This window comes from Leptospira ognonensis (assembly GCF_004770745.1).
Classification (GTDB): Bacteria; Spirochaetota; Leptospiria; order Leptospirales; family Leptospiraceae; genus Leptospira_A; species Leptospira_A ognonensis.
In genome coordinates this window covers 173015-288357 of sequence record NZ_RQGD01000046.1, presented here as the reverse complement: position 1 = coordinate 288357, position 115343 = coordinate 173015, and the positions used below count along the sequence as shown (strand labels likewise).

Genomic DNA, 115343 nt, shown 5'->3' with positions numbered 1-115343 from the left:
ACAAAAGAGATCACACAAAATCAAATCTGGACTTTGATGACTGATGTGAACCAATGGAAAAACTGGGATGTCACTCTCGAAAAATCAGAAATGAAAGATGCTTTTGAGGCAGGAAATTTTTTTATGATACGTCCGTCTGGTGGTCCCGACGTGAAAATCCAATTGATCGATGTGAAACCGAAATCTTATTTTAAGGATTTTACAAAATTTCCTTTGGCAAAAATGTACGGGGAACATTTTTATGAAAATACTCCTGAGGGATTAAAGATTACGATCACCATGTCCATTTCTGGACCGCTTGCATTTCTATGGAACCAGATCGTCATGAAAGATATCGTAAGACATCTACCTGAAGATGTAAAAACGCAGATCCATGAAGCAAAAAAAATCAGTTAATATAAAAGCAAGTGGCGACTTTAGTGTCGAGAAGGCAGAGGATAGTTCTGGTTTTTTACTCTGGCAGGTGACAAGTCTTTGGCAAAGAGAGATTCGAAACACGCTCGAGCCGCTTGCCTTAACACATTCTCAGTTTGTTTTACTCGCCAGTATCTTGTGGTTGAGCCTACAGCAAAAGGAAGTCACGCAAGTCTTATTATCCGATCATACCAAAATTGATCCGATGACAACTTCGACAGTCATTCGAACTTTGATGCAAAAAGGATATGTGGATCGACGCGAGCACAGTACAGATACCCGCGCAAAATCAGTTCGTTTGACCACAGGTGGAGAAAAAATTACCAAAGTAGCTATCAAGAAGATCGAGTCTTTTGATCATGATTTTTTTTCGGTTCTAGGCCCAGCAAAACAGGACTTAAATTTGAAACTTCAAATGTTGCTATCAAGAAGCTAAGATCGGCAAGCTCACCTTACAGATGACTTTTGTCGTAGGCTTTTCTTTCAAATTTAAATGATCGATAATATTTTTAATCTCTATTTTTCCTTGAAATCTTTTAATGACCGCATCTGCTTTTGTTAGACCTAATCCAAAGTCCAAAGTCTTGTATTCGTCATATACAAAACGAGTGAGACGATAGAAAGGCTCAAAAACTAAGTTTTCATAAGGAAGGGGAATGCCTTCAATACGATCAGCCGTAGCGACTGGTGTATTATAAACGGCGATAACAAGGTTTCCAGATTCGATATAAATTAAGATATGGATGGCTGTCTCAGCAACTGAAAACTTACAGGCATTGGTTAAAATTTCTGTGATTGTATTCTTCAATAAGTTTCTGTGTATGTTGACATTAAAACTATCGAAGGTCGCCTTTTTTTCGCTTAGGAAAATTGTTTGGTTTTTGATGCCAGCTATCTTTGAGAGTTCGACTAAAATATTTTTGCAATCTTCGTAGATCACTCCAACGGAAACTCTTTCTAGATCGATATTCCCGTTTAAAATCGTTTCGATTTCTGAAAAGGTATCCAGAGCTTTTTCTGCCATCTCCGTATTTGTTTGTATCAATTCCATAAAAGATGCTTCGATTTTAAAAAAATCGCCTTCTCTCGTGGAAAAATCAGAAATCATTTTTAATAGAGTCACGAGCGCCCCAAATCCGGCACCTTGATTGAAACTGGTTTTTAAACTTTCAAATAAGGTTTGGTTTATATTCTTAAGCTTTCCCGTGCCTCCACTTCTCTCCTTCCATTGAACCCAGTCAAGGTGACCTTCGAGTCTAAGCTCTCGTTCTCGTTTGGTGATCCGGTCAAGTCTTTTCATGGAGTGCATTTCAAAAGCTCGATTTAGTTTTAATGCCAGCTCTTCTGTTTCAATGGGTTTTGTGATGTAATCGTGAATCCCTTTTTTCATAATCTCAATGATGAGAGATGATTCTGAATGGCTTGTGAGCACGATGATGAGAGGTTCTTCTTCGCCTTCTTTCAGAAAATCGATGAGCTGGCTTCCATTCATCTCCGGCATATCATAATCCGTTAAGACAATAGGATAAGGATTTAAGTTATAAGCTTCTATAGCTTGTCTGCCATTTTCAACATGGGTCACTTGGAAACCTAAGGAAACTAAAGAATGAATTAATAGCTTGGCGGATATGAGATCATCCTCTGCAAAGAGGATTCGTTTTTCATTATGAACGGGAGACATTTATATAGGAACCTCAATATAGAATTGATTTCCAGAGATCCGATTTAAGGTCACTTTTCCCTTGAGCTGGCGTATCATCATGCTAATGAGATTGAGTCCAAAGCCAACGGAATGTTCGAGATCAACATTTGGATCCATGGAAATGCCATCATCTGAATATTCAATATGTAAGTATCCCTCTTTCTCCTTTGCCGAGAAGGAGATTTTACCAGAACGCCTTCCCTCGAAGGAATATTTCATAGAATTTGTGATGAGCTCATTGAGGATGATGCCCAGTGAGGAAATTTTGGTGGGATCGAGTAAGAGGGAATCCACTTCGACCATTGTTTCAATTTTGATCTTGCTTGGAAAAATCTTTAGGATTTCTGCAATTAAAGCGGGGAAATATACACTGATCAACAATTTATCCGTACGTTCGGAACGATACAACTTATCATACAAAAGCAACATGCTTTTCACACGATTGGAAGCATCCACAAGGATTGTTTCCTGAGTGGAATCAGCCTGCAAGGTAGCCTCAAGCCTGAGCAAACTGTAAATCGTATTCATATTATTTTTGATACGGTGGTGTACCTCTATCAAAATAATTTCTTTCTCACTTAAAAGTTTTTGAATTTTTTCCTCTGCTTCTTTAATCGCCGTTATGTCGGTTCGAATCGCAAGATACCTATCAATCTCTCCTTGTGCATTTTTTAAAGGAGAGATTGTCGTCGAAACCCAGTAATGGGTTCCATCCTTTGCTCGATTTTTGATTTCTCCATGCCAGGTATTCCCATTCTTAATGGTTTGGTACATGCTCTTAAAAAACTCGGGGCCATGGTGGCCAGAATTGATGATACGATGATTGTTACCAAGTAGATCGTGCCGGGAATACTGACTGATTTCACAAAATCTTTGGTTCGCATAAATTATTTTACCTGATAGATCTGTCATGGCAACGATGGCATGCTGGTCAATGGCTGACTGTACCTGTTCTAACTCAAAAAAAGATTCCTCAAGTTTGATTTCGGCGAGCCTCCTGTCAGTGATATCAAGCGCTGTACCGTGCGTTCCTATGATTTCACCACCAGCATCGAAGATGGGAGTAGTATGAAATTCGATATATCGACGTTGTCCCTGCTTTGTTAAAAATATGGTTTCATAAGCATCCGAAACGACTACCTTGTCACGACTGAATTTCTCAATGGCTTCTTGATCTCGTACCAAAACCTCGCTTGGTTTGAAATCTGAATGAGACCGATCCATCATTTCTTCCCTGGTGTATCCGAGAATTTTTTCCCAGGCGGGATTCAGATAGGTAAAACGATATTCTAAATCACAGCTCCAAACAAGAGTGGAGGTGTTTTCAACCAATAGATAGTAATTTGCCTCTGTGGATTGCAATTGGCTTTCCAATTGTTTTTGGCTCGTGATGTCTTGGCAGGTTCCCAGACTGCGGATCGAATTTCCGTTTTCATCATAGGACCATTGGCAGGTTTCTCTCACCCACTTGATTTTCTTTTCTCCGACAAGAATGCGGTGGTCGAGTTCGTAAGGTGTTTGATTTTGCCGGGAGACAAGGTAGGTCTGCATGACCATATCGCGGTCATCAGGATGGACGCGAGTGGTAAAAAAATCTAGATCCAAATGGATTTCGTTAGGATCAATCTCAAAAATTTCATAGGTTTTCCTACACCAAAATAAGGATCCATCCCTATGGTCCACTTCCCATTGGCCAATTTTTGCGACATCTTTGAGCAACTCATAATTGGTTTTGAAAGCGGTGTCAGGGCCCTCGCCTGTTATCTCACAGGCGACGATTTGCACCAATCCGTTTTCTATCGATATGTTTCCTCTTAAAAGTAAGGATACCACCTGACCACCTATCAGGTTCCAGGCGACATGACAGGATTCTGGTTCCTTTCCCTCTAGGATCATTTTGAAAAATGTATGGTAATCTTGTTTCGATTCGAAACGAACGAACTCGTCTAATCTGATTTTAGAAAGGTCCGCATCCGTTTGGCTCATCAGCACTCTCGCGCGCTGTGTGACGGAGTGAATGTATCCATCAGGCGTGATCCAAAAAATCGCGACTGGCAAAGATTCTAATGCGAGATTCCCCCCCTCCCATACCTGTTCTAAGCGACGATCTTTCATAAAGCCAGGTACGTATGTACCGAAATTGAAATTTTAAATCCAGAACTTTTTTTAATTTTGTACTCATTTATAAAGAAAGCTTGAGATAATGGGTACGTTTTGTACGTTTTTGTTCTAATTCTCCCCTTAAGTCACCTAGTTATCTTCAATATCATTCATCTATACTTTGAATCATTTGTGTATTTACGATTTACGATATCTATATATTTATGTATAGAGAAATTTGTAATCGATTTGTTATAATGATTGGCATACTCGACAAAATGGGGTCAACTCCTCCGAGCCAAAATTTTGCTTTTTTCAGAGAGAAAACGAGTATACAGCGAAAATTTTTATGCCACCTTGCCTGACAAGGAAATCGACACATGACACCATTTTTAAAATTGATCTTGATTTTTGGATTATCCCTCTTGTTTTCTAACTGCAGTCTGGTTGCCTTGTTCATTCCCAGCGTTTCGGTGATGATAGCAGAACAAGAAGGAAAGGCAAAGCTAGCGGAAGCTGAGTCCTCAAGAAGGATTGCCGTTCTGGAGGCACAGGCCAAGCTGGATTCGGCAAAAATGTTAGGAGAAGCAGAAGTTGTTCGTGCTGAAGCCACCGCAAGAGCCAATCGCATTTTAGGCGAGTCACTAAAAAACAATGAATCCTACCTGAGATACCTCTGGATCCAACAGATCAATGCTGAAAAGGAAGTCTATTATATACCTACGGAAGCGGGACTACCTGTGCTCGAAGCTGGCAAACGGAAATAAACAGTTGCTGCTGAGAATTTAAGAGCAGGATGCATTACTAACGAATGTTAGATTGTATTTTGCTTTCAGATAACATTCTACTTTTTCTCGATCTGCATTGCTGAGCTTGGATGAATAGATGATGATCTCTGCAAAATCCGTTCTGCCATAAAAACCTCCGACAGCTGGTCTTGCGCCTATGACATAAGTCGAGGGCATAACGCTAGGTGAGATGGGCGAGAAGGTGTCTGAAAACGTAACATTGCCATCGACATAGATATTGCCTGTGCCACTTCCGAAATTGAAACTGAGCAAGTGTACTCCCGCCGTGGTGTTGGATTCTAGGAGAAAAACGTCTGTACCGACTTGTCTCTCATATTTTGGTTTCAAAGTGGCAGAGTTGTCTTTATAAGTAATTGCAAATCCATCATTATTATTAAAATCATTTCCGCTTGCCGGAAAAAAAGAGAAAATTCCATTATTCCCTGCTGTTTGCTGGTAAAAAGCGCCTACGATAAAGATTGTATTATTTGAAACCGTAAAACCTGGTCCTTGCAGATAATCATTGATTCCATCAAAGGAAACACCAGGCAAACCATTGATGAAACCTGTATTGAAAGTCGGTTGGTTTGCCCCCGTACCTTGGGTCGCATCGAAGGATCCGAAACTAGAATTCCAAGCAGATACACTGGCGCCATTGCTGAGTGGCAGAGCATCTGCTTTTAACCAGAGTTCCAGTTGGCTAATTTCTGTCGGTTCCAGACATGTGACAGAAACATTCGTTACATTTCCATTGGAGAGATTACCTGAACCTTGGAATACGCTACATGCTTTCGATGTTCCTGTCGGTTGCGAGCTGACCGTTACGCTGTAGGCCGATCCATCTATCAGCGAAGTTGAAAATGTAAAGGAGCCATCGGTTGATATGGGTAAGTTATTGCTCCCATTGTTTTGCAATACCAAGCCAGTTCCTGCAAAGCCAGTCACACTGCCACCGACAGCAAAACTTTGTGTGGTACAATTAATCGAAATTCCAGTGATATTTGAACCAGATACAGTACCACTGCCTGAAGTCACACTGCATGATTGAGATAAAGATGTTGGTTGTGTAGCAACTGTTACACTATATGTCTGTCCATCCGCTACAGATGTTGAAAAAAGAAAACTTGTCGCACCATTAGAGATCGAAAGATCATCTCCACTATTATTTCGAAGGACCAAACCTGAACCTGCAAGTCCCGTAATGCTTCCTGAAATTGTATAACTATTTGTAGAACAGATAATGGATACATTTTCCACATTTGCTCCTGCGACTGTACCGACTTGGTTTGAAGGGGAACAGACTTGGGTGGGACTAACTGGATTGGCAAGTACAGACACGCTATAACTTCCTGCATTCGCGATCACTTGAGGAAAGACAAAATTTCCATCTGCATTGATGGTTAGGTCATCTGCTAGATTATTTTGTAAAACGAGGCCCGTTCCAAGCAGTCCCGAAACCAGTCCGCCGATGGTAAAAGAATTTATGGAACATACAACGGATATATCTAAAATATTTTTATCAACAATCGTTCCATTTCCATTTGTTACACTACAAACTTGGGTCGGATTGCTAGGTTGTGTGGAAACGGAAACAGAATAGGTTGTACCGGTTCGCAAGGAGTCAGAAAAGAGAAAATTCCCCGAGGTACTGATAGCCAATTCTTCTGCATTATTTTTTAACTTCAAACCTGAACCGCTGAGACCAGAAATAGAACCACCAACGGAATAGAGAGTTTCGGGTGTTCCTTGAGCAATTGGGGCAAAAAGACTGAGAATCCCACCGAGCGCAAAGGTAGAGTTATCTTTTTTATCCTTCCCAACATTCAAATATTTTTGCCAAAAGGGATTGGCCCAACAGCTACTTAAAGTTAGGAGCAAATTAAACAGTAAGGTTTTTATAAATAAATTATATCTCAAAACTAGGTTATCGTATTTTAACGTATTCAAATATTTGAAATAGAAAACTATTTCAGTCTTTTATTTTGTTCCCTAAAATCAAAGTATTTTTTCTACTAAAATCGAATCTACGGTCCCTTAAAAAAGCAGGCTCCCAACCCTCATTTCTAGCTATCGCTTTAACTCTGATTGTCATTTACATTTAAAGGGAATCTAGTAGAATGAGCGAAAATTCAGCGGAGGGAGCAGCTACACTTGTGAAACAATGGATACTCAAACAGAAATTTATCCCTAAAAAATATTCCTCGCAGGTGCCTCGAACTGAGAAGTTCCAAACGGCAAATTTTGCTCGGTGCATTTATACCTTTGTCATGGTACTGATTTTCTACTCCTTTCATTTAAAATGGATCGTCCTCATAGGCGTGATCCATTTGCTGTTTTCTATGATCTGGTTGTTTCTGATTGAATACGAGATTTTGGTAGAAAAAAATCTATGGTGGAGCGGCTACGTTCCCGCAACCTTCGATTTGATTTGGCTCACAGTCTTATCCTATGGCACAGGACATATCACTTCTTTTTTCATATTGGGTTATCTGGGTTCCATCGCCCTCAGTAGCATGTCCAAGGATAGAAATTACGGGGCCTATAATGCATTTCTTGCAACCCTTCTATTTGGCTCCATGGGATTTCTCGTCTATTACGAAGTACTTCCTCTCATCAACATCATGATGCCACCGGTAAAACCTACCTTCTTAAGCATCGTCATTTCTTCTTCATTGCTTGGAGGTAGTGCCTTTATCGTAAATCAAATTGTTTCAAAATTATTTTTATCATTAACAGATGTTAATGATCGTCTTCTTGCAATTGCGATGACAGATCCCCTCACTGGCCTTCCGAATCGCAGAGCTTTCCTGGCAAATTTAGAAACGGAAATCGCAAGAAAGTATCGAAGTGTCAATGAATATCCGATTTCCTTTATTCTCTTTGATCTTGACCATTTTAAAAATTTTAATGATACACTCGGCCATGATTGTGGTGACATGATTTTGAAGGAATTTGCAAGAGTTATTCAAAATTCTCTGCGTAAACAAGATTTTCCTGCTAGGTGGGGAGGAGAGGAGTTCATTGTCGTTTTACCAGATACAAACAAGGAAGGAGCCTTGGTCGTTGCAGAGAAAATTCGTAGATCCTTAGACAACATGCCCTTAACCTTCGAGGGCAAAAACCTACATTGTACTGTAAGTTCAGGAGTGTCCGTCATGCTCGAGAAAAATGCCCTTGCCGAAGAGATGATCAAAAAAGCAGATCAGTTTTTATATGAAGCTAAAAAACGAGGACGTAACAAAGTATATACCGCATAACAGAGTCTATTTGAGCGCCTTCCAGCCTTCTAGTCCTAATTTGCGCATGGTTTTGATGTTACGTTTAAAGATTTCATCCGTATTTGGATAAGATTCCAAAGCCTCATCAATGCTATCTTCGCGTAACAAATGCAACATGGGATAAGGAGATCGATTCGTATAATTGCTCATATCCTTTTCTGACCTGCCAGCAAATAGATAGTTCGGATGGAAACTTGCGATCTGTAATACACCTTCAAGTGCGAGACGAGTAAGAGCCTCCTCTGCAGGATTTAAAAAATCATTATAATCGTAAAAATCAGAGAGCACATAAGGATGGATGAGCAAAGTAGTGTCAAAATCCTCTCGACTTGCCTGGGCAAGCTCTTCCAAGGCGAGACGCAGGTCGACAAGCAATGCCTCTTCGCTTCTAGCTTTACTGACAACAAATCGTATGAGACCCTTAATGTAAACGGGATTGGCAAAAGGACAAAGATTGAGTCCTATGACACATTTCTCCAACCAAGACTTCGTGGCCGAAATGACTTCTTCTTCTGTGAGTGAGGGTAACGTCATTTGAGTAAGGGAGTACTCAGTTCCGTTAAGGACCAGAAACGCATAAGGTATAATAACTCGTAACCTTTGAAATGCTGTTGTCGATGGTGCCTGTAGTCGTGGTCAATCCTACGACCGAATTTACGCAACATCCGTTCACAAAAGTACTAGAAGAATAAATCGTCTTTCCATTTAAATTGGGAGAAAATAACGACGCATTCTTAATGTAAGGTGCCGAAGCAGCAGAGGGATCTATCAGACCTACGAGTTCATTTGCATTGGGAAGACGCCAGGTTTTGCCTCCGAGAGATAGATTCGAACAATAAGAGATCGCAGTTGACCATACTTGGGAAGTTGCCGCTCCCGAACAATTTGGAAGTGTCTCCCCAGGAAAACATTTGGTCCAGGATAGGCCCGATGTCGAGTCAGTGAGGTACCCACTTCCTGTATCAGTAAAGGAGGAAGCTGGGAGGGAAGGTCCTGAAACACAGCGGTAGGCTTGCGCTGTTCCTTTGGTATTGTTTGTAGCTACTTGATTTATAAAACCAATCATATAGATGCTATTCGCTGTATCCGGCGGATAGAGGGTAGAAGTTAAAGCGTATGATGGTTGTGGTGCCGGGAAATTGGCGGTGGAAATCGAGTTTGCCGAACTTTCCTGCCTCAGCAAAGTAAACAACTCCTTCATAGTCGGTAGCCTCCATCCCGTAACTCCCGCATAACCTGCACCAGCATTGTTGGTGTCCAGCGCAGAACAATTCGTTTGTGCAGATGCCCAAGTAGCCGAGGCATCTGACCCCGTACAGGAGAGCCCCGACCTGCCATTAATACAGGTTTGCCAAGTAAGTCCGGTATTGTTATCGAAGGTGTAAATGTCGGAGGGATACGTCGTATGCGATATTGGTCCGTTATAAGATTGTGATTTTCCTGCTTGGACCAAGCCATCTTGGCCTGCATGCGTTACGGAATTACATGTTACAACATTCGTTGCATTGTCATAACAAACATTTTGTTCCGTTCGGAGGACGGGATAAAAATAGTTCAGTTCCGTGATGGTTCCGACAACTCCGCTCGCCGATACCGCTACTACTTTTAACGTCTTTCCAACAAAATCTTTTGAAGGAAATAACGGCTGCGTGTATTTAGTGGAATTTGAACTTGGGCTTGAACCATCAGAAGTATAGTAGATCGTAGCCGAGGACTCTGATGCGGTGAGAGAAACGGATTCTGTATATCCTAAAACTGAACGAGACGTACGGCTTGCAGTTACGGTCAAGGATGATGGTACATTTTCAGATGCCGTAGCCTCATTCGTAGCTGTGACAACGCCAGAGCTTGCTCTATTGTTGGTCATAAGCCGATCAAAACTTTGTTGTAGGAGATAGCTTGCTGATTTGGGATCTTTCGGATTGTTTAGCTGCAGACGCTGGCAATTTGAAAAATAAATACACTGATACATACAGACTAAAAAAAGAATCTTTCTCCTCGTAGAATTCATATATCAGAAACCTTTATAAAAATTATAGGATTTGGTCCCATATTTGCAAGTCATTTAAATGTTTCAAAAGTGACTGCTTGTCAGAAATTATCGAGAAAATAGTTTTCGTCACACTTTTACCATATATGGATTAACATGTATTAAAGTTGTTTTGACTCACAGACTAATTTTATAAATGTCTAAGTTGCAATTCGCAACATATAATTTATTTTTTTATAATATACTTATATTTAATCAATAAATTAACTCCAAATATTTTCGATCTCAAAACAATGAGTTCCCATATCGGACCTTCGATTTTAATGGGCTTGTCTCGTTGCATTCTTTCTTGATTTTCTAGGAGGGAAAGAAAACTAAGAGAGATCGCATTCCCTGAGGTGCCATGATGAAACTTAGACAAACCAATATTGAAAAACTCCAAAACCAGACATTTGATGTATTGATCTTGGGGGGTGGTATCAATGGGGCTGTCTCTTCGGCATCTTTGGCCAGCAGAGGTGTAAAAGTAGCTCTTATCGACAAAGGTGACTTTGCGTCTGGGACGAGCCAAGAGTCCTCCAACTTAGCCTGGGGAGGCATCAAATACCTTGAGAGTCTAGAATTCCCTCTTGTCCGAAAACTCTGTAAATCTCGAAACCATCTTATGAAAAGTTACCCTTCCGCCGTGCAGGAAATTCGTTTTTTCACCACGATTGAAAAAGGCTTTCGCTTCCCTGTTTGGTTTATTTGGCTTGGCACTTGGTTTTATTGGGTGATTGGTAGTTTTTTTACAAAGACCCCCCGTTTCCTCACACGCAGTGCGATTGGCAGGGAAGAACCTGTCATCAATGTTAAAAATGCTGCGGGTGGGTTTGAATATTCGGATGCCTTTCTCCATGATAACGATGCGCGTTTCGTTTTTAACTTTATCCGCAATGCGTTAAACTATGGATGCATTGCTGCCAATTACCTCAGCGCCTCAGGTTCAAAAAAAGATGGTGAGCTTTGGGTCACAAAGGTTAAAGATGAAATTTCTGGAAAAACATTTTCTGTAAAAAGTAAAGTTCTCATCAACACATGTGGTCCTTGGGCAGATGAACTCAACCAAAGGTCTGGTGTGAAAACAGAACACCACCATGTTTTTTCAAAAGGCATACATTTGATTGTCGACCAAATCAGTTCCAAACAAAGAGTCCTTGCCTTCTTCGCAGATGACGGACGTTTATTTTTCGTATTGCCTATGGGCTCGAAGACCTGCATCGGCACAACCGATACGAAAGTCGACCATCCAGAGCCTAAGGTGACGGAAGAAGATAGACATTTTGTACTCTCTAATATCAATAAAAGATTAAATTTAAAAAAACCACTTACGAATAAAGACATCATTGCTGAACGCTGCGGAGTACGTCCGTTAGTTGTCAAGGGAAACTCTAGCGGAAACAAAGACTGGGTACAACTTTCAAGAAAACATGAAGTAGAAGTTATTTCGAATCTAAAACATATCAGCATTTTTGGTGGAAAACTTACGGACTGTCTGAATGTAGGCGACGAAATCGTAGATGAAGTTTCGAACCTCGGGATTCAAATGCCGTATCCTCAAATGAAATGGTATGGAGAACCGGACCAAACCGTACTTAAGGAATTTTTACACCAAGCAAAACTAATGGATCTTGATTCCTTAACTTCTCGAACTTCCGTGGAACCACTCACGCAAAGGCTCTGGAGACGTTATGGTTCGAATGCGATTGGTATGTTAGAGAGCATCCGAGAAGATAAGACTCAGGCAGAAGTTTTAATCCAAGGCACAGAGTACATCCGTTGCGAAATTCATTATGCAGCAAAAAGAGAGATGGTGGTCAAGCTTGAAGATTTTTTACGCAGAAGGTCAAAGGTAGCATTGGTTGAAAAGAAAGAATCCATTCGCAAGTCTCCTGGACTCGTGGAGGCCTGTGAAATTCTTTTTGGAAAGGATGCCAAAGCAAAAATGAAAGAATACTTTGGCAGTTAATCTAATAAATTAAACGCCTAATTTTTTAAGAATATCCTCGGATACATCCCAGAGTTTTTTCGCTATCTCCATATTTTCCGCATCTGATCTCGGGGATTTAGGATTGGAATCTGCCATAAAACTACCGCTAAATTCTAGTGCCTTGGGATGAACGGCACAGAACACTTGTGTTGCGGCACCTTCAGGAATCGATTTTAAGAAAAGTGGCTCGATCAGAGCAAATACGACACTTGCGATCTTCGGCATATGTCTTCCTAAGTTCGTAGATATCACACCAGGATGAACGGCAAAGGCAGTCTTCTTTGTGCCTTGAAATCTTTTATTAAGTTCTTTTGCAAAAAGCAGGTTTGCCATCTTAGATTGTCCATACGCTTTCCATGCTGTGTAAGATTTTGATCCATCTAAATTATCAAACTCAATCGTAGCTTTCGGCGCCATGCTGTGTGCAGAGCTACTCAAGATCACAACTCTCCCATCGTCTTTCAATTGCCCGAGAATGCGAGTGACAAGATAAAAATGTCCAATGTGGTTTGTGAAAAATTGCAATTCGTATCCATGGCCTTTCTCTAACTTTGGAAGCGCCATGATCCCCGCATTGGCGATGATACCATCAAACTGCCATTTTCCTTTTTGAATTTCAAGTATCGCATCGCTGATACTCTTAGGATCGGAAAGCTCGCAGGCAATACCTACACTCTCCGCATTTCCTACTTCTTTGATCACTTCCATGGCCTTCTCTTTGGTTCTGGCAAGTGCCACCACTTTTGCTCCGCGAAGGCATAACACGCGCAAGGTTTCTTTTCCAATTCCAGAATTGGACCCTGTGAGCAAATAGGTTTTTCCTTTTAAATCGATACCTTGCGATACATCTTCTGCCGTGGAACTAGAACCAAACCCGGTTTTTCCTTTGGGTTTTAATATGGATAGTAATGACATTCATTTCTCCTGAAAAATAGTTTCTCTATTAGACAGGAATGGATCGCGATCCTGAGACTTTACTTTAAAATCACAATCTCTAGCAAAATCTCCACCGGAACCAATTGTTTCGGTTTCTAAAAAACGATTTTCCGAATGCTCCCATTTGAAGAATCAGCGATCAATAAATTTCCACTACCGTCCAGCGTAATGCCTCTTGGAAACGAAAACTTAGCTGTTGCTCCCACTCCATCTGTCGTACCGGAGGTACCTGCCGTGCCTGCAACCGTCGTAACAACACCCGCGCTTGTGATTTTTCGAATCGTATGGTTATACGTATCCGCTACAAATACATTACCACTGCTATCTACTGTGAGGCCTTGTGGCCAACTAAACCTTGCTTCTGAACCAGCTCCGTCGGTTGTTCCTCTGCTGCCAGCTAGGCCCGCAAGTGTGGATACAATCCCCGTACTCGAAATCTTCCTGATGGTGCTGTTGGATGTATCTGCAACATAGACATTCCCGTTTGAGTCTACGGCAATCCCGTTGGGCTCAAAAAATTTTGAAGCAAGAGATGAGTCGTCCGTGCTTCCACTACTCGCAGTCGTTCCCGCATAGGTTGTGACAACTCCTGCAGATGTGATTTTCCGGATATTGTGATTTCCTGAATCTGCAAGAAATAGATTCCCGTTGGAATCAATCGCGAGAGAACGAGGAGAATAAAATCGAGCCGCTGTTCCAGTTCCATCTGTTGTTCCGACATTATCTAAGCTTCCGACAAATGTGGTAACCACACCTGAGCTTGTAATCTTTCGAATTGTGTATTTTAAATTATCAGACACGTAAAGATTCCCACTTGAGTCCACAGAAATGCCCTCGGGATCGTAGAACCTGGCTGCGCCTCCCGTTGCATCTGTCGTACCAGATGATCCTGCTGTTCCCGCAAATGTCGTCACAACTCCCGTACTTGTAATTTTTCGAATCGTATAATTTCCATTATCTGTTACGTAAAAACTTCCGCCTGCATCCATCGTAATAGAATAAGGAAAACGGAATCGAGCGTCGCTACCAGTTCCATCCGTTGTTCCGGAACTTCCTGAGAGTCCGGCAAAGGTAGAAACTACTGCGGAGGATGTAACAGTAGAAGTAGTAGTGGCTGCACTCGTATTTGCAGTGTTAGAAAGTAAAAAGAATAATAATAAAGAGGAAGAATCTTCAGTTTTCTTTGGGTTACACATAAACAGAAAAATGGAAATAAACACGATCGTAAACTGAATTCGCCTTTTCATCTGCGATGCCTCAACATAGGATTTTGATCTTCTTATGAAAGGTTAGCAAGGAGAATAGTCAACCTGTTTCTCGGAGATTCTATTTTGAAAAAAATAAATTTAAGTCTCATGAAATACAACCTAGCGAGAAATGTGCAGAAACCCGCCAAACAAACGTGCGTTCCATAGACAAAGAGCGATACTCTCTGGGATCTTAATATAAGTCAACGAAAGCTAACGTTGGTACCAGGCATGCACCTAAAGTATCCTCCGCCTTATGAAAACCGAAAACCTTTCTTTTTTTTTCGACCTAGCTTTCATCGGAACATATGGCATCGCGCGCAGTACATTCAGATCGCAAATCTCTTGAAGAAAAGAATCGTATCCAAAATCTAGATTAAGTTTATTTTTGGTAACCAACTATATCCATGCCTTCAGAAAAAAAAATAGTCGAAGATATAAAAAAACGTGAACTCTTCTTCCAGAGGATCACGGAAACAGAGCTCGCTATTGTTTCCAAATTGCAAAAGATTCTAGGCAAGTTCGATAGTTTGGAAGAACGCATCTCCTATTCCGTGTTATACTACTTCCAAAATTCACGTGTCTGTTTTATTTGGCCTGCTTCCATCAAACCAGGACCGAAGTCAGGCGTGCAGTTTGGCTTTTGTGAAGGGTATTTGCTTGAGGATGATAAAAAACTTCTGGAAAGGGAAAATCGCAAACAGGTCTATTGTCTCACATTCCATACCATAAAGGAAATAGACGAAAAACTTTTAGAGGGATTTATAAAAAACGCATTGGCTGTGGATGAGAGCATCCATAAGAAAAAAAAGGTTCGTTAGTTTGTATCGTGCCTGATTTGTTAAATAAAGGCACGATACAATTTCGAACTATCTAATTTCCTTTAGAATCCACAGCCTGAGTTCGCTACACAGCTACTATAGCTGGAAGTACAAGTACTGATATTCGTGCAAGAGAAAGGAAAAGAAGCTGAGCAGCCTGCCGCTGTACCAACTGAGTTACATGTTCTTGCGGTTCTTTGTGTATTCGTAACAATGGTGAGAGAGAGCGTTCCTGAAACAGTTCCTCCAACAGTTTGATCCGTATTCGTTCCTGTTAACGTATAGGTTACTGCAGAGTTTCCCGTCGAAGTTGTTGCGATTCCAGAAATCGTTCCAGTAGATGTATTTAAAGAAAGTCCCGATGGCAAGGAGGGGCTAACTGAAAAAGTGAGACCGCTACTATTAGAGTTCGTGGTCGAAATTGTTGTCACATTCACTTCCCCAATGGCACTCGATAATCCGGAAGTTAAAGACGTCACGAATGAGTATATCGTACTGCCTGTATTGGCAAGAGTTCCGTTAACGGCTATCCCAATCGAACCTGAAATGGAAGAATTTGCGGTAGTACTATTTGTGATTCTCAGCTTTACTTCAGTATCCGTTTGGGAAACAACAGAGGTGGATAGCGTGTTTGAAGTGCCTCCATTAAATATAGACACCGTTTTTCCGGTCAAATTTGTGCCTTTGATCGTGACCGTAGATCCAACATAAAAGGTTGTAGGCGTCACTGATGTGATTGTAGCAGCAGAAGAAGTCGTCGATCTACTCGATGTTAGAGTACTGAGTAATAATGCGTCCGTAAGTGAAGTATCTTCTTTCGGTTTTGGACAACCCACTGTTGAGACCAATAAAAATAATAAAGCCAATCTGCCTGTTTTCATATAAACTCCTAATTCTAACAACGAATCACCTATTCCCATGGGAGTCAACGAGGTTTGGTGAGCATATAACAGAAATTTTTTTATCTTCCAAAAAAGAACACAGGAAAGGCAATCTCCCTTTAAGGCCAACTAATAAAGCGGAGACTTTGTAGCAAAAATCAGAGATTTAACCAAGAAAATTCAGAAAAAACAAAACACAGAATAAATTTCTCGAAAGCAAAACCTTAAAAATTCGGCTGGCAGTATGAGAAAGATACCCAAAAAATATACCCCAATTGTTTTTGCAGTCATTATGTCCTTTTTGATGGGCTTATTCATGTCAGGCGTGCTGACAGCCATATTAACAGGCATCGATGCGAACTTTGTCTCTCGTTGGCTGCAGGCATTCTTGCGTGTATGGCCGATTGCGTTTCCTGCCATCCTTGTAGTCGCACCGATCGCTCGCAGGCTAGTCACCATGATCGTCGAGTGATGAATCGACTAGGAATGATTCTTTTATTTTTTCTCAAACGTGATTCCTGAATACTGGACGAATTGTTTTCCATTTTTGACACTCAGTTCCAGTTGCTCGCCTAGATTCCTTCCATACCCATGGATTCTCAATTGATCCGGTGTTTCAAGTTTACACGGAAGAGTGATTTGATTTTCCATTCCACCTAAAGCATACGTAATGGTGATTGCGGAAAACCCACGTTTGTCGCGATTCAATCTGATTTTAGGAATGATCGCGTAAGGATCACTGGATTGGTAAGTTCCATAAAAATCGGAATCAGGAGAGTAAGGGTCTGGCTGAAATTGTGTAGCAATCCCAAGACTTCCCTTCGGAATCTCTTCGGATAACAAAGTAAAGATTTTTTCACCCTCCCAAGTTTCCCATTCAACGCGTAGGCTTTCTAAAAATGGATCCTTGAAAGGGATCAAACCAAAAAATAAATTTAGCTCCAATGCGTGCCGATTGTCCTTTGGGACTAAATCAAAATCTATATCGTAAAGACTTAAGGTAGGTTTATCACCCTTTTTTAATTCATGGATACCGAGTGGTGACACATACAATCCGGAAAAATCTCTGATCTCATTTTGTTTCTCCCTATTTGGTATCGATGGAGATTGCAAAGCAGATCCCGTTTTTTGTTTGTATGTCAGTTTTAAAATTTCTTTGTTAGTCGGACGGATTTTTCCTGTTGCTAGACCCAAGGTATTGCCCGCGAGAAAGGAGGCACTCTCTGTTTCCGGATCATACATTAAATCTGCAAAGTAAGGCGGTAAAGATCCAGAGTGTCCTGCGATCCACACAGGCCTTCCCTTTGCTTCAAACCTTTCGAGAATTACAGGAAGACCTATTTTCATCTCAAAATTGGATCTTGGTCCCATTTGGATTCGATGAAATTCTTCGAAAGAACTTTTTGAAAGCAGGCCTTCCCCTTTTTTACTTCTGAAAAATGCCCTTAAGAAAAGACCCATGTCTTCCCCTGTCGTAGACAGAGAACCTGCCGTGAGATCGCGGATAGCTGGGTTTTCTGTTTTAGTTTTCCAAAAAATCCCTTGGTATCCCGGAACAAGTTCTGAACCCTCATTTCTTTCGAGTAAGGTAGTGTGTTTCATACCTGCTTTTGTTAGTATCTGTTTTTGAAAATAATCTTCAATGCTCGACTTCGAAACCCTTTCTATGACACTACCTAAAAGACCAAATGCCAAATTCGAATAGGAATGTACTTTTCCTGGTTCATTTCGCTTAACACCCTTTAACTGACTCGGGAGGTCTCTGAAGGCAGAAAGTACTTCCTCCTCTGTGGAACTTGGAGGAAGAAAAAAACCAGCAGCAAGATCGGAGGGCAACCCGGACTGGTGGGTCAAAAGATCTCGAAGACTGATCTTTCTATATTTTTTATCTCTCTCTTCTAATTCATTGATTTCAGGGAGCCATTTCGAAACGGTATCATCTAACTTTAGTTTTCCCGCATCTTTTAGCTGTAAGATGGCAATCCCAGTAAAAAGTTTGGTGATGCTACCAATTTTAAATCTCTGGATCTCTTCCTTTCCTTTACCTCCAATCTGACCCGAACGAATTTTACCATCGCCTAATAGATACATGTAGGACAAGGAATGAATGCCTGAGTTTTGTAGGTCTTGAATCTTTGATAGGATTTCTATTTCTTCTTGAGAAATAATTTCTATACCACTGTTATCCTTTCTTTGGAACGTGGAATGGCAGTGCATCATAAATAGAAAGCCAATGCAGAATGGCAACCATTGCAAAAGATGTCGAAAAATTGTCATGTCACCACGTTAAAGGGAGAACTAGAAACGCAAGCGTCAAATGCAGAATGCATTGAAGATTTACGTAGAAGGGAGTGAACGCTACCAAAAGAAACCTATCTTCTAGGCAAGCTCTGTCTTACTTGTAAGTGACTCCCACATTTTTTCTTTAATAGAATTGGCTAACTTGAGGAAGTATCCTTCCCTCTCGATTTGATTCCTCCGTAAAAAATTTCGAACAATGCTGAAATTTCCTCCGATGGATCGATTGGATGCTTGGGCGCAAGTATCGTTTTCGTAATTAAAAAACTGGCACCTAAACTAAACGAAGCCCGAACGATCTGCTCCGGTTTGATATCCTCTCGCAAGTCCCCCCTTTTTTGAAAAAAGCGGATTGCTTCTAGAGACGGCTCGTACAGATTTGTTTTCCAAAGTTTTCCAAAAATTTCTGAAAATTCTTGAGAGAACAAAATTGCACCTAACAGCAACTTTATCTTATTTGGTTCTTTTACCACTGCTTCGTATCTTGCGGTAAGAGTCGAAATATACCATGTCTTGAAATTTGACTCTATGGATTGAAGTCTTTTTTTTAAATCTGACATATGTTCTGGTAGAATCGTCGCAAAAAGTAGACCAGCTAATATCCGCTTATATAGATCAAATTTCGTAGGAAAGTATTTGAATAAGGTTCTTTCCGTAACACCAGCCTTTTGTGCGAGTTGGAATGTGGTAGACCCCTCATACCCAAAGTCCGCAAATACCGCTTCTCCCGCTTTCAGGATATCAAACTCCTTATCGGACTTCGGATTTTTGTAAGCTTCGAATTCGATCTGAAGCAATTTCTGAGTTAATTTCATTCTCACAATACTCTTCCCTAAAATATTTCCTCCCAATAATAAAAAAATAGTAGACGCAGTATAGTAAACGCTATACCAAAAACCAGGAGGTATAGTTTCTACTATACTAGAAATAATGAAAAAAGTCAACTTAGCCTTACTGCCAAAATTAAATATTTCTTGGTTACCTAAAAAAGTCTCCTCAGCTCGCTCTGGCCGAGAGGTCCTAAATGATGGTAGAGTAAAATATTGGATTCAACATGATCCTTTGAAAGGTGTTACTACGGAAATGCTCGTTTGGTGGTTCAAACATTTAGAAGGTGATATCCACTTTCAGGGCAATACGTTCAATCGCTACCATGTATGGCATCCCGAGGATCACGTGCATGTAAGTTACGAAAAACGACTTCCAGACGGAACCGTTGGAAAAGGAGCCATTCTGCGTATTGTTGAATATTTGGGCAGGCAAAAGAAATACATAGTTAATGTGATAAGCCCCATTGAAAAATTAGACGATTCTGGCTTCATTCATAATCCTCGGCTTTATGGATTTCTACCTATTGCCAGGATGGAATACTCATTCAAGAACATACAAAATGGGACCCTTTACGAAAACTGTCTGATTGTTGGATGGAAGGGATTCAGTTTTAAGTTGCTTCGACCTCTATTTGAATTCCTTTTTTTTGATAGAAAGCATGGCTTGGCTTGGATTAAACATAACATCGAGGAAGTTGGTCAGTTTGAAAATTTTTTACCAGAGCTCTATCTAAAGGAAAAGGAGTAGCTTTTTTATAATTTCTTGCCTAATCCAAACAAGGATTCAAATTAGCGAATAATAAAGCTACCGCTGTTGGGAGACAAATCATGGAAGTCGTAAAAGGAAAAAAAGTAACCATTCTCTTTGATGCGAAAAAATGCATCCACTCGCGTAGCTGCGTACTCGATCGACCAGACGTTTTTGTTCCAAATGTAGAAGGAGAATGGATATATCCCGACCGCGCCACCCCAGACGAAGTTGCCATGCTTGCTCTCAATTGCCCATCAGGTGCCATTCGCTATGAGCGACATGATGGTGTCGCCGATGAGAAGCCACCTATCGTCAACACTGTGCGCATAAGGGAAAATGGCCCCTTAGCACTTAGAGCCGATGCCATAATTACCGGCCAAGGTGAAATGTTACGAGCCACTCTCTGTCGATGCGGTGCTTCTGGGAACAAACCATTTTGCGATGGTAGCCATACTGCGACCCAGTTTCAAGCAACGGGAGAAGCTCCCTTAAAAGAATTTTCGCCTCTCAGCCTGCGCAATGGTAAGCTGACAGTGACTCCGGCAGAAAATGGACCGCTCCTACTAAAGGGAAATCTTGAAGTTGTGACGGGAACAGGGAAAACGATCAATAAGGTAACACAAACTGCATTTTGCCGTTGCGGTGCATCATCTAACAAGCCTTATTGTGATGGAAGCCATGCTAAGATCGGCTTTAAGTCTTAGAAGGAAAGTTTGCATTGCCTTCATGAGGCGAACATTGATTTTGGTGATATGCCAGCATCCCTTAATCGAGTTCGTATCCTTGGAATTGTAGAAGGTTCCTCCTTTCTGATTTTGCTTTTTCTTGCCATGCCGCTTAAATATATCTACGGTATACCTATCTTCGTGAGGTATATAGGCATGCTTCATGGACTGCTCTTTATCCTTTATGTCGTTTTGCTCTTCCAGGAAAAAGATAGATGGGACTGGAGCTGGGCAAAGTTTGTCCTACTCTTTCTTTTGTCCAATCTACCTTTCGGATTTATATTCGTAGAGTGGAAACGACTTTATGAAAACAATTTAAAGTAATCTATATTGAGACTTTATTTTTTTAGAGAGTAACCCAGTACCACTTCATTTTTAAGGAAGAGATATGAAACGAATCATCATTCTTGCCGTTTTTTCTGTTCAGTCCTGCATTTCTATTTTTGTAAACGCCATTAGTCAAGAAGAGCCAAAGTATTCCTTTGGATTTATGGACTTTTTGGGCAAAATGGTTCTCGAATCTCAATTTGAAGGTGCGGGTCAATTTAAGCATGGTTTGGCGCCTGTCAAAAAAAATGGTCTTTGGGGCTACATCAATCGCAAAGGAGAGGTAGTAATCCCGTTTCAATTTAAAGATGCCGAGCCTTTTTCAGATGATCCAATACTTGCTCCTGTCGAAGACAATAATGAATTGTCTGAAAAAAATTGGGGGTATATAGACCAAAAAGGAGAGTGGGTTGTGAAGCCATCCTTTTACAATGCTACGGTTTTTCGAAATGGCGTTGCAGAAGTAGCGACTACAAAATTCAAATTCAAACAAGTATCGAAAAGATATGATAAATATTATTTAACCAAAGGCTTTAAATTAATCTATAGTAACGGATTGTATTCTTATCTGGCAGGCCCTGGTAGATACGCTGAAGGCCTGTTAGCCTCCTGTAAAGACGGAAAATGGGGATTTAAAGATACCAATGATACTTGGATCATTCCACCTAAATATACGATCGTTGGAAATTTTAGTGAAGGGCTTGCCAGAGTTCAGATCACCGAACCAAGCCCATATAATGATTGTGAGTTGATTCAAGAGGAAGAGCCCTCAGGACTTTGGGGATATATTGACAAAACGGGCAAAGAAGTTATCCCGTTAAAATTTCGACAGGCAGAAGATTTTTATGCGGGTCTGGCAGTTGTTGACGAAACATACAAAGCAAGACAATTCCTTCCCGCTAACGCATTTACAAAATACTTAATCGACAAACAAGGAAAAAATGCCTTGGATCTATCATTTAAAAAAGCAAGATCACTGGGAAGGTCTGGCTACTTACTTGTAGGCAGGGATGAAAAAAATAAGTTAGGACTCGAACCAACAGAGGAAGGTATCATCGATCGGAAAGGAAATCGAAAAACTTTGGATGTAGCCAAGAATACGAAGATCTTTGACGTACGGTATGATGATGGAGACTTCTTAAAAATCACGTTTCAATTACAGCCGATTCCAGAAAAATATGAACATACCTATATCAGTCGCTATTACTATACGAAAGATTTGACCCAAGCAATACAAAAAGATTTCCCTCCGTGTTTTGGAGCATCCGTCCACCCACCAAATTGTATGACAGGCAATTTTACGGAAGGATTGGTATGGATAGCAAAATAGAATTTTGTTCGGAGAATGGTCACATGCACAACCTTAGGTGTCATCGTTTTTTCTGTTCGATCGGGATTTCAGAGGTAAAAAATGAAAGTTGGATATGTAGCATTGTATGTGAATGATCCGGTAGGAAGCCTTTCCTTTTGGACGGATCGAGTAGGCCTCGTATTAAAATCATTTCAGGAAGCTGGTGGTTTTAAAGTTAACCAAGTCGGATTTAGTAAATAAGATTTTTCTTTTGAACTAGTTCCATTGGCATTAATGCAAGAGAATAAAGACGGATTCTGCTCCATTTAGCGAAGATAGATGCGGATGAGTCCTATAGAGATCCAAACAATCAACGCAATCCCATTTGTCCAAAGCACTTTGCCAATTGTCCCGGAAATTTCTGCTCCCACAGATAGAATCGGTTTTAGAAGCGCAACTCCCGAGCTTAGATCCAACTGGTATCGCTCACCTGCCTTCTGTATCGCATACATATAATCTTCATCGTATATTTGGACGGCAAGTCGTTCCTGTTTCCACGCTTGCCAAAATAGATCAAATTTAGTTTGGTCTTCCATCCATTCTTGTTTTAACACAATCCATTGAACGAATGGTTCGCCTTTTGTTTGGTAAGGAGCAACAAAATGATAGGTATAGGTCTTTGATTTACTTTTTGAACCACTGGAAATAATAGATACATAAGCTCCCGTAAAGTTCTTATTAATGAGACCTTCTTCTAAATTATAAACTTTCTCTTTCATCTCATGATTTACATCATTTGGAAATAAGAGATGATCAATATAGAGTATATCCTTTCCAGTCGCAGCGGGAGCAAGACAGAGAAGAGAAGAAAGCAGAAATGCTATACTTTTTTTCACCGAAAAATAGAGAGCAATTCCAGTTAGAAATGGCAAAAGGAACGATATTAAAAATATCCAGTGTGTATGTGAGCTAATTTTTGCGAAAAAATAGGCAGCGATCCCACAAACAAAAAATTGGAGAAACCCAAGAAGAAAAACGAATCGAAAAGAATCCGAGGGCAATAGAACAGCTTCAACTTTCTCTTCCGCATTTTTTGGGAAACTGAGCTTTACATCCTCACCTTTTTTCGGATTATTTATACTTTCTTTTCTCTTTTCACCCTTCATATAAAAATAAAATGTGATCAAGTAAATGCAAGCGATGAGATCAAAATAAAGATAAGACCAAAGAAAGAAAGAATAATCAACAAACACTTTTTTCGTTTCTATGATTTGATAATATACCCAAACACTTTTCGAAAATTGAAAACTTGAACTCGCTATGAATATTTTGTGATGATCGAAATTTATTTTAGAACTATAATTACAAGGTTCTCCTAAACATATTTCATCCTCTTCATTCGTTGTTAGTTGCTCTATGTTTGCTAACTCTACCTCGTATTGGAACACATTCGCTAAAACTGGAATTTGCACGAAAAGAGAAAAAAAGAGAATGGGTATGAGCGCAAAAGTTAATATCAAAGAAGCAAATTCAAGATTAGATTTAAGATTTTTCATTTAATGGATCACCCTTAAAAAAGTTAGTAATGAAATCTGTCGATCGGACGCACTCATAATTTTTAATTTTAAATGAACCAAAAAATTAACATCGATATAAAGTATAATAACGTATTTCCATTTATCAATCAAAAAAGTATGTATTCTGGGATCTATTTCTACTCGTAGATATAGCTTATTAATGTTAGCTTGTTCGAATATTTTCATTGCATTTTTCTTTTTCCATTGTTACAAAAACCAATATGGATCAAATTCTAATCAATAAAACCGCTATCGTAACGGGTGCCGCACTTGGAATCGGGAAAGAGACTTCCCTATTGCTCGCCCGAAAGGGAGCCTACGTCATCGTCTCCGACATCAATGAAGAGGAAGGACATAACGTAGTCAAACAGATCAAAACGGAAGGTGGTGAAGCCGAGTTTTTTCTCTGTGACGTATCGGAAGAAGATCAAATCATCTCTCTCACCAACCAACCAAAATCCCTAGATCGTAGGATCGATATCATGGTAAACAATGCGGGCATTGCGAATAAACCAACGTTTATGCACAAGGTAACGACGGATACTTGGAACCGATTGATACTAATAGATCTTACGAGCGTTTTCTGGTGTCAAAAATATGCCACCAAACAGATGCTTGCCGACAGAAAAGGTGGTTCTATTATCAATATTGCTTCTATAGCCGGACTCGGCGCTTCGCCCTCTCTTGGTCCCTACTGCGTTGCGAAAGCAGGGGTAATCGAGCTTTCGACAACGGGTGCCCTGGAAGTGGCAAGATTTGGCGTAAGAATCAATGCCGTCTGCCCTGGTTGGACAGAAACCGCCATTTTACAAGTAGCAGGTGAAAAAGGGAAAGAAAGCATGGAAAAAAATATCCCCATGGGACGACTCGGAAATCCAATAGAAGTCGCAAATTTAATCGCCTTTCTTGCGTCAGACGAATCAAGTTTTATCACTGGTTCGGTATACCGAGTCGATGGTGGAACGAGAAGTTAGGCTCGTTTTACTTGTTTCACCTTATTATCACTTTAACTTCACCGAGACCCACACCCCTTACTAACACCTCGTCGCCGATTTGTAAAAAACGAGGGTTTTCTTTTTTTAAGAGTAATTTGAGTTTTGTAAAACGACTCAAATTCAATAAATCAAACAGCCTCGCCAACGCTTTCGGTGTCGAAAGTGCGACTCCGCCTGGAGTTCCCGTGATTACGATATCTCCTTTTTTTAATTTGGCATCAGGATATTTATTTTGTATAAAACGTAACATCTCCTTTGGTGTGTAGATCATATTGACTGTATTTTCACTTTGGCGAAGATTTCCATTCACATAGGTTTCCAGTTTGATATCGGGTAAGCTGTTTGTTAGATGGACATTTGGAATCCACATCTTTTTAGAGATCGGTAAAAAGCCTTTGAAACTTTTAGAAACTCCCCAGTATTCTGCTTTATTCCTTTTTCCCTCACCAAACACGGCAAGGGACCTCGCAGAAAGATCGTTGGCAATAAAATAACCAAGCTGAGGTGCAAATTCAGGTTTTTCTAAATCTGCCTTTTCGATATCCTTTAAGATGACAAATGCTAATTCCACTTCGTAGTCAAGCAAAGGCAAAAGGTTTAAATTTGTTAAAGACTCGTTCTCCTTTAATTCTGGTTCAAAGGCCATAATGGCATCATAAAGAATCTTACCTTCTGGGAGAACGACACCCTCTGCATTTTGATTTAAGGATTGAATTTCTTTTTTGAAAATGGGTGGAGGAATGGCTGGATCAAAAGAGGCAGCTGTTTCAATGATGTGTTTCGAATAAACCAACCCCATTCCATAAATATGGGACGGTTTCGCAACAAAAGATTCAAACCTACCTTCGGAAAGACTTAGCGCTTTAAATGTTGCGGGAGCAGGTTTATGAGTCAATGGTCGGAAAAGATAAATCGTAAAAAGTAGAATGGGCAACAAAATTAGAATCGATAACGTTAACATTTTTATTTTTCCTTTTCTGATTTTTTCAACTTGAGATGTTCTCGAAAGCTTCGGATCCAAAATCGAATGCGTCACTTCTAAAAACTCAGATCTTACTTGATTGTCGTCCAAAACATTTTTTATCTTCCACGCCACATGACCATCTGGCCGCAAAAGTAACGCTCCGTCCGTTCCAATGTCGATGGTAAGTCTCGCAGTTTCCGAGAGTTCGGGAATGGTCTGTATTTCGAAATTCATTTGCATCCCATCTTCGCTTTTGAGAGACTCCCAAAATTTCAAGTGAACCGAATTTTTAAAAACCAAGAGTGTAAATTGAGTTGGTGAAAGCAGAGAGTGACTCGAAATTTTTTTATTCTCGTCTAACCAGAAATGAGGAAACCTGGCACCGATAGCAGTTGAGGCACGATAGATGGACACCGATGATTCTGGATGGATATCCGATGAAGGCTGAGACGACTGGTAGCGATAGCCGAGATCGAGACCAATCCGATCAAAATGTCCGATTTGATTGGCAATCGCTCTGGCTGCCTTCAGCATATTTTTTGGATTGAGTTTGTTTTTTACGAGTTTTGCGGTGGCGTCTTTTCGAATGGCTTCATCAAAATTTGAAATCCAGTCTTTGGGAAGCCACCTAACAATTCTTCCATGAAGAAATCGATCCATCATTTTACCGAGGAAAGGACTGAGTCCCAATGATTTCGGTATCTCTAGTATTTTCTTCCAATTTTTTAAGCTCTGTTTACAGTTCTCTTTCAAAATGGGCATTCTTTCTGCTTCATATGTCTCCAGCAAAGACTCCTTCCCTTCTCCTTTCAAAACCGAGGCAATTTTCCAAGATAGGTTTTGTGCATCTCCAATTCCAGAATTCATTCCGAGTCCTCCAGTAGGTGGAAATCGATGTGCAGCATCTCCAATCAGAAAGATATTTCCTTTTCTAAATCGATCTGCAATTTGTGCAGACATACGCCAGTTGCTGATGGATTCGATCTTAAATTTGAAATCGTCTTTTAGACCCATGGCGATTCTCATTTTTTTCTGAAAGTATTCTTCATCAAAGGATTCTATCTTTTGAGAGCGTGTTTCTACAGCATGGTGATAGACCCATCTTTTTTTTGGATGGTGTGCAATGAATACACCGGGCGCCTGCGGATTGAAAATCCAATATAACTTTGCCTTGGTTTTGACAATGGATGTCATGTCGTTAGTAAAATAGGCATTCACCACATCTTGGATTCTTTCCGGCCCAGACATATTGATTCCCAAGTGAGCACGAGCATCGGATCTTGCTCCGTCTGCGCAAATTAAGTACTTGCTCTTAATTTCTAACGTATCGCCCGTTTTGCGATCTAAAATTTCGGAATGCACATTTCCATCTTTTTCTAGAGCCGAAATCCATTGATGTTCTAGTAAAATGGTTGTTAAACTTATTTTTGATAGATACTTTCGAAGTACCCTCTCTAGTTCTGTTTGTGAGAGATTCAAAAAAGGAGTTTGGGACTCTAGATGAAAGTTATACTTTTTTCTGATCTCCTCCTTGTTTAGGTCTATCCTACCGATTTCATCATTGATTGTGTTGCAAAATAAAATCCGAGAGGCAGTTTCCGAATCAGAAGCTTCCTTTATCAAATCCTCAACAGGAATACCCAAGGTTCTAAGGATTTCCAAGGATCTTGCGCTAAGTTCATGTGCTTTGGGATGGCTCTGGATCTCTCCCCTCCTTTCTATGAGAATATTTTTGATCCCAAGCTTCGATAAATAAATCGCAGCAATCATTCCCGCGGGACCCGCTCCGCTGATTAAAACTTGTGTCTCGTGCTTGGATTGATTCGATTCTCTTGTAGAAATTTTATCTTTGAGAAATGGATCAATTTTACGTTTTAGAAGCCAGAAGTTAAAAAGTAAAAATAGAGATAGGAGAGTGAATACCAAAATGTTTTCATTGATTGCTCCGATACTCGTATGAATTTTTGCATCAAATATATCTCCCCCAAAAAAATCACTCAGTAGTGTACTTGTCCAAAAAGCTAGAGCATTTAGGAATTGAAGGTAAATCACGGTATAAAGATTTCCAGTATCAGCAGTCGTTTTTCGCCATATCAAAATTAAACTATAGATTCCTAACGATCCCCAAAGAGCGATGCACCACATCAGATGAAAGCGAGCATGTCCTACCCATTCAGGATTCAATAAGTGCGAACTGTTTGTATCCCTGAGGATGGGACCAAAAAATTCAAAAGCCCCAAGTGTTAATAAAATTTGTGATATACGAATCTTTTTTTTTAACTCTATATTCATTTTCTCTCCGTGAAGCACAAGGCTTCGATCATCCTTCTAGGATAGCAGAGAGAAAGGTGTCCATCGACTCACCTTGGAAGGATGGACGAAAAAAAATGCATTAAGCTCGCAAGGCTAAGCGATACTCTGTTGGAGTTTTACCGGTAGCGGCTTTAAATGCTTTATTGAATGCAGCCTTTGATTGGAAGCCAGCAAGTAGGCCAACATTCAATACATTCTGATTTTGAAATTCTGGTTTTGCCAATAGCAAGCAAGCTTCTTCGATACGATAGGAATTGATGAACTGAAAGAAATTTTGGCCGAGCTCGGCATTGATGGACATGGAAAGGTGATGGGCAGGAATTCCAGTTCTGTCGGAAAGATCTTTTAGGGAGATGCTTTCTTCTAAATACGGTTTCCTTTCTGACATTTCCTGTTTGATTTTGACAATGATACTTTTTCTTTCATCAAGCGCTAGACTCTGTTTGCTGTATTTGCTATCTGACTTTTTTATTAGTAAATCCTTTGGAAGAGACTTTAGATTTTCTTCGAGATATTGTAGGGTTATCACATCAGGTTTTTTGATTAGGTAATATAGGATCAGATAGATCATTCCTAAATTGATGAAACTTTCAATCGGTGTTAAAGGCGGGATGACTAGTTGACCTGTAAAAAATAAAATACTCAAACTAAAATAAGCGCAAATATTGAGAAGATTGATTCCGATCAATGATTTGAGCCAGAGCAATCGTCCCTTTACATTTTGAGAAAACTCATTTTCCAATTCTTTCTGATAAAGAAAAATATATCTCATTGATATAATACAAAAGTAGGAGATATACGCCATGATCGAGATCAGGATCATCGTAGTATAAAATCCAACAACATGTTCTTGTTTGCTGATAGCGTTTATATCCCGGAATTCTGGATACAGTTGATGGAGCGAAAGAAAAACTAGAAATGAAAGCAACGAAGGAAGCGAATACCGAAACAATTCCGTTTTAGATGCATCCCTCTTAAACAAAATGGCACGAGTATAAAAGAATAGTAAAGGACCAATGAGGTAAGCAGAAGGAAATACAAAGAATGGCGCGTAAATGGCTAAGTTAGATTTTGTTACAACCAGAAGTCGCAGCAAAAAGACAGCTGATCCGATCAGGAGCGTAAAACCTAGATATACATTTGTTTTGTAATTTGATGGTATCGAAAAAAGAATGCATGCGAGAAAAATAGAAACCCCAAAACTGATTAGGGCTATGGAAGCAGAAACAAGCTCATAAAAGGGAAGTGTTGAGGTTTCCAACATTTGCACTTTAGTTCACAGCAAGCCTTTCAAAAACAAATCCTAATTCGAGAGGTGCCTTCAAAAATTTCCTTTTGCTTGGGAGTGGTTTTCTAACCAAAACATCTACTTCTGTCTTGACAAGATTTGGCTTTCTTTTGAACCTGGGCTTAGTATGTTAAACCTGGCCATTGTCTAGACCGCCAAAACGGTGAACTTGTTTTGGATTACCCGCCTAAATTTTATTAGGAGGCGGCTATCTACGCATAGGCGGTCTCTTCCCTCTCATCCACTGTTTTGGTCTCCTTTTTTTGTTTTGCCGCAAAAACTGGGTATGTCACGAGAACACGATCTATCTAAAAACCAAAAATTCGCTAAGAAAAAACGTTTCGATGATGAAGACGAAACCTTCTCATACGCAACTAACGAATCTAAGTCTTTCCGTTTTCGCTCCGATACGACTGAGTTTCGATGTGTTGAATGTAAACAGATGATTTTCCCACCAGGGTATGGAACCGAACAGAGAAACCATTGTCCTAACTGTTTGACAAGTCTGCATATTGACTCCTCTCCGGGAGACCGGTCCGCCGAGTGCGGCAGTAAAATGGAGGCCATTTCGATCTGGGTTCGGAAGGGAGAATGGGTGATATTGCACCGTTGTAAGGGATGTGGTGTGATCCATGCCAATCGAATTGGGCCTGATGACAATGAAGCCTTGCTCGTGTCTCTTGCTGCCCAAGCAATGGCCAAGCCAAGTTTCCGATTGTTTGAAGAAAAGTCCGGTGGAGAAAACACCGGATATTTTTATAGTTGACTATATTTTTAATGTTTGCAATATTATATTTATCAACTATACGGATAGGGTTAACGCTATGAGAAAGGACCAAATTCAAATTCTAGCGGGGAAATTTTTAAAAATAAGCTTTTTTGCCTTTTATGGATTCCATGTTTCGCCAATTTCTGCTGAAACAAGTGAAAGTATGGCGAGCGCGGAAGTGAGAAAGCAATTGCAAAAAATGGTGGAGGATCGTGAGGCTCCTGGTCTTCAATACCAGTTTTCTTCGGCAGAAGATCCTATACTTTCCTTTGAAGCAGGCAAAGCAGATATTTTAAATACAACATTCGTATCTGCTAATACTAGTTTCCTTGGTTTTTCAGTCACCAAAACGTTTACTGCGCTTGCAATCCTACAACTTGCAAAAGAGAAAAAACTTTCTCTGGATGATCCGCTAAGTAAATACCTAGATTACCTTCCCTATGAAAAATCGCCCAGCATAAGACAGACACTAAATCACACTGGAGGTTTTTCAAATCCCATCCCACTTTCCTGGAGTCATCTAGAGGAGGAACATTCCCGTTTCTCCAAATCAGAATTCATCTACAAAATTCTGAAGGAGAATAATAAATTGCAATCTGAACCAGGCGAGAAATTTAAATACTCCAACCTTGGATTTCTTTTGCTTGGTGAAGTCATTGAAAGGGTAAGTGGACTAAGCTACCAAGAATACATTCAAAAGAATATCATCTCCAAACTCTCTCTGAAAGAAGGTGAATTGCTTGGATTTGAATCTTTAGAACCTCCCTTTAGTGCCATAGGATATATCAAAAGGTTTAGCATTCTGAATGCGGCATTAGGATGGTTCATCGATCGTGATCAGTTCATTTCAGGAAGTCAGGAAGGCTGGAGTGCTTTTCGTAAATATTATATAAATGGCGATGGTTACGGTGGTATAGTCGGAAACGCAAAAGGCTTTTCGAAATATTTACAATCTTTCATAAAATCAAATGGAGTCTTCTCTGAATATGCGCCCGAATTATTTGGTCCTATCACAAATCAAAAAAAGTTTCCTGTGAATTTGGGATGGTACAGAGGTGAGCTGAATGGCACGACCTTCTTCGCACATGCTGGAGGTGGAGGTGGTTTCTATTGTGAAATCCGGGTGTATCCAAGCCTTTCCAAAACCAGCGTCCTTATGACTAACAGAACCGGTGTTAGTGACGAGCGACTTCTGGATGAAATTGATCTTCCGTTCATAAAAGCATATCCAGAAAAAAGGAACAAAACAATAGAATGATATTATTTTTTACGTCGGCTGGGAAGAGGAAGTATGGATTGAAGAACTTTCTTATAATAGCCGGAAAGACTTGTAGAAGGTTCGTGTAAAATTAAAACGGGAAGACCAAAAAAAACAGAAGCTAACGTCATAAGCAAGGTATCAACCGATGTTGTTTTGGGTAACTCTCCAGAGAGTATGGCCTCTCGAATGTTTTCTTTTAAGATAGGACCCAGGCCTTGGTCGCTAAAGCTATCAATGTTCGGTTCATTACCAAAAACAATTCGTTTTTCTGCCGCTGTGAGAGGTGCGATTTCTTTGGCCGATTTGATCGTATTAGTCCTTGCTTGGTATGCAATAATTTCCATTAACAAATTTGCATTCTTGGAAGCATAATCGCCAGTATATTGAAATAATTCATATATTCGAGTCAGGCCTGGTCGTAAATCTTTCATGTGTAACTGAACGTCAACACCCCATAATCCGATATAGTATAAAAAAAGATGCTCCTTCTTAGGAAAATAATTATAAAAGGATGGTTCTGAGATTTCTGCGCGTCTACATAAATCTTTGATTCGAATGTCTTCGTAACTGACAGTCCGCAGTTCATCTACGAATGCCTTAAGGACACCGTATCTTGCTCTGGCAAATTTAATTTCTCTTACGGAATGACTCTCTAGATTAACCGCTGCATATTTTTTAAACAGTTCCACGAAACACTTATGTTAGATATAATTTTAGTGTAAACTCTATAAATTTTATTTGACTTGATGATACAAAGATTTATCATGCAATTTATAAATCGAGGAAATCAATCCCATGAATGCATTAATTTAACAGAAAGAGAATTTATATCCAACTAACTAATCCATAAACTCTCTTTCTAACCTACATTTTGTTAACTAAAAATTCAAAATAAAGAGAGCTTTTATGAAATTAAATCATTTAAAATTCAATCGTGTTGATTTTTCTTATTCTCCTACTGAAGATAATCTTTTAAATTCTTTAGAGATGCATTTTGCTCCTGGTTGGACCGGAATCATTGGCCCAAATGGCATTGGAAAATCGACCATTGCAAAACTCGCAACAGGATTCCTTTCTCCTACAAAAGGTCAAATCACTGGCCTCACTCCTACGAATGCCTTCTATTGTACACAGGAAAATGATCAGATACCTGACGATGCGGAAGAATTCTTATACTGCGCAGACTCAAAATCAGGTGAGTTATGTTCTTTACTAAAAATAGAAAACAATTGGCTTGATATATGGGATCATTTGAGTTATGGAGAGAAAAAAAGACTGCAAGTGGGGATTGCACTTTGGAAGGAACATGATATTTTAGTGTTAGATGAACCTACGAATCATTTGGATTTGTTTGCAAAAAATCTACTCCTTCATTCTTTAAAATATCATAAGGGAATCGGAATATTAATAAGTCATGATAGAGATTTTCTAAATGCACTTTGCTCCGCATGTATCTTTATGAAAACGGGTTCTGTATCCTATCGAATTGGCAATTATGATTCTGCTATCATACAGGAAGAATTGGAAGAGACCAGAAAAGCGAAAGATTATGATATCAAACGGAAGAAATATAAAACGGCATCGGAAAATACAAAACAACTTGCAGAAAAAATGAATAAACATAAAGATCATTTATCAAAAAGACATATCGATAAACATGATCACGATAAGAAGGCAAAAATTGATTTAGCGCGCATTAGTGGAAAAGATAAAATAGGAGCCCGAAAATTAAAACAGCTGCAATTGAAAACAGAACGTATAAAGCTAGAAACTGATCGTTATTATTTTCAAAAACAAAAAATCGGGGGATTTCAATTTCAGGGCGAAAAGCTTCTCCGTGATACAATTCTTTTGGCACCAGCACAAACTTTTTTCTTAAATACAAACCGTTCGCTAAATCTTCCAGATCTCATTTTAACTCCAGACGACAAAATCGGGATAACGGGTGATAATGGGGCTGGGAAAACTAGCTTAGTTCTAAAACTCTATAAACAATTAAGCCTCTCCCATCACCAAATTCTGTATATCCCTCAAGAAACTCATTCACAGGATTGGAATCAAGTGGAGTCAAAAATCCAACTTTTATCGAGTAAGAAACGCGGTGAACTTTTTTCGATTGTGGATAGACTAGGCTCCGATCCGAATAGGATCTTTCATTCTCACTCTCCAAGCTCGGGAGAGAAACGCAAACTTATGTTCGGTCTCGGCCTGTTAGAAAATCCATCTATTATCATCATGGATGAACCCACTAATCATTTGGATTTACCTTCGATTCATTGTTTAGAGAAAGCATTAAACGAATTTGAAGGTTGTCTTTTGGTTGTTAGTCATGATTCATCTTTCGTCCAGAATACGACGAAAACGCGCTGGCACATTGAGATGACAGACGGCATCTCCGAATTAGTACAAAGATAAGATTTATTTAGGTTCTGGATATTGTTTACAATTGGGGAAGTATCATTCTATAATTGTATACGTATTGAAAAACATATACTATAGATCGAGTCGACTCGGCTTATCTCTTTTTGCTATACTTAGGAGGTAAAAATGGGAGATTAGATATGTATAAAAATCTAGCGAAAATCATACGTGAAGCATCGTCGGTGTATGCAAATGAACCTGCATTCGGAATCAAAAGAACAGGTAAAGTTTTTGAAACAAGATCTTTTCAAGAAACGTATGAAATGGCAACAAATCTTGGCTACGCGCTCCTTAATTTGGGAATTCAACCAGGAGAAAGAATCGCAATCATTGCTGACAATCGATATGAGTGGATACTTGCCGACCTTGCAATCATGATGGTCGGCGCTTGTGATGTACCGAGAGGTGCAGATGTGTCCGATTTTGATATTACCTACATACTCAATCATGCAGAAGTAAAAACTATATTTGTTGAAAATAGAAAAGTACTAGAACTAGTTCAAAAGAATCAGGCAAATTTACCGCTTTTAGAAAAAATCATTTTACTCGAAAGTTCAAATGCTCTTCCTAATCATTGTTTTAACCTCTATGATCTAATCGAAAAGGGAAAAGAATATAGAAAGCTAAGACCAAATGAAATGGATGAAAAAATAAACTCCATCCAAGAAAACGATCTCTTCACAATTATTTATACATCTGGAACTACGGGTCAACCCAAAGGAGTGATGTTAACCCATAAAAATATCGTATCCCAATTAGAATTTATGCCGATTGCAATTTCGCCCGCCGACAGAGTGGTTTCTATTTTACCAATTTGGCACATATTTGAACGGGTATTCGAAATGATCGCACTATCGAAAGGATGTTGCACGTATTATTCAAGCATTCGCACATTAAAGGATGATCTTAAAATTGTGAAACCAACATTCATGGCATCTGCGCCTAGATTATGGGAAAGTATTTATGCAGGTATACTCGCCAATCTTGAGAAAGCTTCTTTATCCAAACGAATTTTGTTTAATACTGCATATTTTTTTGCGGAACAGTTCCACGGAAGTTTACAATCGATTCGCAGAAAAACGTTAAGACTAAAGCGTGAAAATTTATCTATCCAACTGGTTCAGGGATTCTTCGATATCCTAATATGCTTATTCTCTGCCTTTCCTTTTTTCCTACTGGATCGACTAATATTAAAAAAAGTTAGAGATGTAACAGGAGGAAAATTACGAGGATCTGTTTCTGGTGGAGGTGCATTGCCATATCACGTGGATCTTTTTTTTAATCATATTGGGATCCCTGTTTTGGAAGGTTATGGGATGACAGAGACCAGTCCTGTGATTGCGGTTCGAACGTTGGACGATTTAGTGATAGGAACCGTTGGCCCCATCTTTAAAGGGACAGAGATTAGGATCGTTTCTCTAGAAACACAAAAAGTAATCTATCCGGGAAAAAACGGCTACGCAAAAAAAGGAGAAATTCATGTACGCGGCCCTCAAGTGATGAAAGGGTACTATAACGATGAGGTGGCAACTAAGAAAATAATAAATGATGGATGGTTAAATACAGGGGACTTGGGGATTATGACCTTTAATCACTGTTTAAAAATCGTTGGTCGTTCCAAGGAAACAATTGTTTTATTAAGTGGAGAGAATGTCGAGCCTACACCTATTGAAAGTAAGCTTGTCCAATCACCTTTAATCGATTCTGTCATCGTAGTTGGACAAGATCAAAAATTTTTGTCCGCACTCATCGTACCAAATACGGAAATGTTTTTAGAATATGGAAAGGACTTACCTACAATTGCAGCTCATCCAAAAACAAAAGAGATTTTACTTCAAGAAGTAAAAAAACTCATCAGTGCACAAACAGGATTCAAATCTTTCGAAAGAGTGATTGAAATTAGAATTTTACCTAAAGCCTTTGAATTAGGAGATGAATTGACTCCCAAACTTTCCGTGAAGAGAAATGTCGTTCAGAATAAGTACAAAGAAATCATTGACGATATTTACAAATCAAATTGATATTATAAATTTTATCGCTTCGTAATCTTAAAGATAATTTTATTTCCATTCAACGCCAAAAATGTGGATACCCAATATGCAAATTTTTGAATCTTCAGTGCTCATATTCGGTGCGTTGTTTGGTTTGCTTTGGGCTATGCACATTTTTGTCTCTTGGACAAAAGTGAAAACAATGGCTTGGATTCTTTTGATAGCTTCCATTTGGTTGCTATCAGGAGCCTATTTTTTTTCAATGACTCATTTAGTTTATCCCTATTTTTATGCATTACATTTTCCGTTTGTATTTTTATGCGGGCCGCTCTTTCTCCACTACTATAGGTTAGTTGTAAGGGAGGTAGACTCAAAATTTTTTAATTTCCACTTAATTCCGTCTTGTTTGGCATTATTTGTCATATTGCCTTACCTTCTAATGGATTTAGATTCTAAAATTAAATTTCTGGAAGGATTTAGAACGGGTAAAATGAGTTTTTATCACGTTTTAATCATGAGTTTGAATGTGGGAGTTAAAGTGTCTATTTTGAGCTACTTAACGCCTATTATTTTTCTGAATCTACCATTACTTAAAAGATCAAATGAAATTTCTAGAGAATCTAAAGGGATCTTCATATTTATAATTATATTAATTTATATTGATTTGTTGATTGGGCTGATTGGATTTTTCATTAAATCTTTCTTTCTTGTAAAACTGAGTGCTTTACTTTTACCTCTAAACTTGTTTATTTTCTTTATTTTATCTTCTAGATATCCAGAAATCGTTATTGGACTGCAAAAGGAGTTAAAAAGAAATCGGTATGAAAATTCAAAAATTAAAAATTTAGATGTAAATTTCATCCTCGAAAAATTAGAAGAGATTTTTAAATCTGAGAGAGCGTTTGCAGATGAAGATATTTCTTTGCCTAAAGTGGCGGAAGAACTCAAAATATCTCCTCACCAGTTATCTCAAATTCTAAATGAAAAATTGAATCAAACCTTTCCGCAATATGTGAATTCATACCGAGTGAACGAAGCTAAAAAGCTGATGGTAGAAGACTCGAATAGATCAATCCTATCGATTGCATTTGCCGTCGGATTCAATTCAAAGGCATCCTTCAATCGTTCCTTCAAAAATATATCTGGTTTCACTCCACAAGAATTTCGAAAGTCCACTCAAAAGTAAGTCTACACATTACTGAAACATTTCCGGGTATTTTGAATGGAAGGTCAGTTTATTTTTAATGTAGACTGTATAGTTACCGTCCTCTGGATTAAAAATAAGTTTACAAGGCTCAGTCTTTTTCTTCTTGTCCATACTTTCCGTGCAACTACCCTCAATTTTAATTTTGAGCAAATCGTATGGATTTACTTTAGGCATTAAAACGATTTTGGGAGGAGGAGAAAGGATCAATGAAAAAATTGCCATTGGTTGATAAAGGATGATCGATTTTTGAGTTTTCGATTTGGTTTCAAGATTGAAACTATCTCCACTGGGTTTGATGGTAAAGGAATCGTTTTCATCACCTTGCACAGACTTGAACAACATAGGCTTCTTTACTGTCTCCACAGCCTTCTCATGCTTCAATTTACGATTACTGATCAACGCTGAATTTTCTATCGGAAGGAAAGAAATTTCGGTGATGCATAAATCATTGTATTTTGATCCTTTCTTTATTTCAGGAAAATATAAAGTGATGGTACTTCCTGAAATAGGAGCAAAAGAATAGGATTCTACGTTGAGAGTATCTTTTAGGATTAAGTCCCGCTTCTCACCTAACTCTGATTTTAGCGACACTTTACTCGGTCTAGAATTTAACTGAAATAGTTTCGGATCAAAAAATCCATTTGCAATTTGAATTTGAGAAATTGTAGTTTTTTTATCTAAAATGATTTCTATATTGTCTTCGTTAGTCCAATCTTTGCCAGAAATACACCAAGGGGAAAGGGTCTTATCAACAAGATGTTCCAGCGAAAATCTTGACCTTTCATCCTCTAATTCCCGAGTGCTATTGCTAATAGAAATATCAATGATTGACTGTCCATCAACGCTCCATACAAAAATCAAACTTAATCCGAGAAAGAGTCTACTGCATTTATCCATTTGGTCCTTCCTTTTTTTAGATGGGAAATTTTAAAACATTTTTTGTGCCAAGATCATTTTCTATTACATAGGAGCCATTCAGCTGCTCAGCTAACATTTTCACCAGAGTCAGACCAAATCCCGGAGATTGATTGGCTTTTGTTCTTTCATCTAAACCAACCCCATTATCTCTAATGATCAGGATTGCCAGATTTTCAAGTCTTTTTAGATCGATAGAAATTTTGCCTTGGAAATTCGCTTCGAATGCATATTTAAATATATTCGTGACAAGTTCATTGATGATAATTCCGATTGGAAGTACCTTTTTTGAATTTAGATTAAAATCATCTATGTTTTTGTGAATTTCAATATTTTTGCTTTCAGGAAAAACCGATACCAAGGAATCGATCAAACTATCCACATAATTCTTAATTGATATTTCCACAAAATCCTTGTTAATCAATAATTTTTCATATAATATGCGCGTACTCTGAATTCTTGTAATCGATTCTTGCAATATCTTTTTGGCCTCTTCATTTTCTATTGTCTGTGCTTGCAAGGAGAGTAAGCTCTCAATCGATGCGATATTGTTTTTTATGCGATGATGGACTTCTTTCAGAAGAGTACGTTTCTCAGAAAGCTGTCTTTTAATTTGTTCCTCAGCCTGTTTTCGTTCTGAAATATCCTGGCAGGTTCCCACGGCTAGGATTGGTTTGTTTTCCATGTCTTTAACAATGCGCCAACGCTCCTCAACATGTTTTATTTTTCCTGAGGAAGTAATCACTCTGTGGTCTATATAATTATAGTCTTCTGTGCTAAAGGAATTTTTAAATGCTTCGTCAACTTGAACCCGATCTTCCGGGTGTACAAAATCTAAAAATGCTTGGTGTGATGCTTGAAAGGTTTGGGAATTTAATTCAAAAATATGATATGTTTCTTCTGACCAGATTACTTTTAAATTTGATAAATCTGTTTGCCAACTTCCAACTTTGGTTGCTGTTTGTGCCTCAATCAATCTTGATTCATTAACTTCTGCTTTTTCTTTTGCGGCAATTAATTCAAATTCGGCAATTTTGCGTGAAGTGATATCGCGGGTAATTTCAAGGGAACCTATAATTTTATTTCCCAAGGAAACGGGAAATAGGAAAATTTCATAATAACGAACATGCGTATCTGAATATTTCCATTCAAATTCTTCACTATGCTTTTCTCCCTTCAGAATATTCTGTAAAACATTTTGCCAATATTTTTTATTTTCTAGAGGCAACAATTCTAAAGTATTTAATCCTTTATGAGCTTCTCTATGAAAGAGTTTGAGTGTAATGTCTCTAAAAGAATCATTAAAAAATTCGATTTCGTTTTTATCATTTCGAGCGACAATCGTATCATCAATTGAAAGCAGTAATGCATTGATATAACTTTGGCTTTCTTCGGCTTTTTCCTTGGATTTGAGTAATTCCCTCTTTGCCTCATAGAGCTTGAAAGCCATTTTGATGGAGGCATCAAGAACAACAGGGCCAGAATTTTTAACTACATACCCATAAGAGGTAATCTTTTCTGTTTTCTCAACCAATTCGGGATCCGTGTGAGAAGATAAAAATACAACAGGAATGTCTTTTATTTTTAATATTATTTCGGCAGCCTCTGTTCCGTCGATTCCAGATCCGAGATCAATGTCCATAAGGATGAGATCAAAGTGAAATGTGTTGTTTAGTATCGTCTCAATGGCGGTCTCCCCGTTTAAAACGTGTTTCACTGCATATCCGAACTTTTCTAATTCCCTTTTTTCTTGCAGGGCTATGACCGCATTATCTTCAACAAGTAGGATTGTTTTTTGATCAGTTAGAATCATCCTAGTTTACGTTTCATCTGACACTCTCCGGAACAGATTTTCAGTATCCAATGTGGTTATATGTACAAGCAAGAATAATAACTAAAATAGTACGAAAACACCTGATTTTAAAAAATTATCGAACGTTTCGAACCAAAAATAGCCCTCGATTTGGATTTGCAGGATTTGTAATCCCACTAACCGTACCATTGGTGTTACTAAAAGAATACATCGTCTTACTTGCATCAAACGCAATAGAAGTACGATCACCGAGATTTCCACCTAACGAGTCACCTTGCATGCCTTGGATCTTTAACCATACCTGATTGCCAGAGGTATCATACTTTGCAATGAACATATCTTTTGTGCCACCTAAAACAATCCCATTGATATTTCCGTCAGTGATGCCAGTAAAATATAACATATCTTCTGCGGATTCATATTCGACAGAAAGGATGGAGGTAAAACCGCCAGAAACTCCGATTCGGCGAGTCCATTGTTTTGTTCCCGAATTGTCAAATTTAGTAACAAAGCCATCAGTTGATCCAATGGATGGAATAGAATCAAATGTTGATGGATTACTCACATACCCGGACAAATAGGACTCTCCGGCTGTTGTGGTCGTCGCCCCAAAAGCAAAGGACGAGTAAGCTCCCGTGGGTATGAAGGTACAATTGATATAACCTAAACTTGAATTGAACCGGAAGAGGGCTGGCCTCCAATTTACGGTATCATCACCACAGCGAGTGGAAGTCCTTGTGGCAATCGACGCATAGATATTTCCCGATGAATCTTTCGATAATCCCATGGCATCAGTTCCTCTTGCCGGAGAAGTAGAACCTGGAATGATTTGACCGGAAATCCTAGCACCCGTATTCGGATTGAATTCTTGGATGATGGCCGATTGGTCGGAGGAAGAAGAACCAGTCATCCCATCAATACTACCAGCAACAACAGTTCCTGCCACAACTACATTACCGCTATTGGCGATCACAATCCCGCTATAGTAATGCAATACCGATGGAGAAGAGCTTGTTGTCCAAAGGACATTTCCATTCGCATCATATTTAATGATATAACCAGCAGTAAACGGCCAATTATTTGCAACTGTGATATTGATCCCGTTAAAATTTCCTATACCCGCTCCCCCTGTGAGGTAGATATTGCCAGAGCTGTCTGTCACCAAACCTTCCACAGATGTATTCACGGCACCACTCGTCCCGAACAATCTCGTCCAAATTCGATTGCCATTCAAGTCATACTTGCTAAGATACCCAGAGGAATTGCTACCTGTACTGGGTCTCGTTTGCCCGTCCAAGTTTGTACTTGTAACGCCCGCTATATAAAGGCAGTTGCAAGTGGCATCATACTTCATGCTATTGGTACCCGCTGTCGTATCACCCCCACTAACACCGTTTATAACGGTCCATACTTTATCTCCGCTTGCCAATACCTGAAGTTGAAAGGTTGCAGATTTCGATCCAGCCGAATTCGTTGCCGTGATGGTGAAGGTTGTGGACGGATAGCCTGAGGTCAAATAGGCGGTATCTGGTGTTCCCGAAATGGAACCGTCCGCCGTGTTAAAAGTCAATCCATTGGGTAAGGAGGGACTGAGACTCCAGCTATCGGCCGTTCCCGTAACAGAGGGAACATAGTTTACAGAAACACCAGGGATCATTCTAAATTGAGGGCTGGAAAATCCCAAGGATTGCGGAGCAGAGGATTCCGAAGAGGATGATGAGGATGAATTGGCAGTCGCATCCGATTCATTTGCGTTACTTGCGCCCGAAGATGCTGCGGGATTTTGGGTTAACATGAGAAAGGGTAAAAAATTTGAATTGATAGCTGCCGGATTTACCTTCAGTACTTCGGACCAAAATGGATTATAATAACAAAACTCATGCAGGAGCATGGCACATATGATGGCAATTTTGTGACCAAACTTGTAAATTTTTTTCCGCATTTGATCAAATAGCAAACGGAACCTAATTATTTTCAATAACTTTCATTTTGAAATGAGTTTTGTTGTTCCTCATGATTCGTTTTTTGGCTCATAATAAAGAATCACTGCACCTCCCTCAAATACTTTCGTCTGGACGAGTTTCAAAAGAGTCCTTACTTCAAGGCCTGCAAATAAGGGCATACTATTTTTGGTAGCAACTGGAAAAATACAAAGTTGGAATTCATCAATCAATCTGAGGTTCATCAGTTGTAAAATTAAACTTCGGCTGCCCACGAATATATCTTTTCCTGGTTGGGCTTTCAGTTCTAATACTGTCTCTTGTAAATCTTTGCTCGCTATACTTGCACTTTTCCAATCGACACTTCGCAAGGTATGGGAAAAAACAATCTTCGGAATTTTGTCAATTGCGATCGCAAAATCATTCATCGATTTTTCTTCAGAAGGATTTTCCAAAAAAGTCCGCCAATACTCCATGAGTTGGTATGTTATTCTGCCATACAAAATGCTACCACCTTCGCTAAGTAATTCTCTGTAGTGGTTGTGTATGTCGGGGTCGGGTAAGCCTGCTGTATGATCACATGAGCCATCTAGCGTCATATTGATTGCTGCAACTACTCTTCTCATCTGATGATAACCTCGCAAAAATGCCGAATTTGCGTATGGATCGGCGTCAAAGGTGTAGAATCTAGTTTTAACTCAGCTTGTCAAGTGATCGAACCATCCTACAAGCGACGAAAGAAAGGCGAGCATTTGAAATATAGATTGCTTCTAGGACGAAAGTATCGTATGAATGGAAGGCACATTTTCTTATGGAAAAAGAAATCACAGACCCTAGAAGCATCCAGAAGCTCATTGATTCCCTTTATAAACTGACTCCTGTATTTATGGAAGTGGACGGAGAGGACATACCTGTCAAAATCATTGAAAACAAAATCAATTCAGTGATCGTGCGAAGTCCGCGCGTAAATGCAAATACAACCGAAAGACGCCTCACCATGAAGAGTAAGGAAAATCTCTTTCTAGCAACGTTTACGGAAGTCAATGTTGATGAATTTGGTAATTCGATATTAAAACCTTCGAGCATTTTTATCAGAGATATATTAGCGGTCAAAGAAAGTAATCAGTTTACAGTTTCAAATATTATCAGTCAAACAGATATTTTTAAATCATTAACAGACGATCGTATCGGACTCATTATAAAAAATGCACCTAAGGTAAACTTCATGTTCGACTTTTTTGAAGTTTATGTCAATGAAAGACAGAATAGTCGGATGCGACTTCTAAATGCACACAATAAACCTGTATTCATTCCTAATTATGAAAAACCTGAGCTAGTAAAACCAGATTTTATTCCCCTGAAGGAATACCTTCCGATAGCAAAATCAAATCCAAACTTCGAAAAATATAAATCAGAGATCTGTCTACCGATAAAGTATAAAAATTTTCTAATGATCGGATACGTGCACGCGATGCATACGACGAGACTGGATTTAAATTCATTTAACACGTTCAAGTTGATCGTGTCTTCCATTGTAAAGGAAGTTCATTCCTCTGGTATCTTTGAAGAATCTCGAGAAATCTGTACAGTTGAAGAGGTAACGCCTAATTCTATTCGTTTTTTACATGCACCTACTCGTTTGGCGACACGTATCTTTTCTATGAAAGCTATTTTGATTTTTGATATCGTCAACAAGGAAGGGCGTAAAAAATTTTTTCGTGGTACTGTCAGTTCGATCAAACCAATGAACAAAGAATTTTTAATCGGCTGTGATTTTATGATCAGCTCTCCCGAAGAAGGAGAAGCGATTGCTGATTTTTTAAAGAAGTAATTTCTACTTCGCTCTTACCTTTCGCAAGAGTTTGACCGCATATTTTAATCAACCCGACGAATGTACAATTCTTTTTCAACTCGTGCCACAACCGTTCCGTCAAAATCGATCACTTCAGCAGTATATGTCCTTGTCGTTTTTTTATTCTGGGCCACAATTTTTTTCACCTCTTGAAGTTCCGATTCTGGAATGTGAAAAATCGCTTTCACAGTACCTCTGCCTGGTTTGAGAAATTCGATCCTTGCACTTTTGTCCCAGACGATATACCCATTTCCGAGATGATTCATGAGAATGAACATGAAAAACGGATCGCACATAGAATACAAGGAACCACCAAAATGGGTTCCTACATAATTTGTATTTCCCAACACTAAAGGCATTTGCACTTCATATGTATGGGCATCTAATAACTTTGGTATGATATTCGCGCCGCGATACGGACCAAACATTTTGAATGCTTCATCCATACCGAATGTCTCTCGAAGGAAAGTCCAGAGCGAGTGAACCGAATATTCTATTTTTCTTGATTTCATTTTTTAACCAGTTTTATGATAGATAGACAAAAAATAATCTTATTTTGAGAACCATTTCTTCGATTTACGTTTCTTAAGTAACATTCCCGAATAAGATTGAAGAAGGAAGGTATCTGCTACATAAGATTTATATAATATTTCGTATTCTGCTTCATCAAAATAAATCTCTCGGGGAAAATTACCAAAATTTAAATACACTTGGATCTTTGAGTCTTCCCACTCTCTCTCGTAAGCAAGAAGGTCTTTCTCTTCTTTCCATTTATCGATCAAGCCGATACTTCCTTCGCGAAGAGTACGCTCCTTGTTCCTGATCCTAAGTAAACTCTTGTAATGATTTAAGATGGAGCTGGGATTCTTAGATTCGATTTCTACATTTCGATTTTTTGTATCAGAGGATAAGGGAAGCCATGGTTTAGAGCTAGTGAAACCGTTGTTTGCTGAATCATCCCAACTCATGGGTGTTCGACAATTATCACGATTCAAATAAATTCCTAGGAATTTAGATAACCAGTCAGGTACCCAACGATTTTGCCTGGCTATCGGATCAAGTCCCTCTTGATTCGAAATGTTTCCTTCAAGAAGGCCTATTTCTTCACCATAGTAGATGATGGGTATCCCTCGTGCGGTTAACTGAAAAAAAGCAAGGAGCTTTGCTTTTTCAAGGTGACCGTCGATTTTACTGATGCTTCTTTTTTGGTCATGATTTCCAAAGACATACGTTGGCAAAAAGGGAGCCGGAAATTCGATTTCATTATTCAATAGTATCCGTCGAAAAAAATCTGCCCTAAACTTAAACTCAATCAATTCAAATTGAAATACAAGATTCAATCCATCTACCTTTTCACCAAGAAAACCTTTTAATGTTTTGTCATCTCCGCTGACTTCACCTATGAGAAATGGTTTGTGTCGGTACTTCTCGACCAAGGAGCGAACTTCTTTCGCGAGCTTAAAATTTTCAGGCAAATTTAATGTATATTTTTTTTCCTGAAAATACGCCTCATCGTTATTATCTGGTGTAGGCAAATAACGAATGCTAAATGGATTATCTTTAAAACTTTCATCCTTATATATGCTATTAAAAATATCTAAGCGAAACCCATCCACACCCTTATCCATCCAAAATCGCATAACATTAAACATCTCTTCTTTAACTTTTGGGTTTCGATAATTTAAATCCGGTTGAAACGATAGAAAATTTGAATAATAGTACTCTTTGGTTTTTTCATCATAGTTCCATCCAGGTTTTCCCACCATGGAAATCCAATTATTGGGTGGCGCGCCATTCTTTCCTTTTTTCCAAATATAATAATCTCGTTTTGGATTTGTGGTTGAAGATCGAGATTCTTGAAACCAAGCATGCTCATCCGAAGTGTGATTCAAAACCATATCAAAAACTATTTTCATCTTTCGGTTATGGACGGCCTTAATTAGGGCGAAGGCTTCTTTTACAGTTCCAAAGATAGGGTCCATATGATAATAGTCAGCAATATCATATCCAAAGTCTTTCTGCGGGCTTACGTACATGGGCGAAATCCAAATCGTCTCAATGCCCAGGTCCTTTAGATAGTCCAGTCTCGAGATAATGCCTTTGATATCTCCAATCCCATCGCCATTGGAGTCTTGGTAGGATCTGGGATAAATCTGATAGATCGTTGTTTGTTTCCACCACTGTTTCATTTCATCTTCCTGATTCTTCAAAGTCTCATCAAGATCGTACTGTTGTCGTTACTTTTCCTTGAGAAGAAGGAATTCAGGTTCGCATTTTCCGGTCAAAATTCTCTTTCGAAAGGCATCCTCCAAAATCTAATCATACGGCTTGCTTCAAAATGGAATCTGAAAAATAAAGGTAAGAGCAATCTTATTTTAGGATATGAATCCATGAAAAATCTACCAATCCATTTGATTCTTGTTACGTTTTTATTTGTTTTTCCATTGCAGACCAGTTTTGGGGACGCCACCAAGTTGGAACAATTCACACCTAATTTAGCTAAGTGGGAAAGTTTTTCTTCAAAGCCATTTGTCAATTCTGCTAATCGAGCTCATGATCCAGATGGGGTGAGTTGGATCTCAAAAAATGCTTGGGACGCAGCAAAATGGGATGGATCCATTTACGATCCTTCGAAAATGACGAAAGCTCAATTTACAACTGCCATTTGCCCGGGTGGAGATACGATCCGTGGCATTAGAGAACTTTTTTACAAACACAAACCTTTTGCTGACAATAAGAATCCCACCAAAGCAGAAGTAGACGAATGGCATAGATTGGCGATCAACCATTTGCGTTCGCTAGTTGGTTACACAGATCCTGATCGTTTTGTTCAAAAAGATCATTGTTTGTTTCAGAGAGCACTTTGGGGTGATGAGAGGAAGTTTACAACCAAGTGGGATGTTACTTATCCGGGAAAGTTAGGTTCGGCGGCTGGACCGTGTCAGGGTTCGAAAAATGCCCACTGTGGTGCCAGTTTCCTTCCGAGTCCAAAAGACCAAGCCCCCTACTTACCCGAAAATTACCCAGCTTGTTCGGCAGGTCAAGGCTCGGAAGGAGTTTTTAGTGCACCTAAATCAAATATCCCCTGGTCTATCAAATGGTCACGAGCCTTCTGTTCGGCTCTGGCTACGGAAGGATTCTGGGGTGGGCATGTTGGTCCATGGTTTCACCGCGAAAAATTCGGATTTAGTTTTTGGGATAGCGATCCTAAAAATAATAATAGCAATGCCATCCTTCGCGCAAAATGGTCCGGGAAACTCCAACCTAACATGTATAAAAAGCCGTAATCGAGAATTTGCCGGTGTTAAATTTCACTCCCACCAATTCTTTTTTCACTTTGAAGTGGAGTTTAAGTCTAATATCCCGATGCGGTCGTTGTACAAGCTTCCCATATATATGAATCCATTTTTTTCAATGGCACTTGTGATCTCTTTCAATTTATTTCCACCTGGATCTTGCCAGCTTGCAACGGGAACACCATTTTCGTTAAGTTTCAATACGTAACCATAAGGCTCTGGTTTCGGCCATAAGAACTTTGGCAATTTGCTTGTCATTGATTTCAAAAAAGGGGAAGGGTGCATTTTGTCCATGCGGTCATTTCGTACGGTAAACAAGGCAACATAAAATTCACCCTTAGTGTTCGTTGTAATGTTGTCGGGAAAACCCGGTAGATTATCTATAAAAACCTCTCTTGTCCCTTTTTTATTTCCTTTCAGCCAATACCGGGAGATCCTATACCGATACGTTTCATTCACAAGTAAATAGTCTTCATTTTTGGAGAGGGCAATCCCATTGGCAAAATATAGATTTTCTAATAACAGTTCTGTAGTTTTTGTTTTAGGATCATAAACAAACACCCGCCCATGAGGTCTCGCTTCGAGTAAGTCAAACAAATACTCTCTTTGTTCATAGATGCTAGCATCTGAAAAATAAATTTTTCCCTCTTTGGAAATGTCCAAATCATCTGTAAATTTGAATGGGACACCTTTGAATTCTGAAACCAAGACGGTAAGCTTCCCGTCTGGAGATAATGAGAGTAGACCTTTGTACGCATCGGCAATGATCAAATTTTTTTGTGAATCAAATTGGATTCCTAGGGGTCTTCCGCCTGTATTTGTTATCTTCTCAACAACACCAGAAGGAGAAACTTTGATTATGTTTCCGTCTTTGTCTCCGCCATAAAGGAATCCATTTTCATCTAAATCCAAAGATTCGAGTCCGTTTACCTTTCCTTCTGCTAAAATCTTAGCCGATTGCAGATGGGAATTCTCTGCATAGACCCCGAGTTTCTCTGGTTTTGTAGGAGGTTCATAGGAAACAGGATCTAATGATTTACATTTGAGTAAGACCAAGAGACAGATTAATTTAAGTGATGTGGAGATTTTTGTATTCATTATCCCGATTCCTTCTATGGTCCAATATCGTAAACTTCCCAAAGACCATCAATCCATCTTTTTTCGTTAGTTTCCCACTTTTTCTCCACATTTTAAATAAGTGATTCAATCAATGCAGAAATACATATTCACGAATTAGTTGCGAAAAAATGCACCATGAGTAATCTTCGAATCGTGACAAAGTTAAAAAAAATGAATCGCTATGGATTTTTCATTTTACTTTCCCTTTTAAATTCATGTATTCTTTTTACGATGGACGATCGTCCTAGCGAAGACTTTTCGTCAGGTGGCCCAAACATAAAAAAAATCAAATCCATTCGTATCGAGATTGAAGAATATAAGCCTGGCTTTAGATTCGATGTTTCCTTTTTAGCCTTTCTCCCTCTAGTTCTCGAAGCACCGAACGAAGACTATTCTCCGTTTGATGATCTCGATTTACCGAGAATTCCCATAGATCAATCGCTCAGATTGAAATTGAAACATACTTTGCTTGCCCAATCGCCGAATGCTCATATTTACTTAGAACGAGAAATGGATACTACGAAAGCCGAGACTCTCCTTCGCATCAAGATAGAACGTGCTAATTGTACGCGAGTTATGAAGATGTATGCTGTTAGTATCGCTGGATTTATTTTCCATTTATTCGGGCTTCCCATTTTCCAAGACAGCTGTTCTGTGTCGGTTGCAACTCTGACAAAAAATCAAAACGCTTCCGAAGAGAAACGTTCCACTCAGGATGCTTCTTTTCGGATCACGCGTGGCGTTTATTACAACACGGAACCTGAAATCTCAAAGGTCATGTATGATCGGATGTTGAATGCGATTGTTACAAAAATCGCCGCCGACATTATGTGACATAATTCAATACGCGAACTTGCCTCCAAGCCCTGCCCGTTCAACGCCAATTTCCGATTTCTCCCTTGACTTACAACGGCGTACCAAAATCCTTTTCAAAAGACTCTTTTTTCCTGCGATCATATATATAAATTAGGTGTTTCATGAAACGTACATACCAACCAAGCAACGTAAAGCGCATTAGAACTCACGGTTTTAGAACAAGAATGGCCTCCGCTGGCGGAAGAAATGTTCTCACCAACCGTAGAAAGAAAGGTCGCCATAAATTGACAGTTTCCGACGAAAAACTCGGGAGAAAGTTCTAGGAGAGCGCCCTTCGGAGACTCTTTGCGATCAATCGAGGATCCAGGAACTCTTTCGTAACGCACGAAAAACAGGAAAAAAGCCCCTTCTCGTCCTTTTTCGGAAGAATGGTTTGGGTGTTTCTTGTTTTTTATTCTGTCCAGACAAGTCGCATAAACGATCTGTAGACCGAAACAAAACGAAACGGATCCTTAGAGAACTGGTTCGTAACCATGAGACCCTCATTCCGAAGGGTTTTGACATTGCGATCCTTTCACATATTGATTTTTCCAAAATAGTCCCCGAGGAGAGAAAAAATATGTTTTTGACTCTCTTTGCGAATACCACATGAATCGGATTGCCCTCCTCCTCATTTTTCTGTACAAGAAACTGATTTCTCCTTTATTACCGCCTGCTTGTCGTTTTACGCCGAGCTGCTCTGAATATGCGGCAGAGGCATTTCGAAACTTCCCTTTTTTTACAGCTCTCAAACTGAGCACACTCAGGATTTCTCGCTGCCAACCATTTCACGAAGGTGGCTACGATCCTGTTCCGATTCCGAATCATAAGAGTTAACACATGCAAGAAGATAGTACAAACAGACAAGGTAGATTATTTTTAGCTTTATTTATAAGCTTAGCAATTTGGATGGGAATCAATTACCTATTCCCACCACCAAAGCCACCTGAAAAACCAAAGACTGTGGTAACGACAGATCCGAGTAAGGATCCTACAAAACCAGATATCAGTAAGGTAACAAATCCGACTGAGTCCGCGCTCGAAAAAATCAAAAACGATTTTGCCAAGACCCTAACCCCTGTTAAAAAAGACGATATTAAAACGTTCTCAATTAAGACAGATTCTTTTTTGGTTAAATTCTCAAGTCTCGGTGGACGCATCACCGAATACTACATTCGCAATCACAAAGAGCCGGATGGCAGCGAATTTCTCATTGCAAAAGACCCGAAGTTTAAAATCAATTTTGATGGAACTGAGGAGTATGCAGTCGAGCTTTCTCGTTTCGAAGGATTTGACTTCAATCTTATCTCCGATAAGGAAACCATTCCCTATTCCCCTTACAATAATGTAAACTTTGCTACCTCTTTTGATGAGGCGACAAAAACGATTGTTTTTGAAGCTCCTTCACCTGACGGAAAATACACGATCCAGAAAAAATTTCAATTTTTCCCATCAGAAAATTATTTTAAATTTCATCTGAAAGTGAAAAACCAGACCAAAGAAACAATCACTCTTGCTTCTGGCGCTTCGGAGATGTATCTACGCTCTTTCGGTTCCCTTGGACCTATTTTGAAAAAGAGAGAGGATTTTAATGATCGTGATGTAGCACATTACTTTCGTTACTATTATTTAGATGGTTCCTTTAAGGATCATGTGGATGGTGCTTCCGCCCAAGGGTTTCTCGACAGCGTTGGATCCTGGTTTGGAGCCTCTAGTGAATCTAAGGATGAACGATTTGAGGTCAAAAAAGGAATCAATGAGAAGGTTGACTTTGTTGGAACAGGAAGCAGATATTTTATCGGGGTTCTCGATCCATTAGCTGACCAACCAACAGGTGTATTGCTAGACAATCGCAAAGGAAATGAAACAGGCGTTCTCATTTCTTACGATAATTGGAAGCTAGCACCTGGGGAAGAAGTAAAACTTGATTATGCAGCCTACGTTGGCGTGCGGGAACTCGATGGAACGGCTTTCCGTGATAGCAAACTAGATCCGAAAGTGACTCCCGCTTCTCCTTTCGCTGGCCTCAGCGAATCCTTGGATAAATCTTTCAACCAAGGGATCACAACTCCCCTTCGGAATGGCATTGTTTGGATCTTGAAGAAAATTTACCTGGTGATCCCGAGCTATGGCTGGGCGATCATTATTTTTGCCATTCTATTCAAACTCGCATTTTACCCGCTAAACAAAAAACAAGCGGAGTCGATGAAGAAGATGCAAGAGCTCTCTCCTCAAATCAAAGCGCTCAATGAAAAGTATGCAGACGATCCTAAACTCAAACAAGAAAAAACAATAGAACTTTATAAGAAAAACGGCACGAACCCTATGTCGGGTTGTTTGCCGATGCTGGTACAGATTCCGATCTTTATCGCGCTCTATACTGCTTTCTCTGATACGGCAGATTTATGGCATTCACCTTTCCTTTGGATTAAAGATCTTTCGGAACCTGATACAGTTTTTACGACGCCAAAGCTTGCTCTCATCGGAGTATTATCCATCAACATCTTACCGCTGATCATGGTTGGAACACAAATCATTCAATCTCGTATGACGACTGTATCTACGGATCCAAACCAGAAGATGATGATGTATATGATGCCGTTTATCATGCTCTATTTCTTTTGGTCAATGCCTGCCGGTGTGACTATGTATTGGACCATGCAAAACATTCTCTCTATCGCACAACAAGCGTATACGAACAAGTTTGGAGACTCGAAAGGTAAAGACGGAGCTGCAAATAATGCAAATGCAATCTCTGGCAAAAGTTCACCTACTCCTCAAAATCAAAGGGGTTCTCGAAATAACTCCAAGAAGAAAAAGAATTAAAATTTTTATCGAATAAGGAAGAAAAAATGAATAATTATATTTTTGAAGCAGAAGGCAAAAGCAAATCAGAAGCCGAAGACTATACATTAGAAACGCTCAGACTCCAACCAGGGGACTTGAAATTTGAAGTTGTTGATTCGGGAAAGTCTGGTTTTCTAGGCATCACACAAAAGAAGCCTGCCGTAGTACGCGCATTTGTTGCAAATAAAGACATCCCTTCCGAAAAAATCATTCATGGTGTGATCTTAACCATCCTTCGCAAGATGGGGATCCCCGCGGAAGTGGTTGGTATGGGTGATGTGGATGGCAAGATCTATGTGGAACTTTCTAGCAAAGAATCTGGTCTCATCATCGGAAAGCGTGGTGGAACTTTAGATTCCCTTCAGTTCCTTGTCAATCTTATGGTAGACCCGCGTATCCGTCACAATCGTAAGATCGTGCTTGATATCGAATCGTACCGCGATAAAAGAGAGCTCTCTCTCATTCGATTGGCAAAATCTATCGCCGCGTCCGTAATCAAAACTGGTCGTTCTAAACTTCTTGATCCGATGAATCCTTTCGAGAGACGGATTGTGCACATGGCCATACAAGAAGACGACAGAGTGTTCACACGTTCGGAAGGAAATGGAACATTCAAACGAGTCCGTGTGATTTCAGCCAAGGACAAACATAAGTACAAAGACTTAGAAGATCCTTCCAAAAAAGGCCTCCCTGTTGAGGACTTTGCTGACGAAAGTGAACTTGATTGATACCATAGCCGCACTCTCTACTGCACAAGGACCTGGAGCGATTGGCATCCTCCGGGTATCTGGGAAGGAAACTCTTCCCATTGCCACCTCTCTCCTTTTTAAAAACAATACTCCTCTTACAGAAGACTACATTCGATCTAATCATCGCTCGGCGATCTTTTGTGATTTTATCTACCTAGAGAAGCCTATAGACCAAATTGTATTTTTGTTCTTCCAGGGACCAAACTCCTATACTGGAGAGGATCTTGGCGAGTTCCATCTCCATGGCAATCCCATCCTCCTCAAAAAAGCACTCCAGGCTATCTTTGCGACTGGGGCTCGGCCTGCGGTTCAGGGAGAGTTTACAAAACGGTCATTCCTGAATGGCAAGTCTAGTTTAACACAGGCGGAAGCCATCGGAAGACTGATCGAATCTCGTTCCAGATATGAGCTCGAGCTCGCACAAAAAAATGTTTTTGGCGAAATCTCCCAGCTGTCTTCAAAAATACGAAGCGATTTAATCTCTCTCAAAGCCGAATGCGAAGCTGAAATCGATTTTTCTACGGAAGATTTGACGTATGAAAGTTTAAGTCAGAGAAAAAATCGTATGATTTCCCTTAATGATCTCTGTAAAAAATTATTACTTAACTCGGAACGTGCAGAAACATTAATATTACAATCAACCGTTGTATTGTATGGTGCACCAAATACAGGTAAGTCGAGTCTTATGAATCTACTCATTGGACGAGACAGGTCGATCATTAGCGATCTGCCTGGAACAACGAGAGATTACATTGCCGAAGAAATTTCACTCGACGGCATTCCCATCCGGCTCGTAGACACGGCTGGAATCCGAGCTACGAGTGACTCCATTGAACGTATGGGAATCGAAAGGAGTGAAAGAGAAGCTGATTCGGCAAACCTCCGACTCATACTGATCGACGTCTCAGAGCCCATTCAAAAATCCGAATTTTTGAATGCTTATGGCGCTCGTCTGACAGGCTCCATCCTCGTGGCAAATAAGATCGATATCGCTCATCCTACGTGGAAAACAGAGGATTGGAAGGATCTTGATTCTAAATATCAATGTGAATTCGTATCCGTTTCCTGTAAGTCAAAAGAAGGTATCGAAGAACTCCTATTGAAACTGAAAGAAAAACTAAGTGAGACAGAGGCTGCAGATGATTTCATATTGCTCGAAGAAAGACAAGCCTTTCATATCCAAGCCATTCATAAGCATTTAACAGAAGCGATCACTTTGCTCGAAAGCCAAGCACCGGCAGAAATTTATATCCAAGAGATCAATTATGCTTTGAAAGAAATTGGTGAAGTCAATGGAAGAGTAGAAAATGAAGAAATTTTAGGCAGAATCTTTAGCAAGTTTTGTGTCGGAAAATAATCTCTCGATTGTAAAAAAATTCTATTGTCGAAAGAGCGAACAGAACGCAATGTGAGCAGATAATCATAAGAGGTCAGACAAATGAAAAAACTTTTAGCAATTCTAGCTATATTCTCTTTTACCACTTTCGGTGTTTTCGCGCAGGCAACTGAGGCAGATGAAGAGCCAACAATGCAAAACGAAGAAAAAGAAACCGTAAAACCTGAGAAAGAAAACAAAGGTAAAAAAGAAGAAAAAGCTAACAAAAACTCTAAAAAAGAGAAAAAAGCTAAGAAAGCAAAAAAGAAAAAGAAAAAATCTGCATAAGATTTTCGTTTCTGTAAAACCCCTGCATCGCCAGGGGTTTTTTGTTTTTTGGCGTATTTAGAAAGTTTATAAATAATCTAAAAGTTTCGCCTGAGCAATTTCTGCTTCCATCAAAGGTTTCTCTGCCTTAAGATATTTTAAGTATCTTTCAAGATTGGTTTTATCTGCTTCAAAATCGATTTCTTTCAATCGTTTATACAATTCCTTTTTCCATAATTTCATAGAAAATGAATATTTTTCGCGATCCATCATTCTTGTAATGCTTTCACCATTTTCACCATACACAAGTAAGTCGGCTCCAGCTCCGAGTAAAATCTCAATTGTTTCTGCTCCATCTCCGGATGCGGCAAGGAACAAGGCATTGTTACCTAAAAGATCCTTTTCTTCTAAGGGCAGTCCTATATTTAACAAGTATTCAACATCTTCGCTAATATTGCGTTCGGCGGCAATATGCAGTGCATTTTTTCCATCTTTGTCTTTTTGTTTTAGAAAATCTGGATGTGCATCTAGTGCGTCTGAGAGAAATCCCATATTGCCAGTAGCTACCGCTTCGAGGAAAAGAGTGTGCCCCTCTTCGTTTCGAATTTCCCAATCACTTGGCTGAATCAAATCTTCAAAACTTTTCCATAAATCTAGATCTGAAAACTGGATCAATTCATGAAAGATTGTATTGCCTTCTTTATTTTTTGACAATAAATGTTTAGAACTTTTCCAGATCTCCTTTAAAGAAACCATACTTTCCAAAAACTTTGTTTTGTTTTGCGAGAGTAGATCAAAAAATACCGAACCGCCTGTGCGGTAAGGAAAAAAAGGATCTGCCCCTTGTTTGATGGCGAATTGAAATAATTCCAGTGCGTCCATCTTAACGATCCAGGTCAAGGGCGTGGTACCATATTGGTCCCATTCATTTGGATCATTTCCCTCCGCTTGGTAGAGCTCCCATTCTTTGGTACTTCCTGATTTGGCTATATCTATAAAACTCAAAAAATGTTACCTACTTTTTTACCAATCTGGTCTTCTTGGGTCCACTTGTCGATTTTGAGATCACACCCTGCGATTTAATGCCTTTACTCTTTGACTCCATAATGGAATCGAAGCCTTTCTTCTTTTCAAAGAGAAAGTATTTTGGCGTAAAACCTTCCTTTGGCGGGATCTTACTCATTGCTCTTTCCGATAAGGCAGTGATGGTGAGACTGGGATTGACTCCTAGATTTACGGTGAGCATCGAGGCATCACAAACATATAGATTTTGGTATCCAAACACGCGGTTGTCAAAATCAATTACACCTTTGTCTTCGTTTTCGCCCACGATGCAACCACCCATAATGTGGCCAGTGACAGGAGCACTGAGTAATGTATCATTTAAAGAGCTCCTCGGTATTCCTCCGACGATCTCAGCAAGCTTTCTTGTAAAAGCATTTGCGATTGGAATGTACGTAGGTGTGGGCTCTCCCGTAGAAAGTGCAGAAGTCATGGTTTTCGTAAATGGCCACAAAAATCTTCGTTTTCTAACAAGCCTTACACTATTGTCTATCGTTTGCATGACCAGGATAATGATGGATTTTTGCGCAAATCCAAAAGGATTATGAGCTTTTAAAAAATAAAGGGGATGGCGTAACAGAGTCCACAGAAATTTTACAGGCCTCGGAAAGAATCCTCCTCCGTCAATCATGACACTCGCGAGCAATCCGAAAAAATCCGAACCTTTTGAATACCTAACAGGCTCTATATGTGTATTTTCATCAGGATGGACTGAAGATGTAATGGCAATCCCAGTCGAATAGTCTGCATTCTTATCAGATACGGTGACTGGGAGGACGGTTTCGCTATTGGTTCTGACAGTATCTCCAAGAACGGATGATAGGCGGATCAATTGGTCTTCTTGCTGCATTTTAAGAAGCAGACCTACCGTCCCCATTACACCTGCACTTAACACTACATTTTTTGCACGGAATGTTTTTTTAGGAAATCCAAACCATCCCGTTGTACTTTCTGTCGAAAGTTCATATCCGAACTCTCCTGTTGCCTCCGGATCGAGCATCCCTTTCTCATTCAAGGGTGTCAGTCGTATCACTTTTGTTTCAGGCAAGATTTTGGCACCTAGAGATTCGGCGAGGTAGAGGTAGTTTTTATCGAGTGTGTTTTTCGCATTGTGCCGACATCCCACCATGCAACCACCACAGAAATTACAAGGATCGCGATCGGGGCCCGCGCCTTCAAAGTATGGGTCTTTGGTTTTTGCTTTTGATTTTTCGTTCCCAAAATATATCCCTACGGGCGTTCTTTGGAAGGTGTTCTCTTTGCCAAATGTTTTTGCTGTTTCAAGTAACAATCGATCTGGTTCCCATAGCCGCGGGTTCTCATTTACACCTAACATATGACTCGCGATGGAATAATAAGGAAGTAGCGCCTTCTCCCCACCCATTTTGGAATAGGTCGGACTGTTAAAAAATTTCGATTTTGGAACATACAAAGTACATGCATATACAAGGGAGCCACCGCCCACCCCAGATCCACTCACGAGCAAAAAATCATTAAGTAAGTTGATTCGTTGGATTCCATAAAAGCCGAGTTTAGGCATCCATAAATATTTACGAAGCGACCAGTTCGTTTTTGGAAAATCTGTCGAAGTCCATCTTTTCCCCGATTCTATGACAAGAACACTATATCCTTTTTGAGCAAGCCTAAGTGCAGAAACACTTCCTCCGAAACCAGATCCAACAATAATGTAATCATAGTCATACGAGATTGAATGAGGAATTTTCTCTTGCATAGTTCGTTTTTCCTGAAGTGTGAGTTAATTCTTTAACTCTCCCGATTCTTCGTTTACTTCCCGTCTAAATCAAGACATTTTGTTTTTATCAGAGGATTTTCATGCCAGAAATCAAATCACCACTTCCACTATTAAAATCCGACGGTACTATTTTAGAAGAAGGTTGGGCTCGGGCACCCCATTGGCAGTACAACAGAGAGAATATCGCCGCGGGCAAATGGCGAATCAAAGAATGGGATTATTACTCTATCTTATCTCCGAGCCAAAACTTTGGAATTACATTCACTACGTGTGATCTAGGTTATATTGGTCTTTATGCCATCTGTTTTTTGGATTTTTCTAAGAGGTCGTTTTCTCAAATTGATACGATGACCTTTTTACCGCTTGGGACATCAGGATTTCCTGAAACCAGCCATGAAGGTAATATTTCATTTTCGGATTCTAAACTCAATATAGAAATCAGTATGAATGCCACAGAAAGAAAGATTCGATTTTCATCGCCTTCGATGATGACAAAAGATGGAAAGGCTGGGATGACAGGCGAAATCCGTCTAACTGAACCTAACAACTTAGAGTCGATGAACATTGCTACCTCCTGGAAAGAGAATCGAAAGGCATTCTATTATAACACAAAAATCAATTGTATGCCTGCCAAGGGCGGCTTTGAGTTCGGTGGAAAGATGTATCAATTTGATTCTACGACTGATATGGGTGCACTCGATTGGGGTAGGGGTGTTTGGACTTATAAAAACCGATGGTATTGGAGTTCTGCCTCTGGCTATGTAAATGGCATTCCCTTTGGTTTCAATTTAGGCTATGGATTTTCGGATCGTTCGCCAGCATCAGAAAATGTGATCCTCTATGATCACAAAATTCATAAACTGGATTTGGTCCATTTTGAAATCGACACGAATGATTACCTGAAGCCATGGAAATTCACGAGCAATGACGATCGACTCACGCTAGAATTTACTCCTAATGTAGATCGAAATTCAAGCCTGGATCTATTTTTTTTAAAATCCGTCCAACACCAAGTATTCGGAAAATTTAACGGTACAATCAAACTAGACGACGGCAAAACGATAGTCTTAAAAGACTTTTTCGGTTTTGCTGAAGATGTTTTAAATTGGTGGTAAAAGTTAAAGCGGTCTCTATTTTCGACCGCTTAATTTATAGTAGGCGCTAAAACTTGCAGGAATAAAGATCAAAGATCCGAATGTTCCAAAACCGAGACCCCAAGCCAAAGATAAGGTCATGGGTATGAGGAGAGGGTCTGATCCACCAATCGCGTAAGCGGTCGGAATCATACCCGCCATCGTGGTCATAGTTGTCACAAGGATCGGGCGAAATCTTTCCCTTGAGGCTTGGATGAGGGATCCATAAATTCCGGAGTTTTTATTTTGAAAGTCTTCGATGGTATCGACAAGAACAATGGAAGCATTTACAATCACACCCGCAAGTCCGATGATTCCAATCATAGCAAGGAAACTGAGAGCTTTTCCTGAAATCAAAAAGCCAAAGACGACTCCCACCAAACCCAAAGGTATCGATGAGATGATGAGTATCGGTTTTTTTAGACTATTAAATATAATGGCAAGGATCGCAAAGATTCCAAACATAGCGAGAAATCCAGCCTTCGCAAGCGAAGCCATGGATTTAGCTGTCTCCTCTTGTTCACCTCTAAATTTGATCTTATAGCCAGGATATTTTTTTCCTATGCTACCAAATTCGTTGATGATCTTCTCGTTCACAATATTTGAACTCGTCACCTTATCATCCACATCTGCAAGTACCGTGATCGCTTTTTCGTAATCGTTATGATAAAGGGCTTCTATTCCTTGCACAAGACTTCTTGTCGTAACAGCTGTAATCGGAGTGAGTAAACCAAATTTATTTGATATTTGTATCGCGTCTAAATCTTCAACCCCATCCCGATACTCATCACTATTTTGAATGACGATCTTGATTTCATCCTTTCCTTTTCTTAGATTGGAAGCTTCAATTCCTTCCATAGCCGTGCGCACATAGTAGGCCGCCGTTTCCGTATCTACACCCGTAATCGCAGAAGCCTGATCTTTAACACGTATTTGGATTTCGTCACGTCCTCTTTTGTAATCGTCCGTGATATTGATAACACCTGGTTCCTTTCTAAGAAATGCCTGCATCTCTTCTGAAATGACTTTTATTGTCTTATAGTCTCGACCTTCAATGGCAACGGTCACAGCTGCCCCTATGGGAGGTCCATTGACGACCAAATCTACCATCACAGAAGTTGCTTTAGGCAACATCTTTAATTCTGATTCAAGCTCTCCAAAGATTGTCTGTGCAGTCCTTTTCCTTTCCGTCTCAGGAACTAGAATAATTTGAGCCATTCCCAACTGCTCGCCAATCCTTGTTAGTGGGTCAGTAGGGTCTGTTTGTTGGATTCCTATTTTCAGAATCACACTTTGTACTTCTTCCTTAGGGATCCTTTTCAAGATCGTTTCAAAATAGCGAAGCTGATTTGCGGTTTCTTGCGCAGAGTAGTCTGGTGGAAATTCTGCTTTCACAAGAATATAATCTACACCTTCCTTCGGGAACAAATTGAAATTCATGATTCCTAGCAATCCGATGGAAGCTACAAAAATCAAAAAAATTGAGAAAAGAGTTATAAATGGTCGTTCAACAACCTTTGTGATAAAGTTTGTAAATCGATCTCGCATTCCATTGAAACCTGCCTCTAGCTTCTCTCTCACTTTTCCCCTTACGGAAGTATCCCTTCCCACTTTTTTTACACCAGCAAATTGGGAAAACCGTACGGGTAACAAGAAAAATGATTCAAACAAGGATAAGGTGAGAGATACAATTACCATAAATGGAATCTGCCAGATGAACTTTCCCATGATTCCCGTCATAAAAGCCATAGGCAAAAAAGCAGCAATGGTTGTAAGGTAAGAACCTATAATCGGAACAACGAGTTCACTTGCGCCGTGAACAGCAGCATCTTTATCATTCCATCCCTCTCCACGATATTTATATATATTTTCAGAAATAATGATACTATTATCAACTAACATCCCAAGCGAAATTATGATTCCTAGCATGGAAATCAAATTGAATGAAACATCAAAAACGGGAAAGGCTATCGTAGTCGCAAGTAACGTGAGAGGAAGTGACAAACTAGTGAGGATGGAATCTCGTAGGCTAAAAAATAATATCAGAACGAGTATGACGAGAGCTAAACCTTGTAAGGAATTACTTACAACAACATCCAATCTTTTAGTAGCACGCAATCCTTCATTATTCAACTCACTAAACTCAATGCTTGGAGGGAGTTGTTTCTTCAGCTCCGCGATTCTTGTTTGGACAGCATTTACGGTATCAATGATGTCTGCACTATCTTTCTTGATAATTTGTAAAACATAAGCTTCCGCACCGTTGGATATCGCAATGACTCTTGGTCTTTCATAGGTAGCTTGCATCGTTGCGATTTGAGATAATAATATAGCATTTCCCGTCTCGTTAGAACGAATAGGGATGTTTTTCAAATCATCTATTTCGCTGATCTCGCCAGTAACTCGAATATCCTCGGTTATGGGACGCAAAAAGGATCCCGCAGGTACACTTATATTTCTCTTCGAAATCGCGTTAAAGACATCGTTAAAGCCTAAGGTATAACGAGCTTTTAATTTTGGATCAACACGAATCCTCCACTCTTCTTTTCGTTTTCCAAACGTGTCAACTCTGGATACCCCTGAAACTTTGCGTAATTCATCCTCGATGAATCTTCCGGTATCCTGCAATTCCTTAGTGTCAGAAGCTCCGCTTATGGCTACCTCAAAGACTGGAAAATTGGAACTCTTTTGTTCTGTAACGATGGGCCGATCTTTTACTTGTGTCGGCAAATTAGTAACACGGTCTACAGCTCTTCGCAAATCGTTGACTACTTGATCTGGGTTATCGTGCTCTAAATCAATTTTAATGCTGATATCAGATTCAGAATTTCTGGAAATCGATCGAACAGAGTCAAGGCCTTCCACTTCTCTCAGCTTTTCTTCAATGGGAATAGTTATTTTTTTTTCCACATCGACGGGGCTTGCACCAGGATAAACAGTTAATACTCTCACCTGACGGAAGTTAACCCTAGGAAAAGCCTCTCTTTTCATCGATAAAACTGATATAATGCCAGCGAGAAAAAGGAAAACGAAAATGAGGTTCGCAACCAAAGGTCGGAACACGAAAAAATGTATAATTTTTCTCATAGAGTTTTAGTTAGACATACCTATAAATAGAAAAGTTTTAAGGACAAGTTTAAAGATTCTTATTTGAACTCTCTTCTTTTAAAATTGTGCGCATCACGTCAATAAAGACCTCGGGGTTTTGCGCGCCACTGACCGCGTATTTATTCTGGAAAATGAAGTAAGGAACTCCACTAATACCATTTTGGTGGTAGTAGCTAATTTCTTGACGTATTTCTTCTTTTCGCTTGTCGTCATCCCAAACTGTATCAAATGCAGCTTCATCTTTAAAAAAATCTTTTACCAACCCGAACACCACTGATTTTTGAGTTAAATCAAGACCATTTTCAAAATGCGCACGAAAGAAGATTTCTGCCACCTTATCCTGAGAAACCGCATCACCGAGAGAACCAATCAAAGCATGAAGGCGAAGCGTATTGACAGATTTCTCAATATCCTCAAATTTAAAATCGATTCCTAATTCGGAACCAATTTGCGTTAGTCGTTTCCAAGCGCCATCTAGTCCGCTCAAGGAGCCAAACTTTTCTACCAGGTGGTCTTTGTAATCGCGACCTTCTTCGGGTACTTCTGGAGAGAGCTGAAAAGGTCTCCATTGGATCTCTGCTTGGACTTCATCCTGCATCTTTCCAAGGGCAATTTCTAACTTTTTCTTTCCAACATAGCACCAGGGACAAACAACATCTGAAACAATATCAATCTTCATGGAATTTGGAGTGGCAGTCATAGAAACACCATGGATAGAGTGTCATATCTAACGATCAAAAAAATGAATCATACGACCTTTTCCAGAAAAAAATTTTTAAATCGGTCTTTTCAAATTGGTGTCCTGATTTCACTGGCTCCCCTTGGTAAATCCTTATTGGCTTTTTCTAGAGAAGACTCCGAATTCTACCGTAACGACCCGCTTGCCTTCGCAGACTCTATAGGGATCACTTCGAACATACAAAAAATAATTTTAAGCGCGATGCTTGCACCTAATTCGCATAATACGCAACCATGGAAAGTTAAAATCGAATCCGACACTTCTTTTTTATTGTATGGGGATACTGATCGAAGATTACCGCCTATAGATCCTATCAATCGTCAGTTTTATCATAGCCAAGGTACATTTTTAGAACTCGCCCGATTGGCGGCTGATTCTATGATGTTTGATGCCAAAATCACACTTTTTCCTTCGGGTATTCCTATTGAAAATCAAATGATTATGAAGCCGGTAGCAAAATTTGTAATCAGTCCGAAAGACAAATGCGTACATGATTTTCTTTTCTTATCCGTACCGAAGCGCCAGATGAATCGATCAATTTATTCAGGCGAGTTTATCTCAGAGGATGAAGTCATCAATCTAAAAAAATTAACGTTTGCTAGCTTTGTTGATTTAAAATTTGTATTAAAAGAAGAAAATATTAAAAATTATACCGATATTCTTCACCAAGCTTTTGTTACTGAGACAAATATAAAAGCAGCAAATGAAGTTTCTCGCGTTTGGTTTCGGACAGATACGAATGATATTTTTTCGAAACGTGATGGCATCACATTAGAAGGAAATGGTCTTTCAGGTCTGAAACTCTGGCTTGTTAAAAAATTCTTTATCGATTTATCACCTGAAGGTTGGCATAGTGAAACATCCAAGAAAGGTGGCAACGATATCGCAAAAGCTCAAATTGATTCTACAAAGGGTTTAGTCTTTTTCGTAACAGAAGGTAAAGATACTGCGGTAGAGTGGATAAAAACAGGTATGGATTTTATGAGATTTACTTTGGCGGTCGCTAATGAAAATTTAGCATTCCATACCATGAATCAGGCGTTAGAAGATTATCCAGAAAGCAATGTTTACCATAATATCTTAAGAGATAAATTGGGATTGAGTAAAAAATCACGGATCCAACTCATGGGTAGGATCGGTCGCAGCGACTTTTCTTTTGCCTCACCAAGAAGAGATATAAAAGAAATTTTAATCTAAGGATAATGAACAGGTGTCAGGTCTTCCCATGATGGTTTTCCGAAAAGATAACCTTGGTAGTACCTGATTCCGAAGTCCTGTAAGACTTTAAACTCTTCAAGGGTTTCGATGCCCTCGGCGATCACAGCGATATTTAATTCATTGCATGCCATCATGATTGATTTTACGATTACCTGAGTCACACGTTTCTTTTCAATATCTCGTATCAACTCCATATCCAGCTTTATGATATCTGGTTGAAATTTAGCGAGTAAATTTAATCCAGAATAACCTGCTCCAAAATCATCAATCGCAGTTAAGAAACCCATACTCTTATAGGATTTAAAAATGCTAATAACATGATCATGATCAGTGACGCGCTCTCCCTCTGTAATTTCAAAAATCAATTTATTTGCTGGAAAATTAAAGGTTTTACAAGCCTCGAAAGTAGTACGGATACATGATTCCGGTTTGTATATAGCGTTCGGTAAAAAATTAATATTTAAATAACTATCTACTTTCAATCGACTAGCAAGTTCAATAGCCTTGACCCGACAGGCTTGGTCAAATTGATATCGATTAACGTCTGTTACACGAGAAAGAATTTCATATGCAGATTCCTTATTGATTCCACGTACCAATGCTTCCTGAGAATAGACTGTTTTGTTTATCGTATCTATGATGGGTTGGTATGCCATAGTAAATTGAAAGTCTAGTCCAGCTCCATTTCGGCATTCGGAACAAGAATATTTTTTTGGTGAAAGCTCACCAGATATCATTTCCAGTTGGTCACTTGGGAAATTTTGATTCATCTACGTAACCTGTATCAAATTCTTACTATTTAGACAACTCAATCTTGAAATCAAATAGTACTAATTTACTCATGATAAAATTTTCAGGAGCTTGCTTACCAGATACCATGCCACCACAAGTAACTGCATACTTCCTAATATGTAAAGAATGGTATATGGCTTCGCGTGTATGGCTTTGAGAGAACCGAATCGAGCACCGATGAATCCTCCGATGGTCCCCACCAAGGCAAGTTCAATATGCAATTTACCTTGGGAGTATAAAAGAATGGAAGTTCCAAAGGAAGTGAAAAAAATTCCGAGAAACGAAGTCGCCACGGCCTCAACGGGCTCCATCTTAAAATAATATACGAATAATGGAACCGCTAAAAATCCTCCTCCGATGCCAAGAAGGGAGGAAGTCGCTCCGAATGCCACTCCCACACCCAACAAAAATAGTATCGATTTGAAAGTCATCGATGGAGGAGCAGACGTTTGTTCCTTCAAAACATCTTTGTCCCTTGAAAGGGAATGTAGCATTGCTTTCTGTTTTTTTCTCTTTGCCGAAATCAGATTCCAGACTCCAAGAATGCTTAGGAAAAAAGTAAATATAAACAGATAGGCCAGTTCAGAAACAGGCAATCCAAAAAACAATTTTCTACCGAATTCCGTTTCTTCGAAACGGCCAAATTTATAGGCCACCAATTGGGCACTGGGGATCGAAGTGAGAAGTAAAATAAAGCCTTCTTTAAATCTAACTTTTCGATTTTTAATATAAACAAGTAAACCAGAAAGAGAAGAAATGGGCATCTGAGCCAAGGAAACAGCGACCGCTTGTACCGCACTAAGATGAAAGAACGTATGGAAGAAAGGGGTATAAATAAAACCACCACCTATCCCCAGAAAGGAGGATAGGTAGCCGACAAAAAATCCAACAAGTAAAATAGAAAGGATACCTGGGTAAAATCCAAATACAAATTCATGAAAGATTTGAAAATCCAAGAACTTAACTTTTAGAAATACTCTTTGGCATCTTCAAAAAATGTATCAGTGATTCGTTCAAAAACTTCCTTTTCCGTCGCCGTTTCTCCGTTATACCAAATTCCCAAAATTAGAGGTAACCATTGGCCATAATTTCGGAACAGATGGTATTCATAAACTTTCACTGGTTTCCCATCCTTGTAAAGATGGTAAGCGATATCATAGCCATCCTGTTCTGACCAAGCAGGCAATAGAGTAGCTGTGACAGTAGACAAACCTAAAAATACCAGAGCAGGTTTGCTTGGACTGCGATAATCCACTTTTACATTCACCAAATAACCAGATTTAGGTACGTCCACGCCTTCAACTGTCGATTTAAAAGGAGTTTTCTTATCAAAATAATTTTTTAACGCTTCCCGACCGCCTAAATTGAACTGCGGAAAATTTGGAAGGTTATAAACGAACGCCGCATCCTTTACTTTCTCTCTCTCAGGAATCGGAAGCAACTTTGGGTAATCACGATAACTGATGATACAACCCGAAAATGTAAAAGACCATATAATTAAGAATATTATTTTTTTCATATATCAATGCTCCCTTTTAGTTTTGGCTGTGGTCGTGCAGGCCTTCTTCATCATGTCTTCTTTCAAGCTCATCGTAAATCTCCTGCTGGTCTTCATTAAAAAATAACTCGAAACCGACTCGCAAACAAACGGAATCTTCACCATCTTCTGACTCACCCGCAAGAATCATATTTAACACATAAAAGGTGTCCAGTTCTGATTCTTCAATAAATGCATCGGTCGCTTCCCATTCTCCAAATTCCTCATTATTTTCTTTGCGAAATGGAGTGAGAATCGTATCAAAATCTTCCGTAATATAATTGAACTGACCAGATTCACTATCAATCATAAAAATCACATGATGGCATCCTGGACCTTCTTCATCAAGTGGAGAGAGCACTTGTGTTCCACAAGCGGGGCAATGAATGCGGGGATCAATGGCACCAAATGGCCAGGTAATGTTTACTGTTTCAATCATAGCAATGGACTCCTAGGATCATCTTAATCGACCTCATTATTGATTCAACCCATTGCATGCAAAATTCAAATTTTTTCTTTCCCTTTCTGAGACAAGGAGATACTTGAACCATGGTCCGTAGCAATGAGTTCCACGACGCCTTTCATTCTTCTTTCCGCGAGTTTTTTGGAAATGAAACTGATTTGGAATGGGAAATCTATCACCTGACTTCCATTGATACATCCGACTCGTCTTGGATGACCTTCACGATCCGTAACCCCCTAGCTGGAAGATCACTCGTTTTTAGTTTTAATGAAACAGAAATTAAATTTCATGCCTTACTGAAAATCCAAGTGATCCCGGGTGAGGAGAATTGGAATTTAGATGTTTTGTTCGAAAGAAAAGGTTACACGCAAAAAGATGCTACAAACATTCTAAGTGAGTCTGGCGATTGGATGTTTCATAGTTTTGCCAGACATTATTTCGGCATCATTCTATCTTTCTGTCCTCGCATTTTGGAACCAGATTTTTTGATAGACTAACTTTCGCTATACGTTATTTGCTACTTAGATTTAACTATTCTAGTACGATTCCAGACATAGCCCCACAAAAAGAAAGTAGCATTAATATATGCATATAACATCAACACAACCATTTTTGATAATAGATAATATGCAAAAGAATAATTAACGCCCACATTTTTAAGTTTCAAATAATACTGAAATCCAAATGTCAGAGGTAACCAGAGTAAGGCGGCAAATGTAGCACCTGGTAAAGAATTTAATATCGGTGTCCTTTTACTCGAAGCATAGGAGTAAAAGAAACTAAACAAACTAACGATCACTAAAAACGTAATGATCGCTAGGAAAAATTCTGGATTTTTTCTAAAGATCCGAATTTTCCACGTTAAAAACAAAAATCTTTCAAGTAGATACAGTCCATAACTCGTATAAAAATAAACCAATATAAGAAGGACACTGACGAGCATCATTCTCAAACTCATCCATTGGGATTGCCAAAAACCGATTTTCACTCCTTCACTTGAGATCGTGCGAAGTGATTTGATGATAGCACCGAAGATCGTAAGGCTTGAAAAGAAGGAAAACAGTATACTGAATGCCAGGATCTTATAATTTTTAATCTTCGTTAGATTTTCTACGCTTTTCTCGATTGGTTGAAATATAGGCTCAGGTAGGATTTTACCAACTTGGTCGGTGAGAAGATTGATAGTTTTTGGATTTTCGATGAGTCCAATTAACGAAACAAAGACGACCATAAGTGGAAAGAGCGTTAATAGAAACGTAAAAGAAATCTCAGACGCAAGTCCGTGAAGATCCGACTCCCATACAATTCTAAAAAAATCCTTGAACCTCGCCATTCTGCGTCTCATTCTTCTACCAATTTTACAAATTCCCCAGATTAGGGAATATATTTCTCTTGCGAGCCAAGGTCGATCCATGAGCCTGGAGAAATCTCAGTGATGTACCTAAAAGGGGAAAACTTCTATGTCTGAAGAAAAAGAAAAGAAAAACAAGAAAATCGCGAAAATGACTATCGACGAAATCGATGCAGCGATTAAAAAATCAACCGAGTCAATGAACGGCAAATCTAGCCAATACATTCGACATTTAAACGAAAGAAAAGAGGAACTCTTAGCCAAGAAATAAGGTTAATTCTTCCAAAACTCCCGTAAGCGATCCTTGCGGGTTCACTTTCTCCCTTGATACAATTCATCCAAATCCACCAACACTTCGGTCCCAAAACTCTTTTTGAGGGTTTTAGCTGGCATATCAAACCGGGCTGTCGCGTTGCTCTTGTTGGGCCTAATGGTTCTGGCAAAACGACCCTATTCCAAATGGCTTCGGGAAAATTAAAACCGGAATCAGGTGAGGTCATTCGCTCCAAAAATACGCAGCTCTCCCTATTCCAACAAATTCCCGAATTTAATCCCGAGACAAAAGTTGTGGATACTGTTCTGGATGGAAATCATCTTTATAAAGATTATTCCGCCAAACGAGCGCTCATCGAGTCAAGATTCGAATCTACAGATTCGGATGCGCCCGAATTTGATACCTTACTCCATGACCAAAATGAATTGGAAGAATTTGCTCATACGCATGACCTACATGGTCTTGAAGCAAAGGCAAAAAAAATTCTTTCCGGTCTCGGATTTTCTGCATTAGATTTTGATCGTAAGACAAAAGAATTTTCACCAGGGTTTCATCACCGCATTGGTTTGGCCATTGCCCTACTCAACCCACACAATTTACTTTTACTTGATGAGCCCACAAACCATTTGGATGACAAAACCAAAGACTGGCTTGCTGATTTTCTAATTTCACAAAATCAAGCCTTCGTTCTTGTCACACACGACCCAGAGTTCTTAAATAAAACTGTTACGACAATCGTCGAATTGAATCCAAATGGTGTCTTTGAATTTGAAGGAACTTTGGAAGAATTTTTTGAAGCAAAAAATGAAATACAGGAAAAGTTAAAAGTCCAATTCGAAAAAGAAGAATCTTATTTAAAATCCAGGCTTGAATGGGTAGAAAGATTTCGCGCTCAGGCAACAAAGGCACGTCAGGTGCAATCTGTGATCAAGAGACTTGACAAACGAGATAAAGTAGAAAATCCCGAGGAATCTTTCTGGAACCAAAAACCTGATTACGAATTTCAATTCGTTCCCTCTAGTAACATCATTCTAAGATTGGAAAATGGATCATTCTCTTACCCTGACAAGATTTCTGGGATCAAAAAACAAATATTTTCTAACGCCGAAATTGAAGTTTCTGCTGGCGATAAAATCGCACTCGTAGGCCCTAACGGCGCGGGTAAGTCCACTCTTATGCGCTGTTTATTAGAAGAACATAAATTAGATGCGGGTTCACTTTATTATGGACCCAAAACAAAACTTGGATATTTTTCCCAGACACACGGAGAAGACTTGGATGAGAGCCTTAACCTTGTCCAAACAATTCAAAAGAAATATCCAGAACTCAGCGATGAAAGAGCAAGGACTCTTCTTGGACATTTTGCATTTCCTGGAGATGGAGTATTTAAGTCTGTCAAACATCTCTCAGGTGGAGAACAAAGTAGGCTTCGACTTTCCCTTCTAGTCCAACAACCGACAAATTGCTTATTTTTTGATGAACCGACAAATCACCTAGATATCGTTATACGAGAAGCATTAAAAAGAGCTTTGGCTGACTATCCTGGCTCGCTTTTGATCATCAGCCATGACCCCGATTTTCTAAAAGGCCTTTGTAACCGAACCTTCCAGCTTTCCTCGGGAATTCTGAAGAATCTCAATTGCAGTTTCGATGATTATTTAAAATTTCATAAGGAAGATGAGATTGAGGCCGCAGACAAAATTTCTAAAGAAAAGAAGACCGAACGGAAAGAAACAAGCACAGCCAGTAAAAATCGAAGAAAAAAACTCGAGAAAGAAATCCTAGAGATCGAAAACAAATTGGAAAGATTGGAAAAAAACCGAAAGGATAAAGAAGAGCTTCTGCAGGATCCAGAGTTCTTTAAAAACAGAAGTTTCCAATTAGAAATGGATACCTACAACGAAATCAAAAATGAGATTGCGAGTCTAACTTCTAGGTGGGAACTTGCGACCTTAGAGTTAGAAGAAATAGGCGGAGCGGTTTAGAAAATGATACCAGAAATTGATGTAAAAACCTTTAAAAAAAGATTAGATGCAAGAAAAGCAGGCAACGAGAGTTTTTTTGTCTTGGACGTTAGAAATCCAAACGAACAAGAAATCGCACTCATAGATGGTACAGATAAGCTAATTCCCGTTAACGAACTGGAAGATAGAATAGATGAGATCTTAGACCAAAAAGAAAATGAAATATTAGTCTATTGCAGGTCAGGCGGACGATCTGGAATGGCATGTGGTATTCTTGCACATGCGGGTTTTAAATCGTATAAAAATGTCGCGGGAGGAGTTTTGGCTTGGTCTGACCTCGTTGACCCGACCATGAAAAAGTATTAATTTTATGAAAAAGACAGATAACCTTCGTATATTGGAACAACACAGTCTCATCCCCCCTTCCGTGATCATGGAGGAATTTCCTCTCACCGACGCTGCATCGGATTTAGTCATTCGTACTAGATCTGAAATATCCGACCTTCTGCAGAGAAAAGAGGAACATCGTCTGCTTGTTGTCGTAGGCCCATGTTCGGTTCACGACACCAAAGCTGTCATCGAATATGCCGAAAAACTTAGACCCATGATTGACAAATATAAGAATGAGCTGCTTATTGTTATGCGAGTCTATTTCGAAAAGCCACGTACCACTGTCGGTTGGAAAGGTCTCATCAATGATCCAGATTTAGATGGATCCTTTCATATCAATAAGGGTTTGCAAACTGCAAGAAAACTTTTACTTGATTTGAACAATATGGGTGTTCCGTGTGGAACAGAGTTCTTAGATGTAATCTCTCCACAGTACGTTGCAGATTTGGTATCCTGGGGTGCGATTGGAGCACGAACAACCGAAAGCCAAGTACATAGAGAGCTAGCATCTGGACTCTCAGCCCCCATCGGTTTTAAAAATGGTACGGATGGTAACGTTCAAATCGCGATTGATGCACTACGGTCCGCAGGTTCTTCTCATCATTTTCTCTCTGTTACAACCCAAGGAAGTTCTGCTATTTTTAAAACAGCAGGGAATCCTGATACTCATGTCATTCTTCGCGGTCATAACAAAGGACCAAACTACGATGAGGCAACTGTCAATGAATTGGGGGAACAAATCGACAAAAACAAATTGCCTTCCAGACTCATGATTGACTGTTCTCATGGAAATAGCCAAAAGGATTTTCGTAAACAACCGATTGTAATCCAATCGGTCGCAGAACAAGTGGCAAAAGGATCAAAGTACATACTTGGAGTTATGATTGAAAGTCATTTGAAAGAGGGAAACCAATCGATCGATGCTAAACCGCTTGTATATGGGCAGTCGATCACAGATGCATGCGTTTCTTGGGAGACAACTGTTCCTATGCTAGATGCACTCACAGAGGCCGTAAAACAAAGGAAAAATCGATCTTAATTTTAAGTCAAAAATTTTGTGCCCCGAAGTTCCCAGACGGAAGGGAACTTCTTTAGATTTTAGAGACCTGGCACAAATCCTGCCGCTGCGATTGTCGAATCCGAACACTGACTTGTAGCAGCACTACAAGTATAGGTGTTAAAGCGAATGCCACTTTCTGTCACAGTCGTCAATCCGCCGATATCTCTGAATCCTAATTCGTTACAATTTTTCGCAGAGCTAAAACTCTTCCGAATTTCTGTATTTAAGGTTCCGCCGAGCATTGTCGTATTATTCATAAAATATTGATCTGCCGAGATCAAAAAAAATGTATCAAAACATATGCCTTTAAAGTTGGTGATATCGATTTTCTCAATCGTTGTTACCGAGATAATCGATGGATTTACATCACTTTGCCGAGAAAGGATCGAGACTAGCAATCCGCTATCAACTGGCTTTTTCTCAGGACCACAATTTACGAAGAGCGCGAAATTCAGAAGGAGTAGGAATAGTTTTGTCTGTTTTAACATAGCGTTTTCTCGTGACGTTACTCGTGTAAGTTGGCCATATTTTCTTTTGTCGCAACTCCGGTCCAAAAAGAACCTTGAAGTTGAAAATAAACAACATCATCACGAAGAGGTCGAGGCGAATTGTCTATCGGATCAAATCCCAGATGATTTTTGTACATTTGATAAAATAATTGAGCTTTAAATAAGTGACCATCTCCAAAAAAATTGAAGCCGAACCAGAGGGATTTGAATCGTTCTCTATCATCAATTTTTCCATCTAAGTTATAATCACCTCTCAAAAAATCTGCCCTAACAACAGGCATAATATAAAATTTACCAATAGGCATGTTGTAACCTAACGTAACTTGGGCTGTCCGATTTTGTTTAGAAGCTGAACCACTAAAAAATGTGGTTTGCCCGCTCAAATAAAAACCCTTCACCGTAAAGGTAAAATCATAGGTATGGGCTACAAGACCAAAGGAGGGACGTTGCGAAGTCGTTTGTGTATTTGAAGGTGTGTTCAATGCGTTCCCAGTCGAAGTATTGACGATGCCATTTCCATACGGCCCTGCTCCACCGAGTCCATACCCGTTATCTGGAGTCGTTTGGACCAGAAGTGCATTGATGGGTTCCACGCCTCGGATGCCAGGTTGGTTCGTTCCACCTATCCTTTGTGTCACGGCTAAGTTTTTTGTCTGCATGGCACCCATGCCTAGGGAAAGTTTCATCTCTCGTTGAAATATTTCCTCTCCTTCATACCAACCTTGGTCTTTTCCGTCTTTTACGAGTCCACCAAACGGATTGAATACTACCCTCCAGGTGTACATTGGCGATGTCAGAATAGGCTTTGTATTACTGTATGTATTGGTTGCATTTTGTGATCTGCCGACACCTTCAAGTCCTGATCCATGACCTCCATAAATTCCACCTTGAATTTCTAGATAGTGTTCCAATTTTTTATCAATTTCGATTAATGGTCGCAGGCGTAGAGTACCACCCATATCCATCTGCCAGACAATATTTGTTAAAAACGATCGTTCCACATTGATTAGATTGGCGGAGCTTTGCGCCCATTCTCTAGAGAAGGCCATGGACATTTGTCCCATTGTGATCCTGCTCCCAAGCCAAGGAAAGCTGACCCAAACATTGGCCTCCTGAAGTCCGCCGCGGTTGTCCTTGATCTGAACATCCCTTACATTTCCCAATGCATCCTTCTGTTGCACCGTATACGGTCGATTGCTTATGCCTTCCAGGCGCAGTTGAACGGCTGTCCCCCACCAAGTATCACCTTGGTAAACCAATCCTATGCGCGCTCGCCGGAGATTCCAATCGACGGCATTAAAATCACTATGTCCGTTCGACCAAATGGTATCTTTCTGGCCAGAGACACCTCGAAACTGAACTCGTCCGACGATGGTTAGCTTTTCTCCAATGGGATTCTGCGCTGTATTTGCAAATCCTGCGGGTAATGGTTCTTTTTGGTATTCCCGGTATTTTTCTATTTCTGCTTCTGATTTTAGGTTTCCGTCTTTATCTTTAACGGAACGAGGTAGAGGGACAAGTCTCACGCGGTTTGGACCAGGCTTCGTGAAGGTTTGACCAGTTGTCAAATCTTCATACAGTTCAGAATAGGATCTCGTTGCTTCCTGGGCTATAAGAATCCTTGGTAACCATAAGATTAGGAATAGGAGTTTAAACTTCGCAAATGTTTTAGTTTTCATTTCGTAAACAATCTAAACTCGATGCCATTGCACTCGCGTGAGCATGCACGAGGACAATTGATATAAACGAATATGTTAAATTCTGATTACATCGAGGTTACATATTTACAAATGCGTTACATTTTCCTACTTCTTTTTCCATCGATCTCTTAGTTTCATCGCGACATTCACAAGTAAAATCAAAGCGGGAACTTCGACGAGTGGACCAATGACACCTACAAAAGCCTGACCGCTATTGACACCAAAGACTCCGATGGAGACGGCAATCGCGAGTTCAAAATTATTACCCGTTGCAGTAAACGAGATGGCCGCGTTTTTACTATAATCTACACCTAATTTATGACCAATCAGCATACTAAAACCAAACATCAAAATGAAATAGATGAGTAGTGGAACGGCTACAAGAAATACATCCCCTGAAAGACTGACGATCATTCCTCCTTTCAAACTGAACATTACAATAATGGTAAAGAGCAAAGCCACAAGTGTAATCGGTGAAATCCATCTGATGAATGTTTGCTCGTAAAAATCCTCCGAATAGAATTTTGTCAGAATGGAGCGAGATAAAAAGCCAAGCAGAAACGGAATGCCTAGGTAGATCGCGACTGTTTCCGCGATATCTGACATCTGGATCGCTACGGTAATGCCCTTCACGCCAAAGGCTGGTGGCAGGTACGTAATAAATACAAATGCATAAATGCTATAGAAAAAAACCTGAAAGATACTATTTAATGCAACAAGTCCAGCAGCATATTCACGATCTCCTTCCGCTAACTCATTCCACACGATCACCATGGCGATGCAGCGAGCAAGTCCAATCAAAATTAAGCCCACCATATAATCGGGATGTGATGGTAAGATAAGGATCGCAAGTAAAAACATAAGTATCGGTCCGATCACCCAGTTGAGAACCAGGGAAATCGACAAGAGTTTCACATCAGAAAAAACTCTTCCCAGGTTCTTATATTTTACCTTCGCAAGTGGAGGGTACATCATTAATATGAGTCCTATCGCAAGCGGAATGTTTGTCGTTCCCATGGATATATTTGAAAACGAATCCACAAAATTGGGAAATAAATTTCCAATCCCAATTCCGATAGCCATGGCCAAAAAAATCCAAAGAGTTAGATACCGATCCAGAAAGGAAAGCTTTTTCATGTAGGGCTTCCTAGATTCGTTTCAACAAAATCTTTGCAATAGTCTCGTATTTCATCTCTTGCTTTTGCGAATGCGGTCATTATTTCCTGTTCCGTTCCTTTCACTTTGGAGGGATCAAAAAAATTATGATGGAACCGTTTGGCGTTAGATGGAAAGTAAGGGCAATTTTCATTTGCATGATCGCAAACAGTAATCATAAAATCGAAGGGGATATCTCGGTACTCATCGATATGATTTGATGTATGTTTAGAAATATCAATGCCAGCTTCCTTCATCGTTTGGATGGCTCTCGGATTGACACCATGTGTTTCAATACCAGCACTATAGACCTCCAACCTGTCCCCACCAATATGACGAATCCAGCCTTCTGCTATTTGGCTACGGCAACTATTTCCCGTACAAAGAATTAACACTTGTTTACTTTTCATTAACAGCAACCTTTTTTAAAATTTTCTTTATATTGATGGATCTTCTCAAAAGAGGAGAGCATCGCCTTTTCCAACTCTTCCCATTTTTCCCAATCGATGCAGTAACAAGAGGTTTTCCCTTCGATCTCCCCCTTGACAATACCCACATCTTTCAACTCTTTCAAATGCTGGGAAACCGTGGCTTGGGCTAGAGGCAAAACGTCGACGATCTCTCCGCAGATACAAGATTGCCTTTCGGCAAGCGTCTCGAGGATGGCAAGCCTTGCGGGATGAGCCAAAACCCTATGGAACTCAGCGAGAATCTGTATTTCTGGTGCAAACTCTGCTTTTTTATTCTGAGCCATAGTATATCGTAAATATACGATCAATTAAAAGGCAAGAAAGATTTCAAATCCGCCTCGGTTTTTCGATCCCTTTTTCGGAAGGATCGTGTAAAATCAAAATTCTCCATGAAGCAAGCTCTCCTATCCCTCACTCTTCTCATCCTTCTCACTTCCTCCTTATTATCTGTGGACCAAGCGGTTTGGAAACAGGCGGACTCCCTCTTGAAAAAAAAAGACTTTAAGGGCGCTTTTAAATTATCTGAAACGATCACGAGAGACACTCCAGAGGACACTTTCGGCTGGTGGCTTAGATTAAATTCTTCCTCTCAGCTTGCCAACTTGAAAGGGCAATGGCCAAGAGAGTGTGTATCTGCAGCAGGACAATTGGCAAAGCTTGATAACAAAGAGGAGGCAACAAGTTTTACGACCGCCATTTGGTGTTTAAATCATGAAGCAAATTATGCAGAGATGGTTACCTTAATTCCTAAAGTCATCCCTGTAGTACGAGCTAAGATTGGCGATGACAATTACGGACTTCTCATCAATACGCTAACGATTGCCTATCTGAAGCTAGGTGACAAAAAAAATGCAAGGTCAATCCTCATGAAAGGTCTCACCGAACTGAGCGGCACACAAGCGGCATTGCATACCGGATACAACACAGGAGAATTATTTCAAGATGACACAATGTCCCGCGAGGAAAGAGAAGAATGGCACAGATTATTTTCAGAAAATCTTTTTAAAGATAAAACAACAAGCTCTCTGATTCCTGCCATTGCATGGAATACCTTGATACTCACAAATATGTATGTAACAAAAAAGAAATACCAAGATGGTTTTGACACCATTTCTATGTTATATCCAGAAATGGATGCGCAAGTTCTAAGCCATTGGAATTTTCTGAGAGACCAACTGTATATACAATACTTGGGCTTAAAATTTAAAACCAAACGTTTAAAGGAAATTCCAAAGAGGACCTTAAAAATGGTTTTCCTTGTCATTCCAAAAACTCGTTTGAAAGGAAATCTACCTGGAAAGTTCGCAAAGTTTGGAAATTTGGATATGGATTTAGAAGAGAAAGACCTTGCCGATCTCATTCTCAGTTTCGAATACTTTCGAGATTCTTTTGAGGATCTGTCTGGAGGGATTCATTGGGAAATGGAAGTCATTCGAACAAATTCCGAAATTCAGAGTACAAACTTAACGGATGAAAAATTTCGTTTCGTAATGCAACCTTCGATTGATTCCATCTCACCAAAATTATCTGATGATGTACTTTCTACGATAAAAGAAGCAGACGGTGTTGTGGTCGTTTGGCCTGGAACAAAACAACCAGCGGGAGTTTTGATTACGAATGGTGGTGGCACAGAATGGAATTATGGAACAGAATCTAGTCCCGAAGTCCGCCTAACAATTATTTCTGATTCAAACAAAAGAATTGCAAGCGGAAATCATGCGAACCATCCAATCTTTCTTTATCATGAGATGTTTCATGTTTTGGAATGGGCATACCATAAAACAAAATTTCCAAAGGACAATCATCCTTACACAAGAAGAAAGGAATGGCCAAGTGATTATAATGGCAATACGGAATGGGATTTTTATTCAGAAACCTTTCAAAAGAGAATGTTGAAAGAAGACAATTTAGACCGCGTCTATTGGCTTGGAAGAAAAGAAGGATTTTATGGTATCTTAGTGAAGGAGCAAGGGAAATGAAAGGATACTAAAATACATTCCCTTCGCCGGGGAAGCTGCGAGCTACCACTTCCATATGGTACTCACTTACCGCCTGACGTACGCTTGCTGAAAGATCTACATATTTTTTCAAAAATTTGGGATTGAACGATTCATTGAGGCCGAGTAAGTCTTGCATCACCAGCACCTGTCCCGATGAATACCTTCCAGCCCCGATACCAATCGTTGGAATGGTGATCGCATCTGTAATGTCCTTTCCTAAAGATTCAGGTATCATTTCGAGAACAATGGCAAACGCTCCTGCCTCAGAAAGTTCTTTTGATTTTTGGATCATACGATTCCTGGTTTCCGGAGTTTTCCCTTGCACCCTATGCCCTCCGAGTGTATGAACGGATTGAGGAGTGAGTCCCAAGTGAGCGAAAACAGGCACTCCCATTTCCGTTAGGCGCCTTGTCAATGTTAAAACCAGTTCGCTATCACCTTCCAATTTTACACAATCGGCAGTAGTTTCCTTCATAATCCTTCCTGCTGCACGAATGCCCTCTTCCACAGAAACTTGGTAGGATAGAAATGGCATGTCCGCAATGACTAATTTTTCAGGTGCACCTTTGCAAACTGCTTTTGTATGATAGATGATATCGTCGAGAGTAACAGGAATTGTTGATCCATGTCCTTGGATGACATTGCCCATGGAATCGCCCACAAGTATGGCATCAATTTCTGTTTGGGCAAATAGACGCGCAAAGGTATAATCATAACACGTGATAACCGAAATGGGAGTTTTCTCTTCGTATTTTTTTTTAAACTCGAGAATGATATTTTTCATAGATTGATTCCTCAAATAGTGAATAAACTTCGCTTTCACCCATCTCAAACAGCAATTGCCGAATGAAGGGTCTCGTGAAAAGTGAGTGATGTGGTAAATGTAAAAACTCTGTTTCCATAACCACAGCTTCATAGGTTAAGATATCAATATCAATTTCTCTTGGCCCTTTCCAAGATCTGCGCTTTCTTCCAAGTTTATCTTCTATGGCTTGTAAGGTATCAAGAAGGCAGGGCAGTGTAAACGAAGGAGAAACATGTATCTTCAAAATCTGATTCAAAAAGAAAGGCTGGTTTATATTTTCAAGGGGCGCCGTTTCTAATCTTTGCGATTGGGAGATGATTCTAATTTCTGGGAGAGTAGAAATCTCCCAGACTGCCTGTTCCAGGAAATGAGTACGATCACCTATATTTGATCCCAGGGATAAAAAGGCAATGTTTCCAAATTTCATGTACTTTTCTCTGAAGAAAATTTCATTCGATAATCAGAACACTTAAGTTGGATTTCTTTTGTCATCTCTTTCAAGCGAGAATAGATCCTTCCTTGTCCGCGTTCTCTCCATTCTTCAAGAGAGTGGTTAGAAGTAAGAAGTGTCAATTTATCTTGCTCGTATCTGCTATCAATAAGATCGTATAACTTACGGTTGCTGAATTCGGATTCTTTTTGTACACCAAAATCATCAATGATGAGAACATCCACATTGGCCAGTTCCCTCTCTATGAATCTTTCTTGTCCATGTGTTTCGCTATCTGTTTGGTACGTATCACGGATGGCAGATAAAAAGTCTTTGTTCACTTTCGCATACTTACATTTGATTCCATACCGAAAGATCAACTCATTGAGGATCACACAAGCCAGAAGGGTTTTTCCCGATCCTGTGCCTCCCCAGAGATAAAAACCCTGCGGGACAAAGGAAGGATCATTAAATTTATGGACTAGCTCATTGGCCCAATCATGGGCAACGATAAACGACAGATCGGGATCTAGATTCGTATCTCCGAGATCGATGGTGGAAAGAAACTGAAATTTATAACGGGGAGGTATATTTGCATTTTCGACCAAAATTTCAAAATTACGTATGGCAAACCGCGCATTATGACAGACACAGGGAAGCATTTTGTCCTGCGAGCGATCAAATGTAAGATAAGGTGCTTGGCCTTTCGCCTCACATGTATTACAATCCGTACCAACACAATGGCATAATTGTAAGGCACCGGCACGAGAACCTCGAACATGTTCTACGAGTGTAAATCCTACACCTCCACAGGTCTTACATTGTGGGTTTCCATCACGAACGGATATGATTTCTGAAAGATTCATCGACTAAAAACAAAATCCACGATGTTGCCGCCATGTCAAGGAATGAGATTTCGTTTTCATTCGCACCATTATGTCTCTTTTAAATGCCCTTTTCGCAACATTTTCCCGAATAAAAAGGTTTTTTTCACCGTTAAATCGTTATTATTGACTGAAAGGCATCCGATACTTTCTTTGAAGAGAAAGATTTCTATCTCATCTTCAAAATATTGAAAGAGAAAAAGGGTCAAACGACTATGAAGATTTTTAAATATCTCCTCATTCTCCATCTGGTACTTAGCGGAAGTGCAATGTTTGCACAGGACGCAGCTACAGCAGACAGCCAAGCGGCAAAAGATCAGGTCGACGAACTACTGAAAGGTGAGCTCGTTCCTGAAAACGATGACGCAGAACTTACTGCTCCACAGAAGGAACTAAAAAAGAAGACTATGGAAGATGAGTCTCTTTGGAAAAACCCAGATTACAAGGGTTATAACAAAACTTTCCAAGAGTTACATCAACTTTCTAAAACTTTCGCAAACAACCAATTTCGATTGGCACTTTCAAACTACCAGTCTGGTGTAAACACAGTTCTCAAAAACAGAGAATGGACTGAACAATACCGTAAAGAAGAAGCTGAAAAGAAGCGTCTCGATGAAAAATGGTACTGGCAAAAAGTTGATCGTAAATCAAAAGAAGAAAGAGTTGTTTATCGCGAAAAAATGAAAGCGAAACAAGACTCGCTCAATTACTTCTCAAAAGCAATCAATCATTTAGATGAAATTAAAAACCCTGACCTAAGAGAGAGACCAGAATTTAAGAGATTACTTTCTGATGTGTATCGTTCTTGGATCATGGCAGAGTATGATTTACAAAATCTTCCTCAGTGTATCCCGATTCTTGAGCTTTATATCGAGATCGATGATAACGAGAAAGAATATCCTGCTCATAAATATCTAGCAAGTGCATATTCATTTGAAGAAAACATGATCAAAAAGACAAAAGGTCCAGATGATATGCTCTTCAAATTTAGATACAAAAAGAATGTTCACCTCCTCCGTGCGACTGAGCTAAAATATGGAAAGGATTCTCCTGAATACAAACATATTGTTAACATAATCAACAAGGATGAGGTTATTTCGGTAGCCCAATAATCCCGAAACATCTCTTTCAATGAAAGAACCCGGTCTAAAAGCCGGGTTTTTTTGTTTTTAATTCCTACTTTATTTCTTTTAATAATTGTTTTGAAGGAACTCGAAATAAATTTCCAAGTCCAAACAAATACAGGATTACCGTTAAAAGAATCACAGAAATAAAAACGATTGATAATTTCAAATATGGAACCACGGAAGTTAACTCTAAGACATATCGATTTAATATCTCATTTGCGAAAAGCGAATATACCGAACCAATCATAAACGAAAGAAACCCAATCAATATCGCTTCTCTTAAAAAATGTTTCATGAGATAGGAGCTACTTCCACCTATTACACGTAAGAGTGAAAATTCTTTTTTGCGCTCATTTTGACTCGAGTATAAAGTCGTCAGAACCAAGATGAGTGCTGATGCGAATATAAATCCAGTCATCAGTTGGATCATCTGCGTTACTTTCTCTAAGATTTTCAAAAAGGCTTGAATTGTTTTCTCGGTATCAATCACTGTGATGTTTGGAAATACAGAAACGACTTCTTTTTGAAATTTGTATCTTTCTTCTGGCGATTCAATGAGCAGAGTCGAGATGTAAAATTTCGGGGCTCTTTCCAGCAAGCCGCGAGAAAAGATAACCACAAAATTGGGCTTCATATCCGACCAATTCACTGATCTTAGATTTGTAATTTTTCCAGTTACCTCTATCCCTTGAACATTGAAGGTTAAGGTTTCGCCGACTTTGGTATTTAAATAGCCTGAAAATTCCTTTTCCACAGAGATTTCATCTTTAGCACTTTCATTCCACCAATTTCCTTCAGAAACTTTTTCTGTTTCATACATCTCGTCTCTATAAGATAGAAAATACTCTCTAGTTCTGGCAGTAGCTCGCCAATTTCTTTCCATCGCATTTCTTACAGTGTCTTCTTTTCTAACTGGCTCGCCATTCACCTTCGCTAAACGAGCTCCGATGATCGGTGCCAGGTATTGTTTTTTGATTTCGAATTTTTTCGTGATACTGGCGAGTGTATCTCTTTGGTCAGACTTGATATCCAGTAAAAAAATATTAGGCCGTCTCTCGATTTCACGTGCACCACTTAACTCCATGAGGCTTTCTTGTAGAACGAGTGAGAGGCATAAAATAAATAAAGCAGATCCGAGTCCAAGTATGGACATACGTATCGCTCCCGATTTTCGTATCATTTTTTTGCTAACAAGACTCCACTCTTTCGAGACCAAAGATTTTTTTGTAAGCCAAAGTAATAAAAATCCAAATAATTTATATAAACCAAAAACAAGCAATGGTAAACTAACAAGAACTACGGCAAACACAAACCCTTTTAGAAAAGATTCTGTCTCATACGCTGCGAGCACCACGAAGAGAAAATAAATGAATACTGCGGAAAATAGCATCATCCATCTCTCTTGGTTGGAATTCTCTCGAGCTTCGATCTCTTTCAAAGCCAAAAGCGGTTTTGTTCTTCCTGCCTCAACGACAAGTGGAAAAGCAACTAATAAGGGAATGATGATTCCAAGTAAGAGACTCCACAGAAAGGAGATCGGAGTAATAGCAGGTTTGATTGTGCCTAAAAACTCAGAACCAGTAAAGGATGGAAGCCATACCTGGATTTCATAACCAATAAGAAGTCCGATACACGTTGCTATACTCGAGACAATGAAGATTTCTGAGATGATCAAAACAAGGATCGCTCCTGGTTCCGCACCAAGGCACATGAGTACTGCGATTTCATTCTTTTTTTCTCGGAGACGAGTACGGATGGATGTATAAACAGAAACGGCACCAAGGAAAAATGCAGATAGGGCAAGAAGTGCCATGTAATCGAAGGTATTTTTTAAGAACTGTTGCGATCCTGAATTTACTTCGGTATGATGATAAATTGTTAGATCGTTTTTTATAAATTCTTCAAAATGATTCTCTTTCCAAGTAAGAAGATCAATGTTTGGTGGCGTTTTGATAAAGTTTGTATATCGTATTCGACTCCCTCTTTCGATGAGTCCCGTTGCAGAAACCGATTTAAGTAAGATCACAGTTGTAGGAGCTGCTCCGACAAAAGAGCCAACGGCTCCTGGTTCTTTCAATATCCATCCTACAACTTTAAGTCTTGCCTCACCTAACCGAACGTATTCTCCTAAATGGATTTTTAGATTTTCACCCAGAGTTTTTTCCATAAGGATTTGATTTGGTTGGAGGTTCCGATACGAATCCTTTGGCTCTGTTAGATATTCGCCATAAAATGGGTAGGAATTTTCGAGTGCTTTTACATACGTGAGTGCGCTCTCACCGGAGGAATCTGTGAGGATCATAGACAAAAACTGGATAGAGGAGGATATTTCCGAGCCAGCAGGTAGCTTATTTTGAATTAATTCTTCTGCTACAGGAGTGAACTCTTGCGGCGATTGTAGCGCCATGTCTGCTCCCATCATGTTTTTAGCCTCTGTCTGAATGGCTATTTTGATGTTTTCCTTATAGGAATGGATGCCGATTACGGATCCAACGCCCAAGGAAATCGACAGGAGCAGGAGAAGAGAATACTGAATTCTAGAAAATAATTCCCTCCTCAAATAAAATTTCAATAGTCCTAACTTCATTTTCTTTTCTTCTTTTTCGCAGGAGTTTGCTTCGGTGTTAGTATTTCGCCATCCCTCATCGTTAAAATACGATCCGCTAGTTTGGCTACCTGTGGATCATGTGTCACGATGACGAGCGTGGTCTTCAATTTCTTATTTCGTTCAAGTAATAAGTCAAGGACAACGTTACTATTTTTAGAATCAAGATTGGCTGTCGGCTCATCCGCAAAAATTATTTTCGGATCATTGATAAATGCTCTAGCGATAGCAATCCGTTGCTCCTCACCACCAGAAAGTTGTTTTGGAAAATGATTTGCACGATGGTCCATGGAAATCGATTTTAATAACCCTAATGCCTTATCATTAATTTCTTTCTCGGAAAATCCCGATTTTAAGTATAAGGGTATTCCAATATTCTCAATTGCATTCATTCCAGGTAACAACTGAAAGTTCTGAAAGATAAAACCGATCTTATTTAATCTCATCGTTGCCAAAGTAGATTCATTTTCTTTCGTGATATCGATCCCGTCCAAAGATACGACTCCGCTGTCGGGTCGATCAAGACCGGCTGCGATACCCAAAAGTGTTGATTTTCCAGAACCTGAAGGTCCCATAATCGCCACAAATTCACCATTTCCTATGCTAAATGAAATGTTTTTAAGCACATGAATAGGATCTGGTTGCGATTCAAATTGTTTGGAAACGTTGATAAACTCGAGCATTAGGCAATTCCCCCATGAAACATACCGTATAACATAGATAAAATGACAAAAGATGGGCATTTAATTAATTTTTTAGCATATAACACAAATTAACTCATTCCGGTGGATTTTTTTATTTTTTTTTGCAATTGATTTTTTGTTCCAAGTCTATTGCACACTTTTAAAAAAATTCTCATAAAAAAAACATGCATCTTTCTTTACACTATCCCTAATTTTTTTTGACCACAAAGGCACTCTAGAATAAACAGTAACTTCACCATAGTGATTTTCCGTTCAGTTATGAACACCTATGTTGATAAGCGTGAACTGATTAGGTAAGAATAGAATGCTTGAATGCGATACAGAGAACGAAATGGCAACCGAGCCTGATGCTAAAATTATTGAGCCTAGACCATGTGCGGAGTGTGGCAAGACTGCCATCTTATTCCAGAAAGATATTTGTAAAGAATGTCTAGCGAAGAGTTTCAAAAAGCTTGTAAAAATCATCGATTCCGTGAGAAAGTGAATAAAGTGCATTTTTTTCATGTTAGTCGATGAGTTATCCATTCCAAGATATTGAACCAAAGTGGCAGGCGTATTGGAACGAACATAATACTTTCCGTACGAACAGCAAATCCACTAAACCAAAATACTACTGCTTAGACATGTTTCCTTACCCAAGTGGTGCAGGATTGCATGTGGGACATCCTGAAGGCTATACAGCAACAGACATCCTTTCCCGATTGAAACGGATGGAAGGATTTGAGGTCCTACATCCCATGGGTTGGGATGCATTTGGACTTCCCGCGGAACGTTACGCCATGACTACGGGCATACATCCAAAGGAAACCACCAAAAACAACATAGATAATTTCCGAAAGCAAATCAAAATGCTCGGTCTATCTTATGATTGGTCTCGTGAAATCTCTACGACGGATCCAGAATATTACAAGTGGACGCAGTGGATTTTCTTACAAATTTATCATTCTTATTTTGACAGAGTTGCAAGGAAAGCAGAACCAATTGCGAAACTGATCAGCCAATTCGAGGTACAGGGATCAAGTCAGTTCGAAGGTTTTGAGCTTCCAAAGGGAGTCTCATTCTCTGCCCAAGACTGGAAAGGGAAATCACGAAAAGAGAAAGAAGATATCCTATCGCATTTTCGGTTGGTTTACGAAGCTAAAATTCCAGTCAATTGGTGTGAAGCCTTGGGCACAGTTCTCGCCAATGAAGAGGTGGAAGAATGGGTGTCTAAGGGTTACTCCGTAGAAAGACGTCCGATGCGTCAGTATATGATGCGCATTACCGCTTATGCGGAACGCCTTCTCGAGGATTTATCGCTTTGTGAATGGCCGATTTCCACTCTGGAAATGCAAAGAAATTGGATCGGCAAATCTGAAGGTCTAGAAATCGAATTTCCTCTGGAACAATCCCAGAAGGGTATTGTCGTTTATACGACGAGACCTGATACTATTTTTGGTGCCACGTATCTTGTACTTGCACCTGAGCATCCTCTGGTTTCCGAGATTACCATTCCTTCTCTCCAAACCCAGGTTGCTGCCTACCAAAAAGAATGTTCTTTAAAAAGCGATTTAGAAAGGACAGAACTCAATAAGGATAAATCCGGTGTGTTTACTGGTGCCTATGCGCTACATCCCATCGACAAGAATCAAAAAATACCGGTATATATATCTGATTACGTTTTGTACGGATATGGAACGGGTGCGATCATGGCAGTCCCAGCCCATGACCAGAGAGATTATGAATTTGCCGTTAAGTTTGCTCTTCCCATCATTCCTGTCATTGAAGGGAAATCGGAAGAAGGAAAGGCTTTTGACTCCAAAGACTCAATCTGTATCAATTCAAAAGCGCCTGAATTGACCCTCGATGGCATGACTTACAAGCAAGCCTTCCATGCCATGACTGAATTCGTTACCACGCATCAGCAAGGCAAAAAGAAAATCCAATTTAAACTTAGAGATTGGCTCTTCGCCAGACAAAGGTATTGGGGTGAACCCATCCCTCTGGTTCATTTTGCGGACGGAACTCCAAAAGCTCTTTCCGAGTCGGAGCTTCCTCTCCTTCTTCCTGATCTAAAAGAATTTAAGCCATCTGGTACTGGCGAATCTCCTCTCGCAAATGCAAAAGAATGGCTCGTTTACAAAGATCCAGAAACCGGTGAAATAGCAAGTCGAGAAACAAACACTATGCCACAATGGGCAGGTTCTTGTTGGTATTATTTAAGATACATCGACCCAACAAACACGAAGCAGTTGATCGATCCAGAACTAGAAAAACTTTGGATGCCAGTGGAGATTTATGTTGGTGGCGCCGAACATGCTGTTTTGCATCTTTTGTATTCCAGATTCTGGCATAAAATTCTTTTTGACCTAGGACATGTGTCTACACCCGAACCGTTTCAAAAATTGGTGCACCAAGGCCTCATTCTCGGCGAAGACAAAAGTAAAATGTCAAAGTCGCGAGGAAACGTTGTAAATCCAGATGATGTCGTGATCGAATATGGAGCCGACACATTGCGCTTATTCGAAATGTTCATGGGACCTTTTGAAATGACTAAACCATGGAGTAAAAATGGAGTCGAGGGTGTCTTCCGATTTTTAAACCGTGTGTGGAGACTTTTCCATTCAGGCTCAGAAGAAACCTTTCATGTGCAGGATGTGGAACCTACAGAAGCAGAATTAAAAATCCTCCATCGTACTCTAAAAAAAGTAAAAGAGGACATAGATCATTTTTCTTTTAATACCGCTGTGTCGCAAATGATGATCTTTGTGAATGAAATGACAGGATCGCCAAACAAACCAAAGGCGATTTTGGAGCCTTTCGTATTGGCTTTATCTCCGTTTGCACCGCATTTGGCGGAAGAAATCTGGCAGAAACTCGGCCATACAACCACTCTCTCTTTCGAACCCTATCCTAAATGGGACGAAAAGTACTTAATTGATGCCAATATCACCATTGTCGTTCAGGTAAACGGAAAGATGAGAGGGGAATTCCAAGCACCACGCGATGTCAACCAAACGGACGCAATCTCTAGTGCTAAACTATTGGAGAAAGTGAAACCTTTTCTTGCGGGGAAGGAAATTAAAAAAGAAATCTATGTGCCAGGGAAACTGGTCAACATTGTCGTCGCTGGCTAAAACGCAGTCATAATAAAAATCAAGAATGCGATGAGAACCAAGGCAACCAAAACACCAATCAACGAATAGAGATTTCCGTTGCTTTTCTGCACCTCAGCTGTTCTCTTTTTCGCTGCGGCTGCGGCGCCTGCTTTATCAAGACTAGCTGCTGAAGTGTTTGCCACTGGTTTCGGAACAGCAACTTTGACAGGGCTTTCTTCAATGGAGTGAAACAAATACTGGTTGGGACCCTCGGCGAAAATATGATATTCATTTTTCGAACCCGCTATGCCTCTGAATTTGCCAATGATTGGCTCTTTCGAGATTTTTCCATCCTCTCCTACTAGACCCAACAGGCTTGCGTTCGCTCTGCCTTCTTCCGTTTCCGTAGGAACGCGAAACAAAATTTCTTGACCAACCACGAGATTATCGAACTCAACCCCGCTAATGGGAGAAATTACAGTCTTCATTGTGACTTCTTTCGCATAACCTTCTTTGAGCTGTTGGATTTGGCGATCCATCGCAGTCGGCTCGTTATTTTGAGGTTTAGAAGAATGGCTCAAATCGGGTGCCAAAACTGTTTCCTCAACAGGTTTAGGTATGGGTTGGATGGTTCCCTTCATGGGATTTTCAAAACGGAACTTGGCACTCGAAATTTTATCAATTTCCGCCTGAATCTTTGCTTTTCCAGCTTTCGCTCCCGCCATTATCGCTGGTTCTAAAAGTTCAGCGAGTCTGGAAGGATCTTTTTTTTCCCACATTGGCAGAAACTCATCTAACTTTTCTTTGGTGAATAATCTGTAAACAATGCGACCTACCATATCTGAGACGCCAGCATCCATTCCCTCGGTCTTGCCTATGTCAGCTAGGTCAGTGGAAATTTGGACATAGTCGGCAAAAGTTCGAATGCGACGAAAAATGGGTGAACTCCCAATGACACAATAGATTTCCATAATATGCTTACGTATGGAAGAAGTGAGTATTAAAATAATGCCTGTCTTATTGTCGATCTCCAGTTTCATTTTCACGAGATATGCGTCTGTGATCTTTCCTTGGAGAACTTCCTTTGCCTGTTCATCAGTGAACACTGCATCCATAGTGAGTCCGAGAAGCTCTGCTTGGCGTTTGAGTAAATCTGATTTTGATAGGATTTCTGACATTAATCTAAGAATAACTGTTCATAGGTAGATTTTGCAACTGAAATCTGCTTCAAAGGCACCTCTACTCGTGCGATCGTTTCGTTTCGTTTCTCCGAAGAATAAATGGAAAAAAGGCGTCGATCAAAACCAGATTGAGAGAGGAGGATTTCAACCATTGTGATCCCCATTCCAGCACCTTCTGTATTATCGCCATGCTCCATAAAAAACTCAAAGAGATTGTCATATTTTTTTGCATGTAAAAATTTCTCTTTGATTCGTTCCGCTTCAATAGGAATGAGAGGAAAATTATTTCTAATTTCTAAATCAAATTTATCATTCTTGTATGTACATGAGATTTTCACGTTAAAGCCGTGCTCTTTCATCTTCTTTTTGTAAGAAGGAAATTTTCGATCATTTAGGTTTGTCTTGAACAGTTTCATGCCTTGTTCGTAATCGCCTAGATTTCGAATATCAAACTTCATATCTTCGAAAATGATTCTTTTGATAGCGGCTTTCGTCGAATTGACAATCAATTCTTTTGCGGAAGTGTAAAGCAATTCCATGAGATCGAGTCGATCGACCTTCCGCAAGATTGTCGATAAAATGTATTTAAGCTTTTCCTCGCCAGTATCACCTAATACGTGTGTGATCATGGAAATTTTTTTCCCTTCCTTGACCGCTTGGTCCACCGCAAGGCAAAAACTTGATTCGAGTGTGGTTTCCATCTTATAAATTTTAAATCAACGTATGGAAAATGCCACAAGCAATTACTTTTGTCTACTTATTTATGAGTGCTTAGTTCATTCCCTAATACTTTTAATACGGCATCGATGTTTGCTGGGCAAGAAATGATTCCATTGTGTAGGCTGGCATTTGTCCCCATAATCTTTCCTTCATGGTAGTTCACCTTAAATTCGGTAAACTTTAGTCCATTGGCAGTGGAGATCACCACGACTTTCTGCTTTCTATGAATGGTTCCCTTTTCGATGCTTTTTAGGAGAGCGGCAAGAGCGACTCCCGTATGAGGGTCGTTGTAAAGGCCATACCTGTCCCCTCTTGCTGCCGCGTCCGCCAATTCCTCTTCTGTCGCAACTTCTACAACTCCATCAAATTTCTTTAATACTCGGATAGCCTTTTTGACGGAAACTGGATCACCGATCTGAATGGCAGAGGCCAATGTTTTTTGCGCAACGACTGACTCGAATTTCGTGAAACCGCTCTTATACGATTCATAGAGGGGACTGGCATTTTTTGCTTGAGCAAGTAAAATGCGAGGCAATTTATTGATCAGTCCTAATTCCTTCATCATCTCAAATCCCATGCCGAGTGCCGAAACATTTCCTAAGTTTCCACCAGGAATGACTACCCAGTCTGGGACTTCCCATCCCAGTTGTTGGGTGATTTCAACTGAGATTGTTTTCTGTCCTTCAATTCTAAGTGAATTCATAGAATTGGCAAGGTAAATGGATTTCTCTTTTGTTACTTCTTTTACAATCGCCATACATCCATCAAAGTCGGTATCAAGAGCTAAAACTTTCGCTCCGTTGGAAACAGGCTGAATGAGCTGAGCCGTGGAAACTTTGTTAGCTGGCAAAAATATGAGCGCGGGGATGCCTGCTTTTGCGGCATAAGAAGCTAGAGCCGCGGAGGTATCACCCGTTGATGCACAGGCGACAGCTTTGATCGGGACGCCATCCGCAATCATTTGTTTTACTTGGCTGACAAGAACAGTCATCCCCAAGTCTTTAAACGAGCCTGTATGAGAGATACCGCACTGCTTGATATAAAGGCCATCCAGTCCTAAATCTTTCGCCCATCTCTCAGCATTGTAAAGGTGCGTCCCACCCTCACCTGAAGTCACTATATTCTCATTTTCAATATTAGGCAGGACCCATTCTTTTTTGCCCCATACGCCCGATTGGAACGGAAACGTCTGAGATCGAAACCGCAAATCAAATCGATCCATCCATTCCTTAGCCGAGATTTTTCTTAATTTCTCTAAATCGTGTTCGACAGTTAGTAACTCTCCGTCATCCTCACAAGTATAGATGACATCACTGAGTGGATAAGTTTTGCCGCAGGAGTCTAAAGTGCAGCGAAAGTGCGCGTCGAATTCATTTTTTGTAAGTGACATTGAATATCTCTTCCGATCTGGTTTAAGTTAACTTCCTTTTCCATTCTAGAGAGATAGGGAAAAATCACGAATGATTTTTATTTTACGGTTGGTTTATGACTGAAGAAAGAGAACAAAAAAACTGGAAAACTCGACTCAAAAAATATTCCAGACGCACCCTCTACTTCTCTATTTTCCTAGCATTCCTTCTCTTTGTACGCATCTTTTTATTTCAAATTTATTCCATTCAGGGAAATTCCATGTATCCGACCCTATCCAATGGATCCATTGTATTTGTTTGGAAAGGAGGATTCGCACTCTCGGCCAAACTTTTTGGAACAGAATGGCTATATACGGAACCAAACATTCAAAAGCTGGATTTGGTTTTATTTCACGACCAAGCTGGTGAACTTGTCGTTAAACGTGTCATCGGACTCCCCAATGAATTTTACTCCATCGAAGCTGGGAGAGTGCTCATTGATTCCCAGATGCTTATCGAAAATTATACCCCCGTAGGAAGTATCACCATTGAACCAAATAATTCTTTATTTTTGAATTTAAAGAATTCACCATTCCTTGCGATGGGCATGCAAGGAAGAATCCCTCCTGGATATTTCTTGTTACTTGGAGACAATCGAGAATATTCTACGGATTCAAGATCTTTTGGACTCGTTCCTGTTGAAAAAATTAAGGGTAAAGTATTCTTTTATTTTTAATCGATGAACGATAGTAAAAAAAGACTTAAATACATTTTCACCTTCCTTTGTGCTCTTTTTGGAATCTTAATCTTCAGAGTTATCTACTTAACATATTTCAATGAGAGTATCGTTAATTTCAAAACCACAAAGTTAGTCCAACGAGGCACCATTTACGATCGACGTGGCATTGAACTGGCATTGTCTCAAGAATCCGGGACCGTGGGAATAGAGCCTCAAAACATCTATGATATTGAATTAACATCTCAAGAATTAGCCCCGATCCTCGGCATGAGTGCTGAAAAATTAGCGAACACGATACGAGAAAAACAAAATTATTTCTTATTGAAACGTGAAATTGAAATTAAAAAAGCAAATCAAATCAAAGCCTTGGCTCTACCTGGAGTTCGAGTTGAAAAGGAATTCAAGCGAATCTATCCGCAAGGTTCCCTTGCTGCAGGACTTCTTGGCTTCACAGGATACGATGATGACAAAGCTCTTTCCGGGCTGGAAACGCTCTTCAATTTGGAATTATTATCAACTGCTGATGCAGAATCGCAAAAAGGAAACAACCTTCACCTAGCAATCGATAGCCTGATTCAATATCGATTAGAAAAATCCTTAGGAAAAGCATTTCAGGATACATCTTCCAAACATGGGATAGGTATCATCATGGATGTTGATACAGGAAAAATATTAGCAATGGCTTCTTTTCCGACATTTGATCCAAATCATTTCCAAGAGTATTCTTTAGATTCTCACACTAATTGGGCAATTCGTCATGTATACGAACCTGGTTCCACGATGAAAATTTTTATCGCACTTATGTTGTTAAATGAAGGCGCGATTTTACCACATGAGAAATTTTATTGCCCTGGTTATATTGAAGTCGGTAAAACGATTATACGTTGTACTGACCAACATGGTCCCGTCGATTTGGAAGAAATCTTACAAGTTTCATGCAATGTTGGTATCATAAAAGCGACACAAAAAATATCGGATGCCAAGTTTTATAAATATTTAGATCAGTTTAATTTTGGTAAGCGCACCAATTTTTCCTTACATGAAGCCAGAGGGTATTTGACACCTTTATCTAAATGGAATAAGAGTACGCCCTACTTTTTGCCGATAGGACAGGGAATCTCCGTAACTCCCATCCAATTGATAACCGCGGCAGCAGCCGTTGTGAATGGAGGCGTACTATTTGAACCAACTGCCGTCTCTCATATAACAAATTCATATGGAGAGCTAGTGCATGAATTTAAACCAAAAGGCGAAGCTCTGGGAATCAAACAAGGCGCAGCCACAAAAATTTTGGAGGCTATGAGTAAGGCAGTTAAGTCTGGAACCGGTAAAAAAGCATACCTTGAAAACTATTTTATTGCAGGTAAAACCGGTACAGCTCAAAAATCAAAAAACGGGAAAGGATACCAAGAGGGACTATTTACTGCTTCCTTTCTAGGTTTTTTTCCCGCAGAACGTCCTAAATACGTAGGTCTGATTTTATTCGATGAACCGGGTGGAGAAGCGCATACAGGTGGTGGCATCGCCGCGCCTGTATTTCGCGATGTCGTTGAGAGCATCATTCCCATCGTTGAAAAAAGTGAAAAACCACAAAGTTATACTTTAAAAATACAGAAAGATAAAAGTTTCAAAATTTCAAACGAGAGTGTTCCTAGCCTCATCGGACTAAGTGCCAGCGAAAGTATTTCTGTATTAAAGAAATTGAATCTACCTTATCAAATTACTGGAAGTGGTTTTGTTTCAACCCAAGATCCACCCGCTGGTACTTCTTTAAAAAACGTCACTAGTATCCGAGTGAATTTAGAAAATTAAATGATATCCGAATCGGTTGACTTTTTAGAAATAAATTTATCCTGTTTGTCCGAAAACTTGGCTCTAAAAATTTCAAACTCGGAAACTTTGGGCAATCTCCTCATTTCCAAAACGGGTCAGGTTACCATCGAGATCGATGGAATCTTTTTACACAGCAAGCATGATCCCATTAAAGAAGCCGAGAGATTCATCAGTGAATTACCTTACGATGGCGAAAATCGCATATACCTTTTATTTGGTGCAGGATTGGGTTATGTGCTTCCTGGAATCTTAAAGAAATCAAATGCCCATGTCATTTGGATCGAACCACATCCTTTTTTACTGAAAGAAGCACTGAAGTTAAATGACTATCATGATTTTTTAAAAAGTGAATCCTTAATCATCATCTCGGATATCGAAAGCGAAGAAATTCTTCTTCAAGCGTTTAAAGGAAAAGCTACCTATCCGATCACATTTGTTCCCCATAGAAGTTCGTTTCATTGGCGTGAGAAAGAATATTCGAAACTAAAGTTTTTAGCTGAGCAGCATTTTCACAAAAAGGATGTTAACTTAGCCACTCTCACGAGATTTGAGAAAATTTGGGCTAAAAATCTCTGTTTCAATCTAGCTGATCTGATTTCTATGAAACCCATCCAAAGACTCTTTACCATTGCAAACGAAGGTAAGATTCTCGTAGCTGGTGCAGGTCCAAGTTTGTATGAATCAGCAGAGCAGATAAAAAAATATAGAGAACATTTTGTGCTGATAGCAGTTGATACAGCATTGCCTGTTTTATCACATTTTGAAATCGATCCAGATTTAATTTATTCGGTAGATCCTCAAGTGTTAAATAGCCAATATCTGGAGAGTTACACTGGCAATGGGATTCTTATTTTCGATCCAACTTCCACCTATGTTAGTTTACGATTAGAACAGGGACCGAAAAAAGGTTTTTTTTCTTCTTCACCTTTTCCATTAATCAAGCTTATTGAAGAGACAGCAAAAGAGCCGATAGGTGATGTTCCATTCGGAGGTTCTGTTTCCACGAATGCTGCCAGTCTCGGTACTCTTATGGGTGCCAAACAGACCTATCTTGTCGGACAGGATTTATCTTTTACGAAAGGGTGGGCTCACTCCAAAGGGGCCATCATGGAAGAAAGATTGAACTATAAAGAAACGAGAAAGTTTCGAAGGGAATTGCATAATTATCGCCAACTATTCGCACTAGCACCAAAAAAAGTTGAGGGTATCAATGGAGAAAGCCATACAACAAATGAAAAGATGCTCATTTTTAAGAAATGGTTTGAATCTCATGCTTCCGAAAATAAATGGGTCAACTTAACTAAGTTTGGTGCTAAATTGGATAATATTCCTCATTCTAGATTTGAAGAATGTTTTATTGAAGAAGACATCATAATCGCGAATAAAATCAAAAATGAAATTCAAAAGGTTTGTAAGGATAAAAAAAATTATTTAGAAACAAGCGAGCTTCTAAGCAAGTTAAAAGAAACAATTCAAAATCTCGCAGCGTTTTTAATTCCGGTTAAGAACGGATTGCGTTTATCAAAACAGCTTTATGAACAGATCAAAAAGAACCAAATAGATCCAAAACGATTTCAGAGTGATCTAGATTTGATGGATAAAATAGACGAACAAGTATCTTCTAAAAAAGGATTGAATGAGATTCTCAGCCTAGGAATCCAACGAACGATACTCGCGATCACGGAAGGTTACGATGATAATTTAACACTGGAGGAAAAAGAAAACAATAGGCTTGGAGTGGCTAAAAAATCAGTTCTCTTATATGAAGGACTTCACGACTCCATCCAGGCGACAAAGAGAAATCTAAAGAGAAGTCTTTTCCGCCTGGAAGAATTGCAAAATGAGCCACCTATTTTGAATCGATAGAAAGAACCGAAAAATCAACCCGCCTATTATTGATTCTCCCAGCTTCCGTATAATTGGAATCAATATTTGTTGTTTCGCCAAATCCTCTTACATCCAATTGGGAGGCATTGACACCCAACTTAACCAACTCATCTCTTACAAGTTTTGCTCGTTCTTCGGAAAGAATCTTATTTTCGTCGAGCTCCCCAATAAAACACGTATGACCCTTTACTCTAATCTTAATTTCGGGATATGCTTTCAGTGCTTCCGCCAAAGTTGCAATAGAATCCGACGCACCGCTTCCTACATTTAATGTCTGTTTGATAAAGCTAATTCTTAAATCATTGATATAACGAATTGCATCCCCTCGTTTTTTAAACTGGATTGAGACTTGTCCAGGCCCAATCTCTATATGAGGCAAAAGTTGTTCTCTCTGCTCCGTTTTCGTTTTTGGCGCTTCGATTTGCGTATTAGAAGTTTTTGTCGAAGAGTGGTCTTTTGAACCGCCGCGACAAGAACGTAAGATTAGAAAAAGACAAATTAAAACAACGATTAGTATGCCAATAAAAACATAACGTATATAAGTTGAAGATTTTGGTTTTTGACCATATCGATTTAATTCGACAAGTTCATTGTATTCAGGTGTCGGTTCGATTTCGTCCTCTGTCTCATTATCATACACATGGTAGTAAGTATCTTCTGATTCTTTTATATCATGCATGCGGGCAATGGTGGACGTAGTTCTTGATTTTTTTGCTGACTTTGATGAAACTTTTTTACTTGCGGGTGCCGAAATTTTTGCCGCCCATTTTCGAATCTCTGTTCTCAGATACTCATCCGCATCTGTCGCAAAGTTAAAATTATCACGAATGTATTTTACAGTTCTCTTTTCAATGTCTGTATAATCACCTCCATCCACGATGGCCTTAAAAAGACTTGTGGCGATCTTTTTGCTTAGGGGTGCCTTAGAGCGTTTAGACGCTTTTTCGACAATTTCCAATAATTCTCGATCGTATTGTTTTCCTTTGATGGTTCGATAATAACTATCTGCCACGATTGTACCCCTACGGTTAAGTATCGACCTTAAGGGTTCGAAATCCAAGCATTTTCCTGCTCAATCTGGACTTAAGAGTTATATCCCGTTAGAAATTGGTTGTTCTTGATCTTATATTGAAGGGCGCCTCGGCTAATTCCGAGTAATTTTGCCGCCTCTTCTTGCGTAGAAACCCTTTGGAAGGCTTCCTTGATCCACATCGCTTCCAGTCTTTCCGTTGCAATTTTTAGGGATAAATTCTCGCTGGGTGTCAAGATACCTGAAGGCAAGGAAATATTTGAGTTTATAAAGGGGGGAGCCATCGATTCAGATTCCGTATTTCCCGGACCGAAAGAATTTGGTCCAAGGTCAATTTCCGAATGGACGAGCACCGCATATTGGATGGCATTTTGCAACTGACGGACGTTCCCCGCCCAAGGCATGATACTAAGCGCACGAAGTGCTTCATTTTTTAAAGTTTTATTTCGTCCATATTGCTTGTTAAATATATGAAGAAAATGGTGGGCAAGCAGTGGAATGTCGCCTCTTCTTTCCCTGAGAGGCGGTACCCGCAATGGTACCTCTGCTAATTTATAATATAGATCCATTAAAAATTTACCATTTTGGATTTCTTCCAATAGATCTCTTTTACTCCCTGTAAAAATTCTTAGATTTAATGCCTTTTTTTCTCCCTGGGGATTTGGAATGACTTTGTCTCGCAGAACGGATAATAAACGATCTTGAAGATCAAATGCTAAATCTCCAATAGATTCTATATATAACGAGCCGTCATTTGCTTGTTCAATTTTACCTGGATTAAATGATTTACCTGTAAAAGTACCAAAAAGTTCTGCTTCTAAGATTTCATGACTTAATCCAGAACAATCAACTGTCAAAAAAGGCTTATTTTTTCTTTGTGAAACAAAATGGAGAGATCTTGCCACCATTCTTTTTCCTACGCCTTCTTCTCCGATGATCATCACGGATGTATCAGAAGGTCCAATTTGTCTGATTCTATTTTTCAAAAATAATAATAGAGGGTCATATCCTAAAATTTCTTCGACTGGATCTTCTTCTCTTTTTGACTTTTCTACCGCTTCCTTGGCGATTCGTTCTTCTAGTATAACAATAGTTAACTGTGATGCAAATAAGTTTGCTTGGTTGATGATATCAGGTTCAAAAAAATTAACTTTATCAGATTCTAAATTTAATACTCCAATCGTGGTTTCCCTAGTTAATAATGGAATTGCAAGTTCCGATCTCACTGATTCTATGAGCTTAATGTAACTTGCATCCTTTAAAACATCGGGTACGTAGACGATTTCTCTTGAAGAAGCTGCTTGACCGGTGACACCTAGCGTGAAGGGAAGTTTGGCCGCTATTTTCTTTTCCCAATCCATACCTTTCGCAGCCACGATCGTGAGAACATGCTCTTCTTGGTCCGCAATGGAAATACTTCCAGTCGTTGCACCAAACAAAGTTAAGGTTGCTTCCAATATAAAGTTGAGCCTATCCGTAATGTTTGGAAGGTGTTGAATCTCCTTTTGGATTTTTCTAATGGTCGCAGATATATCTTTTGCTAGTGCCATCTAGGACTTCACACCAGCCTTGAGATTGGTAACGTATTTTAAATATGCAATGATAAATGAGTGTAAATCGCCATCCATGACTGGTTGGATATTCCCCGTTTCATGGTCTGTCCGATGATCTTTCACTAAATTATAAGGATGAAACACATAGCTTCGAATTTGTGAACCCCAGGAGATATCTCTTTTTTCCCCAGCTTTCTTCTGATTTTCTTCTTCTGCCTTCTGTTTTTCCAATTCATACAATCTTGCCTTAAGCATCTTCATGGCAGTATCTCTGTTTTTTATCTGGGATCTTTCCATTTGGCAGGAAACTACGATTCCCGTTGGTATATGTGTCATTCGCACAGCGGAGTCTGTTGTATTGACGTGCTGACCACCTGCCCCGGAAGAACGATAGACATCGACGCGAAGATCTTTTTCTTCTACGACAATTTTAATATCATCATCAATTTCTGGTGTTACATAGACAGAAGCGAAACTGGTATGTCTTCGTTTATTGGAATCAAAAGGAGAAATTCTCACAAGACGATGAACGCCAGACTCACATTTGAGATAACCAAATGGATGGTCACCTTGCACGTACAATGTGGCATTCTTTATTCCAGCTGTTTCTCCAGGTTGGTAGTCTACCAAATCAGCACGATAGCCTTTTTTCTCACAATACCTTGTATACATTCTGAGAAGCATATCCGCCCAATCTTGCGACTCTGTTCCTCCAGCTCCGGGATGGATATTGATAAAGGCAGGTTTATTATCATCTTTGCCTGATAAGGCATCCAACATTTGCAAATCTTCAAATTTTGCATAAAGTTTTTCATAGTCTTCATTTAGACCAGAAAGACCTGACTCGCCTAACTCTTCAATGGTGAGCTCTATCAAATCCGGTAATTCTGTAAGTTCTTTCCTTAGCTCGATCCAAGGATCTAATTTGAGTTGTAAGTCGTTTCTTTTTTGCGTAATTGATTTTGCAGCTTCAGGGTCGTCCCAAAGTTTCGGGTCATTCGCTCTCTCTATGAGAGATTGCAATCGATCATAGTCCTCTTGCAGATTGTGCAAATTCCAATAATTAGAAAATTGCTCAATGGTCTCCCCTGTTTGTTTGATAAGTTCTTTCTGTGAACGATCCATAGTTTACTAATATCAATCTTCGATGTCGTGAGATAATGAAAAGCTAAAATCCTATTGGAATAGAGAGTCTTTACGAATTCTCTCAACTTCCCATTGAAATGTGATTTCTCTAAGTTGAGGAGTATTCCCTTCAACAGTGGATACAAGTGCGTAGGATGGCTGCTCACCAAATTGTTCAGGCTGCTTCCTAAGTACGAATTTTCCAGCTCGTATGAGTTCAATGACATGAAGTAAAAAAGGGTCCTTTTCTTTTTTGGACATTTCTTCCATAGAATAGTAAAATGTACTGAGTCCCTTATAAAACCAATCCAGGTATTCGCTCTTACCATAAGGCCAAATTTGTTCCAATTCAATTTGAGTTTCTTGGACGAGGGACTTACCTAAAAAGGGTTTTTGAAGGAGTCTGCATTGAAAATAAATTTCAAAATTTAAATCTCGATCTCCACCTTTTTCAAAATCGGCACCGATCCATCGAATCCAAGATTTTTTCTCACGAATTGGCAAGGAAGGAATCAATGCAAATAAATAACCTTGGTCTCTAAATATCCTCTCATGAGAAAGGTATTCTAAAATCTCGAGCGGGATCATATAATGACCCTTTTTCCATTGGACTACAAAAGGTATGGACTCGAGCAATAAGTATTCGGCAGGAGTTTCACCTCGTATAGTATCGCCAAACTGTGTAAGTACGAAGATGAAGGATAATAATTCTTGGCGACTTAAATTACTAAGAATACCGACAGATCCACCTAATGTTTGCAATGTTCTGCGAATCATTAAATGTTGCTGTAGATGAGACTGATTTTCTGAAAGTATGATACCTAGGTGTTTTTCTAAGTTTCTGAGTGCCCCTTTTTCGAAAGCACCAACATTTCCAGAAATGGCGAATGGCATATTTAAAGCGCTCTCCTACCAATGTCTTTTCGATAAAATGTATTCTTGAAATCGGTTCTGGCTAAATAATCATAACACTGGTTCATGGTGTCTTGAAGATTTTTGGAGATAGATGTGATTCCGAGAATCCGTCCTCCCGTGGAAACAATTTGAGTGTCTTGTTTTTTTGTACCTGCATGGAAAACTTTCACATCACCTGACGGTTCTGGAATTTCCAATGGAATCCCTTTTTTAGGTGCCTCAGGATATCCTTCCGCAGCAAGAACGACAACCGCGCTCGTAGCCTCTTTGGTCCTTAATTCTCTGGTTTCTAAATTTTTGGTCGCCGATTGATAGAGCAAAGTAAGCAAATCTTCGTTTAATAAGCGCAATACGCATTGGGTCTCAGGATCCCCGAATCTACAATTAAATTCGACAACATTTGCCTCTCCTTTTGGAGATATCATCAAACCAACATATAGTAATCCTTTATAGGGATGACCTTCTTTTTGAAAGGCGCCGAGAATCGGCTCTATGATGTTTGTCTCTATTTGTTTTTGAATCTCTGCCGTAACAATGGGCGCAGGTGCATACGCACCCATTCCCCCCGTATTCGGCCCTAAATCTCCATCAAAAGCTCTCTTATGGTCTTGTGCAGCAGGCAAACAAGCGTAATGTTCGCCGTCTGTGAGGACAAATAAAGAAGCTTCCTCACCTTCCAAAAAAGATTCGATAACTACTTTTTCACCACTCGAGCCAAATTTTTGTGTTATAAAAATATCTTCAAGTGCCTGCTTAACTTCTGTTAATTGAAAGGCTACAGTCACTCCCTTTCCCGCAGCCAGGCCATCCGCTTTGACGACCAGAGGCAGAGATTGCTTTTGGCAATACGACCATGCAGAATCATAGTCCTTAAATACTGCATACGTTGCGGTTGGAACATTTGCTTTTTGCATCATCTCTTTGGCAAAATGCTTTGATCCTTCAATTTGTGCACAGTATGCAGATGGGCCAAAACAAGGCACGCCTGCTCTCTCGCACCAATCAGCCATACCAAAAACGAGCGGGTCTTCTGGACCGACTACCACCAAATCGATATGATTTGACTTTAAAAATGCACTAAATTGCATCTCATCAAAAATGTTTATTTGATCTTTATTTAGAAGTATTCCTTCTGGAAAACCAGCGTTTCCAGGAAATACCTTTAACTCATCAAGATTGGTGGATTCCAAGATCGATGTCGCAATTGCGTGCTCTCTTCCACCACCTCCGATTAATAATACTTTAATCTTAGGTTTCAATTTTTTCCAATGCTCTCTTGATACTTTCTAATTTTTCTTTCCAAGTATTGTATTTTTCACGTTCTTTCTCAACGACCTCTGGTTTCGCTTTCTCAACGAACGCAGGGTTGTTGATTTTTGATTCTAACTTTTCCATTTCCAGTTGGATCTGCTTCTGCTCTTTTTCGAGTCTTTGTTTTTCTTTTTCGAAATCAAAGATTCCTGCTAGGGGTAGGACAATCTCTCCTATGGAGAAGGCTCCCACCGAGTCCGTATTCAAGGCAACGTACGATGAATCAAAAGATATCGTCTCTGCCTTTGCCAACTGTAAAATCGATTTCAGCTCCCGTTCTATCATCAATTGCAGATCAGAATCAGATACTTTTAATATGATCTGACATTTCTTTTCCGGTTTCACGCCTAACTCAGCTCGCATATTTCTAACTTTCGTGACGATCTCTTGAAGAATTAACATACGTTTGACAGAAGGATTTTCCGAAGAAACCCCATACGCTTTAGGAAAGTCGGTAAGAGAAATGAATTCATCGGAAAGGAGCGAATGAATTTCTTCTGTTAAAAAAGGCATAAATGGATGAAGTAATCCTAAAGACTTAACCAAAATACTCACCAAAACTTGTCTGGCGTTTTCTTGCGATTCTGGTGTTACGTTTCCATAAATTCGTGCCTTGGAGAGTTCCAAATACCAATCACAAAAAGATCCCCAGATGAAATCATAAATGAGATTGGCCATTTCAAAGAAATGATATTCGGAGAATGCCTTTTCGTAGTTCGCAAGTGTTTTATCAAATTCGTGAAGGATCCATAGATCCGTTTCTTCTAACTTTTTTAAATCTAACTCGCGAATTTGAAAGTCCTCGGGCAAGTTCATAAAGATGAATCTACTTGAGTTCCAAATTTTATTGCAAAAGGATCGATAACCGTCTAATCTAGACTCGTCGAATAAAATATCTTTTCCCTCAGGCAGGACAGCCGCCAAAAAAAACCGAAATGAATCCGTTCCATACTTGGACATCATATCAAGGGGATCGATCACATTGCCTAAAGACTTGCTGAATTTTTTTCCATCCTTATCGCGAACTAATCCATGAATGAGTACTTTACGAAAAGGTACCTCGCCCATAAATTTTAGACCTGACATCATCATCCTTGCGACCCAAAAGAAAATGATATCGAATCCAGTGACTAATACAGAGGTAGGATAATACTTGCTCAATGCTTCCGAAGATTCTGGCCAACCAAAAACCGAAAACGGCCAGAGACCTGACGAAAACCAAGTATCGAGAACGTCTTCGTCCTGCTTGATTTCTGATTCCGAAATTTCTTTACCCATTTTTTTAAAAAGTTCAATTGCTTCGCTCTGCGATTCAGCGACAACAAAACTTCCGTCGGGCGCATAATAGGCAGGGATGCGATGTCCCCACCAAAGTTGGCGAGAAATGCACCAATCTTTTATATTTTCCATCCATTCGAAATATGTTTTTTCCCACATTTTGGGTTGGAATTGTACTTTTCCATTTCGAACTGCATCAATCGCCGGTTTTGCGAGAGGCGCAATTTTAACAAACCATTGTGTAGAAAGTAATGGTTCAATGACTGCCCCACCCCTTTGGTTATGCCCAACACTATGGACATGCGTTTCGATTTTTTCAATATAGCCCAGAAGTTCTAATTCTTCTACAACCTTCTTTCTAACTTCAAATCGATCCATTCCGGAGTATTTGCCTGCATTTGCATTTAGTGTCCCGTCCAAGTTCATCACATTAACGGGAGTAAGACCAAGTCGTTGGCCTGCTTCAAAGTCATTCAGGTCATGTGCTGGTGTAATTTTCACCAAACCGGAACCAAATTCTTGATCTACGAAACCATCAAACAGAACGGGTATTTCTTTATTAACTATCGGAAGGACAACCATCTGATTTCGTAAAGAAGTATAACGGGCATCATTTGGATGAGCACAAACGGCAACGTCACCAAACATCGTTTCTGGTCTTGTTGTTGCTACGACGATATAATCTTCTGGAACCAAATCTTTTATCTGCTTGCCTGCCTTGAGAGCGCTTGCTTTCGGATACCTGACATGATAAAGTTTACCTTGTTTTTCCTTATACTCCACTTCGATATCAGAAATCGCAGTTTTCGTTACAGGGCACCAATTGATGATCCTCTCTCCACGATAGATCAAACCTTCTTCATAAAGTTTTTTAAATACTAAGATGACCGCTTTCGATAAACCCTCATCAAAAGTAAAACGTTGTTTCGACCAATCTACCGATTCACCAAGTAACCGTTGTTGCTTGGCAATCATTCCGCCAGAATGTGCTTTCCATTCCCAAACTTTTTTTATAAAATCTTCTCTACTGAAATCGGTACGCTTTTTACCTTCTTTTGCTAACTCCCTTTCAACAACAACTTGGGTCGCGATCCCCGCATGGTCCATTCCTGGTATCCATACGACATTCTTCCCTTTTTTTCGTTCGATGCGAATGATAATATCTTGGATCGTATGATTGAGTGCATGACCTATATGTAAATTACCGGTAACATTAGGTGGTGGGATGACAATGGAAAATGATTCTTTTGCATTTGTATTTGGTGAAAATGCATTTGTATCTTCCCACTTTTGAATCCATTTTGACTCAACAGATTCGGGTTCGTAGCGATCGGAAAGTTGTCTTTTCATAAGTCGGAATTTTTCTTGGACTTACTATGTTTTGGCAATCGGTTAGGGGTCAAGGAATCTATTGCGAAACTCCAGACGGAAGCCCCTTTAGATTTCTGTTATGTCTCTTAACTTTGGCTCTTTCGGTGCTAGAAAAAAGATGTGATTTGACAGAAAACGTTCCAAACAGAACCTGGATGCCATGAACGCTAAAACTGCAAAAATCCTTGGAAAATTCGCTGTCCTCAAGGGCATTTCGGAGAAACAACTCAAGAGAGATTGGATGTCCCTTTCTCAAGATGACAAAGACAAAAAAAGACAAGAAATCCTCAAAGAAATCGTTAAGACTTAATGAAACAAAGGTCCGTCACGAAAGTTGTACCGACCTTATTCTTCCTTTCTTCCTTCCTATCTCTCTTTTTCTTTCTTAATCTATGTAAATCGGAACCGGTTCATCTCGATTTCTCAATTTTAAAGACGCAACTTGATCAAGCTGCTGCCCAAAATAAGAAACTAGTCGTCATTTTTGGAGCCTCGTGGTGTCCCGATTGCAATTCTCTCGATGGAATGTTAGGTGAAACCAAGATAAAAGAACTAATCGAGAGAAAATTCATCATTCAGAAAATTGATGTCGGCCGTTTTGATAAGAATTTAGACATCAATGAGAAATTGGGTGATCCGATTGACAACGGAATTCCTGCACTTGTCATACTAGATCCGAAAAAATCGAACCCAATGATCGCGAATACAACGGGTGGAGAATTTTCAAATGCGAGTAAAATGTCCTCCGAACAGGTATTTAATTATTTGAATCAATTTTAAACTTATAAATCCTTTGTTCATGAAGAACAATTCGTTTCGAAATTCGCTCCTCTTTTTTATCCTACCCCTTAGCCTAATCTATGCAGACGAGACTGTAATCCTGATTCCTGGCGATGCCCTTCCTTCGATTCCCTATTCGGATCAATTTGATAAGCCTTCACCTCTACCAAACGATTTGGAAAAAATTATTTTCATTTCTGATATGGATGCGAGTAAAATCTCGCACCCGATCCTATTGAAAGAAGGCAATGCGTATCTCGAAAAATACAAGACGGTCATCATTTCTGACATCCATAAAATGCCCTCTCTCATTAGCCGCTTCGTTGCCCTTCCGAAAATGAGAGAATACCCATATACCATTCGCCTCATACGGGAAGAGAAGATCGGAGATCCATTCCCGAGAAACAAAGGTCAAGTCACATGTATCGATATAAAATCTGATAAAATCATCAAAATTGAATTTGCAGAGAACGAAGTGGCTTTGCGCCAGTTTATAGAAGCAAATGCCGTTTTAAAAAATAAGAAATAAGAGAACAAATTATATGAACCTACCTAAAGTATGCGTCATTGGCGCTGGATCTTCTGGAATAACAGTCATTAAATCCTTAAAGGAAAATAACATACCATTCGATTGCTTTGAAAAGGGAAGCGATGTTGGAGGAAATTGGAGATTCAAAAACGATAATGGTTTAAGTAATATCTATAAATCTCTCCACATCAATACCCACCGCGACAGAATGGAGTATCGAGATTATCCTATGCCGAAGGATTATCCAGATTATCCAAACCACGAACCGATTCAGAATTATTTTCAGGACTATGTGAATCATTTTGAATTAAGAAAACACATTCAATTTAAAAATGGAATAAAAAAAGCAGAACGTCTAACGGATGGAAAATGGAAGATTACTCCAGAAAAAGGTCCAGCAAAAATTTACGATGCGCTGATCGTTGCCAATGGACACCATTGGAGTGAAAAATGGCCCGACCCAGCCTTCCCGGGAAAATTTTCTGGAAAAACCATTCACTCACATTCTTATGTTGATCCAAAAACTCCTGTTAATTGTGAAGATAAAAACGTAGTCATTCTTGGTATGGGCAATAGTGCCATGGACATTGCCGTTGAATTATCTCGACCGGGTGTTGCTAAAAAAGTTTTCTTATCGTCTCGAAGAGGTGCTTATGTCATTCCTAATTATCTATTTGGGAAACCTCTCGACAAACTAACAGAACATTTACCAACATGGATTCCATTTCCGATCCAACAAACGTTGGCTCACCTACTCATTCGTTACGGAGTAGGTAAAATGGAAGATTTTGGGCTACCAAAGCCAGACCATAAATTTGGATCGGCTCATCCAACCATCTCGCAAGATCTGCTAGTACGATTGGGTCGAGGCGACATCAAACCAAAGCCAGTCATCAAGGAGTTGAAAGGGAAAAAAATCTTATTTGCGGACGGTAGCGAAGAGGATGCGGATGTATTGATTTATTGCACTGGATACGATATCAAGTTTCCATTTTTCGAAGAATCTTTTTTATCAGCGCCAAACAATCACATTCCGCTTTATTTCAAAATGTTCAAACCTGGAATCGACAATCTCATGTTTGTCGGTTTGATGCAACCACTGGGAGCAATAATGCCTTTGGCAGAGAGACAAGGTAAATGGATCGCAAAGTATCTAACGGGCAAGTATGCTTTGCCATCTGAAGAAGAGATGCAAAAATGGATCGTAAATGAAGAAAAAGCGATGAAAAAAAGATACGTTGCGAGCGCGCGTCATACGATCCAAGTTGATTTTGATACTTTTATGGCTCAGATGGAAAAAGAGATGAACGCTGGTGGGAAACGAAACCAAAAATCGAGTGTCCTAGCTTAGTAACCTATGAACCTCCACCGTAGTCTATTCTGCACTCTGTTACTCCTTTCGATGCACTGCCAATCATCGAAAGGATATGCGTACAAATCGAATCCTTTATTCGGTTGGCTCAAATCGGATTCCTTCGAAAGAAAGATAGATACAGATCCTATCTTCAAACGATACCCTTCACTGATCGCGGAGTCATTTGAATTTCCTGCGGGCGGAAAATATGCAGAAGGCTATTACATTGCCCAAAAATTCGGTGTGGAAAATTCAAAATTTGGAAACCGACTTCATCTTGGCGAAGATTGGAATTTTGTTGGAGGCGGAGATTCTGACTATGCTTCACCCATCTATGCTATCGGCGATGGAGTCGTCAGTGTTACTGCAAACTATGGCGGAGGCTGGGGAAAAGTAATTCGCATCGTTCATAAAGTCAATCAACAAGTAGTGGTAGACATGCCATTCATTGAATCTCTCTATGCGCACTTGTATACCATTGAAGTGGAACCCGGACAGATGGTAAAAAAGGGGGAATGGATTGGTTCCATTGGAGACGCAGGTGGTAAGTACCCAGCGCATTTGCATTTTGAGTTAAGAAGCAAAAAAGACCAACCATTAGGTGGCGGGTATAGCCTCACAACAGACGGTTATATACCACCAACTAGATTTCTGATCCAACAATTATCAAAAGAAAAGAAAATTTCGGAAGAGCAGTTCACATTTGAAAAGTCAATCCTCCCCTAAAATAACTTAAAGAAAGAGAGTACTTCATCTTCTCTGTCACCATTTGTATCATAAAAATTTGCGTGCAATTCGTATAAATTCTCACCTTCCAGTTTTGTTACTTTCAAAACTTTCACGATAAAATCGATCGAACCGGTCACGGAGATTTGTTTCAGCGAAATTTTTAAAATTGCTGAGACCTCATATACATTTGGGGTTACAATGCGAATGCCCCTGGCACTGATATGTTTGTGTACATCATAATCATTTTGTACCTCAAGATTGACTTCGAATGAGGGAGGGATTTCGGTATAGTGATTCGGTTTCATAGGCGTTATGTACTTAGTTGCAAACATAGGGTTACTTTACCAAGTCTCAATTACTATTTTATGACGAGTAGATAAAACTTTAACGAAAAAACCAGTTAAAACACCCAAGAAGTGCAATCAAACCAGCCCCCCAAGCCAGAATGATAGGATTCCAGAAATCATGTTCTCTATCTCTGGCCGAATACATTAACCCTTGTAAGTCCCTATGATGGTCCGGTTTTTCAATGAAACTTACGATAACCATACTTAAAAAACAGGCGAGACCCGAAAAAATAGCTCCGTAAAAATTGGAAACCATATCGGACTTATAGTAAAGAAAACCAAAAGTTGTTAAAATGTAATGCATGATCCCGGCGGAAGTGCCCGTCACCATCCCCCAAAAAGCACTCCAAGAGGATGCACGTTTCCAAAACATTCCCAGTAAGAAAATGGAAATCAGAGGTGAACTAAAAAATGAAAATAGAAGTTGGATATAATTCATGATATTTGAAAACTGCATGGCAATGTAGGATGCGAATATCGCAAAAACTACAGCAACCATCGTCGAACGCTTTCCAATTTTTAAATAATAAGCATCGGATTCATTTTTCTTAATATACGTTTGAAAAATATCATAGGTAAAAATCGTATTGAGGGCAGTGACTGAACTTGACATTCCTGCCATAAATGCCGCAAGAAGCGCGGTTGTCCCGAGACCTAACATTCCAGAAGGATAATATTCCCTCAGGAGGATCAAAAAACTTTTATTATAATCTCCATTTAATTCTTGTTTGAATTGTGAAATGGCAATGAGTCCAGGGATTACGGTTAGAAATGGCAAAAACAGTTTGAATACTGCTCCGATCAAAGGTGTTCTTCTTGCTGCCTGTAAATCCTTGGCTGCCATTGCTCTTTGAACCTCCGCGAATCCGCAGGTCCAATAAGAGAAAGAAAGGACAAAACCAAGACCAACGGTAACGGAGAGAATATCCCATCCCAATGGATTATTCCCATTGGGCAAATATTTCCACATATGCTTATGCGATTCAGGAATCTGAGACATCAAACTTTCCCAGCCTCCGCTCTTTACGACTCCAATATATACCAGCGGAAACAATCCAAACACAGTAAGGAAAAACTGCATTACTTCCGTGTAAATGGAGGAACTCAATCCTCCGAAGTAGGTATATAAAAGTACAATCATAGCGCTGACAAGAATAGAGAGATGAGGATTCCAGCCAAACATAATATCAAAAATTAAGGAAAGTGAATATAGGTAGATGCCCGATCCCAACGCGAGTGAGATTAATGTAATGACAGAATTTAAAAGATGGGCAGGACGATTGAATCTGTATCTTAAATATTCTGGAACGGATCGAATGCGGGTGGAATAGTAAAATGGCATCATAAAAATTCCAAGGAAGATCATTCCCGGAATTGCGCCTAAATAATAAAAATGAAAGGTTAGAAATCCATATTCAGCACCGCTGGCACTCATCCCTAACAACTCTAAGGCAGATATATTTGCCGATATAAATGCAATTCCTGTGATCCATCCCGGTATTTTCCTACCAGCTAGCAGAAAATCTACAGAGCCTTTCATTCTCCGCTTTAACAGATAACCAATGATGATCATAAAAATGACAAAGACAAAAATAATCAGAAAATCTATGGGATGTAATGTGGTCTTCATAATGAATCGTTTAGGTCGATTGAATTTAAAATAACTGATTCTAAATAGGAGTACTATTTTGATCTTCTCACAAAAATACGGCAGTTTTCGTTATTTTTTTCTCTCTCTTTTTTCAAACCAGCCGATCTTGAGAGCAGATCAGATTGCTGATAATTTCCGGGAATCTTTCTGAAAAAGACTTTCCGAATTATGTCTCATTGGTAATTTGAATCCGACGGAGGCCTTATGTTCTATCTCCTACTTGCCCTTCTGCACGAAGACCTTTCTTCTGGTAGAATTGATTTTGTTTCTTATGCTGAAAACATTGAACTACTTGCCGCAGACCATGAGCGGATCAAGGCAACACTCAAAGTTTCGAAAGCGGCTTAGTACTTTTACTCACAAAGCAACTTGGTCTTTCGAATTATTTAGTAAACTGAAAATGTACTAGAAATTCGTAAGAATCCCCTATCATGAAGTTCCGATGGGAACGCAATAAGGTCTTCATGAACAAGGGACGATTCATTTCATTCTTCCTTTTTCTTCTCCTTGCTTGCAAAGATGATAAAAGTAGCGGGCAAGAGTCCACGCTCTGGCTCAATCAGATATTGGTTCCCAGCATTTCTAGCTTTTCTTATACTCCCACAATCTGTAGCTCCATTTCCACTCCGAACGATCCTTATTTTAGATAACAATGGCATTTAGAAAATACAGGACAGTCTATGTTTTCATCAACGCAATCAGCGGGTACGGCAGGCATAGATTTAAATGTAATGTCAACATGGCAAAGTGGTATATCAGGAAAAGGTTCCTTGATTGGAATCGTTGACGATGGCGTCTTGCTTGATCATGAAGATTTATTACCGAATGTACAGTCGGGTAGTATAAACTTTTTATCCGGTAGTAACGGGCTTTCTTCGAACGATACCGGCGGAAGTCTCGCCAATCATGGAACAGCTGTTGCAGGACTCATATCTGCACGAGGTGGAAATAGTTTAGGCGTATCTGGTGTTGCTCCCTGTTCACAATTTGTTGCCTATAACTATTTATCGAAAAGCACCGATGCAAATATGACGACGGCATTAACAACGAATAAGGATGTTTATGTATCTAACAACAGTTGGGGGAATGTTGATGGGTCTGGAGATTTTAAAAGTGCACCCTCAACATTTTTTGCAGCGATTACTTCTGGACTTGCCAATGGTCGCGATGGAAAAGGCACCCTCTATGTTTTTGCCGCTGGAAATGGAGCGGGGACTCTTGGCGAGGCAACAAATTTTGAAGTAGATAATTCTAATTATGATAGCTTTTCTCACCACTACGGCACGATCTCAGTCGCCGGCGTGCTCAATAATGGAACGCGTGCCTCCTATTCGGAAAAAGGCGCCAATCTTTGGCTCTCTGCCTTTACGGGTCGAGACGGCGTCACAAATACTGCCTTAACAACAACGGACAATATAGGTTCAAATCTTGAATGGGGTTACAATCCGGGTGACGGTTCGACGGCATATCCGATTAGCACCAGTTATAATTTGCCAGACTTAAAATATAATAATTCATTTAATGGTACATCTGGAGCAGCTCCTCAAGTATCTGGTGTGATCGCACTCCTCTTAGAAAAATATCCGAATCTGACCTGGAGAGATGTTAAAAAAATTCTCGCAAAATCAGCAAAAAAAATCAATTCCTCGCATTCAAGTTGGATACTGACAGGACAGTCATACCATTTTAGCAATGTGTTTGGCTTTGGATCCGCTGATGCAACAGCCGCTATTTCCGTTGCCTCCACTTGGTCTACTCTGGGTGGCTCCTCATCCTTGAAAACCTTCTCTTATGAAAACTCGACACAGCAAGCCATCCCAACCGATGGATCCAGTTTGGTACTGAGTGCTGTGATTTCTGGTTCTGGAATCACAAAAATTGAATCCATCTCACTTGAGATTTCCTCTGATCATTCCAATCCTGGTGAGCTTGTGATGGCCCTGCAAGCATCAGATACAATCCAAATGGAAATTCATGAAAAACATAATTGTTATTCTGGTCCGAAAAAAACACTTCCAACTAAGAACTGTTCCTCGTTATCAAAACAGGCTTATTCAATTTCAGGTTTTTTAGATTATCCTGCGAATGGAACTTGGAAAATAGAAATAAAGGATGCTGTTACCGGTACTTCTGCGGGAAACATAACGTATTATAAATTGACTTTTTACGGATCTTAACTCAGAATCCTTGCCAAATTTTCTCCTTGTTTGCTTAGCTAGATTTTTCACAGTATCAGAAAACCAATCCTAGGATCAAAAAATGACAACTGCAAAACTTCTCTCAAGTTTCCATGCTCAGTCTCAAAAATTTTTTTTACAATTCGGCGGACAAGGGTCTCCGTATCTAAAGGAATTATCTAAATTATACCAAGAACCCGTTCTAAAAGAGTTCTTTGAAATTACCTTTAAAACAACAGATGAAATTCTTGCTCGCGAAAGCAAAAGTCCCTTCCTAAATGAGGGTTTAAATTTCAAATCCTGGGTCGAAAATCCAGATTCGGCTCCCTCTGAAGATTACTTAGCTCGCGCACCAATTTCTGTGCCTGGGATCTTCATGACACAGATTGCAAATTATGTCCTCGTATCGAAACAAGGAAATCCGACTGCAGAGCTTCTCAAAGCTACAGGCGGGATCAGCGGTCATAGCCAAGGTGTCATTGCAGGAGCATTGGTAGGTTTAGGAAAGGAAGGTGATGATTTCCTAAAAGCATACAGCGACTTTTTAAAATTTGTGTTCTATCTCGGATACAATGGACAGAAAGTTTATCCTGATTTTTCAATCCCAGCTGACGTTGCCCAGGCGAACGAAGCCAATGGCGACAAAAATCCATCTCCGATGGTAGCCATTATTGGATATTCTAAAGACGAACTAGAAGCTAGAGTGAAGGAAACAAACGAATCTTTAGGTTTAAAGGGGAAGGATACCATATATATTTCTCTCTACAATACACCTGATTCTATGATTCTCTCTGCGCTTCCCTCCTCTCTTGTTAAATTTCGTACGAAATGGAAAGCAGAGATGGACGAGAAAAAATTCAAATTTGTTTTTCTCAAAACCACTGCACCATTCCATTGCCCTTTCATGGATGAATCTTTACCAATGTTCGAAGGCGGAGATGCAAGTGTGGTTCCGTTTCCTTATTCTGGAAGCGATCTAAAAGTACCTGTTTACAGCATTTTCGATGGCCACAATCTTCAAAAAGAGGGTAACCTTCGTAACATTTTATTCAAAATGGTACTCATTGAACCACTCTACTGGGATTTGGCGATTGCTCCCATATTCAATGACCCATCGATTCATGCGATTTTGGATTTCGGACCGAGCGTTGTCAGCCAAAGATTGACAGGCGGACATTTGAAAGCAAAAAACATCGAAAAACTTTCATTATGTGCCTCAAATGCCAAGGAACTTAAAGTAGTACTCGAAGTTTAATGAATCCCTCTACGCTAAGGGCTGCTTCCAAACTCAATCTCATTAGGATCTTGTCTTCCCATCCTGATGGTTTGAGCTTGGAGGAATTACAAAAAATAACGGGTCACAAATCGATCACTGAGCTTCGTAATGAACTCGGTGAACTCTATATGATCGAGATGTATCCTTATTCGCCCCAAGATTGTGTGGATATAGATTTTGATGGAGACCGAGTTAAGATCTCTTTACCTGTAGCCGTGGATAAGGTCCTTCCCCTCTCGCCAGAAGAGTGGATCCTTCTTCGGGACCTTCTTCTCAAAAGAAACAGTACGGAGCTTAACTCGTCAGAACCCCTTGCGAAACAGTTGCTCGAAAAAATAGATTCAGTGATTCCCTCTGGAAAATGGGAACCAAATAAAAAAATTCGAGATGATATCGAGAGTGCCATTCAGAAAAAAATTCAAATCAAAATACAATACTGGAAACGTGATAAAGATCTTAAAGAAGAACGTTTTGTTCAGCCGTGGCTTTTATGGGAATCGAATGATGGCTACCTTCTTGCCTATGATTTGGAAAAAAAAGGATTTCGATCGTTTCGTTTGGATTGTATTTTAAAAGTATCCTTGACGACAGAAAAAAATATAGAACTGCCAGACGACGCCAAGACATGGTTAGATGGTTTTTCTCAAATGGTGCTTCCGAAAAAAACAGAGCATGAAGCGATCGCAGAAGTTTACCTCACGGACTCCTCTTCCTTCCACCTAGGGCAAAAGCTCCCACTCACAAATCTAAACCTTTCCGAAACACTCTGTGGGGTAGAATACTATTTATTCCAAGTACCGATCCGAGAAGAAAATTGGTTTATCAATACGATCCTCGGTTATGGAAAAAGTGCCATTATTAAAAACCCGATTGCAATCAGAGATAAAATCAAAATGCAAATTGGTGAGGCAATGTCGACTCTCGCCTAATCTTTGTTCATGAATCATTCATTTGCCAAAATCAACTTAGGTTTAGAAATTCCATTTCGTAGACCTGATGGTTACCATGAAATCCGAAGTATATTTGTTAAGACTGATTTTGGAGACGATTTTGAGTTAGAATTCTTTTCTTTAAAAAATAATGCCCAACCAGAATTCCAATTGGTTTCAAAAAATGAATTGGGACCTCAAAAATTTGACCTCTTCGAATCCGTTTCGGAACGAGGAGATGTTTCTAAAAATATTTTGACAAAAGCTTATGATAATGTCTTCCCGTTTCTAAAAAAGAAACAAGGAGTCAGAATCCATTTAACAAAACGAATCCCTCCCGAGGGGGGGATAGGTGGAGGGAGTTCCAATGCAGGAAGTTTGCTCAAAATCCTTTTGCCAAAAACAAGTCTCACCACCTCGGAACAGCTGACGCTTGCCAAGGGGATCGGTGCAGACGTTCCGTTTTTCCTTCAGAATCAAAATTGTGTGGTTCGAGGCATCGGGGAGATACTGGAACCTATAGAAATTGCCAGAGGATTCGGAGTCCTTGCGATTCCTTCCCTCTCACTTTCTACAAAGGCAATGTACGAGGGACTCCAAAAAAGTTTACAAAATACCCTAGATTCAAAAATATGGAAAACTCTGACAGAGGATGTGATACGAAATCTTCAAGTCGGTGATTGGAAAGGCCTTTATGGCCAGCTAGAGAACGAGTTCGAAAAAGTCGCTTTCCAGAACCACTCCGATTTAAAGGAATTGAAATTACGCTTTATGCAATGCGGAGCAGAATTTGCTTCCCTTTCTGGATCTGGTTCTTGCTTTTACGGCTTAGTAAGCGAAAAGTTAGCTCAAGATGTTTTGCTTGAAAAAATGAAATTTCATTTTCCTTCCGTTGATTTTTTGTCCTTCTCAATATAGAAACTGGCCTGTCGCCAAGTGGTAAGGCAGCGGTTTTTGGTATCGCCATTCCCTAGGTTCGAATCCTAGCAGGCCAGCCAGTTTTTATTAATTTTTTATCAAATATATGAGCATTGAATCGACTGTAACTGCTGTTATCCTGGCGGCGGGGAAAGGAACTCGAATGAAGAGTGAGCTTCCCAAGGTTGCGGTTGTACTGAACAATTCCCCGTTACTCATCCACGTTCTCAAAAATCTTGAATCTGCGAATATCAAACGTAAGGTTGTCGTGGTGGGATACAGACAGGAGATTGTTACTGAGATAGCTAAAGATTTCCCTGGGGTTGAGTTTGCAGAGCAGGTAGAACAACTTGGAACAGGTCATGCAGTCATCTGCGCTGAGCAGAATATCAAACCAAACGACAAATATATATTAGTTGCTTGCGGAGATGCTCCTTTAATTTCCTCAACTTCCTTTCAGTCTTTGATCGCGCTTCACGTTGAGAAAGGATACTCTGCGACAGTTCTATCAGCAAAAATGACTGATCCTTCTGGATACGGTCGGATCATTCGATCCTCTGATGACGGCTCTCTCTTGCGGATAGTAGAACAAAAGGATGCGACTGAAGAGGAAAAGGCAGTGACAGAAGTAAATACAGGTACCTATTGTTTCACCGCAGACCAATTATTTAAGGCCTTAAAAGAAATCGGAAACGACAACGCACAGAAAGAATATTATCTTACGGATGTGATCAAAATTTTCCGTTCATCCGGTAAGAAAGTGGGAGCTATGACGCTGGCAAATGCGCTAGAAAGTCACGGTATCAACTCCCCCGACGATCTCGAAACAGCAAGACAATATATAGAAAAGGGATTAGTTGGAGTATGAACCCAAAAGAAGTAGCAGTATTTTCAGGAAATGCAAATAGACCTCTCGCAGAGGAAATTTGCCAGAATCTCGGAATTCCGAATGGTGCCATCTCTGTGAAACGGTTTTCCGATGGGGAAAGCTCGATTAAAATAGAAGAAAACGTTCGAGGAAGAGATTGTTTTGTCGTTCAGTCAATCAGCTATCCAGCTAACGATAGCTTAATGGAGCTTTTGCTAATCATTGACGCTTTACGCAGAGCCTCTGCACGTCGCATTACGGCAGTTGTTCCTTATTATGGTTACGGCCGTCAGGACAGAAAGGTCGAGCCAAGAGTTCCGATTTCGGCAAGAGTTGTCGCTGACCTGATCGAAACTGTCGGGCCGAATCGAGTTTTGACGATGGATCTTCACGCCGACCAAATCCAAGGTTTTTTCCGAATCCCGGTAGATCATTTGTATTTCTCACCTGTACTTGCTGAATATATCAACTCCCTAAATTTGCAAGACCTAGTCATTGTCTCACCCGATTCTGGCGGTGCCGAGCGAGCACGTAATTTCGGAAAGAAGGTCAATGGATCTCTTGCCATCATTGACAAAAGAAGACCCAAGGCTAATGAATCGGTCGTGATGAACGTGATAGGTGACATAAAAGATAAACATTGTCTACTACTGGATGACATGATTGATACTGGAGGTACCATTGCAAAAGCCGCCACTGCGTTATACGAAAACGGGGCTAAATCTGTGATGTGTTGCGCCACCCATGGAGTATTATCTGGCGAAGCGCCGGATAAACTGAATGCTGGAAATTTCAATCAAATCGTTTTATCAAATTCAATCGTTGTCCCCGAATCCAAGAAAATAAATAACTTGAAAACCCTCTCGATCGCCCCACTCTTTGCTAAAGCCATCGAAAGGATTCACGAAGAAGAATCTATCTCTAGCCTGTTTTCATAACTTAAAGGAACATAATCATGGAA

At 39.7% G+C, this 115343-nt stretch carries 103 protein-coding genes, 1 tRNA gene and 2 pseudogenes (2 of these 106 running past the window's edge); 55 read left to right on the top strand and 51 right to left on the bottom strand.

Going from position 1 to position 115343, the window contains the following annotated elements; translation table 11 throughout:
- Together EHQ58_RS17530 and EHQ58_RS17525 are read left to right on the top strand one after the other, a co-directional pair.
- On the top strand, positions 1 to 396 hold the 3' portion of the coding sequence (locus EHQ58_RS17530; protein WP_135625313.1) for an SRPBCC family protein. The gene continues 27 nt to the left of window position 1, outside the view; the window shows 396 of its 423 coding nt (coding positions 28-423); its start codon lies off the left edge, out of view; the stop codon is at positions 394 to 396.
- Complete coding sequence (locus EHQ58_RS17525; RefSeq protein ID WP_135625311.1) at positions 374 to 850, top strand: MarR family winged helix-turn-helix transcriptional regulator; 477 nt, start codon at positions 374 to 376, stop codon at positions 848 to 850. The genes EHQ58_RS17530 and EHQ58_RS17525 overlap by 23 nt, the downstream gene beginning before the upstream one ends.
- Here EHQ58_RS17525 and EHQ58_RS17520 read toward each other — a convergent pair.
- Both EHQ58_RS17520 and EHQ58_RS17515 read right to left on the bottom strand, forming a co-directional pair.
- Positions 839 to 2095, bottom strand: coding sequence for an ATP-binding response regulator (locus tag EHQ58_RS17520; protein WP_135625309.1), 1257 nt, complete (start codon positions 2093 to 2095; stop codon positions 839 to 841). The genes EHQ58_RS17525 and EHQ58_RS17520 overlap by 12 nt on opposite strands.
- Positions 2096 to 4231, bottom strand: coding sequence for a PAS domain S-box protein (locus EHQ58_RS17515; protein ID WP_135625307.1), 2136 nt, complete (start codon positions 4229 to 4231; stop codon positions 2096 to 2098).
- 365 nt (positions 4232 to 4596) lie between these two features.
- Here EHQ58_RS17515 and EHQ58_RS17510 point away from each other — a divergent pair, with 365 nt between their 5' ends.
- A complete protein-coding gene (locus EHQ58_RS17510) occupies positions 4597 to 4983 on the top strand; it encodes an SPFH domain-containing protein (protein WP_135625306.1) in 387 nt (128 codons plus the stop codon).
- 18 nt (positions 4984 to 5001) lie between these two features.
- Here EHQ58_RS17510 and EHQ58_RS17505 read toward each other — a convergent pair whose 3' ends face one another.
- Positions 5002 to 6831 (bottom strand): autotransporter outer membrane beta-barrel domain-containing protein, encoded by a 1830-nt coding sequence (locus EHQ58_RS17505; RefSeq protein ID WP_167883677.1) that lies wholly within the window; start codon positions 6829 to 6831, stop codon positions 5002 to 5004.
- A 290-nt stretch (positions 6832 to 7121) separates the two neighbouring features.
- On the opposite strand from EHQ58_RS17505, the gene EHQ58_RS17500 reads away from it, so the two are divergent.
- Positions 7122 to 8261 (top strand): GGDEF domain-containing protein, encoded by a 1140-nt coding sequence (locus tag EHQ58_RS17500; RefSeq protein ID WP_246047424.1) that lies wholly within the window; start codon positions 7122 to 7124, stop codon positions 8259 to 8261.
- A gap of 6 nt (positions 8262 to 8267) precedes the next feature.
- Here the strand turns inward: EHQ58_RS17500 and EHQ58_RS17495 are convergent, their stop codons facing one another.
- Both EHQ58_RS17495 and EHQ58_RS17490 read right to left on the bottom strand, forming a co-directional pair.
- A complete protein-coding gene (locus tag EHQ58_RS17495; RefSeq protein WP_135625302.1) occupies positions 8268 to 8816 on the bottom strand; it encodes a DUF1415 domain-containing protein in 549 nt (182 codons plus the stop codon).
- Between the two features lie 25 nt (positions 8817 to 8841).
- Complete coding sequence (locus tag EHQ58_RS17490) at positions 8842 to 10149, bottom strand: Lcl C-terminal domain-containing protein (protein ID WP_167883676.1); 1308 nt, start codon at positions 10147 to 10149, stop codon at positions 8842 to 8844.
- 529 nt (positions 10150 to 10678) lie between these two features.
- Between EHQ58_RS17490 and EHQ58_RS17485 the strand changes: the two genes are divergently transcribed.
- Positions 10679 to 12280, top strand: coding sequence for a glycerol-3-phosphate dehydrogenase/oxidase (locus EHQ58_RS17485; protein WP_210412843.1), 1602 nt, complete (start codon positions 10679 to 10681; stop codon positions 12278 to 12280).
- 9 nt (positions 12281 to 12289) lie between these two features.
- On the opposite strand, the gene EHQ58_RS17480 is transcribed toward EHQ58_RS17485, so the two are convergent.
- Together EHQ58_RS17480 and EHQ58_RS17475 are read right to left on the bottom strand one after the other, a co-directional pair.
- Positions 12290 to 13216, bottom strand: a complete 927-nt coding sequence (locus tag EHQ58_RS17480; RefSeq protein WP_135625297.1) for an SDR family NAD(P)-dependent oxidoreductase — start codon at positions 13214 to 13216, stop codon at positions 12290 to 12292.
- Between the two features lie 116 nt (positions 13217 to 13332).
- Positions 13333 to 14484: an NHL repeat-containing protein gene (locus EHQ58_RS17475; RefSeq protein WP_135625295.1), complete on the bottom strand. Its 1152-nt coding sequence runs from the start codon at positions 14482 to 14484 to the stop codon at positions 13333 to 13335.
- 407 nt (positions 14485 to 14891) lie between these two features.
- Between EHQ58_RS17475 and EHQ58_RS17470 the strand changes: the two genes are divergently transcribed.
- The gene (locus EHQ58_RS17470; RefSeq protein ID WP_135625293.1) at positions 14892 to 15305 is read left to right on the top strand and encodes a DUF1801 domain-containing protein; all 414 of its coding nucleotides are present in this window, start codon (positions 14892 to 14894) and stop codon (positions 15303 to 15305) included.
- 62 nt (positions 15306 to 15367) lie between these two features.
- Here EHQ58_RS17470 and EHQ58_RS17465 read toward each other — a convergent pair whose 3' ends face one another.
- Entirely contained in the window at positions 15368 to 16186 is an 819-nt protein-coding gene (locus EHQ58_RS17465) for a hypothetical protein (protein ID WP_135625291.1), read from the bottom strand.
- Positions 16187 to 16430: 244 nt separating this feature from the next.
- Here EHQ58_RS17465 and EHQ58_RS17460 point away from each other — a divergent pair, with 244 nt between their 5' ends.
- Positions 16431 to 16658, top strand: coding sequence for a DUF2798 domain-containing protein (locus tag EHQ58_RS17460; RefSeq protein WP_135625289.1), 228 nt, complete (start codon positions 16431 to 16433; stop codon positions 16656 to 16658).
- A gap of 23 nt (positions 16659 to 16681) precedes the next feature.
- On the opposite strand, the gene EHQ58_RS17455 is transcribed toward EHQ58_RS17460, so the two are convergent.
- Positions 16682 to 18463: a serine hydrolase domain-containing protein gene (locus EHQ58_RS17455; RefSeq protein ID WP_135625287.1), complete on the bottom strand. Its 1782-nt coding sequence runs from the start codon at positions 18461 to 18463 to the stop codon at positions 16682 to 16684.
- Positions 18464 to 18624: 161 nt separating this feature from the next.
- Entirely contained in the window at positions 18625 to 19299 is a 675-nt protein-coding gene (locus tag EHQ58_RS17450; protein WP_135625285.1) for a TetR/AcrR family transcriptional regulator, read from the bottom strand.
- Between the two features lie 115 nt (positions 19300 to 19414).
- Here EHQ58_RS17450 and EHQ58_RS17445 point away from each other — a divergent pair, with 115 nt between their 5' ends.
- The 5 genes from EHQ58_RS17445 (at position 19415) to EHQ58_RS18805 (ending at position 22669) form a co-directional block, all read left to right on the top strand.
- Positions 19415 to 20062, top strand: a complete 648-nt coding sequence (locus EHQ58_RS17445; protein ID WP_135625283.1) for a DAPG hydrolase family protein — start codon at positions 19415 to 19417, stop codon at positions 20060 to 20062.
- 80 nt (positions 20063 to 20142) lie between these two features.
- Positions 20143 to 20769, top strand: coding sequence for a CDGSH iron-sulfur domain-containing protein (locus EHQ58_RS17440; RefSeq protein ID WP_135625282.1), 627 nt, complete (start codon positions 20143 to 20145; stop codon positions 20767 to 20769).
- Between the two features lie 9 nt (positions 20770 to 20778).
- Positions 20779 to 21114, top strand: coding sequence for a DUF3817 domain-containing protein (locus EHQ58_RS17435; protein WP_246047423.1), 336 nt, complete (start codon positions 20779 to 20781; stop codon positions 21112 to 21114).
- A gap of 64 nt (positions 21115 to 21178) precedes the next feature.
- Positions 21179 to 22447, top strand: a complete 1269-nt coding sequence (locus EHQ58_RS17430; protein ID WP_135625280.1) for a WG repeat-containing protein — start codon at positions 21179 to 21181, stop codon at positions 22445 to 22447.
- Positions 22448 to 22528: 81 nt separating this feature from the next.
- Positions 22529 to 22669, top strand: a complete 141-nt coding sequence (locus tag EHQ58_RS18805; protein ID WP_167883675.1) for a VOC family protein — start codon at positions 22529 to 22531, stop codon at positions 22667 to 22669.
- Between the two features lie 65 nt (positions 22670 to 22734).
- On the opposite strand, the gene EHQ58_RS17425 is transcribed toward EHQ58_RS18805, so the two are convergent.
- On the bottom strand, positions 22735 to 23964 hold the full coding sequence (locus EHQ58_RS17425) for a hypothetical protein (RefSeq protein WP_135625278.1): 1230 nt from the start codon (positions 23962 to 23964) through the stop codon (positions 22735 to 22737).
- Between the two features lie 242 nt (positions 23965 to 24206).
- Here EHQ58_RS17425 and EHQ58_RS17420 point away from each other — a divergent pair, with 242 nt between their 5' ends.
- On the top strand, positions 24207 to 24959 hold the full coding sequence (locus EHQ58_RS17420) for an SDR family NAD(P)-dependent oxidoreductase (RefSeq protein WP_135625277.1): 753 nt from the start codon (positions 24207 to 24209) through the stop codon (positions 24957 to 24959).
- Between the two features lie 16 nt (positions 24960 to 24975).
- Here the strand turns inward: EHQ58_RS17420 and EHQ58_RS17415 are convergent, their stop codons facing one another.
- Both EHQ58_RS17415 and EHQ58_RS17410 read right to left on the bottom strand, forming a co-directional pair.
- Entirely contained in the window at positions 24976 to 28236 is a 3261-nt protein-coding gene (locus tag EHQ58_RS17415; RefSeq protein ID WP_135625275.1) for an FAD-dependent monooxygenase, read from the bottom strand.
- Positions 28237 to 28336: 100 nt separating this feature from the next.
- A complete protein-coding gene (locus EHQ58_RS17410; protein WP_135625274.1) occupies positions 28337 to 29521 on the bottom strand; it encodes a helix-turn-helix domain-containing protein in 1185 nt (394 codons plus the stop codon).
- Between the two features lie 310 nt (positions 29522 to 29831).
- Here EHQ58_RS17410 and EHQ58_RS17405 point away from each other — a divergent pair.
- Both EHQ58_RS17405 and EHQ58_RS17400 read left to right on the top strand, forming a co-directional pair.
- Positions 29832 to 30297 (top strand): annotated as a pseudogene (locus EHQ58_RS17405) (RNHCP domain-containing protein); the annotation flags it as partial.
- 72 nt (positions 30298 to 30369) lie between these two features.
- Positions 30370 to 31572 (top strand): serine hydrolase domain-containing protein, encoded by a 1203-nt coding sequence (locus tag EHQ58_RS17400; protein WP_167883674.1) that lies wholly within the window; start codon positions 30370 to 30372, stop codon positions 31570 to 31572.
- Between the two features lie 2 nt (positions 31573 to 31574).
- Here EHQ58_RS17400 and EHQ58_RS17395 read toward each other — a convergent pair whose 3' ends face one another.
- On the bottom strand, positions 31575 to 32264 hold the full coding sequence (locus tag EHQ58_RS17395; protein ID WP_135625268.1) for a TetR/AcrR family transcriptional regulator: 690 nt from the start codon (positions 32262 to 32264) through the stop codon (positions 31575 to 31577).
- 217 nt (positions 32265 to 32481) lie between these two features.
- Between EHQ58_RS17395 and EHQ58_RS17390 the strand changes: the two genes are divergently transcribed.
- The 3 genes from EHQ58_RS17390 (at position 32482) to EHQ58_RS17380 (ending at position 37173) form a co-directional block, all read left to right on the top strand.
- Positions 32482 to 33990 (top strand): ATP-binding cassette domain-containing protein, encoded by a 1509-nt coding sequence (locus tag EHQ58_RS17390; protein WP_135625267.1) that lies wholly within the window; start codon positions 32482 to 32484, stop codon positions 33988 to 33990.
- A gap of 146 nt (positions 33991 to 34136) precedes the next feature.
- Entirely contained in the window at positions 34137 to 36017 is a 1881-nt protein-coding gene (locus EHQ58_RS17385; protein WP_135625266.1) for an AMP-dependent synthetase/ligase, read from the top strand.
- Positions 36018 to 36093: 76 nt separating this feature from the next.
- Entirely contained in the window at positions 36094 to 37173 is a 1080-nt protein-coding gene (locus tag EHQ58_RS17380; protein WP_167883673.1) for a helix-turn-helix domain-containing protein, read from the top strand.
- A gap of 9 nt (positions 37174 to 37182) precedes the next feature.
- On the opposite strand, the gene EHQ58_RS17375 is transcribed toward EHQ58_RS17380, so the two are convergent.
- From EHQ58_RS17375 to EHQ58_RS17360, 4 genes are all read right to left on the bottom strand, one after another.
- Positions 37183 to 38091 (bottom strand): NADase-type glycan-binding domain-containing protein, encoded by a 909-nt coding sequence (locus EHQ58_RS17375; RefSeq protein WP_135625262.1) that lies wholly within the window; start codon positions 38089 to 38091, stop codon positions 37183 to 37185.
- A gap of 16 nt (positions 38092 to 38107) precedes the next feature.
- Positions 38108 to 39922 carry a histidine kinase dimerization/phosphoacceptor domain -containing protein gene (locus tag EHQ58_RS17370; protein ID WP_135625260.1) on the bottom strand — a complete coding sequence of 605 codons (1815 nt, stop codon included), beginning with the start codon at positions 39920 to 39922 and terminating at the stop codon, positions 38108 to 38110.
- A 115-nt stretch (positions 39923 to 40037) separates the two neighbouring features.
- Positions 40038 to 41864, bottom strand: coding sequence for a putative Ig domain-containing protein (locus tag EHQ58_RS17365; protein WP_135625258.1), 1827 nt, complete (start codon positions 41862 to 41864; stop codon positions 40038 to 40040).
- A 69-nt stretch (positions 41865 to 41933) separates the two neighbouring features.
- Positions 41934 to 42488: a dihydrofolate reductase family protein gene (locus tag EHQ58_RS17360; RefSeq protein ID WP_135625256.1), complete on the bottom strand. Its 555-nt coding sequence runs from the start codon at positions 42486 to 42488 to the stop codon at positions 41934 to 41936.
- Positions 42489 to 42673: 185 nt separating this feature from the next.
- On the opposite strand from EHQ58_RS17360, the gene EHQ58_RS17355 reads away from it, so the two are divergent.
- Positions 42674 to 43693: a hypothetical protein gene (locus tag EHQ58_RS17355; protein ID WP_135625254.1), complete on the top strand. Its 1020-nt coding sequence runs from the start codon at positions 42674 to 42676 to the stop codon at positions 43691 to 43693.
- 44 nt (positions 43694 to 43737) lie between these two features.
- On the opposite strand, the gene EHQ58_RS17350 is transcribed toward EHQ58_RS17355, so the two are convergent.
- Positions 43738 to 44226 carry a YiiD C-terminal domain-containing protein gene (locus EHQ58_RS17350; RefSeq protein ID WP_135625252.1) on the bottom strand — a complete coding sequence of 163 codons (489 nt, stop codon included), beginning with the start codon at positions 44224 to 44226 and terminating at the stop codon, positions 43738 to 43740.
- Between the two features lie 39 nt (positions 44227 to 44265).
- Complete coding sequence (locus EHQ58_RS17345; RefSeq protein ID WP_135625250.1) at positions 44266 to 45903, bottom strand: alpha-glucosidase; 1638 nt, start codon at positions 45901 to 45903, stop codon at positions 44266 to 44268.
- A gap of 201 nt (positions 45904 to 46104) precedes the next feature.
- Here EHQ58_RS17345 and EHQ58_RS17340 point away from each other — a divergent pair, with 201 nt between their 5' ends.
- The gene (locus tag EHQ58_RS17340) at positions 46105 to 47001 is read left to right on the top strand and encodes a hypothetical protein (protein WP_246047422.1); all 897 of its coding nucleotides are present in this window, start codon (positions 46105 to 46107) and stop codon (positions 46999 to 47001) included.
- Positions 47002 to 47046: 45 nt separating this feature from the next.
- On the opposite strand, the gene EHQ58_RS17335 is transcribed toward EHQ58_RS17340, so the two are convergent.
- The gene (locus EHQ58_RS17335) at positions 47047 to 48108 is read right to left on the bottom strand and encodes an SMP-30/gluconolactonase/LRE family protein (RefSeq protein ID WP_135625248.1); all 1062 of its coding nucleotides are present in this window, start codon (positions 48106 to 48108) and stop codon (positions 47047 to 47049) included.
- A gap of 156 nt (positions 48109 to 48264) precedes the next feature.
- Here EHQ58_RS17335 and EHQ58_RS17330 point away from each other — a divergent pair, with 156 nt between their 5' ends.
- The 8 genes from EHQ58_RS17330 (at position 48265) to EHQ58_RS17295 (ending at position 54243) form a co-directional block, all read left to right on the top strand.
- A complete protein-coding gene (locus EHQ58_RS17330) occupies positions 48265 to 48963 on the top strand; it encodes a hypothetical protein (RefSeq protein ID WP_135625247.1) in 699 nt (232 codons plus the stop codon).
- A 143-nt stretch (positions 48964 to 49106) separates the two neighbouring features.
- Positions 49107 to 49268 (top strand): 50S ribosomal protein L34, encoded by a 162-nt coding sequence (gene rpmH / locus EHQ58_RS17325; RefSeq protein WP_135625245.1) that lies wholly within the window; start codon positions 49107 to 49109, stop codon positions 49266 to 49268.
- Positions 49229 to 49597: a ribonuclease P protein component gene (rnpA, locus tag EHQ58_RS17320; RefSeq protein WP_135625481.1), complete on the top strand. Its 369-nt coding sequence runs from the start codon at positions 49229 to 49231 to the stop codon at positions 49595 to 49597. Before rpmH ends, rnpA begins: the two co-directional genes overlap by 40 nt.
- Positions 49594 to 49821, top strand: a complete 228-nt coding sequence (gene yidD / locus EHQ58_RS17315) for a membrane protein insertion efficiency factor YidD (protein ID WP_135625243.1) — start codon at positions 49594 to 49596, stop codon at positions 49819 to 49821. Before rnpA ends, yidD begins: the two co-directional genes overlap by 4 nt.
- Before the next feature lie 3 nt (positions 49822 to 49824).
- A complete protein-coding gene (gene yidC, locus EHQ58_RS17310) occupies positions 49825 to 51810 on the top strand; it encodes a membrane protein insertase YidC (RefSeq protein ID WP_246047421.1) in 1986 nt (661 codons plus the stop codon).
- A gap of 26 nt (positions 51811 to 51836) precedes the next feature.
- A complete protein-coding gene (gene jag / locus EHQ58_RS17305) occupies positions 51837 to 52559 on the top strand; it encodes an RNA-binding cell elongation regulator Jag/EloR (protein WP_135625241.1) in 723 nt (240 codons plus the stop codon).
- Positions 52552 to 53937 carry a tRNA uridine-5-carboxymethylaminomethyl(34) synthesis GTPase MnmE gene (gene mnmE, locus EHQ58_RS17300; RefSeq protein ID WP_135625480.1) on the top strand — a complete coding sequence of 462 codons (1386 nt, stop codon included), beginning with the start codon at positions 52552 to 52554 and terminating at the stop codon, positions 53935 to 53937. The genes jag and mnmE overlap by 8 nt, the downstream gene beginning before the upstream one ends.
- Before the next feature lie 81 nt (positions 53938 to 54018).
- Complete coding sequence (locus tag EHQ58_RS17295) at positions 54019 to 54243, top strand: hypothetical protein (RefSeq protein WP_135625239.1); 225 nt, start codon at positions 54019 to 54021, stop codon at positions 54241 to 54243.
- 66 nt (positions 54244 to 54309) lie between these two features.
- Here the strand turns inward: EHQ58_RS17295 and EHQ58_RS17290 are convergent, their stop codons facing one another.
- Both EHQ58_RS17290 and EHQ58_RS17285 read right to left on the bottom strand, forming a co-directional pair.
- Positions 54310 to 55227 carry an ankyrin repeat domain-containing protein gene (locus tag EHQ58_RS17290; protein WP_135625237.1) on the bottom strand — a complete coding sequence of 306 codons (918 nt, stop codon included), beginning with the start codon at positions 55225 to 55227 and terminating at the stop codon, positions 54310 to 54312.
- Positions 55228 to 55237: 10 nt separating this feature from the next.
- Positions 55238 to 57016, bottom strand: a complete 1779-nt coding sequence (locus EHQ58_RS17285) for a GMC family oxidoreductase (protein ID WP_135625235.1) — start codon at positions 57014 to 57016, stop codon at positions 55238 to 55240.
- Between the two features lie 101 nt (positions 57017 to 57117).
- Between EHQ58_RS17285 and EHQ58_RS17280 the strand changes: the two genes are divergently transcribed.
- Positions 57118 to 58152 (top strand): DUF2804 domain-containing protein, encoded by a 1035-nt coding sequence (locus EHQ58_RS17280; RefSeq protein ID WP_135625233.1) that lies wholly within the window; start codon positions 57118 to 57120, stop codon positions 58150 to 58152.
- 15 nt (positions 58153 to 58167) lie between these two features.
- Here the strand turns inward: EHQ58_RS17280 and EHQ58_RS17275 are convergent, their stop codons facing one another.
- Positions 58168 to 61257 (bottom strand): efflux RND transporter permease subunit, encoded by a 3090-nt coding sequence (locus EHQ58_RS17275; RefSeq protein ID WP_135625231.1) that lies wholly within the window; start codon positions 61255 to 61257, stop codon positions 58168 to 58170.
- Between the two features lie 49 nt (positions 61258 to 61306).
- Entirely contained in the window at positions 61307 to 61978 is a 672-nt protein-coding gene (locus tag EHQ58_RS17270; RefSeq protein WP_135625229.1) for a DsbA family oxidoreductase, read from the bottom strand.
- A 9-nt stretch (positions 61979 to 61987) separates the two neighbouring features.
- Here EHQ58_RS17270 and EHQ58_RS17265 point away from each other — a divergent pair, with 9 nt between their 5' ends.
- Entirely contained in the window at positions 61988 to 63214 is a 1227-nt protein-coding gene (locus EHQ58_RS17265) for an Acg family FMN-binding oxidoreductase (protein ID WP_246047420.1), read from the top strand.
- On the opposite strand, the gene EHQ58_RS17260 is transcribed toward EHQ58_RS17265, so the two are convergent.
- The 4 genes from EHQ58_RS17260 to EHQ58_RS17245 all read right to left on the bottom strand — a co-directional run bounded on the left by EHQ58_RS17260 (position 63211) and on the right by EHQ58_RS17245 (position 66003).
- The gene (locus EHQ58_RS17260) at positions 63211 to 64005 is read right to left on the bottom strand and encodes an EAL domain-containing protein (RefSeq protein ID WP_246047419.1); all 795 of its coding nucleotides are present in this window, start codon (positions 64003 to 64005) and stop codon (positions 63211 to 63213) included. The genes EHQ58_RS17265 and EHQ58_RS17260 overlap by 4 nt on opposite strands.
- 69 nt (positions 64006 to 64074) lie before the next feature.
- Entirely contained in the window at positions 64075 to 64983 is a 909-nt protein-coding gene (locus tag EHQ58_RS17255; protein ID WP_135625227.1) for a sulfite exporter TauE/SafE family protein, read from the bottom strand.
- An 11-nt stretch (positions 64984 to 64994) separates the two neighbouring features.
- Positions 64995 to 65546 carry an LIC12231 family lipoprotein gene (locus tag EHQ58_RS17250; protein ID WP_135625225.1) on the bottom strand — a complete coding sequence of 184 codons (552 nt, stop codon included), beginning with the start codon at positions 65544 to 65546 and terminating at the stop codon, positions 64995 to 64997.
- A gap of 16 nt (positions 65547 to 65562) precedes the next feature.
- Positions 65563 to 66003, bottom strand: coding sequence for a hypothetical protein (locus tag EHQ58_RS17245; protein ID WP_135625224.1), 441 nt, complete (start codon positions 66001 to 66003; stop codon positions 65563 to 65565).
- Positions 66004 to 66113: 110 nt separating this feature from the next.
- Here EHQ58_RS17245 and EHQ58_RS17240 point away from each other — a divergent pair, with 110 nt between their 5' ends.
- Positions 66114 to 66524 carry a hypothetical protein gene (locus tag EHQ58_RS17240; RefSeq protein WP_135625223.1) on the top strand — a complete coding sequence of 137 codons (411 nt, stop codon included), beginning with the start codon at positions 66114 to 66116 and terminating at the stop codon, positions 66522 to 66524.
- Positions 66525 to 66544: 20 nt separating this feature from the next.
- Here EHQ58_RS17240 and EHQ58_RS17235 read toward each other — a convergent pair whose 3' ends face one another.
- On the bottom strand, positions 66545 to 67372 hold the full coding sequence (locus EHQ58_RS17235) for a YihY/virulence factor BrkB family protein (protein ID WP_246047418.1): 828 nt from the start codon (positions 67370 to 67372) through the stop codon (positions 66545 to 66547).
- Between the two features lie 115 nt (positions 67373 to 67487).
- Between EHQ58_RS17235 and EHQ58_RS18800 the strand changes: the two genes are divergently transcribed.
- The 4 genes from EHQ58_RS18800 to EHQ58_RS17220 are packed head-to-tail and all read left to right on the top strand — an operon-like array spanning position 67488 to position 71045.
- Positions 67488 to 67649 (top strand): hypothetical protein, encoded by a 162-nt coding sequence (locus tag EHQ58_RS18800; protein WP_167883672.1) that lies wholly within the window; start codon positions 67488 to 67490, stop codon positions 67647 to 67649.
- A gap of 53 nt (positions 67650 to 67702) precedes the next feature.
- Positions 67703 to 69637: an ABC-F family ATP-binding cassette domain-containing protein gene (locus tag EHQ58_RS17230; RefSeq protein ID WP_135625221.1), complete on the top strand. Its 1935-nt coding sequence runs from the start codon at positions 67703 to 67705 to the stop codon at positions 69635 to 69637.
- Between the two features lie 3 nt (positions 69638 to 69640).
- Positions 69641 to 69982, top strand: coding sequence for a rhodanese-like domain-containing protein (locus EHQ58_RS17225; protein ID WP_135625219.1), 342 nt, complete (start codon positions 69641 to 69643; stop codon positions 69980 to 69982).
- A 4-nt stretch (positions 69983 to 69986) separates the two neighbouring features.
- Positions 69987 to 71045 carry a 3-deoxy-7-phosphoheptulonate synthase gene (locus EHQ58_RS17220; protein ID WP_135625218.1) on the top strand — a complete coding sequence of 353 codons (1059 nt, stop codon included), beginning with the start codon at positions 69987 to 69989 and terminating at the stop codon, positions 71043 to 71045.
- Positions 71046 to 71104: 59 nt separating this feature from the next.
- Here EHQ58_RS17220 and EHQ58_RS17215 read toward each other — a convergent pair whose 3' ends face one another.
- The 5 genes from EHQ58_RS17215 to EHQ58_RS17195 form a co-directional block, all read right to left on the bottom strand.
- Positions 71105 to 71554, bottom strand: coding sequence for an LA_3150 family lipoprotein (locus tag EHQ58_RS17215; RefSeq protein ID WP_135625216.1), 450 nt, complete (start codon positions 71552 to 71554; stop codon positions 71105 to 71107).
- A gap of 17 nt (positions 71555 to 71571) precedes the next feature.
- Positions 71572 to 73254: a hypothetical protein gene (locus EHQ58_RS17210; protein ID WP_135625214.1), complete on the bottom strand. Its 1683-nt coding sequence runs from the start codon at positions 73252 to 73254 to the stop codon at positions 71572 to 71574.
- Positions 73255 to 73380: 126 nt separating this feature from the next.
- On the bottom strand, positions 73381 to 74412 hold the full coding sequence (arsB, locus tag EHQ58_RS17205) for an ACR3 family arsenite efflux transporter (protein WP_135625212.1): 1032 nt from the start codon (positions 74410 to 74412) through the stop codon (positions 73381 to 73383).
- Positions 74409 to 74840, bottom strand: coding sequence for an arsenate reductase ArsC (locus EHQ58_RS17200; RefSeq protein WP_135625211.1), 432 nt, complete (start codon positions 74838 to 74840; stop codon positions 74409 to 74411). Before EHQ58_RS17200 ends, arsB begins: the two co-directional genes overlap by 4 nt.
- Positions 74840 to 75184 (bottom strand): ArsR/SmtB family transcription factor, encoded by a 345-nt coding sequence (locus tag EHQ58_RS17195; protein WP_135625209.1) that lies wholly within the window; start codon positions 75182 to 75184, stop codon positions 74840 to 74842. The genes EHQ58_RS17200 and EHQ58_RS17195 overlap by 1 nt, the downstream gene beginning before the upstream one ends.
- Before the next feature lie 105 nt (positions 75185 to 75289).
- On the opposite strand from EHQ58_RS17195, the gene EHQ58_RS17190 reads away from it, so the two are divergent.
- A complete protein-coding gene (locus EHQ58_RS17190; RefSeq protein WP_135625207.1) occupies positions 75290 to 76879 on the top strand; it encodes a hypothetical protein in 1590 nt (529 codons plus the stop codon).
- 7 nt (positions 76880 to 76886) lie between these two features.
- Here EHQ58_RS17190 and panB read toward each other — a convergent pair whose 3' ends face one another.
- The 3 genes from panB to EHQ58_RS17175 are packed head-to-tail and all read right to left on the bottom strand — an operon-like array spanning position 76887 to position 79001.
- Complete coding sequence (gene panB, locus EHQ58_RS17185) at positions 76887 to 77684, bottom strand: 3-methyl-2-oxobutanoate hydroxymethyltransferase (RefSeq protein ID WP_135625206.1); 798 nt, start codon at positions 77682 to 77684, stop codon at positions 76887 to 76889.
- Positions 77659 to 78132, bottom strand: a complete 474-nt coding sequence (gene folK, locus EHQ58_RS17180) for a 2-amino-4-hydroxy-6-hydroxymethyldihydropteridine diphosphokinase (RefSeq protein ID WP_135625205.1) — start codon at positions 78130 to 78132, stop codon at positions 77659 to 77661. Before folK ends, panB begins: the two co-directional genes overlap by 26 nt.
- Positions 78129 to 79001 carry an ATP-binding protein gene (locus EHQ58_RS17175; protein WP_135625203.1) on the bottom strand — a complete coding sequence of 291 codons (873 nt, stop codon included), beginning with the start codon at positions 78999 to 79001 and terminating at the stop codon, positions 78129 to 78131. The genes folK and EHQ58_RS17175 overlap by 4 nt, the downstream gene beginning before the upstream one ends.
- A 233-nt stretch (positions 79002 to 79234) precedes the next feature.
- Here EHQ58_RS17175 and fcpA point away from each other — a divergent pair, with 233 nt between their 5' ends.
- A complete protein-coding gene (gene fcpA, locus EHQ58_RS17170) occupies positions 79235 to 80131 on the top strand; it encodes a flagellar coiling protein FcpA (protein WP_135625201.1) in 897 nt (298 codons plus the stop codon).
- Positions 80132 to 80195: 64 nt separating this feature from the next.
- On the opposite strand, the gene EHQ58_RS17165 is transcribed toward fcpA, so the two are convergent.
- On the bottom strand, positions 80196 to 82733 hold the full coding sequence (locus EHQ58_RS17165; protein WP_135625199.1) for an ABC transporter permease: 2538 nt from the start codon (positions 82731 to 82733) through the stop codon (positions 80196 to 80198).
- Positions 82730 to 83434, bottom strand: coding sequence for an ABC transporter ATP-binding protein (locus EHQ58_RS17160; RefSeq protein WP_135625197.1), 705 nt, complete (start codon positions 83432 to 83434; stop codon positions 82730 to 82732). The genes EHQ58_RS17165 and EHQ58_RS17160 overlap by 4 nt, the downstream gene beginning before the upstream one ends.
- Before the next feature lie 533 nt (positions 83435 to 83967).
- Here EHQ58_RS17160 and leuS point away from each other — a divergent pair.
- Positions 83968 to 86571 (top strand): leucine--tRNA ligase, encoded by a 2604-nt coding sequence (gene leuS / locus EHQ58_RS17150; protein WP_135625195.1) that lies wholly within the window; start codon positions 83968 to 83970, stop codon positions 86569 to 86571.
- On the opposite strand, the gene EHQ58_RS17145 is transcribed toward leuS, so the two are convergent.
- Genes EHQ58_RS17145 through thrC form a run of 3 tightly spaced genes read right to left on the bottom strand, consistent with a single transcriptional unit; the run spans position 86568 to position 89823 of the window.
- Positions 86568 to 87710, bottom strand: coding sequence for an LIC10486 family protein (locus EHQ58_RS17145; protein ID WP_135625194.1), 1143 nt, complete (start codon positions 87708 to 87710; stop codon positions 86568 to 86570). The genes leuS and EHQ58_RS17145 overlap by 4 nt on opposite strands.
- A complete protein-coding gene (locus tag EHQ58_RS17140) occupies positions 87710 to 88414 on the bottom strand; it encodes a hypothetical protein (protein ID WP_135625192.1) in 705 nt (234 codons plus the stop codon). The genes EHQ58_RS17145 and EHQ58_RS17140 overlap by 1 nt, the downstream gene beginning before the upstream one ends.
- A 56-nt stretch (positions 88415 to 88470) precedes the next feature.
- Positions 88471 to 89823, bottom strand: coding sequence for a threonine synthase (gene thrC, locus EHQ58_RS17135; RefSeq protein WP_135625191.1), 1353 nt, complete (start codon positions 89821 to 89823; stop codon positions 88471 to 88473).
- A gap of 95 nt (positions 89824 to 89918) precedes the next feature.
- On the opposite strand from thrC, the gene lepB reads away from it, so the two are divergent.
- From lepB to EHQ58_RS17120, 3 genes are read left to right on the top strand one after another with little or no spacing between them, the layout of a single operon-like run.
- Positions 89919 to 90518, top strand: a complete 600-nt coding sequence (gene lepB, locus EHQ58_RS17130) for a signal peptidase I (RefSeq protein ID WP_135625189.1) — start codon at positions 89919 to 89921, stop codon at positions 90516 to 90518.
- 3 nt (positions 90519 to 90521) lie between these two features.
- Complete coding sequence (locus tag EHQ58_RS17125; protein ID WP_135625187.1) at positions 90522 to 92333, top strand: penicillin-binding protein; 1812 nt, start codon at positions 90522 to 90524, stop codon at positions 92331 to 92333.
- On the top strand, positions 92334 to 94220 hold the full coding sequence (locus EHQ58_RS17120) for a motility associated factor glycosyltransferase family protein (protein ID WP_135625186.1): 1887 nt from the start codon (positions 92334 to 92336) through the stop codon (positions 94218 to 94220).
- Here EHQ58_RS17120 and EHQ58_RS17115 read toward each other — a convergent pair.
- From EHQ58_RS17115 to EHQ58_RS17090, 6 genes are all read right to left on the bottom strand, one after another.
- Positions 94204 to 95253, bottom strand: a complete 1050-nt coding sequence (locus tag EHQ58_RS17115; RefSeq protein WP_135625184.1) for an OmpA family protein — start codon at positions 95251 to 95253, stop codon at positions 94204 to 94206. The two genes, EHQ58_RS17120 and EHQ58_RS17115, sit on opposite strands and share 17 nt — an antisense overlap.
- Before the next feature lie 71 nt (positions 95254 to 95324).
- Positions 95325 to 96821 carry a sigma 54-interacting transcriptional regulator gene (locus EHQ58_RS17110; protein WP_135625183.1) on the bottom strand — a complete coding sequence of 499 codons (1497 nt, stop codon included), beginning with the start codon at positions 96819 to 96821 and terminating at the stop codon, positions 95325 to 95327.
- Positions 96822 to 97949, bottom strand: a complete 1128-nt coding sequence (prfB, locus tag EHQ58_RS17105; protein ID WP_135625182.1) for a peptide chain release factor 2 — start codon at positions 97947 to 97949, stop codon at positions 96822 to 96824.
- Between the two features lie 51 nt (positions 97950 to 98000).
- Positions 98001 to 98843, bottom strand: a complete 843-nt coding sequence (locus tag EHQ58_RS17100) for a hypothetical protein (RefSeq protein ID WP_135625180.1) — start codon at positions 98841 to 98843, stop codon at positions 98001 to 98003.
- A 2-nt stretch (positions 98844 to 98845) separates the two neighbouring features.
- Positions 98846 to 100123, bottom strand: coding sequence for a phosphoribosylamine--glycine ligase (gene purD, locus EHQ58_RS17095; RefSeq protein WP_135625178.1), 1278 nt, complete (start codon positions 100121 to 100123; stop codon positions 98846 to 98848).
- On the bottom strand, positions 100113 to 102803 hold the full coding sequence (locus EHQ58_RS17090) for a valine--tRNA ligase (RefSeq protein ID WP_135625177.1): 2691 nt from the start codon (positions 102801 to 102803) through the stop codon (positions 100113 to 100115). The genes purD and EHQ58_RS17090 overlap by 11 nt, the downstream gene beginning before the upstream one ends.
- Before the next feature lie 181 nt (positions 102804 to 102984).
- Here EHQ58_RS17090 and EHQ58_RS18795 point away from each other — a divergent pair, with 181 nt between their 5' ends.
- From EHQ58_RS18795 to EHQ58_RS17070, 5 genes and pseudogenes are all read left to right on the top strand, one after another.
- Positions 102985 to 103134, top strand: a complete 150-nt coding sequence (locus EHQ58_RS18795; RefSeq protein WP_167883671.1) for a hypothetical protein — start codon at positions 102985 to 102987, stop codon at positions 103132 to 103134.
- Entirely contained in the window at positions 103134 to 103604 is a 471-nt protein-coding gene (locus EHQ58_RS17085) for a thioredoxin family protein (RefSeq protein ID WP_135625176.1), read from the top strand. Before EHQ58_RS18795 ends, EHQ58_RS17085 begins: the two co-directional genes overlap by 1 nt.
- Before the next feature lie 19 nt (positions 103605 to 103623).
- Positions 103624 to 104133, top strand: a complete 510-nt coding sequence (locus EHQ58_RS17080; RefSeq protein ID WP_135625174.1) for a hypothetical protein — start codon at positions 103624 to 103626, stop codon at positions 104131 to 104133.
- A gap of 13 nt (positions 104134 to 104146) precedes the next feature.
- A pseudogene (locus EHQ58_RS17075) lies at positions 104147 to 105469 on the top strand (NAD(P)-binding domain-containing protein); the annotation flags it as partial.
- Between the two features lie 21 nt (positions 105470 to 105490).
- Positions 105491 to 106213, top strand: coding sequence for a M23 family metallopeptidase (locus EHQ58_RS17070; RefSeq protein WP_135625171.1), 723 nt, complete (start codon positions 105491 to 105493; stop codon positions 106211 to 106213).
- Here EHQ58_RS17070 and EHQ58_RS17065 read toward each other — a convergent pair.
- Together EHQ58_RS17065 and EHQ58_RS17060 are read right to left on the bottom strand one after the other, a co-directional pair.
- A complete protein-coding gene (locus EHQ58_RS17065; protein ID WP_135625169.1) occupies positions 106210 to 106521 on the bottom strand; it encodes a hypothetical protein in 312 nt (103 codons plus the stop codon). The genes EHQ58_RS17070 and EHQ58_RS17065 overlap by 4 nt on opposite strands.
- A 79-nt stretch (positions 106522 to 106600) precedes the next feature.
- The gene (locus EHQ58_RS17060; RefSeq protein ID WP_135625168.1) at positions 106601 to 108193 is read right to left on the bottom strand and encodes a sodium:solute symporter family protein; all 1593 of its coding nucleotides are present in this window, start codon (positions 108191 to 108193) and stop codon (positions 106601 to 106603) included.
- Between the two features lie 225 nt (positions 108194 to 108418).
- Here EHQ58_RS17060 and EHQ58_RS18790 point away from each other — a divergent pair, with 225 nt between their 5' ends.
- From EHQ58_RS18790 to EHQ58_RS17020, 9 genes are all read left to right on the top strand, one after another.
- Positions 108419 to 108562 (top strand): hypothetical protein, encoded by a 144-nt coding sequence (locus EHQ58_RS18790; RefSeq protein WP_167883670.1) that lies wholly within the window; start codon positions 108419 to 108421, stop codon positions 108560 to 108562.
- A gap of 332 nt (positions 108563 to 108894) precedes the next feature.
- The gene (locus EHQ58_RS17055; RefSeq protein WP_135625167.1) at positions 108895 to 110391 is read left to right on the top strand and encodes a S8 family peptidase; all 1497 of its coding nucleotides are present in this window, start codon (positions 108895 to 108897) and stop codon (positions 110389 to 110391) included.
- Between the two features lie 82 nt (positions 110392 to 110473).
- Entirely contained in the window at positions 110474 to 111646 is a 1173-nt protein-coding gene (locus EHQ58_RS17050) for an ACP S-malonyltransferase (protein WP_135625165.1), read from the top strand.
- A complete protein-coding gene (locus EHQ58_RS17045; RefSeq protein ID WP_135625163.1) occupies positions 111646 to 112596 on the top strand; it encodes a helix-turn-helix transcriptional regulator in 951 nt (316 codons plus the stop codon). The genes EHQ58_RS17050 and EHQ58_RS17045 overlap by 1 nt, the downstream gene beginning before the upstream one ends.
- Before the next feature lie 9 nt (positions 112597 to 112605).
- Positions 112606 to 113514 (top strand): 4-(cytidine 5'-diphospho)-2-C-methyl-D-erythritol kinase, encoded by a 909-nt coding sequence (locus EHQ58_RS17040; protein ID WP_135625161.1) that lies wholly within the window; start codon positions 112606 to 112608, stop codon positions 113512 to 113514.
- Between the two features lie 4 nt (positions 113515 to 113518).
- A tRNA-Gln gene (locus EHQ58_RS17035) sits at positions 113519 to 113594 on the top strand.
- A gap of 26 nt (positions 113595 to 113620) precedes the next feature.
- A complete protein-coding gene (locus EHQ58_RS17030) occupies positions 113621 to 114382 on the top strand; it encodes a sugar phosphate nucleotidyltransferase (protein ID WP_135625159.1) in 762 nt (253 codons plus the stop codon).
- Positions 114379 to 115320 carry a ribose-phosphate diphosphokinase gene (locus EHQ58_RS17025; protein ID WP_135625158.1) on the top strand — a complete coding sequence of 314 codons (942 nt, stop codon included), beginning with the start codon at positions 114379 to 114381 and terminating at the stop codon, positions 115318 to 115320. Before EHQ58_RS17030 ends, EHQ58_RS17025 begins: the two co-directional genes overlap by 4 nt.
- A 17-nt stretch (positions 115321 to 115337) precedes the next feature.
- A protein-coding gene (locus EHQ58_RS17020; RefSeq protein ID WP_135625156.1) for a 50S ribosomal protein L25/general stress protein Ctc crosses the window boundary here: on the top strand, positions 115338 to 115343 show its 5' portion. It continues 627 nt past the right edge of the window; the window shows 6 of its 633 coding nt (coding positions 1-6); the start codon lies at positions 115338 to 115340; its stop codon lies beyond the right edge, outside the window.

Excerpts from the sequence above, each read along its gene's own strand:
- EHQ58_RS17025 (WP_135625158.1), top strand. The coding sequence starts at position 114,379 with ATGAACCCAAAAGAAGTAGCAGTATTTTCAGGAAATGCAAATAGACCT.
- EHQ58_RS17400 (WP_167883674.1), top strand. The coding sequence starts at position 30,370 with ATGAGAAAGGACCAAATTCAAATTCTAGCGGGGAAATTTTTAAAAATA.
- EHQ58_RS17260 (WP_246047419.1), bottom strand. The coding sequence starts at position 64,005 with ATGAATCAAAATTTCCCAAGTGACCAACTGGAAATGATATCTGGTGAG.
- EHQ58_RS17360 (WP_135625256.1), bottom strand. The coding sequence starts at position 42,488 with ATGAGAAGAGTAGTTGCAGCAATCAATATGACGCTAGATGGCTCATGT.
- EHQ58_RS17510 (WP_135625306.1), top strand. The coding sequence starts at position 4,597 with ATGACACCATTTTTAAAATTGATCTTGATTTTTGGATTATCCCTCTTG.
- thrC (WP_135625191.1), bottom strand. The coding sequence starts at position 89,823 with ATGTCACTTACAAAAAATGAATTCGACGCGCACTTTCGCTGCACTTTA.
- EHQ58_RS17450 (WP_135625285.1), bottom strand. The coding sequence starts at position 19,299 with ATGAAATTAACTCAGAAATTGCTTCAGATCGAATTCGAAGCTTACAAA.
- EHQ58_RS17340 (WP_246047422.1), top strand. The coding sequence starts at position 46,105 with ATGAAAAATCTACCAATCCATTTGATTCTTGTTACGTTTTTATTTGTT.
- EHQ58_RS17515 (WP_135625307.1), bottom strand. The coding sequence starts at position 4,231 with ATGAAAGATCGTCGCTTAGAACAGGTATGGGAGGGGGGGAATCTCGCA.
- EHQ58_RS17245 (WP_135625224.1), bottom strand. The coding sequence starts at position 66,003 with ATGATTGAAACAGTAAACATTACCTGGCCATTTGGTGCCATTGATCCC.
- EHQ58_RS17280 (WP_135625233.1), top strand. The coding sequence starts at position 57,118 with ATGCCAGAAATCAAATCACCACTTCCACTATTAAAATCCGACGGTACT.
- EHQ58_RS17220 (WP_135625218.1), top strand. The coding sequence starts at position 69,987 with ATGAAAAAGACAGATAACCTTCGTATATTGGAACAACACAGTCTCATC.
- EHQ58_RS17380 (WP_167883673.1), top strand. The coding sequence starts at position 36,094 with ATGCAAATTTTTGAATCTTCAGTGCTCATATTCGGTGCGTTGTTTGGT.
- lepB (WP_135625189.1), top strand. The coding sequence starts at position 89,919 with ATGACTGAAGAAAGAGAACAAAAAAACTGGAAAACTCGACTCAAAAAA.
- leuS (WP_135625195.1), top strand. The coding sequence starts at position 83,968 with ATGAGTTATCCATTCCAAGATATTGAACCAAAGTGGCAGGCGTATTGG.
- EHQ58_RS17440 (WP_135625282.1), top strand. The coding sequence starts at position 20,143 with ATGGAAGTCGTAAAAGGAAAAAAAGTAACCATTCTCTTTGATGCGAAA.
- yidC (WP_246047421.1), top strand. The coding sequence starts at position 49,825 with ATGCAAGAAGATAGTACAAACAGACAAGGTAGATTATTTTTAGCTTTA.
- EHQ58_RS17190 (WP_135625207.1), top strand. The coding sequence starts at position 75,290 with ATGAAGCAAGCTCTCCTATCCCTCACTCTTCTCATCCTTCTCACTTCC.
- EHQ58_RS17165 (WP_135625199.1), bottom strand. The coding sequence starts at position 82,733 with ATGAAGTTAGGACTATTGAAATTTTATTTGAGGAGGGAATTATTTTCT.
- rpmH (WP_135625245.1), top strand. The coding sequence starts at position 49,107 with ATGAAACGTACATACCAACCAAGCAACGTAAAGCGCATTAGAACTCAC.
- EHQ58_RS17070 (WP_135625171.1), top strand. The coding sequence starts at position 105,491 with ATGAACCTCCACCGTAGTCTATTCTGCACTCTGTTACTCCTTTCGATG.
- EHQ58_RS17375 (WP_135625262.1), bottom strand. The coding sequence starts at position 38,091 with ATGGATAAATGCAGTAGACTCTTTCTCGGATTAAGTTTGATTTTTGTA.
- prfB (WP_135625182.1), bottom strand. The coding sequence starts at position 97,949 with ATGGATCGTTCACAGAAAGAACTTATCAAACAAACAGGGGAGACCATT.
- EHQ58_RS17445 (WP_135625283.1), top strand. The coding sequence starts at position 19,415 with ATGAAAAAAGTCAACTTAGCCTTACTGCCAAAATTAAATATTTCTTGG.
- panB (WP_135625206.1), bottom strand. The coding sequence starts at position 77,684 with ATGAAAAATATCATTCTCGAGTTTAAAAAAAAATACGAAGAGAAAACT.
- EHQ58_RS17040 (WP_135625161.1), top strand. The coding sequence starts at position 112,606 with ATGAATCATTCATTTGCCAAAATCAACTTAGGTTTAGAAATTCCATTT.
- jag (WP_135625241.1), top strand. The coding sequence starts at position 51,837 with ATGAATAATTATATTTTTGAAGCAGAAGGCAAAAGCAAATCAGAAGCC.
- EHQ58_RS18805 (WP_167883675.1), top strand. The coding sequence starts at position 22,529 with ATGAAAGTTGGATATGTAGCATTGTATGTGAATGATCCGGTAGGAAGC.
- EHQ58_RS17235 (WP_246047418.1), bottom strand. The coding sequence starts at position 67,372 with ATGAGACGCAGAATGGCGAGGTTCAAGGATTTTTTTAGAATTGTATGG.
- EHQ58_RS18795 (WP_167883671.1), top strand. The coding sequence starts at position 102,985 with ATGAACGCTAAAACTGCAAAAATCCTTGGAAAATTCGCTGTCCTCAAG.
- folK (WP_135625205.1), bottom strand. The coding sequence starts at position 78,132 with ATGAAATTTGGAAACATTGCCTTTTTATCCCTGGGATCAAATATAGGT.
- EHQ58_RS17195 (WP_135625209.1), bottom strand. The coding sequence starts at position 75,184 with ATGGCTCAGAATAAAAAAGCAGAGTTTGCACCAGAAATACAGATTCTC.
- EHQ58_RS17120 (WP_135625186.1), top strand. The coding sequence starts at position 92,334 with ATGATATCCGAATCGGTTGACTTTTTAGAAATAAATTTATCCTGTTTG.
- EHQ58_RS17495 (WP_135625302.1), bottom strand. The coding sequence starts at position 8,816 with ATGACGTTACCCTCACTCACAGAAGAAGAAGTCATTTCGGCCACGAAG.
- EHQ58_RS17275 (WP_135625231.1), bottom strand. The coding sequence starts at position 61,257 with ATGAGAAAAATTATACATTTTTTCGTGTTCCGACCTTTGGTTGCGAAC.
- EHQ58_RS17410 (WP_135625274.1), bottom strand. The coding sequence starts at position 29,521 with ATGTTGGAAACCTCAACACTTCCCTTTTATGAGCTTGTTTCTGCTTCC.
- EHQ58_RS17355 (WP_135625254.1), top strand. The coding sequence starts at position 42,674 with ATGGAAAAAGAAATCACAGACCCTAGAAGCATCCAGAAGCTCATTGAT.
- EHQ58_RS17335 (WP_135625248.1), bottom strand. The coding sequence starts at position 48,108 with ATGAATACAAAAATCTCCACATCACTTAAATTAATCTGTCTCTTGGTC.
- EHQ58_RS17085 (WP_135625176.1), top strand. The coding sequence starts at position 103,134 with ATGAAACAAAGGTCCGTCACGAAAGTTGTACCGACCTTATTCTTCCTT.
- EHQ58_RS17160 (WP_135625197.1), bottom strand. The coding sequence starts at position 83,434 with ATGCTCGAGTTTATCAACGTTTCCAAACAATTTGAATCGCAACCAGAT.
- EHQ58_RS17270 (WP_135625229.1), bottom strand. The coding sequence starts at position 61,978 with ATGACTGCCACTCCAAATTCCATGAAGATTGATATTGTTTCAGATGTT.
- EHQ58_RS17370 (WP_135625260.1), bottom strand. The coding sequence starts at position 39,922 with ATGATTCTAACTGATCAAAAAACAATCCTACTTGTTGAAGATAATGCG.
- EHQ58_RS17125 (WP_135625187.1), top strand. The coding sequence starts at position 90,522 with ATGAACGATAGTAAAAAAAGACTTAAATACATTTTCACCTTCCTTTGT.
- EHQ58_RS17330 (WP_135625247.1), top strand. The coding sequence starts at position 48,265 with ATGAGTAATCTTCGAATCGTGACAAAGTTAAAAAAAATGAATCGCTAT.
- EHQ58_RS17175 (WP_135625203.1), bottom strand. The coding sequence starts at position 79,001 with ATGAATCTTTCAGAAATCATATCCGTTCGTGATGGAAACCCACAATGT.
- EHQ58_RS17460 (WP_135625289.1), top strand. The coding sequence starts at position 16,431 with ATGAGAAAGATACCCAAAAAATATACCCCAATTGTTTTTGCAGTCATT.
- EHQ58_RS17525 (WP_135625311.1), top strand. The coding sequence starts at position 374 with ATGAAGCAAAAAAAATCAGTTAATATAAAAGCAAGTGGCGACTTTAGT.
- arsB (WP_135625212.1), bottom strand. The coding sequence starts at position 74,412 with ATGAAAAAGCTTTCCTTTCTGGATCGGTATCTAACTCTTTGGATTTTT.
- EHQ58_RS17225 (WP_135625219.1), top strand. The coding sequence starts at position 69,641 with ATGATACCAGAAATTGATGTAAAAACCTTTAAAAAAAGATTAGATGCA.
- EHQ58_RS17430 (WP_135625280.1), top strand. The coding sequence starts at position 21,179 with ATGAAACGAATCATCATTCTTGCCGTTTTTTCTGTTCAGTCCTGCATT.
- EHQ58_RS17055 (WP_135625167.1), top strand. The coding sequence starts at position 108,895 with ATGTTTTCATCAACGCAATCAGCGGGTACGGCAGGCATAGATTTAAAT.
- EHQ58_RS17140 (WP_135625192.1), bottom strand. The coding sequence starts at position 88,414 with ATGGAAACCACACTCGAATCAAGTTTTTGCCTTGCGGTGGACCAAGCG.
- EHQ58_RS17265 (WP_246047420.1), top strand. The coding sequence starts at position 61,988 with ATGGATAGAGTGTCATATCTAACGATCAAAAAAATGAATCATACGACC.
- EHQ58_RS17385 (WP_135625266.1), top strand. The coding sequence starts at position 34,137 with ATGTATAAAAATCTAGCGAAAATCATACGTGAAGCATCGTCGGTGTAT.
- EHQ58_RS17520 (WP_135625309.1), bottom strand. The coding sequence starts at position 2,095 with ATGTCTCCCGTTCATAATGAAAAACGAATCCTCTTTGCAGAGGATGAT.
- fcpA (WP_135625201.1), top strand. The coding sequence starts at position 79,235 with ATGAAGATTTTTAAATATCTCCTCATTCTCCATCTGGTACTTAGCGGA.
- EHQ58_RS18790 (WP_167883670.1), top strand. The coding sequence starts at position 108,419 with ATGTTCTATCTCCTACTTGCCCTTCTGCACGAAGACCTTTCTTCTGGT.
- EHQ58_RS17110 (WP_135625183.1), bottom strand. The coding sequence starts at position 96,821 with ATGGCACTAGCAAAAGATATATCTGCGACCATTAGAAAAATCCAAAAG.
- EHQ58_RS17420 (WP_135625277.1), top strand. The coding sequence starts at position 24,207 with ATGGATCAAATTCTAATCAATAAAACCGCTATCGTAACGGGTGCCGCA.
- EHQ58_RS17475 (WP_135625295.1), bottom strand. The coding sequence starts at position 14,484 with ATGAAAAGGCGAATTCAGTTTACGATCGTGTTTATTTCCATTTTTCTG.
- EHQ58_RS17210 (WP_135625214.1), bottom strand. The coding sequence starts at position 73,254 with ATGAAAACTAAAACATTTGCGAAGTTTAAACTCCTATTCCTAATCTTA.
- EHQ58_RS17485 (WP_210412843.1), top strand. The coding sequence starts at position 10,679 with ATGAAACTTAGACAAACCAATATTGAAAAACTCCAAAACCAGACATTT.
- EHQ58_RS17100 (WP_135625180.1), bottom strand. The coding sequence starts at position 98,843 with ATGCCATTCGCCATTTCTGGAAATGTTGGTGCTTTCGAAAAAGGGGCA.
- EHQ58_RS17295 (WP_135625239.1), top strand. The coding sequence starts at position 54,019 with ATGAAAAAACTTTTAGCAATTCTAGCTATATTCTCTTTTACCACTTTC.
- EHQ58_RS17500 (WP_246047424.1), top strand. The coding sequence starts at position 7,122 with ATGAGCGAAAATTCAGCGGAGGGAGCAGCTACACTTGTGAAACAATGG.
- EHQ58_RS17060 (WP_135625168.1), bottom strand. The coding sequence starts at position 108,193 with ATGAAGACCACATTACATCCCATAGATTTTCTGATTATTTTTGTCTTT.
- EHQ58_RS17145 (WP_135625194.1), bottom strand. The coding sequence starts at position 87,710 with ATGTCAGAAATCCTATCAAAATCAGATTTACTCAAACGCCAAGCAGAG.
- EHQ58_RS17030 (WP_135625159.1), top strand. The coding sequence starts at position 113,621 with ATGAGCATTGAATCGACTGTAACTGCTGTTATCCTGGCGGCGGGGAAA.
- EHQ58_RS17390 (WP_135625267.1), top strand. The coding sequence starts at position 32,482 with ATGAAATTAAATCATTTAAAATTCAATCGTGTTGATTTTTCTTATTCT.
- EHQ58_RS18800 (WP_167883672.1), top strand. The coding sequence starts at position 67,488 with ATGTCTGAAGAAAAAGAAAAGAAAAACAAGAAAATCGCGAAAATGACT.
- EHQ58_RS17350 (WP_135625252.1), bottom strand. The coding sequence starts at position 44,226 with ATGAAATCAAGAAAAATAGAATATTCGGTTCACTCGCTCTGGACTTTC.
- EHQ58_RS17285 (WP_135625235.1), bottom strand. The coding sequence starts at position 57,016 with ATGCAAGAGAAAATTCCTCATTCAATCTCGTATGACTATGATTACATT.
- EHQ58_RS17200 (WP_135625211.1), bottom strand. The coding sequence starts at position 74,840 with ATGAAAAGTAAACAAGTGTTAATTCTTTGTACGGGAAATAGTTGCCGT.
- EHQ58_RS17490 (WP_167883676.1), bottom strand. The coding sequence starts at position 10,149 with ATGACCAACAATAGAGCAAGCTCTGGCGTTGTCACAGCTACGAATGAG.
- EHQ58_RS17080 (WP_135625174.1), top strand. The coding sequence starts at position 103,624 with ATGAAGAACAATTCGTTTCGAAATTCGCTCCTCTTTTTTATCCTACCC.
- EHQ58_RS17045 (WP_135625163.1), top strand. The coding sequence starts at position 111,646 with ATGAATCCCTCTACGCTAAGGGCTGCTTCCAAACTCAATCTCATTAGG.
- EHQ58_RS17065 (WP_135625169.1), bottom strand. The coding sequence starts at position 106,521 with ATGAAACCGAATCACTATACCGAAATCCCTCCCTCATTCGAAGTCAAT.
- EHQ58_RS17250 (WP_135625225.1), bottom strand. The coding sequence starts at position 65,546 with ATGAAAAAAATAATATTCTTAATTATATGGTCTTTTACATTTTCGGGT.
- EHQ58_RS17050 (WP_135625165.1), top strand. The coding sequence starts at position 110,474 with ATGACAACTGCAAAACTTCTCTCAAGTTTCCATGCTCAGTCTCAAAAA.
- EHQ58_RS17455 (WP_135625287.1), bottom strand. The coding sequence starts at position 18,463 with ATGACAATTTTTCGACATCTTTTGCAATGGTTGCCATTCTGCATTGGC.
- EHQ58_RS17465 (WP_135625291.1), bottom strand. The coding sequence starts at position 16,186 with ATGAAAACAGGCAGATTGGCTTTATTATTTTTATTGGTCTCAACAGTG.
- EHQ58_RS17425 (WP_135625278.1), bottom strand. The coding sequence starts at position 23,964 with ATGAAAAATCTTAAATCTAATCTTGAATTTGCTTCTTTGATATTAACT.
- yidD (WP_135625243.1), top strand. The coding sequence starts at position 49,594 with ATGAATCGGATTGCCCTCCTCCTCATTTTTCTGTACAAGAAACTGATT.
- EHQ58_RS17090 (WP_135625177.1), bottom strand. The coding sequence starts at position 102,803 with ATGAAAAGACAACTTTCCGATCGCTACGAACCCGAATCTGTTGAGTCA.
- EHQ58_RS17480 (WP_135625297.1), bottom strand. The coding sequence starts at position 13,216 with ATGTCATTACTATCCATATTAAAACCCAAAGGAAAAACCGGGTTTGGT.
- EHQ58_RS17240 (WP_135625223.1), top strand. The coding sequence starts at position 66,114 with ATGGTCCGTAGCAATGAGTTCCACGACGCCTTTCATTCTTCTTTCCGC.
- EHQ58_RS17470 (WP_135625293.1), top strand. The coding sequence starts at position 14,892 with ATGCCTTCAGAAAAAAAAATAGTCGAAGATATAAAAAAACGTGAACTC.
- EHQ58_RS17365 (WP_135625258.1), bottom strand. The coding sequence starts at position 41,864 with ATGCGGAAAAAAATTTACAAGTTTGGTCACAAAATTGCCATCATATGT.
- EHQ58_RS17345 (WP_135625250.1), bottom strand. The coding sequence starts at position 45,903 with ATGAAACAGTGGTGGAAACAAACAACGATCTATCAGATTTATCCCAGA.
- EHQ58_RS17415 (WP_135625275.1), bottom strand. The coding sequence starts at position 28,236 with ATGAATATAGAGTTAAAAAAAAAGATTCGTATATCACAAATTTTATTA.
- EHQ58_RS17215 (WP_135625216.1), bottom strand. The coding sequence starts at position 71,554 with ATGTTAAAACAGACAAAACTATTCCTACTCCTTCTGAATTTCGCGCTC.